Origin of the sequence: Streptomyces sp. NBC_00019, assembly GCF_045041015.1 — a bacterium.
Taxonomy (GTDB): domain Bacteria; phylum Actinomycetota; class Actinomycetes; order Streptomycetales; family Streptomycetaceae; genus Streptomyces.
The window spans coordinates 284850-400192 of the sequence record NZ_CP108302.1 but is presented as its reverse complement, the minus strand read 5'-3'; the positions used below and the strand labels follow the sequence as shown (position 1 = coordinate 400192).

Genomic DNA, 115343 nt, shown 5'->3' with positions numbered 1-115343 from the left:
CGACAAGAGCGCCCTCTTCCGCAAAAGCCTCCAACGGTACGCGCAGACCTACCACCCGCTGTACGAGCAGGCACTGTCCGGCCCCCACTCGAGCCCGAGCGCCGTTGTGGCCGACTTCCTGCAGGTCGCCCTGAACCGTATCGCCGACCCGACGGTCCCGGACGGCTGCCTGCTCACGGTGTCGGCAACGCAGTTCCCGGCGCTTGACGCGGAGGGCCAGGCGATGGTCCGCGCCATGATCGACGGTTTGCGGGCGAGGCTGGAGCTGGCGTTGCTGGCGGCGGGGGCCGGTGAGCAGGAGGCGGCAGAGCTGGCGTTGTGCACGCTGGCGACGAACAAATCTCTGGCAGTGCTGAGCCGCGCCGGCTTCTCGGGCGAAGACCTGGCAACCGTCGCGGCAGTCGCCGCAAAGAATGCCAAGGCTCCGCCGATCCGGCCGGCCGAACCGTCGGGGCCGCGATAGGCGGGAACGACTCCGTCGCCAATGGATCTGCAGAGATACGGCCGGGCCCGCAAGGCGTGAGAGGGCGGTTCGTCGTTCACAGGCCGAGTGGCACCGGTCGTGCCGGGGTCCCTGAGGTGATCAACGTGCGCAGCAGTCCGGCAAGGTCGCGGGGGGAGAAGAGATCAGGGCCGTGATAGCCGGAGACGTCTGGCAGGGACCACCACTTGAGCTCGCTGATGTGCTCAGCCGCGAGTTGGTCGTCAGACAGCTCCCCGCGAGGCTCGAACAGCACCGTGCGCACGAGGAAGTAGTCATTGATCACGCCGTCGTATCCGGGGGCGTGACCTGGCGCCACGACTTCCTGATGCCACACATGCGGCGGGTCTGCCTCGATCCTGAGACCTACCTCTTCGCGCACTTCGCGACGTAGCGCGCCTAGCGGCGTCTCGTCTGGTTCGATTCCTCCGCCGGGTGCCGCCCACACGACTGTCCCCGCCGGGTCCGGGATCGTAAAACGGCACAGGAGGATGCGGTCGTCTTCGTCGAGGATGATCGCGCGAACTGCATGACGCATGCTCACCGATGGCATCCGGAAAGCCTAGCCGTCGCTGCCAGAGCGCCTTGTGGTCAGCCGTAGTAGGCCGAGGAACGGCAACGCACGGTGACGGCTCACGGATCGTGTGCCGGGCCCTCAGCGGCACCGCAGCCAATGACGTGTGCACCGGTGAGGGCCGGTTGCGCCTGGGCTGAGGGCCTTGTCCCACTGCGGGCCGGCGGGGATCATGACCGCGTGCCACACCGAGCGGGACTCACCGAACTGCTCCTACGCGCCGGACTGACGGTCGTTGAGGACGTGCTCCCGGGCAGCCTGTTGTCGCCGGAGGCCGGCTGGCGGATCGCGCGGGGGATCGCGGCGCCGGACGGCGCGGTCCGGGAAGCTCTCGACGCCGCGTGGTGGCGCCGCGTTGCAGCAGCCGACGGCGAGTTCCTGGTGGCGGTCCTGGGATATCGGATCGGCGGCAACGACTCCTGGTGGACCCGGGTCCGCTACGAAGGGGGCGGCGTGCCGGGGCTGAGCGGCGGCCCCGGGTTCGTGGCGCTCTCCCTCGACGGGCAGGTGCTGCTGGCGGAGGTGCCCGGCGCGGACGGGCCTCGGATGACGGCCCTCGACCGACTGCCGGAGCGGCTGGAGGAGGCCGCCGCGGCCGCCGGGCGCGAGACCGAGGCCGAGCGGGCCGAGGTGTGGGCGGCGGTGCCCGGCCGGCCAGCATGGCCTTTGCACTGGGCGGAGGGGATCGGGTCCAATCCGGCCGCGCCGGACGAGCTGCTGATCCGGCTGCTGGACGTGGAGGTGGGCTTCTTGCACGGATGCGACCGGCACGCCGTACTCGACGCCGCCGTGGCGCATCCCGATCCGCAGGTGCGCTCGAGGCCTGCGGACACCTTCCGGCCCAAGCTCACGCCCGATCAGTGGGTACGCCTGGTCCGCGCCGAACCGTCACCGAGCCGGCGCGTGCTCTGGGCCGAGCATGCCTGCGCCTGGGGCGTCGAACTCCCAGGGGACCTGTACGACGACCTCCTCGCCGGCCCATCCCGCGCTCAGGCCGCCGAACTCCCCGGGCTCCCCGCACACCACCTGCCCAGCCTCGTGACCGACGCCGAACCCCGAGTGCGGGGCACTGCCTGCGCCCGGTGGGAAGACCTTGCCGCGCCGCTGCGGGCGCGACTGCTGGCCGACACCGACGACGCGGTCCGTACGGCGGCGCTGCTCGCCCACCACACCGGCGTCCCCATGCCTCGCGAGGTCTTTGCCGCGCTGCCCGCGCCCCGGCGCGCCCTCGAACAGTGCCGTCTCTCGCCCGAGCTGGAGGCGGAGCTGGTCCGGGACCAGGATGCGGAGGGACGTCGAGCGCTGGCGCTCAACCCGCGGCTCAGTGCCCACGGCGTTGCCGTCCTGGCGCAGGACCCCTACGACGACATCCGCTCGGCAGTGGCACTGCGGCCCGACCTCAACGAGGAGCAACGTGCCGCGGTGCGCCACGACTTCGACCCGACGTCGATGTCGCGCACGCTGCCCTGGGTCGAGAGCCTGCACACTGACGCCGACGCGATGCGCCGCCTCGCCGAATCGTCCCATCCGCTCATCCGCCGAAGCGTGGCCCGTGCCCGGCATCTTCCACCGGACGTCGTGGAGCGTCTGGCGCGGGACGAGGACCGGACGGTCCGCCTGTTCCTCGCCGAATCGTGCGATGACGCACCGGCCGAGATGCTGCTGGAGGTCTGGCGCTGGTGGGACGGCAGCTTCACCCACCCCGGCCGCCCCCGCAGCCACCCCAACTTCCCCCACACGGACCTGCTGCGCTACGCCGGCGACCCCGACGGGCGAATGCGCCGCCTGGCCCTGGACGATCCGCAGTCCACGCCTGCCGACGTCGCACGTCTCGCCCGCGATCCCGAAGCCGAGGTGCGCCGCCGCGCGGCCGAGGACCCCCGGCTGTCACCGGCGGACGCGGTGCGGCTTGTGAACGACCCAACAGCCCACGTCCGCGGGACCGCGATGCGCAATCCGCGGCTGCCGGCCCGCGTCCTTGCCGGGCTGCTGCACGACCGCGACACGGCAAGTGCGGCGGTCACCAATCCGGCGATCCCCGTCCCCGTCCTGCACCGCATGCTGGCCGCGGCCGCGGCAGCCGTGGCAGCCCGGCCCTGACCACCGCCACCCCGCTGTGGAACGTCACGCAATTCCCCACCGACGGCGTCGACTTCCCCGCGGGCACGTTCGAGAGTTCCGCTCAGGGCTCGGGCGTCCACTCCACGGGAGGGGGTCTGCGGCTGTAGTGGACTCCTCTGGTGCCGTAGTGAGCGAGATGCAGGGTTTCACCCTCGACCTGGAGCTCTGCCGGTGGCGGGTTGGGAACAGTAATCTGAGGGTGGGAGTGGCCGTCGATACGGACCGGCTCGCGGGGCTGGTTCCAGCTGTCCGCCCAGTTCTGTGCCCACTCACGGGGCCACGGGTTTTGCAGCGTCCGTGGGCGGCCGGGTCGTGCAGGTAGCCGTTGAGACTGCGGACGAGACCTTCGCTGTAGACACCCTTGACCCGGAAGTTCTCCAGGTCCTGCGTGCGCACGACCATGTTGATGTACCGGCGGCCGTTGCCTCGGTGTCGGCCCACCGCAGGCCAGCGGCAGTGGCCGGGGTCCCAGCGCAAGCGCGGGATCCACCGCAGGGCGCCTACGGGGAAGTGCTTCGTGCCGCGCTGGATGTCGAGCCCGCTCTCGCCGTGCGCGGTCTCTCGCACCACGTTGGCCACCAGGCACCAGCCCAACAGCCCGTCCGGTGTGTCTTCTTCGGTAGGTCCCGTGTCTGCCACGCCGAGGATTCTGAGGCAGGGGGCGGGGCGCGAGCCAGCTTTTATCGGACTCTTTCGTGGATACCCCCGGCTTCAGCCGGGGGAGGAAAACGAAACTCCTGCGGAGCAGGGCACAGAGCTGGGATGCGCCTCAAGGGCGGATCACAGTGCCCTGACCGGCAGGTTTGATCGCTGCCTGTGGTCTGGCTAGGTTGTGGGCGTGGCCGTGCACCCTGTGAAGCGGGCGTTCAAATACCGCTTCTATCCGAGTGATGTGCAGGCGGCGGAGCTGTTGCGGACGTTCGGTTGCGTGCGCAAGGTCTACAACCTGGCGCTCGCCGCCCGTACCGAAGCGTGGGAACGCCAGGAGAGGGTCAACTACAACGCCACCTCCGCGATGCTGACGGCGTGGAAGAAGACCGAGGAGCTGGCCTTCCTCAACGAGGTGTCGTCGGTGCCGCTGCAGCAGACGCTGCGGCACCTGCAGAGCGCGTTCACCCACTTCTTCGCCAAGCGCGCGAAGTACCCGCGCTTCAAGTCGCGGAAGAGGTCGCGGAAGTCGGCGGAGTACACCAGCAGCGGATTCCGTATCCGGGACGGCCGGCTGACGCTGGCGAAGATGGCGGACTCGCTGGACATCGTGTGGTCCCGGCCGCTGCCCGAGGGAGCGCAGCCGTCCACGGTGACCGTGTCCCAGGACGCGGCCGGGCGCTGGTTCGTCTCGATCCTGTGCGAAGACCCGTCCGTGAAGCCGCTTGGGTGTAGATCTTCTGAGGGTGCCTCGTTGGGGTGATTCGCAGAGGTTCGGGATGCGGTCGGTCGTGCTGACTTCTACCGTCGCCGGGGTCGAGCCCGCCGTGAGGCGTGCGGGTGCTGAGCGAGGGTGGGTGTGGTGTGCCGTCGTTGATGGAGGCGTTGGAGGCCAGGCGAGCTGAGGTACTGGGCCATGCCGAGCGGCTGCGTGAGCAGATCGCTGGTCTGTCCGAGGAGTTGTCTGGGGCCGAGGAACGGCTGGCGCGGTTGCAGATCGCGCGGGAGACGGTGGAGGAGGTGTTGGCCGCGCCGTCTTCGCCGGTGCCGGGCTCGGACGGCGCGGGTGGGCGTGACGGCGGGGTCGCCGTGGCGCTGTTGAAGGCCGAGTCGGAGCTGGATGTGACGGTGATGTCGCCGGAGTACCGGGAGATCATCGCCTTGTTCGCGACCTCGGGAGCGGCGATGCGCTGCAAAGAGGTCTGTCGGCAACTGGGTCTGGGGACCGAGCCGCGGCACGTCGAGGGGATGCGCTCGAAGCTGAAGCGGCTGGTGGAGCGCGGAATCCTGGCCGAGCCTTCGTCCGGGCTGTTCAAGGTCGACGGCCGAAAGCAGGGGTGGTGAGCGTGGTGAGGCCGTCCGATGGTGCGCTCGCGGAGTGTGAGGACGCTTTCGCCGCCTCGGCGGGTCTGTTCGCCGCGGCGTGTGCGGAGCTGGCGGCTCCGGAAGCTGCGGTGATGACGCACGCGCGGTTGGAGGACCTGCTGGGTGCGCGGATGCGCGAGGTCACCCGGCAGTTGTTCCAGGACCACCTGACCCTGCGGGCCAGGGACGAGGTGCGCCGTGAGGACGTCGTGGACGCTGCCGGTGCCGGGCGCTCCCGGATCGAGCGGGGCCGGCGCCGGATGCTGGCCACGGTGTTCGGCAAGGTCACCGTGGTCCGGATCGCCTACCGCGGCACCAGGGTGGCGGACCTGCACCCGGCTGACGCGGTGCTGAACCTTCCGGACGCACTGCACTCGCACGGGCTGGCCAGGCTCGCCGCGATCGAGTCCGCCCGCGGCAGCTTCGCCGATGCCTGCGAGCGGATCAACGCCGTCACCGGCTCCGGAATCGGGCACCGGCAGGTCCAGGAACTCGCCGTCGGCGCCGCAGTCGACATCGACGCGTTCTACGACGCCCTCGTGCCGGCTCCCTGCACCGGCACCACGCCGCTGATCTTGTCGGTCGACGGCAAGGGCGTGGTGATAAGACCCGAAGCACTGCGTGAGGACACCGCGAAGGCTGCGGCCGCCAAGGGCGGCAACGCGATGAAGACCCGGCTGGCGTCCGGGGAGAAGCACGGCAGGAAACGGATGGCCACCCTGGGAGCCGTCTACGATGCCGAGCCCGCGCCGCGCACGGTGGACGACATCTTCGCCGACCCCGACCGGCAGGACGACGCCGCCCACGGCGCGACGCCCGAGCGCCGCCAGGGGCCGAAGGCCCGGTCGAAGTGGTTGTGCGGCTCGGTGACCGACACCGCCGCGCAGGTGGTGTCCGCCGTGTTCGACCAGGCAGAGCACCGCGACCCCGGCCACCGCCGTTGCTGGGTCGTCCTGGTCGACGGGGCCCGCCATCAGATCGACCTCATCAAGGCCGAAGCACTACAGCGCGGCGTGGACGTCCACATCATCGTCGACCTGATCCACGTGCTCGAATATCTGTGGCGAGCAGCCTGGTGCCTGCACGACAACGGCGACGCCTCCGCCGAGACCTGGGTCGCCCGCCACGCCCGCACCCTCCTGGCCGGCGGCGTGCAGCAGACCGCCGCCGCCATCGAGGAAGCCGCCCGCACCGCCGGACTGCGTGGCGCCCAGCGCAAAGGCATCGACGAGGCCGTGAACTACCTGACCGGCAAGGCCGAACACCTGCACTACGACACCGCCCTTGAACGCGGCTGGCCGATCGCCACCGGAATCATCGAGGGAGCATGCCGGCACCTGGTCAAAGACCGCCTGGACATCACCGGCGCCCGCTGGGGCCTGTCCGGAGCTGAAGCCGTACTCAAGCTGCGCGCCGTCCGCGCCAACGGCGACTTCGACGCCTACTGGACCTGGCACCAGCAGCAGGAATTCACCCGCAACCACCAGACGCGCTACCGCGACCAGGTCATACCTACCTGATCGACAGCGCCCTCATTAGATCTGCACCCAAGCCGCTTCCCGCCACGGACGCGGTGGTCGGCATTGACGTCGGTCTGGACCACCTGTTGACCCTGTCCACGGGGGAGAAGGTCGCCAATCCCCGGCATGAGCGCCGTGACCGGGCCCGGCTGGCGAAGGCGCAGCGGGAGCTGTCCCGCAAGGCCAAGGGCGAGGGAGTCAACCGCCGCAAAGCCCGCCGTCGGGTCGCCAGGATCCATGCGCGGATCGCCGACCGGCGCCGGGATCTGCTTCACCAGTTGACGACTCGGCTCGTGCGTGACAATCAAACGCTCGTGATCGAGGACCTGACCGTGACCAACATGGTCAAGAACCGTCCGCTTGCCCGGGCTATTTCGGATGCGGGCTGGCGTGAGTTCCGCTGCCTGCTGGAGTACAAAGCTGCCTGGTACGGGCGGGAAGTGATTGCGGTGGACCGGTTCTTCCCCTCCTCTCGATTGTGCTCCGGCTGCGGCAGTGTGCGGGAGAGGCTGCCGCTCAGCGTCCGTGTCTGGACGTGTGGGACCTGCGGGATAGCCCATGACCGGGACGTGAACGCGGCGAAGAACCTTCTGGCCGCCGGGCTGGCGGCGTCTGTCTGTGGAGCCGGTGTAAGACCTCAACGGAGTTCTCCGGGCGGGCAGTCGGTGACGAAGCAGAAAACCCCACGGCGCGAGCCGTTGGAATCCTCCTCGTTCACGAGGAGGAGGAAGTCAAGGTCACGTGCATCCTTGGTCGGAGCACATGATCAGACGAAGGCCGGCTCAGCGTCCGGTGAATGCCCAGGTGAGTGACCTAGTTTGAAGCACATTTCGGGACCGTCCCCCACTCGGCCGACCTGGCGGTAGCGTGATCGACATGGCGGCTGAGGGCGAGACGGCAGAGGGCGAAGCGCTGGTCGGCGGCATGGTGAACGTGGGCGCGGTCTTCCGCCACGGTGCCCTGGTGGAGCGCCCGGCGCCGCGCACGGCGCGCGCCCTCCATGTCCATCTTCTTGCGCTCGCAGAGCAGGGGTTCGACGCGGCTCCGAGGCCGATCCGTCTGACCGCTGACGGCCGGGAGCAGCTGACCTTCGTCCCCGGCGACGTTGCTCTACCGCCGTTTGCGCGCTGGGTGATGACCGAGACCGCGTTGCGGTCGGTGGGCAGCCTGCTGCGGCGTCTGCACGAGGCCAGCGTGGCGATCGCGGTTGATGCACGCGTGGAGTGGCCACGGTCCCTGGCCGATCCGGCGGGAGGAACGATGCTGTGCCACAACGACGTGTGCCCGGAGAACGTCGTCTTCCGCGATGGCCATGCCGCAGCCCTGATCGATTTCGACTTGGCGGCCCCCGGCCGAGCGGTGTGGGACGTTGCCATGACCGCCCGCTACTGGGTTCCCATGCTCGATCCCACGTCCGCGACAGTTCTGTATCCCGCGGGGCTGGACGCCCCGGCACGACTGCGGATCCTCGCCGACGGCTACGGCCTCTCTCCGCAGGAGCGCGCTGAACTGCCTGGCGTCATCGAACAGGCCACCGCATCCTGCCGGGCCTTCGTTGCTGATCGAGTGGCCGACGGTGACCCTGTTTACCTCCAGGCGCTGGCCGAGCACGGTGGTTGGCGGCGTTGGGACCGCATCCAGGAGTGGCTGGTGGCTCACCGCGAGATGTTCACGGCTGCACTGCTGGGTTGACTGGCTAAAGGGCTGTCCCGCGATTGATGTTGGGGTGTGTTGGCCTGGCGGTTCGGTTGATGCGTAATTCAGCAGGCCGCCTGGCAGACGGGCACGAGTTCGGTGCTTGGCTTGTGCCGGGTGGGCCTGCGGGCGGCGCGGTCGGAGATCAGCCCTGCGACGCCGCCGTGGGTTTCGCCGTAGGTCTCCCGGTGTCTGGTGTACCGCTGAAGCGGACGCCACTGGCGATGCTCGGCGTTCGCGAGGACTGGAGGCGCTTCATCTCGCACCAGCCATACCGTTCGGTCAACGGCGCTTCGTCATCGGCCCTCTTCGGCTTCTTCGGCCGGGCGAGCCCTGGCCCGGGAACTCGTTGGCCAGCCCCCAATAGCCGTCGTCGACCTCCGCTTTGACCGTGGGGTGCCGGCGGAAGTGCTTGGCGGTGCCCTCGGTGCGCACCGCGGTCTGGTCGTGCATCCGGCCCGGCCGCACTGCCCCCGACCACACGGTGCGCCCGTGCCCGTCACTGTTCGTGGTCGTCTTGATGTGTTCTGCTTCCGCTTGTCCGACACGAACGCGCGCCGGCCAGGTCTGCCCGCCCTCGGACGGCGGACCTGGGTCTCCATCCCGTCAATCCGCAGGGTGACGTTTTCGTCTTCGGCGTAGGCGAACGCGTCCTCCAGCGTGCGCAGCCGCAGTCCAGGATGGTCCGGGACGGCGAAGCTGCGCTCGGCGAGCAGCGGACGGATCTTACCGATCGCGGGGCCGATGGTGGACGAGCTCACCTCGTAGACCACTCCCATGGGCCTGGCGGGTGAGCCCGGTCCGCAGGTGCACCAGTGTCCCAGCAGCCGGTCGACGAAGGCCAGTCCGTACTTTGGTGCGGCCCCGCCTCCCGGCGACGGGAACCCCCGCGTCGGTCGTGCGGTCCAGACTCGCACCGCGCCTCCCAGCGCGCGCCGAGCTCGGAGGCCAACTCACCCAGGTGCTCCTCCGACAGGCCACAGCAGGCAGAATGGGACATGGCCGCGCGGGCCTGACTGAGCATCACACCCCAGACAACTCACGCGGCCTTCGCCATGTCCCCACCTGCGACCAAGATCAATCGCGAGGCAACTCGTAAGGGCATGCAGCCCGGTCCAAGCGGTATGCAGCTGCCCGGCCGTCCGTTACTCCACACTCCGCGCGCTCACCGCCTGGTACACGCCGTAAAGCAGCTGTATGCCACCGATGGCGATCAGCACCACGCCCACCTTCGTGAGCGTAAAGACGGGAATGTGAACATCCTCGGTGAAGAAGCGCATCGCAACTCCGATGACGGCGCAGGCTGCGCCCTCGACGATGTTCTTCGAGGCGGGAGCCACGGTGGCTGATCTCCTTGAGGTCGCTTCGTCCCTGGCGCCCAGGGCTGTTGCTCGCCCACAACCCTAGGCAGGGACGCGGGGGCGCAACCTCAACCTGCCGGATGAGATGCGCACTACACACTTCGATGGACCGGAAGTCGCGGCCTTCGTCATGTCGCGGCCGCCCCGCGATCAATCGTGGGGCGGCCCGTAAGAGGTGGAAGGATCGGCTGACCGAGAGTCACACGGCCACACGCGGTGGACCAGGGCTCGTTCTCGCGAACGAAGCCAGGTGATCAGTACCCAGGGCTTGGCTTCGCCGTCGAGCAGGACGTGCCGGGGGATGCGCATGACGCCTTCGAGCGTCTTGTGGGTGCGGGTTTCCACCGCCGTTGTCCCATCAGCATCTGACGTGTCGCACGTCGGTGCGTCGGGCGGGGTGTGCGCGATCGGCCGGCCGGTCCTGTTTCCGGGTTTGTCCGCGCTGTACGTGCTGCGGGCTGTGCCGCACGCCCGCTCATGCGCCTGTCTGCGGCGTTTTCGTCGCGTGGGCGGTTGCGGGCGGCGGGTCAGGAGATGCTCCAGGCGCGTAGTTGACGGCCGATGAGGCCGACTCCGGCGGTGCCGGTGGCTGTATCCCGTACCAGGGCTACCGCTTCTTTGGGCGGGTATTCGAGCCGGCATCCGTTCAGTGCCAGGTACGCCTCGGCTGCGTGCCAGGCGAAGGCCTCGTTGGAGTGCTCCAGGCAGGGCAGCCGCACCAGTGTCTGAAGGAGTGCTGCGGCTCTGAGGTGCAGGGAGCCGTAGACGTCGTGTTCCAGGGCGCGTGCGTTGACCCGGGCGACGGCCGCATACAGCGGGCCGTAGTCATCCACCTGCGGGTCGCCCGGCAGGAGCTCGGCGGCATGGAGCAGGAAGGCCACATCGAGCGGGTGAAGCGGTTTGTTCTGGGTCACGCGGCGTGGCCCCGGCCCGGCTGCCGCCCGTCGAGCTCGTGGCGCGCCTGGAGCTCGGCTGCGCGCTGCTGCGCACTGGGATCGACGGTGCTGCTCTCCTCGGCGAACGCGGCTGCGCTGTGGGCCATCGAGGCACGGAAGGCGTCGAGGAAGGCGTTCTCCACGGCGGTGGCGCGGTCGTAGGCGGCGGACAGGATGTACTCCTGCAGGCTGACGCCCGCCTGCTTCGCGGCGGCTTCGATCGCGGCATGCTGAGCGGGGTCGGGGAAGCGCAGGCTCATGGCTTTCGGATGCGTCATGGTATCAACGGTACCGCCGATACCGGCGGCCGGTCCAGGGCCCTGAACCGGGACAGGAGCGCCGGTTCGATGACGGCAGGCAGGCAGGCAGGCAGGCAGGCAGGCAGGCGAGCGGGCCCCGGGCCGCGCGGACGGCCGGGCGTACCCGTCAATGTGCCGGCAGCCCCTCTCTGGATGTCCGTCGCAAATGATCCGATCCGCGTCGAGTGAAGGGCCACGCGGCGGCTGGCCCTACATGGCCTGGACGCACACCCTCCTGTACGCCACCTCCGGCACATACGTCCGCCACTGCTCCCGCGAGAGGTTCGCCCCTGTGCCCGCCCGGGCGCACACCTGGGTGGCCGCCCGTTCGGGGTCGACCGCGTACCGCTGGAGGGGGACGTGGGCGCTGCCCGCGTACAGGGTGGTGCTGTCGGCGGTGAAGGCGAGCGAGTTGATCATCTCGCCCGGGGTGGTCAGCGGGCCGCCCAGGGGCTGTTGGGTGGCGATGTCCCAGAGCTGGAGTGTGCCCGTGGTGCCCCCGACGGCCAGGGTTGCGCCGTCCGGGCTGACCGCCAGCGCGCTCACCGCTTCCGGTACCTCGCCCAGGGGAGCGGGGAAGACGTTGCGCAGAATGCCCGTACGGTCGTTCAACTCCCCGTCCCACAGGGCGACCCGTCCGGTCAGGTCGCCCGCCGCGAGGCGTGAACCGTCGGCTGCGAAGGCGAGGGCGCTGATCTGTTCGCCCTGGACGAGCCCCTTGCCGGTGACCTTCCCCGCGCGCAGATCCGCGGTGCGGTTGTCGCCGACGAGGAGGCTGCCGTCGGGGTGGACGGCCAGATGGGTGCTGGTCAGGCCGGTAAGGACGGTCGCGCGGCGGCCGGTTTCGGTGTTCCACACCTCGTCGACCGGCTTGCCGGGGACGGGCAGGCGGGCCGTGTACAGGGCGCCGCCGCCCGGTCCCAACGCCAGGGCGGCCACCGGGGCGGCAGACTCGGGCGTCGCGAGTTGCAGGGTTGCCCGGAGCCGGTCACGGGTCAGGTCCCAGACCGTGAAGCGCTGGGAGGCCACGTCCGGGCCGGGCACCGAGACTCCGTACGAGAGCGCCTTGCCGTCGGGGCTGAACGCGAGGAGGGCCACCGTGTGTGCCGGGACCACCGGGTCGGAGGGGGCGGCCGACACGGGCGGGGGCGGGGCGGGGAGCGTGCGCAGGAGGCGGCCGTCGGAGGTGGCCCGGAGTTCGAAACGGTAGCGGGCGTCGACGAGTTGGGCGGTCGCGTAGGTGCGGCCGTCGGGGCTGATGCGTACGGCCGTCATCGGGTGCGGGCGCCAGGCCGGCGTGACCGCCCTGCCCAGTTCCAGGCAGTGGACGGCGCCGCCTTCGAGGTAGCGCAGGGCGGTCCGGCGGGCGGGGTCCCAGGAAAGGCCGTACAGGTGCTGGTTGTTGACGCGGTGGCGGAACACGGGGGCCGCCGGGTCCGACAGGCGCCACACCCGGATCTCCGCGCCGGTGGCGGTCGCCAGGAAGGTGCCGTCCGGGGTGAACGCGGCCTGTTCCGCGCCCGGTTCGTCGAGGTGGGCGACCTCGCGGGCGGACGCCGTGTTCCATACGGTCACACCGGACGCCGAGAGCGCGGCGAGCCGGGCGCCGTCGGCGCCGAACACGAGGGCGGTCGCTTGCGCCTCGGCGCACAGGCCGCGGGTCCGTTCCCAGGGGCCGGGACGGATGCGGTGGCCGGCGATGTCCCAGACTCGCGGGGACCCGCCCGCCGGGCAGACGGCGACCAGGCGGCCGTTTGCGCTCACGGCCGGAGTGACCGGGCCGCCCGCCACCCGGCCCCCGAACAGCACGCCACCGCCGGTGACGGACCGCAGGCTCACCCGGTCGTGGCCGGTGCCGCTCACGACGTAGCCGCCCTCCGCGATGTCGATGACGGAGGTGGCGGGGAGGGGGCGCGGGTCGCCGGTCCAGCGGCCGGTGGCCGTGTCCCACAGGCGGATGCCGTCGGCTCCGGCGAGCGCGAGGAGCCGGGCGTCGGGGCCGGCCGCGAGCACCTTGGCGGCGGGGAGCCGGCCGGAAGCGGTACGGCGGCCCGTGACCACGTCCCAGGTCCGCCAGGTACGACCTTCGACGCTGAGCAGCGTGCGGCCGGAGCCGGCGAGGAAACGCTTCGGGCCGTCGCCCGGCGCCGGGTCGGTGAAGACGGCGTGTTCCACCTGGGCGAGGGAACCGAGCAGCGCCCGGCGGGCCTCCGGCAGCGGTGAGACGCGCCAGGCGGCGACGCCCAGCAGCATCGCGGTGCGCGGATCGGTCGTGCGCGTCGCGTCGGCGAGGTCGGCGACCCGGCGCGCGGCGGTGTCGGTGTGATGCCGTGTGTTGTCCACGCCCAGGTGCCAGGCGGCCAGCCCGCCCATCAGGGCCAACGCCAGGAGGGCGGACAGCGCGCCGACGAGACCGCGGGTACGGCGGGCGGCATGGGCGGCGGCCCGGACCTGCGCCGCGCGGGCCGCGAATGCCGCGTCGAGGAACTCCCGCTCGGGCGGGGTGAGAGGGCCCCGTTGCCCGGTCGGTTCACCGGCGAACAGGTCCTCGGCGCGGGCCAGCCTGCTGCCCCGGATCAGCGCACCCGGGTCGCGGTCGTGCTCCAGCCAGAGCCGCGTCTCCTCGGCCAGCCGCCGGTGGTGGCCCAGCCACTCCCGGTCCTCCTCGATCCAGTCGCGCAGCCTCGGCCAGCAGGTGATCAGCGCCTCGTGGGCGAGCTGGACGCCGTCCTCGTCGGCGGTGAGGAGCCGGGCCCGGGCCAGGCGTTCCACCACCACGGGCGCATGGACGTCGGTCGGTTCGGCCAGTTCGGCCCGGGTCAGCGGGCGCCGGGTGTCGGAGCCGCCCTGCCCCGGTTCGACCATCCGCACCAACAACTGGCGGGCGCTGCGCGCCTGTTCGGGGGTCAGCTGCCCGTACACCTCCTCCGCGCTCGCCGCGATCGCCCCGCGCACCCCGCCCGCCGCCTCGTACGCGGCCAGCGTCAGTAGCCGGCCCCGGCGTCGCCGCCAGGTCTCCAGCAGCACATGCGACAGCATCGGCAGCGCGCCCGGCCGGTCGAGGACCTCCTCGACGATCCGCGCGGTAAGTTCCCGTTCGACCAGGAGCCCGATGGCCGCCGCCGGCCGGGTCACCGCCTCCCGCAGCTCGTCCGCCGTCATGGCCCCGACCAGCAGCCCGGCACCGTCGAGCGCGTCCGCGAGTCCCCGCTGCTCGGCGCAGCGGGCGTAGAAGTCGGCCCGTACGGACACGAGTACACGCAACCGGCTGTCCGGGTTCCGGGCGGCCAGCAGGAGGTCGACGAACCGGGTCCGCTCGGCGCGGTCGTGGCAGAGGGTGAAGACCTCCTCGAACTGGTCGACGACCACCCAGCTCTCCGGGTCCCCCTCGTTCGGGACCAGCAGGTGCCCGTACGTCTCGGCGGGCCGCTCCCCGGGCGTGAACACCCGCACCTCGGCAGGCGCGACAGAAGAGTCCGGGGCGTCAGGCGAGCCGGGGGAGTCCGCCGCGAGAGGGGCGCTTGGGGCGGAGTTCCGTTCCCGGTCGGCGCTTTCCTGCTGGAGGCGGGGTATCAGCCCGGCCCGCAGCAGCGACGACTTCCCGCTCCCCGACGCCCCGAACACCACCGCGAACCTGTGCTCCCGCACCAGCCGCACCAGCTCGCCGACCAAGTGGTCCCGCCCGAAGAACAACTCCCGGTCGTCCCAATCGAAGGGCGCCAGCCCTCGGTAGGGCGCCGCGGCCGCCCCGTCCTCGTCGCGGGCGGCGGACGCGGCCTCCGCCTCGGCGTCCTTCCAGCGCGGTTCCCACTCACCCGGGTCGCCCCCGCACGCCCGCACATACCCCTGGACCACCGCGAGCGACGGCAGTCGCTCCCCGCGCGCCGCCTCGGACAGCGTCGCCGCGGAGAACCCGGCCGCCTCGGCCATCCGCCGGTACGAGGGTCCGCCCGCCGTCCGCCGCAAGTCCCGCAGCTCATGGGCGAACCGCTGCACCGGACCGGCCTGCGGGTCCACAGGTCTCTCGGGACGCCCCATGAGCTCCACCCTCCCCATCCCCGTACAGCACAGGAGTCACATCACAGGAGTCACATCACAGGGGAAAACGGGTCGCGGGCCATACCTGTTCACAACGAAAACATCCGAAAACAGTCGGAGCGGCGAAGGCGAACTCCGGACGACGGAATTGAACGGCCTGATGAAAGGGGTGCCAGTCAACTTTCCGGCTGCCAGTCTCGGTCCCGCCACGCCGGACGACGGCACGACCGAGCCGTGTTCCCGGCACGACCCAGTGGAGAGCACCCGCAATGTTCAAGGCATCCACGCACCACCGCAGAACGTCCCGTCTCGGCCGAGCGGTCCTTGTCGCGCTCAGCGCCGGCGCGCTGACCGTCGGCGTCTCGACGAGCGCGTCCGCCGCCATCCTCACCCCGCTGCCGTGGAACGCGAGCACCTACCAGAACAAGTACATGCCGCTCTTCGACTACGACTCGGACAGCTGCTTCCCCGCGGCGGCCGTCGACGCGAGCGGAAAGCTCAACGGCGGTCTGGACAACACCGGGACGATCACCGGCGGCTGCCGGACCAACCACCTCGGCAAGGCCAACACCTACTCGCAGAGCTGGTGCAAGGACGGCTGGTGCGCGTACGTCTACGCGCTCTACTTCGAGAAAGACCAGACGCTGAACGGCGCCGACGCCTTCGGACACCGTCACGACTGGGAGTCCGTCGTGGTCTTCCAGAAGCAGGGCGAGGAGAGCCCCCGCTTCCTGTCCGCCTCCCGGCACGGCGGCTACAGCACCCACCCGATCAACGAGGTGCCGATGGGCCGGCTGAACGGCGAGTCGAGCTACAACCGCGTCGAGATCGTCTACCACAAGGACGGCGCGAGCACGCACGCGTTCCGCTTCGCCGCGTGGGGCGAGGCCCCGGAGGCGTGGGGCGACGGAGGCTGGGACCGCCCGGCCCTGGTCACCATGGAGAACATGGACAAGACACCGCGCGACCAGCTGTGGAACTCCAAGTGGGGCAGCGCCAACTTCCCGCTGACCGGCAACCTCCAGAGCAACATCAACAAGGCCCGGAACGCCGACAGCAGGGCGGCGGCCGCCATCCCCGCGTTCTGACGCACGGGCACACAGGCTGACGCGGACACCATTGCGCAGGCCTTCCTGAGCAGCCGCCGGTGGGACCAACTCCCCGCCCCGTCCCACCGGCGGCACCGACTCGTCCGCCCCTTTACGTGCCGTGCGTACGCGGCGGCATGTCGGTCCGTTCAGTCCGTTCCGAGGCCGGCTGGTTGGTGAGGGCGTCCTCGCGTGGCGATGGCACTCGGGCGTGCGGGGAGGGCCGGGGACTTCCCTTGACCTGAAGTGCGGTTGAGTTTCTAGCGTGTCTTCGAGTTGATCATCTGACGACGGGAGAACACGCTGATGATCCTCGTGACCGGTGCCACCGGGAACATAGGAAGTGCACTGCTGGGCGAGTTGCGTGGAGGCGGTGCGGGGTTGCTGAGGGGATTCACCCGCGACGCCGCGCGGGCCGCGTTCCCTGCGGGGGTCGAGGCTGTTGAGGGTGATTTTGCGGAGCCGCAGTCATTCAAGCTCGCTCTGGACGGGGTGCGCTCGCTGTTCCTGGTGTCGCGTCTGGGTCCGGATGCCGACATCCTTGACGCCGCCAGACTGGCGGGTGTGGAGCATGTGGTGCTGGTGTCGTCCATCACGGTCCAGACCCATTCGCGCCTGGGTCCGGCCGGCGAGAACCTGGCAGTGGAGCGGCTGCTTCAGGACAGCGGTATGGCCTGGACGATATTGCGGCCTACGCAGTTCGCCTCGAACGCGCTGATGTGGGCGGCGTCGATCCGCGGCGGTGAAGTGGTGCGTGCGCCGTACGCGGACACCGGGCTGCCCACGATCCACCCCGCGGACATCGCCTCGGTGGCGCGAGTCGCGCTGACCGAGCCCGGTCACCAGGGACGCACGTACGCCCTGACCGGCCCGGAGCCGGTGACGGCCCGGCAGCAGGTCGAGGCCATCGCCGCAGCACTCGGTCGGGATGTGCCCTTCAAGGAGATCAGCCGGCAGGAGGCTCACGCTCAGATGGCCGCGGTCTTCGGGGCCGAGGCGGCGGAGGCGGTCCTCGACGTCACGGGCGGCGACGTCAATGACGAACTGCTGAAGGTGCGCGACACAGTTGCACGGGTCACCGGGCTTCCGGCCAGAGGGTTCCAGCAGTGGGCCGCGGAGAACGCCGACAGCTTCCGTTGAGATACCAGCCCGTCAGCGCCAGTTGTTCTCGGGCGCGGGCTTCAGGACGTGGCGGCCCGCTCGGCGCGGGCTCTGGCCCGGGCCAGGCGGTAGTGCCGCGCCTGTCCACGCACCAGTCCAAAATGCCCGCGAATCACTACTGGGGAAGCGGGATGCTCAGCTGGCGGCGGCTGGTCAGGCCGAAAGGGCGGGCGACGAGCACGGCCTTGCTCTTTGCGGGCAGTGCCGGCGGTGCGCCGGTCGGGTCGCGGGGTGGTCCCCTACCGTGCGCAGGGCCGGCGGTTCGGGTGGCCGGGGGCCGGAGGGGTGCGCAAGCGTAGTCGCTCGCCCTGGGGGCCGAACATGATCAGGTACTCAACAGGCCCGCCGGAGCCGGCGTTCGCCACCCCGTGCGGGGTGCGGGTGTCGAACTCGATGGCGTCCCCGGCAGTCAGGATGAGGTCGTCGTCGCCGAGTGCGAGCCACAGCCGCCCGTACAGCACGCACAGCCACTCGTAGCCCTCGTGGGAGAACTGCCGCGGCCGCGCGGGCGGGCTCTCGACGGCGGGCAGGACGTGCTTGTGGGCGTGCAGGCCGCCGACGTACCGGGTCAACGGCAGCACCGCCTTGTCGTCGCCGAAGCTCAGGGGCGCCGCAGCCCGCGGCTCGGCCGCGGGTGCGGTGCCGGCCAGTTCGTCCAAGGAGAGGCCGTACTCCTTCGACAGCTGCAGCAGCACCTCCAGAGTGGGCTTGCGCCGGCCGGTCTCGATCCGGGACAGCGTGCTGGGTGAGATGCCGGTCGCGCAGCTGACACCGGCGAGCGTCGCGCCGTGGTCCTCGCGCGCGATCCGCAACCGGGCTCCCATCGCGGCCAGCGTGCCGCCCACGTCGTCGACTGCCACCTCTCCCGCTCCTTCTCGCCGTCCTTGCCCAGCCGTTCCACCGCTCTGTCCTGCGAGTTTGCCAGAAGGGCAAGGACGATCGCGTCGGGCGGGTGCCGCGCCGCATGATCGATGGGTGGCCGCGTCCGCCCGCGAATCGAGGAGAAGCCCATGCAGCCCGAGCCGACCGCCGAGCTCTGCCACCGCACCGTCGCAGCCCCGGCCGGGCGCCTGCACCTGGTCGAGCAGGGCACCGGCCCGCTGGTCCTGCTCGTGCACGGCTTTCCTGAGTCCTGGTACTCCTGGCGCCGCCAGCTCCCGGCCCTTGCCGCGGCCGGCTACCGGGCGGTGGCGATCGACGTGCGCGGCCATGGCCGCTCCTCCAAGCCGACGGCGACCGACGCCTACCGGATGCTCGACCTGGTGGAGGACAACGTCGCCGTCGTGCGCGCCCTCGGCGAGGAGAACGCGGTGGTCATCGGCCACGACTGGGGCTCCACCATCGCCGCCGCGTCCGCCCTGCTCCACCCCGAGGTCTTCCGTGCCGTCGGCCTGCTGAGCGTTCCCTACGCGCCGCCCGGCGGCCCCCGCCCCACCGACATCTTCGGCCAGATCGGCGGCCCCGAGCAGGAGTTCTACGTCTCCTACTTCCAAGAGCCCGGCCGCGCCGAGGCGGAGATCGAGCCCGATGTCCGGGGCTGGCTCGCGGGCTTCTACGCGGCCCTGTCCGCCGACACCATGCCCGAACAGGGCGAGCATGACCCGCACTTCGTCGCCCGCGGCGGCGGCCGGCTGCGCGACCGTTTTCCCACGAGGGTTCTCCCGGCCTGGCTGAGCGAGGATGACCTCGACGTCTACGCCGGGGAGTTCGAGCGCACAGGGATCACCGGCGCGCTCAACCGCTACCGCAACATGGACCGCGACTGGGAAGACCTCGCCCCGCACCGCGGAGCCCCGATCAAGCAGCCGTCCCTGTTCATCGGCGGCGCCCTGGACGCCTCCACCACCTGGATGTCCGACGCCATCGACGCCTACCCCACCACCCTCCCCGGCCTCTCGGCCTCCCACCTCCTGGACGGCTGCGGCCACTGGATCCAGCAGGAGCGCCCCGACGAGGTCAACCGCCTGCTGACCGACTGGCTCGCCACCCTCCAGGGCTGAACCAGGCGGCCGACCTGCGCAGCTTGGCGGTTCGTTCGGGGCGGGCGGCGCTGATGCAGCGCATGGCGGCCTGCTCGGCGAGGCCGAACAGCAGCATCAGCGGACGTGCCGAAGTCGTCCGCGGCCGTGGAAACCACCGCGTCGAACCCGCTGGCTGAGAAATCCGTCAGGGAATTCCGACCGTGGAGGACACGGTCTGAATCCCTCGTGCTCCGTGGCGAGGCTGCCGCTGTCGTGAGTGGCATCAGGGTGTGTCACGAATCCGTGGCCACCGTCACAGACGTGCCACAGGACTCGGCGGTAACCGCTGGGCGTACAACTTCTGTTGAGGTTCTTGGGTCTCATCTGCCGCGAGGGCGGTATGCCGTGCGTGACCGGCTCGGTGTGCTGCCCGGTTCATGAGGCTGCGGCAACGACGCAGCGACACAAGGGGGATCTTCATGCGCTCCACACGCGCCGCTTTCCTGGCGTTAGCCCTGCTCAGCATCACCGGCACCGCGATCGCAGGCGGGCCCGCCTGGGCGGCGGAGGGCGGCCAGCGCGCCACCACGGTGGCCCACGACGACTTCAACGGCGATGGCTATGCGGATCTGGTGACCGCGGCACCCGCCGCGACGGTGGGTGGCAAGCCGGGAGCCGGGTTCGTCTCCGTTCTTTACGGCTCGTCCCATGGCATCGACACCGCCAAAAGAGTGGTCCTGACGCAGAGTTCGGCAGGGGTGCCCGGCAGCCCGGAAGCCTATGACGCCTTCGGCGCGGCCGTCACGTCCGCGGACCTCGACGGTGACGGATATGCCGATCTGGCCGTGGGAGTACCCGGCGAGGACATCGGGGACGCCGTCGACGCGGGCAGCGTCACGGTCCTGTGGGGCTCGGCCCGCGGGCTGACCGGCACGAGTTCGTGGCTGGAGAGCAACACCCTGGGCGCGCCCAGCGCCAGGGAGTCCTACGGCAGCGGGCTCACCGCCGCCGACGTCGACGCCGACGGACGCCCGGAACTGGCCCACGTCAACGCGGAGGATTCCGTCTACGTGCACGACTTCAGCGCCTCCCGCACACCGCAGAATCCCGAGCAGCTCTACGGTCTGCCCAGTCAGGACGGCTTCCGGCCCAGCGGTCTGACCGGCGCCGACTACGACAAGGACGGCTATGCCGATCTCGTGGTCACCGGCACCCAGCCGAGCCTGGAGATCGTGGAGAGCCACTCGGTGCTGTTGCGCGGCTCCGCGGACGGACTGGACCTGGACCGCTCCTTCGGCGGAGGTTCGGTGGGCGCCTCCGGTGACATCAACAAGGACGGATACCCCGACCTCGTGCTGGGTGACCCGCGCACCCTGGAGCACGGCGAGTGGGACCTGTCCTCGGGCAGTGTCTCCGTGCGCTACGGCAGCCCGGACGGCCTGTTCGGCTCCGACCCCCAGACGCCGGATCAGGTCTTCGAGCAGGGCAGGGGCGGCCTTGGCGGCAGTGCCGAAGTCGGCGATCAGTTCGGTGGCGACCTCAGCCTCGGCGACGTCAACGGCGACGGCTACCTCGACCTGGCGATCGGCTCCCCGGGCGAGAGCATCGGCGACCTGGCGGACGCGGGTGCGGCCTGGCTCCTGCGTGGTTCGGCACGGGGACTGGGGACGGCCGGCTCGCAGAACTTCAACCAGAACACCGCCGGCGTGCCGGGTGCGGCCGAGGCGGGGGACCGCTTCGGTGCGCAGACGCGGCTGGTCGACTCCGACCGCGACGGCCACGCCGAACTCGTCACCACGGCTCCCTACGAGAACGACTCCGCAGGCTTCGCCTGGGTGCTCGACGGCACGGCGTCGGGCGTGACGACCAGCGGTTCCTGGTCGTTCGGTGCCGCCGCACTCGGCGCATCGCCGGACAACGCCTACTTCGGATCCGTCCTCGGCCAGTAATCAGGCAGTCGCAGGCCGTCGTAGAGCTGCTGGAAGACGCCGCCGGTCAGTCCTCCGCTTCGGCCTGCCTGCCCCACCCCCACCCGCCGACGCCCCCGGTCTCGGTCGAAGTGACGGATGCGGGCCGCGGGCGCGGGGCCGTAGGGCGTCCGGTCACCGGCCGCTGAGGCGGTGACGAACGCGGCGACGGCGCTCGCCGGTGCGTGTGAACGCCGGCCTCTCTTCGCCCACCCCAGTGGCGCATCCCTCGCACACCTGCTGCGGTGCGGGGGAGCTGCCGACCGGTTGCGGCAGCCCGAAGCATGTCACCGCCCTGCCCGCCGGCGGCCCGCCGAACGGCCGCCTTCGAGTCCAACAACCAGTGAACCGTTCTGGGTCCGGTGAAAAAGGTCTGTCGTGTTTCGGAAACGTCACGGGGCTTGTCACCAGTGCGGGCGTCGTGCGAATGTCCGAGCAATGGTTACGTAACCATGGCCGGTTTACAGGGGTGCAAGTGTCTGTATCCGGACCCTGGTTCATCACTGCCTCGGCTCAGGTGACGAACCCGCACTCCGCCCTCCGCGATCCCCGTCACTGGAGACGACATGACCAAGACCTCGACGAGGTCGAGAAGACTGGCCGGTGTGCTCACGGCCGGCTTCGGCGCGACACTCATGTTCCTGACCGCCCCTGCCCCCGCCCTCGCGCAGTCGGTCACCGAGACGTCAGCCGCCTCGTACGCGCCGGCGAAGCCCGTGGCGAAGGGCGCTACCAGTGACTTCCGCGGGGTGAACTGGGCAGACCCGCGGGACAACTACGCCAGTGACGCGGTGGTGCCCAGCGGGCTGTCGGTGACCGACGACTACCGCACCGTGTACCGCACCACGGGCCACATGGTGCGCGGCTTCAAGAAGAACCTGGGCGCCAACACGCTGCGACTGCCGATCAACCCGGCAACCGTGGGCACCAACTGGTGGAAGTCGTACCGGGCGACGATCGACGCGGCCACGGCCTACGGTGACAAGGTCATCGTCAGCTACTGGGAGGCCGACACCAGCAAGGACGGGCTGGTTGACGACACGGCCGCCTGGAAGAAGATGTGGAACACCGTGGTGCGGGAGTACAAGCACAACCCGCGGGTCTACTTCGAGCCCATGAACGAGCCGCACGGCTACACCCTGGATCAGTGGGTGTCCGTCACCAGCGGATGGCTCGCCCAGCACAAGGACGTCCCGCGCGGCCGTGTCGTGATCAGCGGTACCGGCTACAACGACAACGTCACCGGTGTCGGCGCGGCCCGCGCACTGCGGGGAACGCTGCTGTCGCTGCACTTCTACGGCTTCTGGGCCAGCCACACCCAGCAGGCGGACTGGGTCGCCGACCTCGAGGCCCGGATCGGCAGCTACGCCGGCCGGACCATCATCGACGAGGCCGGCTCCCCGATGACCACCGGTCTGAACTACGGCGCGTGGGACGGCAACATCTACACGTCGTATCTCGCGGCCGTCACCAACACCGCCCGCAGCAAGGGGATGGGACTGGTGTACTGGCCGGGGCTGAGGTTCGGCGACGCCTACTCGATCGAGTCGCTGGACGCCGCGGGCAACCTGGTGGACAACAACGCCAGCGGAGTCGCGCAGCTGCGCTGGGGCTACGGCTTCGGCAAGACCCCGCCCGTCAACGACCTGCCGCCCGCGCCTCCCGGCGAGGTCCTGCGCGGAGTGGGCTCCGACCGCTGCGTGGACGTGCCCGGCTTCAGTACGACCAACGGCACCCAACTCGACCTCTGGGACTGCAACGACGGCGGCAACCAGTCCTGGAACTGGAACGCGGACAAACAACTCACCGTCTACGGCAACAAGTGCATGACGGTGGGAGGCACCGGAGCGACGGCGGGCAACCCCGTGGTCATCACCGACTGCACCGGCGCGGCGGCACAGCAGTGGAACCTGAACGCGGACCTCACGGTGACCAGCGTCGCCAACCCGGAGCTCTGCCTGGACGCAGCCGGCGGCGGCACCGGCAACGGCACGGCGGTCGACGTCTGGTACTGCAACGCAAGCAGCAACCAGCAGTGGACCAGGAGCTGACACCGGCACCTGTTCCCCTCGACTGGTGAACCAGTGATCCAAACCGCACGGGCCCCGCGAGCATCTCGCCGGGCCCGTGCGCGTCAGCGCCGAAGGGACGATGAGCGGATCCCGCTACCGCTGGGCTATGTGCGCCGCCCCTCTGGCTGGCCCTGAACACCGTCAACCGCGACGCGCAAGCCGATGGCCTGAGCGCATGCCCCGCGTCCCCGAGTAGAGATCGACGAGAGCCCGGTCGTCGGCGTCCGGGGTGTCCTTGCCGGCCAACGACCAGGCATGGCAGCAGACTTCGGACCGTGCGGACCGGATGGCCTGCAGGGCTTTGTCGCCGGAGGCGGCGAGGGCGTCGATCAGCCGGGAGATGGCCGGGGCGGAGGCGACCGGGTCGACAATCGGGTCTCAGGAGTGCGCGAGGAGTCCGCGTTCCAGGGCGACGACGACAGCGCGAGTGCGGTCGCTGACGTCGAGTTTCGCGAAGACCCGCAGAAGGTGTGTCTTCACCGTGGCCTCGCCGATGACCAGACGACGGCCGATCTCGGCATTGGACAGGCCGTCGGCGACCGCCCTCAGCACGTCCCGCTCGCGGGCCGTGAGCGCGACCGGCTCAGGGCGGCGCATCCGGGCCACGAGACGCTCCGCGACCTTGGGCGCGAGGACCGTCTCACCGCGCGCCGCCGAGCGGATGGCGTCGGCGAGTTGCTCGCGGGTGGTGTCCTTGAGGAGGTAGCCGACGGCGCCGGCCTCCACGGCTCGTTCGATCTCGACGTCCGTGTCGTACGTGGTGAGGATCAGCACCCGGGTGGCCAGCGGCAGGGCGACGATCTCGGTGGTGGCGGCCACGCCGTCGAGCACCGGCATGCGCAGGTCGAGGAGGGCCACGTCGGGGGCGAGCCGCTCGACGAGGTCGACGCCTTCGCGGCCGTCGTTCGCTTCGCCGACGATCTCTATCGTGGGCTCGTCGGCCAGCAGGGCGATGACTCCGGCGCGCATCACGGCGTGGTCGTCGACCACGACCACGCGGATCCGGTCGTACGCGGTGTCGGTCACGGTCAGTCCTGACTATGTGTGGGAAGGCGGGCGAGGACACGGGTGCCGTCCCCGAGGGAGCTGGTGAGGGCGAGTTCACCGTCGAGTTCGGCCAGCCGCCGGCGCATGCCGTCGAGGCCGAAACCATGGGAGTCCTCGACGACGAAGCCACAGCCGTCGTCAGTGATCTCCAGCTCGACACCGCCCGCGAGTTCGGTGAGGACGACGCCGACGGTGGAGGCGCCCGAGTGTTTGCGCACGTTGGCGAGGGACTCCTGCGTGCAGCGCAGCAGGGCGACGCGGGTGCGCTGGTCCAGGTCCACATCGGGCAGTTCGGCGGCGACGGTGAGACCGGTGTCCTGGACGAAACGATCCAGGATTCTGCGCAGGGTGGTGGCCAGCGAGCCGGCCGCGACGCCGCTCTCGGGGGCGGAGCCGACGAGCACCCGGGCCTCGGCCAGGTTCTCGCGCGCGGTCTGCTCGATGGAGGTGAGCTGCTCGGCGCAGCGTACGGGGTCAGTGGCGGTGGCAGCGCGAGCGGCCTCCGCGAGCACCACGATGGAGGCGAAGCCCTGAGCGAGGGTGTCGTGGATCTCCCGGGCGAGCCGCTCACGCTCTTCGGCCGCCCCCTGCCGCTGATACGCAGCCGCCAACTCCTCCTGGGTAACGGCCAGTTCTGCAGTCAGTTGCTCCTGTCGCTCGTTGCTCTGACCCACGAAGCGGTGCACCCACAGCCCCAGCCCCACCCCTGCGGCATAGCCGACAACGGTGAACACCACGTTCCCCGTCAGGAACTGAGGGCTCCAGCCCTGGCCGAGCGTGCTACCGAACACGGTGAGGGCCGCGCCGGCCCCGCTGAGCGTGATCGCGTCCCGCGGGGCGCGGGTGAAGAGCCAGAACTGCGGCAGGGACACCACGTAGAAGGCGGCCCCGCCGTCGAGAAGGTAGGCCGTCGCGCCCAGGACGAGCGCGAGGACGGCGAGGTAGGTACGGGGACGCAGGAGGGGGTTGTCCGGCCGGGTGAGAACGACGGTGTGACACAGCGCGATCAGGGCGAGCAGGCCGAGCATCCAGTACCTGCGGGCCGGCGACGCGTCGAGCACGGCGATGGCCGGGGGCAGCAGGCCGAACAGGATCCAGCCTGCCGAGTTCCAGCGACGGATACGGTCCGGGGTAAGCCGGTCGCCCGGCTGCTGCTGCCACTGAGTCACGCTGATTCACCTCGTTCGTAAGGGAGTTGAGGGCCCGGCGGTCGAGTTGATCAGCTTACCGATTCCAGGGGGCGGGGGGCCTGTTCGGTGCGGCGGGCGCGGCGCACTCCGCGCGAGGGCCACCAGTTGGCCTCGCCGAGCAGGAGCATCAGGGACGGCAGGACCAGCATGCGGATGACGAAGGCGTCCAGAAGGACGGCGACCGCGAGGCTGAAGCCGATCTGCTTCATCTCGATCAGGTGCAGGGCCGCGAAGCTGGCGAAGACCGTGACCATGACCGCGGCCGCGCTGGTCACCACGCCCGCCGAGCTGCCGATGCCCTCGATCACGGCCTTGCGGGTCGGGACTCCGCGCAGGGCGGCCTCCCGGATCCGGCTGATCACGAAGACCTGGTAGTCCATCGACAGGCCGAACAGGATCACGAAGAGGAACAGCGGGACACGGGTGCCGATCGAACCGGTGGAGGTGAAGTCGACCAGGCCTTCGGCCCAGGTGTGCTGGAAGACCATGACGAGGACGCCGAGCGAGGCGGCGGCGGACAGGAGGTTGAGAAGGATGCCGACCAGGCCGAGGACCACGGAGCGGAACGCCCAGACGGTCATGGCGAAGGTCACCAGGAGCAGCGCCCCGATGATGAGCGGCAGCTTCTGTTCCTGGTGGGCCGGGTAGTCGGCGTAGCGGGCGACGTCACCGGTCACCGCGGACTCGGCACCCTTCACCTGGCCGACGGTCTGAGGGAGGTACGTGGCGCGGATGTCCTTGAGCGAGGACTGGGCCTCGTCGCTGCTGACGTAGTGCGGGACCTGAAGCTGGAGCATGCTGATCCGCTTGTCGGGCGATATGGTCAGCCGGGACGTGCCGCTCAGACGCGGGTCGTCCTTGACGCCGGCGGCGAGTTCGCGCAGGGCGGCGGTCACCTCGGGCGAACGGTCGGCGTCGGCGCGTACGACGACCTGGTGCATGGACTTCAGCTCCGGGTAGGCCGCGTTGAGTCGGTCGTAGACCTGCATGGCTTCGATGGAGCGGGAGTGTGTCTCGCGGCCCATGTCGGTGAGCTTGAGGCCGAGGACCGGGGCGGCGAGGGCGAGCAGGGCGACGACAGTGACGGTGAGGGTGGCGACGGGGTGTTTGGCGACGGGGCGCAGCACCGCGGCGGTCAGGCGGCCGGGTCCGGCCTGGTGCGTCTTCTGCGTCTTCGGCGCGAGCCCGCGGGCCGCCCGGCGCTCGGCACGGCGTTCGGCGCGCATGCCCAGTTTGGCGAGGAGGGCGGGCAGCACGGTCAGGGAGCTGACGACGGCCACGAGGGTGACGAGGATCGCGCCGGTGGCGATGGACGAGAAGATGACGTCGTCGGCGAGGTAGAGGGTGGCGCTGGAGACGGCGACCGCGAGGCCGGAGACGACAACGGCCCGGCCGGACGTGGCGGCGGCGAGTTCGACGACGGCCTGCGGGCTCAGCTTGCCACCCCCGCGGGCTCGTTCCTCACGTTCGCGCTTGAGGTAGAAGAGCGTGTAGTCGACGCCGACCGCGAGGCCGATGAGCAGGATGACGTTGGTGCTGATGCCGTTGTCGGGGAAGACGTGCGAGGCAACCATGGTCAGGCCGACGGCCGCGGCGATCGAGGACAGGGCGAGCAGCAGCGGTACGAGAGCCATCGCCACGGAGCTGAAGACCAGCAGCAGGGTGATGAGGGTGACCGGCAGGGCGATCATCTCGGTGCGCGCGAGGTCGTCACCGCGCAGCTTGTCGACTCCCTTGCTGATGGAAGGCGATCCGGTCTCCTCGACGCGCAGCCCGGGGTTGGCCTTCTGTACGGCCGCGGTCTGCTCGAGCAGCGGGTCGACGTGCTCCTTGCCCTCCAGCTCCGGGCCCTTCATGGTGACGGTGACCCGCACCGCCGTGTTGTCCGCGGCGCGTACCGGGTCGGTGACGGTGAGCACCTCGGGCAGCTTGCGCATCAGGGCGGCGACGTCGGCGGCGGCTGAGTCGGCCGCGGCGATGTCGAGCTTTCCGGTGCCCGGCTTCGCGGTGATCAGGACGTGTTCGACGGGGCGCTGCTGCAACCCGCCTTCCGCGGCGATCGCTTCGCCGCGTCCCGCCTCGCCGATGCGGAAGTCCTCGGTGGTCGCCGCGTTGGTGCCCACGGAGATGCCGAGAGCGAGGCACAGGACGACGAACACGAACCAGCCGACGATGCCCCGCCAGGGGTGGACGGCGCTCCAACGAGCCATGCGTACGGGAAGATTCTTCATGGCAGCCATGCTCTTCGTCACCGGTGCGGCGCCGACAGCAGCGACTGGTTGAACTTCGCGTCCACCGACTGGTGGACCCCCTTCCGCCTCAGTGGACGCTGAGGGTGTGGAAGACCGTCGCGCTTGTCCGGGCAGGCGACGGCTGCCGGGTAGCCACGTGGACGACGCGACTCCATTGCTCTGGCTTTGGAACATCTGACGGAGGCTGGTGCGGGCGGCGGGGCTCGCCTTCGAGCTCGGTCACCCTAGCGTACGAGGCCCTCGGCCTCGGCGGTCTTGGTGCCGAGGAGTGCCTCCAACTCGGCTTCGTCCTGGTTGAGTTCACGGACCCTGATGGTGAGCTCGACGGCGCCGATCTGGTCGAGCTGCCCGCCAAGGCGGAGGCGTCGTTGTGCTGGAACTGGTCGCGTTCGGAGAGGAGCTTGTGGTAAGTCGGCCCTTCTGCCAGGGAACACAGGGGCCGCAGCGCAGGCCAGCCTCGAACGCCACACCCTGACAATTTGTCAGGGCCGCGACGTCCCTGGCGCCGTCTACGGTTCGAGGCGCTGACTCGGGGAGCTCTTGGCCGTCACGGCATCTGGAGCAGGAGATGTGAGCGCTCCGGTCGGGTAACAGCAGCAACCGCGGTGACGACATCTCGCCGTTGGAATCGCTGCATCGGTTGCGACTACAGAGGAGATCAATTCGCTTCCTCCTCCTCGTGAACGAGGGGGAGTCCTACGGCTCGCGCCGTGGGGTTTTCTGTTTCATCGCCGACTGCCCGCCCGGAGAACTCCGTTGAGGTCTTACACCGCCTCCACAGACCGTCGCGGCGCCTCCTTGACTCCCATGACCAGCGAGTAGAGCGTGTCGTTCGCCGTGATGAAGAGGCGGTTCTTCTTCGGGCCGCCGAAGCGGATGTTGGAGACCGTGTTGGGCACCAGAATGCGGCCCAGGAGGGTGCCGTCCGGGGCGTAGCAGTGCACTCCGTCGTCCATGGCCGCGGTCCACAGGTGGCCCCGGTCGTCGAAGCGGATGTTGTCGAAGCGGCCGCCGCCCGCGCCGTTGTTCTCGGCGAAGACCTTGCCGTCGGAGAGGGTGCCGTCCGTGCGTACCTCGAAGGCCCGGATCTGGCCGGCCCGGGTGTCGGAGACGTACAGCTCGCTCTCGTCGAGTGAGAAGACCAGGCCGTTGGGGGCGCCGAAGCCGTCGGCCGCGAGCCGCACCTCGCCGGTATCGGGGTCGATCCGGTAGATGTTGTTGGCTCCGATCTCACTGTCGGTGCGATGGCCCTCATAGTCGCTGGTGATCCCGAAGTCCGGGTCCGAGAACCAGATGGAGCCGTCGGACTTCACGGCCGCGTCGTTCGGGCTGTTGAGCCGCTTGCCCCGGTAGCGGTCGGCGAGCACGGTCACCGAGCCGTCGTGCTCGGTGCGGGTGACCCGGCGGTTGCCCTGCTCACACGTGATCAGACGGCCTTCGCGGTCCAGGGTGTTGCCGTTGGAGTAGCCCGCCGGTGAGCGGAAGACGCTGACCGCGCCGGTTGCCTCGTCCCAGCGCAGCATCCGGTCGTTCGGGATGTCGCTCCAGATCAGCTGGCGCCAGGCCGGTATGTACAGCGGCCCCTCCGCCCAGCGGGAGCCCACGTGGAGCGTCTCCAGTTGTAGATCACCCGCGGTGCACTTCTCCGTACGGAACCTGTCGTCGAGTACTTCGTACAGGGCGGGACGGCCGGTGGCCATGTCCGTTCTCCTTCATTCGTCCTGAGGTGCATGCTCTGAAGTTCATCCTGCGCGATAGGAGTATTGCAGGATGTCATATGCTCAATCCAGGGTATGGGGTGGAACTGGTTCGGAGGAGAGCGTCGTGGATGATGTGGACCGGAAGTTGCTGAACCTGCTGCAGGAGGACGCCGCGCAGGCGTACGCCGCTCTGGGCAAGGCGGTCGGGCTCTCCGCGGGCGCCGCCCATGAGCGGGTGCGCAAGTTGCGCGAGTCGGGGGTGATCCGGCGTACGACGGTCGAGGTGGACCCCGCCGCGGTCGGCAGTGGGGTGTTGGCCTTCGTCATGGTCGACTCATCGGCCTGGATGGGCGACTCCGGCGAGCGCTTCGCGGCGATCCCCGAGTTGCAGGAGGCCCATGTCATCGCGGGCAGTGCATCGGTCCTGGTCAAGGTCAGGACCGGGACGACCGAGCAACTCCAGGATGTATTGCGCCGGTTGTACGAAATCGAGGGTGTCAGCGGCACCCAGGCGACCGTGGCCCTGGAGACCTTCTTCGAGAGAGCGGTGCCGACGGGAGCCTGAAGCCCGGCCGTCCGCGAAGAGAGCCGGACCTCAGCGGCCACTCGTCCGGTCCTGACAAATGCGAGGTAGGTCAGAACCCGCTCGGGCGGGTCTGTGAGTGCCGTCTTATGGTTCCGGGTTGACTTCCTCCTCCTCGTGAACGAGGAGGATTCCTACGGCTCGCGCCGTGGGGGTTTCTGCTTCGTCGCCGACTGCCCGCCCGGAGAACTCCGTTGAGATCTTACACCGGCTCCACAGACCGTCGCCGCCAGCCCGGCGGCCAGAAGGTTCTTCGCCGCGTTCACGTCCCGGTCATGGGCTATCCCGCAGTTCCCGCACGTCCAGGCACGGACGCTGAGCGGCATCCTCTCCCGCACGCTGCCGCACACGGAGCACAGCCTGGTGGAGGGGAAGTAGCGGTCCACCGCGATCACTTCCCGCCCGTACCAGGCGGCCTTGTACTCCAGCATCGAGCGGAACTCGCGCCAGCCCGCGTCCGCAATGGCCCGGGCGAGCGTGTGGTTCTTGACCATGTTGCGTACGGTCAGGTCCTCGATCACGAGCGTTTGATTGTCACGCACGAGCCGAGTCGTCAGCTGGTGGAGCAGGTCCCGGCGCCGGTCGGCGATCCGCGCATGGATCCTGGCGACCTTGCGCCGGGCTTTACGGCGGTTGGCTCCCTCGCCCTTGGCCTTGCGGGACAGCTCCCGCTGCGCCTTGGCCAATCGGGCCCGGTCACGGCGCTCATGCCGAGGGTTGGCGATTTTCTCCCCGGTGGAGAGGGTCAGCAGGTGGTCCAGACCGACGTCGATGCCGACCGCCGCGTCTGTGGCGGGAAGCGGCTTCACAGCCGGGTCTTCGCACAGGATCGAGACGAACCAGCGTCCGGCCGGGTCCTGGGACACGGTCACCGTGGACGGCTTTGCTCCTTCGGGCAGCGGCCGGGACCACACGATGTCCAGCGGGTCCGTCATCTTCGCCAAGGTCAGCCGGCCATCCCGGATACGGAACCCGCTGGTGGTGTACTCCGCCGACTTCCGCGACGTCTTCCGCGACTTGAAGCGCGGGTACTTCGCGCGCTTGGCGAAGAAGTGGGTGAACGCGCTCTGCAGGTGCCGGAGCGTCTGCTGCAGCGGCACCGAGGACACCTCGTTGAGGAAGGCCAGCTCCTCGGTCTTCTTCCACGCCGTCAGCATCGTGGAGGTGGCGTTGTAGTTGACCCGCTCCTGCTGTGCCCATGCCTCGGTACGGGCGGCGAGTGCCAGGTTGTAGACCTTGCGGACGCAACCGAACGTCCGCGCCAGCTCCGCTGCCTGCGTATCACTCGGATAGAAGCGGTATTTGAACGCCCGCTTCGCAGGGTGCACGGCCACGCCCACAACCTAGCCAGACCGCAGGGAGCGATCAAACCTGCCGGTCAGGGCACTGGGATCCGCCCTGGCGGCGCATCCCACCTCTGTGCCCTGCTCCGGCAGGTGTTTCGTTTCCTCCCCCGGCTGAAGCCGGGGGTATCCACGAAAGATTCCGATGAAGCGATACGTGCGGTGCGTGCCTTGCTGGGCATGGCAGACATTGGTCAGGGAGAGGTCGACTTCGAAGCCGTGATCAGGTCGCCGGATGTCCTGGCGCAAGTACGTCACGTACTGCCCGACCTCGAGTGGCGGGCGGCGGCTGGTGAGGCGCACGGTTCGTCGGAGGCCGGCGACAACCCAGCAGACTGCCTGCCGATCCGAGTGTTCGACTGGGGTCGTCCGCTAGACCGTGCTGAGCCCTTCATCGCTGCTCTGGGGCCAGATCCCGCGGCTGTTCGATGGGATCTCAACGCATGGCCCGCGGTTCCCGAAGCGGGACTGGAGGCGATCTCGCAGAAGTACGCTTACCTCACGCTGACAGTGAATTCCCGGACCTCTACCAGGACGAGCCGTCGCAGGACCACACCGTCCACGTGCATGTCCGGAATCGGAACGGCGACCAGATCGCCCGCGTCCATTGGCTCGCCGATCAAGTGGGTGGCCGATTCGCAGGCAGGGTGGAGTTGGCGCCTCTGTAACCTCTCAGCACATAGGCAATACCGCCGTCTCCATGTGCTTTTGCGGTATGTCCGGCGGGTCGTTCCGAGGCGGCTGTCATGACTGAGTGGCGCATGCAGACTCGCCTTTGGCCACCTCGGGAGGGTTCAATGCCCCAGTGGTGGACTGGGTGGAGATGCGCGACCGCGGTCCTGGACGTGTTCCATCAGTTTCGCCCAGGTCCCGTCCGTCTACCGGTTGGCGAACCGCTCGTAGGCGGTCTGCCAGGGGCCGTAGCGCTCGGGCAGACCGCGCCACGGAGCCCCGGTCCGCAGCCGCCACAGCCCCCGCTGACCACCTGCCGGTGATCACGCCACGGACGGCCACGCCCATCCACGCGTGGCAACAGGGGCTCTATTCGCTCCCACGTCGCATCCGTCAACTCACCTCGGCCTGCCACAAAATCAATGATCAGAGTGCTCGTGCTCGGACTCCCGCGCGGGTCCTGTCACGAAACGGCTCAGCCGGTAGGTGGTCGGCAGCGTCAGGCGCCCGCACAGCGTGTCGATCCGGATCATCGATTCGTCGACTCCTGCCTCCCGAAGGCGGCGCAACCGCGTACGCATCTCCGTCTGGTCCCGAGTCTCAACGACCACTTCCCACTGTCCCGCGTCCGGCGTGTGGCGAGCAGCAAGCCGCTGCCGTGCGTCCTCTTGCCGCCGTCTTCTTTTTCCCTGTCCTGGCACCTGCCCAGAATCACTGGCCGGCGTCAGGACGGCAAGGCACTTGTGCCGGGCACGGTTGTCACTGGGCGACCCGCGGCCTCTAGCGACTGCTCGACCGGGCAGCGTGCGAACGGCCGGAAGTCCGTTCTCGGCGAGCCAGTCAGCCACGCGGACTTCATGAATGAAGCGGCGAGCGGCGCATTCAGTCCGTTAGTCCAATGTCCTGAATCCGCAGGCCTGCTGAGACGTATCCGCCCCCGAGTTTCCGTCGCCACCGCACGCAGGGTCCGCCGTCGTTCGAGGCGGCTGCCTCGCCGGCGCGGTTGTCCGCAGGGCTCGGCCGCTCGGTCAGGACGGTGATCTGGCGCCGCGCGTCCCGAGCGCCTCGCATGCTCATGCCACGGATACGTCATCGGCATGGCGCTGTAACGCTCCTGACGAAGACTCGTAGGGCACTGCCGGTCACATCAACAACTCGCCCCCCACAAGGCCGGGTTGATCGGATGTCGCGTCCGGGTCGCGGGCGCGGGTGAGGAGGAGCGGATGGCTGCGGAGAGATCCATGGCATCTCGGCGGGACTTCCTGCGTTCCGTCGGGGTCTCGGGTGGTGCGGGGGTGCTGTACTCGGCGATGGGCGCGCTGGGCCTCGCGCCGGTGCCGGAGGTGCGGGCTGCGGAGTACCGGGCGCCGCGCAAGAGTGACTTCGCGCTCAGCGGGCGCGGTGCGAGGAAGGTCCTGGTGCTCGGCGGTGGCATCGCGGGCCTGGCCACCGCGTACGAACTTGGCAAGGCCGGCTACGACTGTCGGATCCTGGAGGCCAAGGACCGGCCCGGCGGCCGCAACTGGACGGTGCGCGGGGGTACTTCGCTGACCGATCTGGACGGGCGCAAACAGACCGCGTCGTTCTCCAAGGGGCAGTACATGAACGCCGGACCCGCCCGGCTGCCCCAGTCGCACGTGACGCTCGAGTACTGCCGTGAACTGGGCGTCCCCGTCGAGGTGTTCACCAACCAGAACGCCAACGCCTACATCTACCAAGAGAACAGCGCCGCCCTCGCGGGACAGCCGATGCGCTGGCGCACCGCGAAGGCCGACGTCTACGGTTATGTCTCCGAACTGCTCGCCAAGGCCACCGACCAGGGCGCCCTGGACGCGCGGCTCACCGCCGCCGACAAGGAGCGGCTGATCGCCTTCCTCCAGAACTTCGGGGCCATCAAGGGCAAGGCGGACGGCTACGCCTACACCGGCTCCGACCGTCGGGGCTACTCCGTGGAGCCCGGCGCCGCCTTCGAGGAGGGCAAGGTGCTGGGGCCGGTGCCCTCGCTGTCGGAGGTCATCGCCAGCGGTGTCGGCCAGCGCTTCTCCTTCGAGTTCGGCTACGACCAGGCCATGCTCATGTTCCAGCCGGTGGGAGGCATGGACGCCATCCCGTACGCCCTGGCCGAGGCGATCGGCCGGGACCGCATCACCTACGGCGCCGAGGCGCTGGAGGTCAGGAACCTGCCGGACGGCGCCGAGGTCACCTACAAGGACGCCCGCGGCCGTACCCGCACCCGGCACGCCGACTTCGTCGTGGCCGCCGTACCGCCCATGGTCATGGCCCGCATCAAGCACAACCTCGGCACGGACGTCACCAGCGCGCTGAAATACCCGAGTCCGACACCCGTCGGCAAGGTGGGCCTGGAGTACCGCAGCCGCTGGTGGGAGACCGACGAGCACATCTACGGCGGGATCACGCCCACCGACGCCGACCTGGCCACCATCTGGTACCCGTCGTACGACTACTTCGGCCGGCGCGGCACCCTCATCGGCTACTACAACTTCGGCGCCAACGCCCTTGCCTACAGCACCCTGCCACACGAGGAGCGCGTGGCGCGGGCAGTGAGCCGCGGGGTGAAGATCCACGGAGAGAAGTACCGCACCGAACTCGACCACGCCTTCAGCGTGGCCTGGCACCGCACCCCGTACATCGAGGCCGGCTGGGTGGGCTGGCCCTCGCAGAACGGACCCGAGTACACGCTCCTCAACCAGCCCGCAGGGCACGTGTACTTCGCCGGGGACTGGCTCAGCCACGTCATCGCCTGGCAGCACGGCGCGTTCAGTTCGGCCCGCAAGGTCGTGACCGACATCCACGAGAGGGTGATGGCAGCATGAAGCGGCGTACGAGGGTTGTCATCGGTACAGCCCTGACCGCCTCGCTCCTCACGGGCGGCACAGCGCTCGCCGACGCCCGGGGCTGGTGGCCCGGCCCGAAGGAGGTGCGTGTCCTGCTGCCCGACGGCCAGTCCAACCCAGCGATCGCGAACGGGGTGGCGACCGGCGCAGAAGTGGCCGTGTACCAGAGCAGCGGTCTCGGCCCCTCCGCCCTCAACCCGTCGGCGCCGGACGGGACTCCGGAGCGCTACACCGACCCGTCCCTCACCGAGGGCGCCCAAGGCGTCACGATCACCGAGGCGCAGGCGCTCGTCGTGCTGCGCAATATCAGGACCAACCTGGAGACCGCGGGGCTCACCCCGGCCGACGTCATCACGATGAAGTGCTACCTGATGAAGGCGCCCGGCGCCGAGACCGCCGACTATGCGGGCTGGAACCGCGCGTACCGGCAGTATTTCGCCAACATCGACCTGGCCACGCATCAGGTCGTGCCGGTACCCATGGGCACCTCCGCCCCGAAACCGCCGTTGCTCGCCAGCAAGGCCCGGCCGGCGCGGGCCACGATGGAGGTCGCGTCCCTGGCCGTCAAGGGCTGGCTCGTCGAGGTCGAGGTCACCGCGGCGTACAAGAAGCGCTGACCAGTACGGCGGTCCTCGCGGCGCCGGCCCGTGAAGACCTGCCGAGAACCGCACGGGGCGGGGCCCTCGGTCGGGCTCCGCCCCGTATGTTGCCCCTCAGCTGCCGCTTCTGTCCGGTCAACCCCCACGTGCACCGGGAGCTTCCTTGAGCATCGAAGACACCCCGTTCGCCGCAGACTTCCCCCGTTCTGTGCCGCTTTCCCGCCGCAGATTCCTCCAGACCACCGCCACCGCCACCGCTGTTGCCGCGGCAGCCGCCGTCGTCGACGCGCCGGCCGCGCTCGCGGCGTCCCGTACGACAAACCTCTCCTTAACCGCCGCCACAGGCGGTTCCGCCACCCTCGCCCCCTCCGGTGACCGGCTTGTCGCCGAGATCCAGAACGTGCTGTGGTCCGTGCCGCGGCGCGGAGGCACCGCCGTCGCGCTGACCCCTCCCGGCCTCGAACCCACCCGCCCGCAGTTCTCACCCGACGGCCGCAGTCTCGTCGTATGCGCCTACCGCGGCGGCGGTTTCCATCTGTGGACCCTGCGGCCCGACGGCACCGGACCGCGGCAGCTGACCGACGGGCCGTGGGACGACCGCGGTCCGGTCTGGTCGCCGGACGGCACCCGGATCGCGTTCGCGTCCGAGCGCGGCGGCGACACGGTGACGGGCTCCCCGTACCGCATCTGGGTCCTTGACGTGCGCACCGGCACGCTGACCCGGCTCACCGGGCGCCCCGGGCAGCAGGGCCCGGATCAGGGCGGTGCCTGGGAGGACTTCGATCCGACTTGGGCGCCCGACGGCGAGCGGGTGCTGTTCGTGCGTGCCGCTGTCACCGGGACGGGCGCCCTTCGCGCGAACACCGTCGCCTCGGTGGCCGCCGACGGCACGGGCCCGGTTGCTACCGAGCTCACCGACGATTCCGGCGCCCAGCTCATGACTCCCGCCGTCTCGCCCGTAGGCCGTCTTGCCTACCTGCGCACCACGGCCCAGCCCGCCGCCTCCAGCACCCTTGTGGTGGACGGGCAGCCGGTCGCCGTCGAGGGCGACCTCCTCCCGGCGCCGCCCCGCTGGGTGGACGGCGAGCGGCTGCTGCTCACGGTCGACGGGCACTTCCGCCTGGTCGACCCGGCCGCGCCGGGTGACGGCGAGGAGATCCCGTTCACGGCCACGATGCCCGTGGACCGGCCCCGCTACCGGGGCAAGGTGTACGACTTCGAGGGCTCCGGCACCCGTCCCGTCCGCGCGCTGCACCTGCCCGCCCTGTCCCCGGACGGCCGCAGCGTCGCCTTCGCCGCGCTCAACGCGCTGTGGACCGCCGCCACCTCCGGCGGCCGCGCGCCTCACAAGGTCTTCCAAGCGCCCGCCACGCGGTACGTGTCAGCACCTACATGGACACCCGACGGGACGGCCCTGGTGTACGCCGACGACCGCGACGGCTTGTTCGCCGTAAGGCGCCGCGACCTCGACTCCGGCGCGGAGACCGTGCTCGCCGAGGGCGGCCGGGTGTTTCCCGCCCTCTCGCCCGACGGTATGCGGCTGGCTTGTCTGGATATGTCCGGCAACCTGGTGGTGCGCGATCTGCCCGACGGCAGCGAACGGATCCTGGCCGCACCGCTCGGCGCGGGTGGGCTGCCCGGCCGCCCCAGCTGGTCTCCCGACGGTCGGTATGTCGCACTGTGCGACCGTAACCGGCTCAACCAGCGCTTCCGCGAGGGCTACAACCTCATCCGGGTCGTCGACAGCTCCACCGGCAAGTCCGCCCTGCATGCCCTCGCCCCGCACACCTCGCTCTCCGACCGCTACGACTCCGGCCCGGTCTGGTCCCCGGACGGCCGCTGGATGGCCGTCGTCGCCGAGTCGGCGCTGTGGCTCCTGCCGGTCCGCCCCGACGGCGTTCCCGACGGGGAGCCTCGCCCGCTCACCACCGAACCCGCCGACCACCCGTCCTGGTCCGCGGACGCCCGCACTCTGCTCTACCTCTCCGCGGGCACCCTGCGCCTGGTTGACATCGGCAGTGGCAAGGCCCGTAGCGTCCATGTCCCGCTGGACTACCGCAGACCGCGGCCGGCCGACACCGTCGTGCACGCGGGCCTCTTCTGGGACGGCACAGGGCCGGACATCCACGAGGACATCGATGTTGTGATCCGCGACGGCCGTATCGCGGCGCTCTCCCCCCACCGGGCCGGCCGCCCGGCCGTACGGCGGGTCGACGCCAGCGACCGCACCGTGATCCCGGGCCTGTGGGATGCGCACACCCACCCCTGGCAGACCACCTACGGCGGCCGCCAGACCGCGCTCCAACTCGCGTACGGCATCACGACGGCCGTCTCGCTGGGCGGTTTCGCCTACGAACAGGCCCGTATCCGCGAGGCGGTCGCCGCCGGTGCCCTCGCCGGGCCCCGGCTGCTGGCCACCGGCGAACTGCTCGACGGCGCGCGCGTCGCCTACAGCATGGGCCGCGCCCACCGCACTCGCGAGGGCCTGCGCCGCTCGCTGGCGCGAGGGGCCGCGCTGGACTGGGACTTCGTGAAGACGTACGTACGCGCCCCGGGCTGGGTGATGAAGGAGGCCGCCGACTTCGCACACCACCGGCTGGGCGTGCGCAGCGGAAGTCACCTCTGTTCCCCGGGCGTACAGCTCGGCCACGACCTGACGACCCATCTGCAGGCCACGCAACGGCTGGAGTTCGGCCACGCGACCAGCGCCACGGGCCGGGCCCACCAAGACGTCGAGGAGATCTACACCAGGGCCGGCTTCCACCTCGTCGCCACTCCGTTCACCGCGCTGCCCCTGCTGGGCGCCGACCCCGCGCTCGCGCGGGACCCGCGCGTCAGGACCCTCATGCCACCGTGGGACACCGCGCTCGTCCAACAGCAGGCCGGGCAGCCGCCGACAGCCGCCCAACTAGCCACGCTGGACCGGGAGCTGGCCATCTACCGACGCATCCTGGCAGGCGGGGGACACCTCGCCCTGGGCACGGACCAGCCACTCGTCCCCGTCGGGCTGCACCTGCACCTCGCCCTGCGCGCACTGCACCGCGCCGGCCTCTCACCGGCCGAAGCGCTGCGCACCGCCACACTGCTGCCCGCCCGCGTCTTCGGCGCAGACGCGGACCTGGGCACCCTTGAGGAGGGAAAGCTCGCCGACCTCACCGTGGTGGACGGCGACCCTTTCACCGACTTCGACACCCTGATCAACACCGTGGCAGTGCTGCGCGGCGGCGTGCTCTTCGAGCAGGCGGACCTGGTCGACGCCTTCGACGCCCCGAGTTCCTCCAGCGCGCCGTCGGCCGAGGAGTGGCTGGACGTGAGCCGCCAACTGCGGCGCGAGGGATGCTGTGACCCGGAGACCCACTTCTGATCGCGGGGTCGGGGGTGGCCCCGCGGCGCTGGCGACCACCCCCGGCGCATGGGCGCGTCAGACTGCGGTCCGTACCCACTGATCAAGCCTCTTCTTCTCCCACGGCGATGTCGGCCACGGGGACGGCATCGTCAGGATCGGCCGGTTCGACGAAGACAGCAGCGGGATCGCCGGCAAGTGGCGGCCGCCGCCCTGGGTCGGCGATGAAGGCGGCCGCTGGCGCGAGGGTCCGCGTCTTTCCCCTCCTGGACGCGTCCTCGCGCGGGGGCGGCCTCGTGGCCTGGAGGCGAGCGGGGGTGCGCCCCGATGCGGAAAACGCGGCAAAGACGAAGGCCGGGCCCGCAGGCGGCTCCCCCTTGCGGGAAAGCGGGCTTGGGTCACCCGAAAGGGGCTGTCTCAGTGGAGCGCGCCGTTGACATTGGCAGCAGGCGGAGAGTCGTCAGCTTCATCATCTGGCTCACCCAGGTGCTTGACGACGTGCTCGTACGCATCCCGGAGCCGGCGGGGCGCGTCCTCGTCGATGGCTCGTAATGCCACGCCGGATCAGCGGGTGAACGCTTCGGTCAGGCGCACCCGGTAGCCGTCCTCTTCCATCAGTACGACGGTGACGCCGAACGGGTCGGGGTGGTTCAGCTCGATCGGAGTGAAGGCGTAGTTCACTGCGGCTTGAATCGGTGGCACGAGCTCGGCGCCGGGCTGCGGCGCGGGGGTCGGCAGCCAGTCGGGGGCGACCGATGCCCAGCCCTCGGGGCTGCGGGACAGAACTTGTTCGGTGTAGGGGAACTGGTGCAGCACATGCTGGTCGGGGGTGGCGAGGACCATGTTCAGGCACGGGGCCGGGCCGACGATGGGCAGCTCGCAGGCAGTGGCGACGTCGTGGGTCTCCCACGTGAGGACGACCTCGTCCGCGCGGGCCGCCGCGGCAATGTTCGAGAGCTGCGCGATCCCGGTGAGTGAGTCCTCGCCGACCTTGAGAGGGCGGACCCAGATCATCCCGACCAGCTCGCCGCCTACGAGCGGCATGATGAGCGGGCGCGGCACTGCGCCCTCGCCCAGGCCGTCGGTGTAGGCGCTCTTCGCCACCTTGACCAGTGCGTCCCACATCTGTGCTTCCACGGAAGCCCCCTCGTCTGCCGAATCCGATCATCGCACCCTGGCACGGGGATTGAGGCCGTGTCAGCGAGATGATCGGTCAGCTTGTTCTTTATGGTCTGGCCTGGTCTCGTTTGGTGATCGTCTCGGGTCGTTTCACGGTTTTGCCCACGTCGTAGCGGGTGGCGGGCCGCCGGTTCTTGGAGCCGAGCGGTCTGCCAGGGCCTGGCCGGGTCGGTTTGGGCGCACGGGCGGGGCAGCTCAGGGCGGGGCGGAGGTTTCTGAACCCGCGGCGGACCCTGGCCGGGGTGAGCCGGCCGGGCTCTGCGGGCTTCTCCCAGGGGCGGCGGAGGTCCTCGGCGAGGGGGCGGGTGAGCCGGAGTTGGGTGTGGGCGGTGATGACCAGCCACGTCCAGCGATCCGCTGCCTCAGGCGTACGGACCTTCGGACGGGTCCAGCCGAGCGTCTGCTTGATCATGCGGAAGGTGTGCTCCAGGTCGAATCTGCGCAGGAATGCCTGCCAGCGCAGATCGACGTCCTGGCCGGTCATCCCAGTCTTCGAGGACCACAGCCAGACCGGCAGCGGGTCTCCGCCGCCGGGCAGGTGGTCGACCTGGAGGCGGATCAACGTCCCCTCAAGGATGGGGAGTTCACCGGCATGTCCGATCCAGGCCGAACGGGTGGTGAGCCGGGGGTGGATCCGGTCCCAGGCCATCGTCTGCGCGGTGCCGTAGCGGTCGGTGACCTGCGTGGTGGCCGTGTCCGGCTCGCCCCAGGACTCCGGTTTGGCGAAGCGGAACTCCTTGCCGTGCTTCGGGGGCCGACCGCCCTGCGGCGGTGAGATCCACGGCACGGGGACGGGCTTGCGCATCACCCGGTCCGACCGCATCCGGCCGAGCACCTCGACAGGCAGCCCGTGCAGGAGGTGGGCCATGCGCGGGGCGTCGTATCCCGCGTCGAACACGATGAGGATGTCCGCGTCGCCCTGACGCCACTGTCCGCCCGCGATCAGGTCCTGAACCACGCGGCGGACCTGGACGGCGGTGACCTCTGCGACGTCGTCGGCGGGCCCGAGGCGGACCGCGTCCAGCAGCTGGCACCAGGAGGTGCGGCCGGATTCGAGGGCGGCGACGAACGAGTACGGCCAGCCGGGAATCATCAGGTGCTGATCCTTACTGCGGCCGTAGGTGTGGCAGAACAGCCGCTCCGCGCTGCACTCGGCGTCTGGCCGCAGCCAGTTGGACACGTCCACGGCTAGCACGAGCCGCCCGTCGGCCGCCTTCGGCTGGGGCAGCGCGGCCAGCGTCCGCCGCAGCCGACCGGCGTCGATCCGGCCGCGGTTGAGGGCGTCGTACAAGGCGCCGTGTCCACGGCGGTGCTCAGCCAGCAGCGTCAGATCCACTGGCGTCCTCACCGGCCCGTCCGCGCACAACAACGCGTCGGTCAGCTCGAACAGTTCGTCACGCCGGGCGCTCAAACATGCGTAGAAATCGTCCCGGAAGTGTGACGCCACCGCGAACGGCTCACGCTGGGCATCATGGTGAAGCAGACTCAATCTCCCACGGCCTTCGTACTGGTCAAGTGCCTCTTTGGTCGGAGCACAGGATCAGGCGAAGGCCGTGTTCACGTCCCCAGAATCTCCGTACGGGCGATCATGTTCGGAGATGCTGTTCGAGCACAGGCTCGTAGGGACAAGCCAAAGCTGCGGCACCGTCAGGAAACTCCGACGACAGCCCTGGGCAGCCCGAGCGCAACACTCCGAACTGAGTTGCCTCGTGGAGGCCTCATGAGGACTGGCGCTGCGAGCGCCGCGCCGCGGGGAAAGCGATACCGAGGACTCCGCCTGCGCCACTGCCGAGCACCAGGCCGATCGCCAGGTTGTCGAAAACAACCAGCCCGAGCACAAGCCCGACTCCGATGCCGATCAGCATGCCTACAACCAAACCTGTGCTGATAGACGGTGCTCCGGCGTCCCCATTATTCGTCACACGACCATTGTGTCGAACGAGCCTTCGAAGGCGAGATCCAATACGGCCAACCTTCAAAGTAGGCCAGACCATAAAGAACAAGGTCAGTGCCTGTTCCTGATCCGGTTATGACATGGGAGGCGCAGGGTCAGCTCGTCAGGACTGCTGGGTGTTCAGGTCAGGACGTGGAGGGATGGCGCGGTTGAGCGGTTCCAGGCCGCCGTGGAGGGCGGCGTGGAGTGCGGCCGCGAGCTCACGGGCCCGTTCCTCGCTCGACACGTTGTGGATCATGAAGTAGACCGGCCCTGTGAGGCGTCCGAACCGACCTCGCGGTGGTTGACCAAGCGAGTGATCGCGGCCCGGACAGCGTCGTTCACAGTATCGTCGACAAAGTGTCCAGGGCTCGCGGTGAGCGTGTCGGCCTTCACGGTCCACTGTGGACCGTGGGATTCGATGGCGACGAACACGGCGCCGTCTGCCATGGCCTGCCGGTACGTCTGGTGGAACGCCTCGTGCCACTGGCGTCCGGGATGAGGTGAGAGGGGCAGGGAACCGGCAGCGGCTGCATGAGCGAATTGTGCAAGAGGTCAGGAACGCTCACCTCCCTTGACACTCGAAGAGTGGAGAGCTGAGGAGGGCGTTCAGGGCCGGGCGGGTGGTCGCTGGGCTCGGGTCGAGATACCGCCGGAGTCTTCCGGCGAGACAGTTGGGAGGGGCCCGGCCGTACCGGACGGTAACGGGCTGACCTCCGGCCTCGTTCCACCGAAGGGTCGCGTTCCGTGTGGGCCGTCGGCGGCCGAGGCTGTGGGTTCGGCGTGTTCGGCGCTGTCGATCCAGCTAGGCCATCGGCGTATGTTGTCCAGCTGGTCCATGATCTTGGAGACCTCGCGGACGTGAGCGACGGTGTCGGCCAACTCCGGTCAGAGATGGAGGAGTTGCTTGTGGCGGTGGTCTTCTTGCTGGTCTGGCTGTCGGGTGCGGGTGAATCAGGTGGTGGCCTGGCGTACGGTCGGAGCTTCGGGAAGGCCGCTCAGTGGCGGGTCGGTTCCGCGCAGGGGCTCCAAGTCGGCGACGCACGCTGCGGGCGCCGACCAGGCCTGGCTGGACCCGCCGAATGAGCCTTGGCGCGCTCTGGTCGAAGTCGCCAGGCCGGACGTGAAAGTACCTGCTTGATTCGTCCCGGCTTTACGCATGCCGATATGGGCATATGATGGCTGCCATGGCACGAGCAGCGACGACATCGGACGTCTTCAACGCGATCGCCGAGCCGCAGCGCCGAGAGATCCTGCTGCTGCTGCGGGCGGGTGAGCGCCCGGTGACCGAGCTGGCCCAGGAGCTGGGGATGACCCAGCCGGGGGCGTCCAAACACCTACGGGTGCTCCGCGAGGTCGGGCTGGTGCGGGTTCGCGGGGCGGGCAAGCAGCGCCTGTACGGCCTTGACGCCCGCGGGCTACGACCGGTTCACGAGTGGACCGGCGGGTTCGAGCGGTTCTGGAACGAGAGCTTCGGCCGGCTCGACGCATACGTGCAGGACCTGAAACAGACAAGCCAAGAGGAGTAGCTGATGAGCGCGACAGAACATGGAACGCCGGCGCCGTCGGCGACAGCCGGCCGCGAGATCGTGATCTCCCGGGTTATCGACGCCCCGCGGGAGCTGGTGTTCGCGGCGTTCACCGAGGTGCGGCACCTGTCGCAGTGGTGGGGACCGGAGGGATTCACCACCACCACGCGGGCGTTCGAGTTCCGCGTCGGCGGGGAATGGGACTTCGTGATGCACGGACCGGACGGCACGGACTACCAGGAGTGGATCTCCTGGACCGAGCTCGCCCCGCCGGAGCGGATCGAGTTTCTCCACGGTGAGTCCCGCGACGACCCGAACGCCTTCGAGTCGGTCCTGACGTTCGAGCCCGACGGTGCGGCGACCCGGATCGAGATGCGCACAGTGTTCCCCACCAAGGAGCTGCGCGACGAGGCGGTCGAGAAATACCACGCGATCGAGGGCGGCCAGCAGACCCTGAGCAACCTGGCTGGCTACGTCAGCGAGATCGTTCGGAAGGGAGTGGAGGACTGATGGCTGGGAAGGTGTTCTTTAGCGTGTCGATGTCGCTGGACGGGTTCATCGCGCCCGAGGCCCCCGAGGAATTGATGGGGCAGCGGTGGATGGAGCTGCAGCGGTGGATATTCCCGCAGCGGTTCTTCCGGGAGAACCTGAAACTTGGCGAGGGCGGCGAGGAAGGGCGCGACAACGACATCGTGCGGGAGACGTTCGAGCGCACCGGCGCGAGCGTGATGGGCAAGCGCATGTTCGACGCCGGCGAGCAGGCGTGGCCCGAGGAGGCGCCGTTCCACACGCCGGTCTTCGTCGTGACACACGAGAAGCGTGACCCCTGGGAGCGGCTGGGCGGGACCACGTTCCACTTCGTCAACGACGGCATAGAGACCGCGCTCGACCAGGCCCGCGAGGCCGCCGGCGACCGAGACGTCCGCATCGCGGGTGGCGGCGCAACGATCCTGGAGTACGTGAACGCCGGCCTCGTCGACGAGTTCTCGATCGCGCTCTCACCCGTGCTGTTCGGCTCCGGAATCCGCTTGTTCGAGGGCGTGGACGCGGGCCGCGTGGCCCTGGAGCCAGTCCGCACGGAACCCTCCAAGAGGGTGACGCACCTGACCTACACCGTCCGGGGGCGGTAACTGTCCCGAACTCAGCGCTCTCCCGCCGAGGTCAGCTGCCCGCGGACGGTCCGGCCCGCCCTGGTGGCGACGACGGATTGGGCGGGGAGCCGGCCATGTACGCCGAGACGGTGTCTGGACTGCTGTCCGCAGTGATCCCCGGTAGGCGAACTTCCCAGCAATGAGAACGGTGATGATGCAGCGGTCGTGGCTCGCTGAGAGGCGGCGATCGATCTGGCCAACCTGGGACTGACGAACTGGGGCTCGATTGATCCTGAGTTGGGCCTTGATCTCAAGTCCAGTTGAGGTTCGATGATGATCGGCATGGAGACGACAGTCATTGATCAGGAGACGCAGCAATCCGAGATTGAAGCGATCAAGCAGGTGATCGCCACGCTCGAGCACTCCCAGCAGAAGGAGTTGCCCGAGGAGTTCGTCGGCCTCTTCCGGGCCGACGCGATCTGGACGACGGGCCACGGCAAGTACCTCGCCGGCCGCGATGAGATCTCGTCCTTCACGCACCAGGTGCTGCCTGGCGCCATGAAGGACTCAACAGCCACGTACGAGGTGGTGGATGTGCTGTTCATCCGCCCCGACGTCGCCGCGGTCAAGGCACATGCGCAGTACTGGACGCTGGAAGGGGAGCCGATCGGGAACGCGGGCACCCCGCTCTACGTGATGGCCAAGGAGGACGGGCGATGGCGCCTGGTCGCCTGCCAGAACACGGAGGTGCTCACCCACTGACGTGAGAGGGGCCGCACCCTGTTCAGCGGCTTCGTGCGGCCGGGCCGGATAAACGACCGAACTGCCGTGCGCACCGAGGGCTTCGCTGAGCAGTTTCGTCAGTACCCGAGGGTGAAGGCCGGGGTCTCGTCCGGCAAACCCACTGCTGCTCCTCCCGCCAGCCGCTCGATCACGCCCGCACGTCCCCATCTCAATCGCTCCCAAGGCCGTTAGCCAACCTGTTGCAGAGTCTGGGTAGTTGGGCTGACAAAGAGGTGAAGCCTCTGGTAAGTGGATTCTCGACCGAGGAAGTTTATCTCCACCAGAGGCTTCGTCTGTCTGTCAGTCCAACTTCCCAACCCTTGCGGCGGGTTGGAGAACGCCCAGTGTCCATTCCTTTCGAGTCACATCACCTCTTCTTTTCGGTCTTTACTCGTTCGCGATTTGCGTGATTTCGTTCGTCTTCGGCTACCGCTTTCGGTCCCGGCCCTCTTACATTGTCGAGCAGAGACTGGCCTTGCCGGTCTACCGCACGAGTGACAGATTCTTGCAGAATTCCAAAAGCGAAGGCCCATGCGGCCACTTGAGTTGAAGTGTCCAATCTAGTCAGGCCAGGGAAAAATTCGCCACTCATAAGTAGTATTCCAGCGACGGCAGTAAGGGCTCCAACTGGAAGTCGAAGAATTATCAACCCTGTTGCTACATGGTAGGGACCTGCAGTTCCCTTGACTACTTTTAGTGAAACTGCACCCGCCAGCGCCGCCGCAAAGAGGCCGATAAATTCGAGGAAGAAGATGCTCGCTCCTTTTGGCGTGCTTCCTAGGGGGCAGACTCGCTCGGAGCCTGCAACTCCTTTTTCTGGAGGAAAGCAGAAGCGGCCAGCAACATCTGGAGAAAATATCCCCCAGATTCCTAGAAGGATCACGATAGTCCAAAGGGCTACAGCGGCAACTACGACTATTTGTGTAAAGCTGCGAACTCTCGCCCTCTCTGCTTCTTCAGCCTGGTAGGCGGCATGCAGTGTGATCGCTGCCAACTCTCTAAAGGTAGCGTCAACTGTCTTACGGTTGCGGCCTCGGCCGAATGCTTTTCGCTCGCGACTGAGCAGCACTTCCCTCAGTTGCTGCAAGCATACGTCGTCGTGTCTGAGATGAAGTTTGGCATGCGTCAGGGCATAAAAACCCTTATTGCGAAGTTCATCTTCTGGGGCTATGCGAAGTAGAGCTACCTCGGCCTCGTGGACATTTGCCAGAGCCCTGTCTGCTGATGCGCCTGTAAAGTGTTTCCACATGGATCCACGCAACGCATTTCGAGCCGCATCGAGATGGGAATTCGCTTTGGCTACGATTTCTGCGTCATCACGTGATATTCCGAGCGCATCGGCCTTGCGTTGCTCTTCAAACTTGTTCAACTGTCCTTGGAGGTGCGCCACATGCGCATTCGTGCGCTGATACCAAGACGATCCACTAACTGCAACATCGCCGTCGACGTCTACCATGGGTGCATCCTCCTTGGTAGATACCTCATTTCCCATTGAACGTCCGCTGAGGTCGATGCGCAACTCAAGGGAAATTCCCGCTAGAATCTTCAATTATTGAGGTTTTGGTGGCTGAAAGCCAAGGTCGGTCTTAGCGATAAGCGGATGACGTCTGAGAGCCACAAACGACAGAGCCTTTTCAACCACACCCGGCATCCCTTGGTGGGTGAACCATACGAAGGGATCACCGCGTCCCGCAGAACAACGTAGGGAGCCTTTACCAACCTGCGGTCGAGTCTGGCCAGTTGGGCTGAGAGAGAGGTGAAGCCTCGCGGGTCGGGTGGGGGACACCGTGGTGTTGGGGAAGGAGAGGCTGGAGGTGGAGCGTCTTATGGTGGGTGTGGATCACCTGGACACGCACGCTGCGTACGACGCGCAACCTGGCTGCTGCTCTGGGGACGGTGGGCCGGGTGGAGTAGGGGTTGGCGCTGGGTGAGCAGACGCTAGAACGGTGGCGGCGGGTAGGTGAGGGCCACCCCGATACTCGGATGACATCCGGATGGTCGGAGTCGTTGATCAAAGAACCGCAGTTTGCGGTGGTCATGTTGCGTTCCCATAGCCCAATCTGGGACTTCCTCATCGGTCGGCGGCACGGCCGGGAAGCCGACGCCCGGACCGCCCTGGTCGCCAAGCAGCGCGGCATGCGGTCGACTCTGGCGGTGCCAGCCCGGGATGTGGAGTCTTGTGCCGGACGCGGCCGTCGGTTACGGATATCGCCCACTGCGGGCCGTATGGCTCCTGACCTGCCTCCTGGCCGTCTGCTCCACGCTCTACAGCACCTGGCCTCCCACTACAGCCTCGATCTGCTCCTACCGCTTGTCGACCTCAGCCAAGAACGCGTCCACAGCTCGTTCGGTGCCATGCAATGGATTGCGGTCGTCCTTATCGCAACTGGCTGGCTACTGGCGACAACCGCCGCGGCTGGAGCGGGTCGCTTCCACGAAGAAGCAGAATCACCCTTACGCCTGACCCGAGGAAGCCTCTCCTCAGTGCAAGGCCAGGTCCTGCATTCTCCGCGTTTGGGTCAGCCAACGGTGAAGTCGGCCGCCTTGGTGTCCAGCGTCGTGTCGCCGTCCTTGGCGGTGGCCAGGACGGCGACGTGCCACAGACCACGCGGGGAGGTGTCGGCTTCGTCGCGGGTGACGGCGACCTTGTAGGTGCAGTGCACGGTGTCCCCACCGGAGGGCTTGCAGAGGGCCGACTCGACGGTGGCCATGTCCTTGGCGGTCAGCCCCTGCTTGGCGAAGGACGAGTTCGCCGGCCAGGCCAGGACCTTCACGTCCTTGACGCCGGAGGATGCGGTGACGTCAGTGGTGAAGGTCAACGAGCCGCCGCGGTCTCCGTCGGGGGTGATGTAGCGGGCAGCGCTGTGCGCGATGGCGGGAGGCTGCTCTCCGGCGTAGGCGAGGGCGTAGGCTCCGGCACCTCCGAGGACGGCGACACCTGCGGCCACGGACAGAACGACACGTCGAGACACGAGGAATTCCCCTATTCGAATCAGGTGGAGTGAACCGGCGTACTGGGCTGCGCCGTTGCACCAATACTGGCCGAGCAGCAGGCATGGGGTATGAGCCGATGTACTCAACTCCGGTCTGAGTATGGCCAGTCCGGGCCGCCGAGTGTGATTGAAGCAGGATCGTTCTGCGGACCAGTTCGCATCTGGCTCGCTCGTAGAGCTGTCATTGATCTTTGAGATGCAGTTCACCGCGCCGAGGTCGCGGCGCAGTTGGAGCGCGAAGCTGGTAAGGCCGGGCAGTTGGCTGACGTCGACGGCGCCGATTCAAGTGGGGAGCGTGGGCGCCGAGTCAGGCGCCCAGGATTTCGCCGAAGCGCGGACATGTGCCGCGGCGGTGTCCAGTGCGTTCGGGCCAGCGGGCCAGGACGTCCTTCAGCGCGGCGCGGTCCTTCTCGCCAGGGCCGTACCGTCGGCGCGCGGAGGAGGCGGGCGCTGCGGCCGGCGGTGTACCGGACCTTCGGCTTGGAGTCGGTGGCGGCCGCGACGATGGCCTTCGCGACGATGGCGGGGTCGTCGCCGTCCTCGTTGACCGCCAGCGCCAGCTTGTCGGCGATGTGCCGCTGCTCCGCGTAGATGTGCATGGGCATGTCGGGCTCGACGGTGTTCGCCTCGAACGAGGATTTGGTACCGCCCGGCTGGACGATGAGCGCCCGGACGCCTTGTTCGCGGATCTCGTGGTCCAGGGATTCGGTGTACCCCTCGAGCGCGTGCTTGGGCGCCGAGTAGGTGGCCACGTAGGGCGCGGGGAGGAACCCGAGGACGGACGAGATGTTGATGATGCGACCGCTTCCCTGGGCGCGCATGTGCGGGAGAACGGCCTTGGTCATGCGCATCACACCGAAGACGTTGATGTCGAAGAGGCGCTGGGCCTGCGCGAGGGAGTTCTCCTCGGCGGCGCCCGAGGAGCCGATGCCCGCGTTGTTGACCAGGATGTCGATCCGCCCGAACTGCTCGATCACCTGGTCGACCGCGGCGGCGACTGAATCGTCGCTGCCCACGTCGAGGGCGAGGAACGTCACGCCGTCGCGACGGTCGGCTCCGGACGTCTTCCGGCTCGTCCCCACCGTCTCGAAACCCGCCGCGGCGAGCGCTAGGGCGGCCGCCTGTCCGATACCGGTGGACGCACCTGTCACGAGTGCCACCGGCCGAGTTGTCGCCATCACGAGCGCCCTTGGTTTTGACGTACATCTGTATGTCGTACGTTCGTATGCCTTACGTTCGTACGACCATAGAGCGGTCGTTGGTCGATGGCAAGTGGTCGCGTCCGCATGTCCAGGATGTTGACGCTCGAGAGCTGCTGAAAGACTCGGCCCAACAGGGGCCGGGCGAGACGGGGCATCGCCATGACGGTTCCTTGTCGCGCCGGGGGCCTTCCCGGGCGCCGTCGTCTCCCTGCGACCTGGACGCTTCGCCCGCAGTGGGTGAGGCAGTTAGATGTCGAACCTGCGACACCCGCTTCAGGGGGCGGGTCTTGCTCCTGTCTGCGGGGGTGACCCTCAGGAAGAGTTTCTGCCCCGCAGCGGGACCTCCCGGATCAGCCAGGACACCGCGAACGTCACGGCGCACAGTGCCGCCGTGCCGAGCGCGACACCGTGCAGTCCGTCGACGACGCCGGCCCGGAACGCGTCCTGGACCGGGCCCGGCAGGTCCCGCAGCAGCGCGGGAGTGAGCTCCCCGTCGGTCAGTCGCTGCCCGTCGGCGCCGAGCCGGTCCGTGACGGCGGCGGCGAGACGGTTCGTATAGACGGAACCGAGGACTGCGGTGCCGAGCGAGCCACCGATGGTGCGCAGCAGTGTCTGGGTGCCGCTGGCCGCGCCCATGTCGCGCGGTTCGGCGCTGTTCATCGTGATCAGCATTGTCGGCTGCATCAGGCAGCCGATACCCACGCCGAGCACGAACGTCAGACCGGAGGCCAGACCCGCGGTCGTGCTGGTGCGGAGCGTCAGCAGGGCCAGGGCGCCAACTGTGGCCAGCGCGCCGCCCGCGATCGGGTAGTGGCGGTAGCGGCCGCCGTCGCTCACCCGCCGCCCGATGGCGAGCTGCGCGCCGATCATGCCGAGCATCAGCGGGATGAGCAGCAGACCGCTCTCCGTGGACGACATGTCCTGCACGAACTGCATGTACTGCGGCAGATAGCTCGCCGCCGCCAGCATGGCCGCACCCGTGACGAAGCTCAGGACCTGCGCCACCGTGAAGTTGCGGTCGCGGAACAGCCGGGGCGGGATCACCGGCTCCGGGGCGCGCCGCTCCACGCGCACGAAGGCGGCGAGCGTCGCCGCGAACACCAGGCCGAGCCCGATGATCTGCGGTGATGTCCAGGCGTACGTCGTCCCTGCCCAGCTCGCGAGCAGTGTCAGGGCGAGGATCGCGACGGTCAGCAGCCCCGCGCCGGCCAGGTCGATCCGCGCCCTGACGCGTTCGCCGCGTAGTCGCACCCCGAAGCCGATGAGGGCGAGTGCCATGACGCCGACCGGCACATTGACGTAGAACACCCATCGCCAGTCCCACTGGTCGGTGAGGAAGCCGCCGACCAGCGGCCCGCCGATCGTCGCGGCGGGCAGCAGCACCCCGATGAGGGACTGGGCCCGCCCGGCCTCCGCCGGAGCGAGCAGCGTGCCGATGAGTGAGAGAGCTCCCACGAACAGGCCGCCGGCGCCGAGGCCCTGGAGTGCGCGGAAGGCGATCAACTGCCCCATGTCCTGGGCGAGTCCGCACAGTACGGAGCCGACGAGGAAGACCGTGATGGACGCGAGGTAGCTGCCCTTGCGGCCGTACAGATCGCCGAGCTTGCCCCATATCGGTGTGGAGACGGCCATGGTGAGCAGATACGCGGTGAGCACCCAGGACAGTTGGTCGAGACCGCCCAGGTCGCCGACGATGGTGGGCAGGGCGGTGCCGACGACGGTGCCGTCGAGTGTGGCGAGCACGATGCCGAGCAGCAGGCCGAGGATGACGAGTCGGGAAGGCGGGGCATCGGTCTCGTCGGGTGTGGTGGTTCCGGGATGCTGTTCGTTCCTACGTTGCTTCAGGAAGTCCGTCACGGTTGCGGGGCCGGCTCAGGCGACGTACGAATGAAGGGCCTTGGCGGTACGCAAGGCGTGGCCCCACCAGGCCAGTTGATCGAGCAGCGCCTTCGCGGCGGTGTCGGCGGCCGGGTCCTTGACGGCGCCGGACTCGTCGAATCGGCTCCAGGCTTCGTGGAAGCTGACCGTGTTGCGGATGGTCGTGGCATTCAGCTCGGCCATGACGACCCGCAGATGCTCCACCGCGCGCAGACCGCCCGACAGGCCCCCGTACGAGACGAACGCGACCGGCTTGCCGTGCCACTGCTCGTTGTGCCAGTCGATGGCGTTCTTGAGGGGTGCCGGATAGCTGTGGTTGTACTCGGGCGTGACGAACACGAACGCATCGGCGGCGGCGAGCCGCGGCGTCACGAGGGCAAGCGCCTGCTCGGTACCGGGCGGCGGCTGCTGGCCGAAGGCCGGGAACACCGTCGGCAGCGGGATCTCCGCGAGGTCGACGACATCGGCGCTCATGTCGTGGCGCTGCTCGAGGTGGCCGCTGAGCCACTTGGTCACGACGGGCCCGAAGCGGCCCTCGCGGGTGGAGCCGACGAGTACGGCGACGCGCAGTGGCGCGGTGGTGGCAGGCATGGCGGACCCCCTGGTTGTGTACGTCGTATCTTGGTGAGTACAACGTACACATTGATGTGTACGCCGTCTACTAGAGATACGCTGTACGCGACATCGATGAAGAGGAGCTGTGCCATGGCGGCGCGGAAGCAGGACGAGAGCAAGGTCGTGGAGCCCTCTCTCTGGGAGCGCATGGAGCGGCCCGCCTCAGCACCCCGGGCCTCGCTGAGCCTGGAGCGGATCGCCGCCGTCGCGGTCGAGATCGCCGACGAGGAAGGCGCCGCCGCCGTCACCATGCGCCGTCTCGCCACGAAACTCGGCGTCGCCCCCATGGCGGCCTACCGGCATGTGGCAGGCAAGGACGACCTCTGGGCGCTCATGGTCGACCGGGTCTCCCGGCAGCTGGCCGCGCCGGACGATGCCGCCAGCTGGCGGGAGGTGCTGCGCTCCTTCGCCCTGCAGACACGGGAGTTGATGTTGGCGCACCCATGGATGGGATCCATTCCGCTGATCTCGCTCACGCCGTCGCGGATGGCCGTGGCCGAACGGCAATTGGCTGCGCTCGCCGCGTGCGACCTGGACGCCGACTCGATGATGGCCGCCTTCCGCACCGTCAACTCCTATGTGCACGGCTCGACCCAGGCCGAGATCGTCCTGCGCGAGTATCAGGAGCGGCACGGCTGGGCCGGCGGTGACGAGACCCGTCAGGCGCTCGCTCCGCAGATGAGCTACCTGATGAGCACGGGCCGTTACCCGACCTACGAGCGTTACGGCGCGGAGGCGGCGCGCAAGGACGACCACACTTGGGCGTTCGAGTTCGGCCTCGACTGCGTGCTGGGCGGCATCGCGGAACGCCTCGGCATCTGACACCACGGCCGCCCTCGTCGACGCCGACCGGGCCCGCACCACACTCGCCGACGTCGGATCCCCCGGGCCGTCGCCAGACCTGCGGCGAGAACCAGCTCACCGTCCGTACCCACCGCTTGAGCAACACCCAGGCAGCGACCATCACCGACACCGTTCGATGCAGCCGATGGTGTACACGGCGTTGCCGAGTCGTCGGGTCAACTGGTGGTGGCTCAAGCAGGTCTGAAAGGCGCGCTAGCTCTGAACGACCGTCGTGATGCTGGCGCTGCGCCGCAGGTGTTCGTACCCGGAGCCTGCTCCCCGGGGTGCCAGAACGTACCGGTCATACGACCTGGCCGTGCACCATGCGACGGCGTCCGCGGTGTTCAGGATCTGCTGCGGGTGCCCGGACAGGACAGGGAACCTCTCCGGGCGAGACACCCCGCGGGTCCGGCCGAGGGTTGTGAGCGCGACCTGTTGCTGCCAATGGGTGCAAGGCCGTGGTGTCGCCAACCGTATGGGCCTCCGACTGAAGTCGGCTCGACATCCTTTCGGTCTAGTGCAAGAAACGAACGCGAGGACGCCAGGGTGAATCTCATAAAGAGGATCAGCACGACGGGGACGATAGTCGCCGCAGTCCTGATCGGCCTTGGTTCCGGTAGCGCCCATGCGGATGACGACTCGCTGCTGGCGCTCCTCGGTCTTCCGTCAGTCACGGTCGCGTGCTTCCCGTCGGGGCACGTCGGCCAGGGGAACACTTTCACCGGGACCCAGCCTGTCAACTGCGGTCAAAGCGCGCAGGCGACGGCCCCTGAAGGCGGAGGGGGGTCGAAGGGCAGGCAGCAGTACTCAGGCGACGGGGTCACGATCGCCCCGGGCGAGTCTGGGTTTGCAGTTGCAGCCTGTCCTGCGGGAAAGGTCGCCACAGGCGGAGGCTACGACACCTTCCCCCGCGGTTTTCGGGCCGAGGCTGAGCGCTACATCCAGGCAACGTTCGAGTCGCCCAGCTCGTGGACGGTCCGAGGCCTCAACGAAGGCTCAGAGCCTGTCTCCTTGGTCGCGTACGTACTGCGCTGAGGCTGCTGATTGACTTCCTCCTCCTCGTGAACGAGGAGGATTCCTACGGCTCGCGCCGTGGGGTTTTCTGTTTCATCGCCGACTGCCCGCCCGGAGAACTCCGTTGAGGTCTTACACCGGCTCCACAGACCGTCGCCGCCAGCCCGGCGGCCAGGAGGTTGTTCGCCGCGTTCACGTCCCGGTCATGGGCCATCCCGCAGGTCTCGCACGTCCAGGTACGGACGTTGAGCGGCAGCCTCTCCTGCAGGGTGTCGCAGGCGGAGCACAGCCTGGTGGAGGGGAAGTAGCGGTCCACCGCGATCACTTCCCGCCCGTACCAGGCGGCCTTGTACTCCAGCATCGAGCGGAACTCACGCCAGCCCGCATCCGAAATAGCCCGGGCGAGCGGACGGTTCCTGACCATGTTGGTCACGGTCAGGTCCTCGATCACGAGGGTTTGATTTTCACGCACGAGCCGAGTCGTCAGCTGGTGGAGCAGGTCCCGGCGCCGGTCGGCGATCCTCGCATGGATCCTGGCGACCCGACGGCGGGCCTTGTCCCGGTTCGCCGAGCCCTTGGCCTTGCGGGACAGCTCCCGCTGCGCCTTGGCCAGCCGGGCCCGGTCACGGCGCTCATGGCGGGGGTTGGCGACCTTCTCCCCGGTGGAGAGGGTCAGCAGGTGGTCCAGACCGACATCGATGCCGACCGCTGCGTCCGTGGCGGGAAGTGGCTTCACGGACGGGTCTTCGCACAGGATCGAGACGAACCAGCGCCCGGCCGCGTCCTGCGACACGGTCACCGTGGACGGCGCCGCCCCCTCAGGGAGCGGCCGGGACCACACGACGTCCAGCGGAGCCGCCATCTTCGCCAGCGTCAGGGCGCCGTCCCGGATACGGAATCCGCTGCTGGTGTACTCCGCCGACTTCCGCGACCTCTTCCGCGACTTGAAACGCGGGTACTTCGCCCGCTTGGCGAAGAAGTGGGTGAACGCACTCTGCAGGTGCCGCAACGTCTGCTGCAACGGCACCGACGACACCTCGTTGAGGAACGCCAGCTCCCCGGTCTTCTTCCACGCCGTCAACATCGCCGAGGTGGCGTGGTAGTTGACCCGCTCCTGCCGCGCCCACGCCTCAGTCCGGGCGGCGAGCGCCAGGTTGTAGACCTTGCGCACGCAACCGAACGTCCGCAACAGCTCCGCCGCCTGCACATCACTCGGATAGAAGCGGTATTTGAACGCCCGCTTCACAGGGTTCACGGCCACGCCCACAACTTAGCCAGACCGCGGGTAGCGATCAAACGTGCCGGTCAGGGCACTGCTATCCGCCCTGGCAGCGCATCCCAGCACCATCCCCTGCTCCGCAGGAGCTTCGATTCCTCCCCCGGCTGAAGCCAGGGGTATCCACGAAAAGGATTCCGATGACCCCAATTGCGCTGACGGGCTCGAGGTCAGGGCCACGCTCTTGCAGGAGCGGGCCAGGTGAGACGCCTGGTCATCAAGGTGATGGCAGCCCAGGCGATGGGGCTTGTCGAAAATCCTTGGTCCGACGAATTCACCGTGGTCACCTACGACAGGCGCGGCAACTCCCGCAGCCCCCGCCCCAGCGGGTGGGAGACCACCTCTGTAGTTGAGCAGGCCGACGACGCCGCAGCACTTCTCACCGCGCTCGCGCTTGCTCCCGCCGCCGTGTTCGGCAACAGCTACGGGGGGATCACTGCCCTCGACCTGCTCATCCGCCACCCTGGCGTCGTCAGCCGCGCCGTCCTGCACGAGCCCATCCTCGTCTCAGTCCTGGAGAACCCAGGCGAGGTCCAGGCCGTTGTGGGGTCGGTCGTCGAAGCGGGCATGGCTGCTGGGGGGCCTCAGGAAGCCGTAGAGCACTTCATCCGATTCGCCGCGGGCGACGACAACTGGGATCGCCTGGACCCGGACCTGCGCCACAGGATGGCCTCAAACGGGGAGACCCTCTTCAACGTCGAGATGGGCACCTTCGAGTCCTACCGCCCTGACGACGCGACGCTCGCCGGCATCACCACCCCTACCCAGGTCCTGGTCAGCCAGGAATCAGCGGATTTCTTCGACGAGGCCGCTGCCTGGCTCGCCGCCCGACTCGCGGTCGAGGTAGTGCAGACCCCGGGCACACACACGCCCCAGTGGGATCAACCCGAGGAACTCGTCCGCACCATCAGGCCATTTTTGCGCGGACCCTCGTAGTTGCCGATCGCAGAGCCAAGACCGGTGCGAGACAAGGGGGATCTCAGTGTCGCTGAGATCCCCAGGCGCCCTCGTCCTCCCGCCTGACGGCGGCCATGCCGCACCTGGCGGGCGTCGCGATAGAAGACATACGAGCCGAAGGCGGCGGCCTCCGTATCAGCGCCTCGGGGTCCACGACGATCCATCTGACCGTCCGACGGTTCCGGTGCGAACTGCCGTCCTGCCCGCGAAGGACCTTCGTGGAGCAGGTGGATGTGCTCAATTTCCGGCACGGTCGCCGCAGCCAGCTGCAGCAAGACATGCTCACCGCGATCGGACGCTTCCTCGCCGGACGGCCGGCGCCCGGCTGGCAGCCATGGTGCACTGCCGCGTCTGCTCCAACACCCTGCTCGACCGGGTGCGTCGGCTGCCTGCCGAGCCGCCGGAGCGAAGTCCCCGCCTGTTGGTCGTCGACGACTTCGCTCTCAAGCGCGGTCATGTCTACGGCACTGTCCTGATCGACATCGAGAACGGCCGTGTCGTCGACGTGCTGCCAGATGGTGCCGCCGAGACGTTCACCGCCTGGAGATCGTGTCCCGTGACCGCGCGAGTGCGTCTGCCGAGGCGATCCGGGCGGCCGCGACCCAGGTCGCCGAACAGGTTCCAGTGCGCGATGAGGCAGCTGGAACCCGGCGCCCATACGGCGCGACACACAGCGTCTGCCTCATGATCGATAGAGGAATAGGGCATGAGGAATTCTCCGCTGTTGTTCCCATTGCCGCAGAATGCGATCAAGGTCGTTCGGTCCTAGCGTGTTAAAAGGTCCATGGGAGTGAAAGTGCCGGTGCGTACTTGCTGGCAACACCGATGAGCCGGCGCTTGCGCGAACGAACACAGGCTCACCTGCAACTGTTGGCCCGTGCTGTCGGGACAGGGGCGTGGCCCGTCTATGTGTGCTGGTAAGCCTCACCTCCTGCAGTCGGTTGAGGAGGCGTCCCGTGGATCCCATGAAGGGGTAGCGAGCCGCATACGAGTCCGCCGCTGAGCACCGCTTCTTCGACCTGCTGCCGGTGGACGGTCCGCTGCCCCGTCATCGCGATATGGAGGACAAGATGACTGCAATCGACGACAAGCGGGCCCAGGTTCCGTGGATCGGCTCCCCGTTCGACGCGGGTGCCGGAAGCCATGAAGGGCCGAACCCTGACGGGCGCGGCACGTCGCGCGACTTCGAGCACGGATCCATCTACTGGTCGCCGGACACGGGGGCGCACGAGGTTCACGGGGACATCCGGGTGAAGTACGCCCAACTTGGAGGATCCAGCGGACTCATGGGATATCCCGCGACGGACGAGCTGGGGTGCCCAGACAGCGTCGGACGCTTCAACCACTTCCAGGGTGGCTCAATCTACTGGACCCCGCAGACCGGCGCCCACGAGGTCCACGGAGCCATCCGCGACCTGTGGTCAAACATGGGTTGGGAGGGCAGTTTCCTCGGCTATCCGGCGGGCGACGAGGTAGGCACGGGAGACAGTCGCTCCAGTCGGTTCCAGCACGGGCACATCAGCTGGTCGCTCGCGAAGGGGGCCGTCGCGCACCGCAGCACCCTCATCGACTGACCAACGGCGAAGGACGCCTGGGACGGCGTTCCGAGGCTCGGCCTTCAGCGGTTCACCCGGTGTTGCGGGCAATTGCCCGGTTCACGTGTTCTTGGTGGCCGGTACGTTCGCGGCCAGGGGAGGGGTGAGGGGCCTCCTGGACCGAAGGACTGCAGTCCGGGCCCGTGCCGCCTCCCAGCCCGGGACGGGATCGCGCGCTCCGACGAGCAGGACGCCGCCGCGAGCTGGAAGACGACGTATGGCCATCCCCGGCTGATGGCGTTCGTCGGCCACGGCCCGGGTGGGAGCGGGGAGCTGGTGGCTGAGGTGCTGCGGCCGGGGAATGCCGGGAGCAACACCGCTGCCGATCACATCGAGGCCACGCGAATGGCCCTGGCCCAGCTGCCCAAGCGGTATCGATGCGGGCGGCAGACCCTGATCCGCTGCGATTCCTGCGGCGGTACGCACGAGTTCGTGGCCAGAGCGGAAACTCGGTTACGCGAGCAAGAGGTTAGACAACTCCCCCCTGCGTGGCGACGGTTGGGGGAGAAGCCGCTGACCGAATCAGGTGCAGGCCCGACCGTGAAGCCGTCGCCGTGGGACCGGTGGCGAGGCCTTGAGTGCATCGGGCGGTCATGCGGCTCTCCCCGCGCTCACCGATTCCCGCCGCTCTCCTGCGGCAGGCGGTGGGTGCGGACCACGTCGGCGTACCACCGCGCGCTGGACTTGGGGATGCGTTTGCCGGTCGGGTAGTCGACGTAGACGGCACCGAAGCGCTTGCTGTAGCCGTAACCCCACTCGAAGTTGTCCAGCAGAGACCACAGGAAGTAGCCCCGGACGTCGACGCCGGCCACGATCGCCCGGTGCACGGCTGACAGGTGGCCGTGGAGGTAGGCGATGCGTTCGGGGTCGGCTACCTCGCCTTCCGGGTTCACGTAGTCGTCGAACGCGGCCCCGTTCTCGGTGATCACCAGAGGCATCGTGGGGAAATCTGTATCGAGTCGCGTCAGCAGGTCGTACAGACCGCTGGGGTCGACCGCCCAGCCCATCGCGGTGGTGCTGCCCGGCGGCCGGTGGAAGGCGACGTTGTCGGCGCCCGGCCAGGGGCTGTGCTCGCTCGCGCCGTGGCCGTCGGAACCATGGCTGGCCTCGCCGGTGGCCGCGGAGACGAGCGTCGGCGTGTAGTAGTTGACGCCCAGGAAGTCCAGCGGCTGGTGGATGGTGGCGGTGTCGCCGTCCCGTACGAAGGACCAGTCGGTCAGACTCGCCGTGTCCTGGAAAAGGTCCTGGGGGTATTGGCCTTCCAGCAGCGGGCCGGTGAAGACACGATTGGCCAGTGCGTCGATCCGCCGGGCCGCGTCGACGTTCTCGGCTGCCTCGGTCAGCGCGCGGACATGATGAATATTGAGCGTGATGGACGCCTGAGCGCGGGCGGGCAGTTCGGCGCGCAGGGCCTGTACGGCCTTGCCGTGGGCGAGGTTGAGATGGTGCGCCGCGCGCAGGGCCGCGACTGGGTCGGTGCGCCCGGGCGCATGGACGCCTGAGCCGTATCCGAGGAAGGCGCTGCACCAGGGCTCGTTGAGGGTGATCCAGGTTTTCACCCGGTCTCCCAGCGCATGTGCCGCCAGGGCCGCGTAGTCGGCGAACCGGTCGGCGGTGGCGCGCTCCGGCCAGCCGCCGGCGTCCTCCAACTCCTGCGGCAGGTCCCAGTGGTACAGCGTGACGACCGGTTCGATGCCCTTTTCCAGCAGTGCGTCGGTCAGGGCGCGATAGAAGTCGAGCCCCTTTTCGACGGCCGGGCCGCGGCCGGTCGGCTGCACGCGTGACCACGACAGGGAGAACCGGTAGGCGCTCACTCCGAGGTCGGCCATGATGTCGACGTCCTCGCGCCAGCGGTGGTAGTGGTCGGTGGCGACGTCGCCGGTGTCACCGTTGCGCACCTTGCCGGGCGTGTGTGAGTAGGTGTCCCAGATCGAAGGTGTGCGTCCGTCGGCGGAGGCGGCACCCTCGATCTGGTACGCGGCGGTCGCAGTGCCCCAGGTGAATCCCTGCGGAAAGGTGCGGACGGCGATGTTCTGCGGGGCGGGCGCGACGCGTCGGGTTGCGGTGCTCACGGGGGTCCTTCCAGGTGGCTTGCGGGGAGGGGGAGGCGAAGCGGGGTGGGGGCGTCGAGGGGCCGCGGCAGCGGGGGGTCGGCACGGCAGTCATCCCTTGACCGCTCCCTGCATGATTCCGCCGACGATCTGACGGCCGAAGACGATGAAGAGGGCGAGCAGTGGCAGCGTGCCCAGCAGCGCGCCCGCCATGATCAGCGACTGGTCGCGCACGTATCCCGCGCTGAGCTGGGTGAGGGCGACGGGCACCGTCGGATTGGTCATGTCGAGCACGATGAAGGGCCAGAAGAAGTCGTTCCAGGCGTGCACGAACGTGATCATGAACAGTACGGCCATGGGAGGCCGGGCGATCGGCAGCACGATGCTCCAGAAGATGCGTAGGGAGTGCGCACCGTCCACCCGTCCGGCCTCGACGAGTTCGTCGGGCAGCGCTTCGGACAGGTACTGCCGCATGAAGAACACGCCGACGGCGCTGACGAGGGTGGGGAAGATGACGGCGGGCAGCTTCTGGCCCCAGCCCAGTTCCGTCATCATCATGAACAGCGGTACGACGCCCAGTTGGGGCGGCACCATCATCGTGCCGATGACGAGCATCAACAGGATGTTGCGGCCCTTGAAGCGGAGTTTGGCGAACGCGAAGCCGGCGAGGGTGGCGAACAGGACCGTGGACAGGGCGATCACGCCGGCCACGATCAGGCTGTTGAGCATGGCCTTGCCCAGCGCGGCGTCCTGCCAGGCCTTGCCGAGGTTCTCCAGGAGATGGGGGCCGGGCAGGAACGGCGGAGGCGTCTGGGTGACGCGCGTGTTGTCGGTCGAGGCCGCCACCATCGTCCAGTAGAGCGGGAAGAGCGAGAACAGCGCCGCGATTGCCAGCAGGATGTAGGCGACGGGACCCGCGTGGTGCTGGCGTCCGGCGCCCGGATGCCGGAACAGTTGCCGGCTCCGTTTGCCGGGCGGGGTGGCCTTGCGGGTTTTCCGCTCGGTCCCGGGGCGTGCGTCCGTCGTCTGGACCGGGATGCTGTCTGTGGTCATGGAGATCTCCCGGTCAGGTCCTGCGCGTGATGACGCGCTTGACGATTCGTTGGACGACGAACACGAGAATGAGCAGCAGGAACATCGCCCAGGCGACCGTGGCGGCGCGGCCCATCTGGTAGTTCTTCCAGCCCTCCTCGTACAGCAGCAGACCCAGCGTCTGGTACTGGTTGTCGGCTCCTCCCGTGATGCCGTTCGGGCCCTGGCCGAAGATCAGGGGCTCACCGAAGAGCTGCGTGGCGCCGATCGTGGACAGGACGATGGTGAACACGATGGTGGAACGGATGCCGGGAACGGTGACCTTCAGGAACTGTTGCCACCGTGAGGCGCCGTCGATGGCTGCGGCCTCGTAGCGGTCGCGCGGGATCGCCTGCATCGCCGCGAGGTAGAGCAGCGCGTTGTAGCCGGTCCAGCGCCAGATCACGATGGAGGAAATCGCTGTCTGCGCGGCCCACTTGTTGTTCTCCCAGTCGAGGTTGTCGACACCGACGAGGCTCAACATCCAGTTGATCATGCCGAAGTCACGTTCGAAGAGCATTGTGAACACGAGGGCAGCGGCGCCGACCGACGTGGCGTACGGCGTCAGGGCGGCGACGCGGAAGAACGTCGAGCCGCGCAGCTGGTAGTTGAGCAGGTGCGCCAGTCCGAGCGCCATCAGCAGCTGGGGCACGGTCGACAGGACGCCGATGGTGAAGGTGTTGAGCAGCGCGTTCCAGAATCGGTCGTCGTCCCACAGCGCCGTGTAGTTGTCGAAGCCGACCCACTCCATGAGGTTCAGGGTCGACAGTTCGACGCGGTGCAGCGAGATCCACGAGGTGTAGATGAGCGGGTAGAAGCTGAAGGCGGCGAACACGATGAAGAACGGGGCGACGAAGGCGTACGGGGCGCCCCGGACGTCGAGGCGGTGCAGCAGCGTGCGGCGCCGCTGACGCTCCGCGCCGATGCCGGGCGCACCGTCGGGGGGTGTCGAGGTGGAGATGGCCACCGGAAGGCGTCCTTCCTGGAGGGGGAGAGGCGGGCAGGGGCCCGGCGACCCATGGGGGCCGTGCGTGGGGCGCCGGGCGGCGGCGGGCAAGGGCCCCAGGTCAGCCGGCGGCCTTCTCGATGCGCTCGTCAGTGGTCTTCCACGCGTCGTTCGGGCTCTTGTTCTGGGCCTCGATCAAGGTCAGACCCTGCGAGAAGATGTCCTTGATGGTGCCGTCCTTGCGGCCGAGCACCTGCTCGTCGGGGATCTCCTGGGCCGCGGCGCCGAAGATCTTTCCGATGGGCGCGCCATTGAAGTAGTCCGACGTGGCATCGACGACTGCGGGCATCTCCAACGCGGTCTGCGACGAGGGGAAGTTGCCGATCTTCTCGAAGAGGTAGGCCTGCTGCTCGGGGGCGGTGAGCCAGGCGACGAGGTCCTGCGCTTCCTTCTTGACGGGGCTCTTCTCCATCACACCGAGGAACGATCCGCCCCAGTTGGCGCCCTTGGGTGCCTTGGCGACGTCCCACTTGCCCTTGTTCTTCGGTCCCGCCTTCTCGCTGATGTGCGCGAGCATCCATGCCGGGCAGACGGTGCTGGCGAAGGTGCTGTTGGCCAGGCCGGGGTCCCAACCGGGCTGGAACTGGCGGAGTTTGGCGGTCAGATCGGACGTGGCCGCTTCGGAGGCCAGCTTCCACGCGTCCTTCACGACAGGGTTGGTGGCGTAGATCAGCTCGCCCTGCTTGTCGTAGAACTGCTGGGAGTTGCCGTAGATCATGGCGTTGAACAGCCCGCTGGAGCTGTCCATGAAGGCGACCTTGTCGTCCTTCGAGTCCTGCTTGAACCGCTTGCCCGCGTCGACGTACTTCGACCAGTCGCCCTCCCACAGCTTGGCGACCTCGTCGCGGTCGGTGGGCAGTCCGGCCTGCTCGAAGAGGTCCTTGCGGTAGCAGACCGCCATGGGGCCGATGTCGGTGCCGAGGCCGATGACCTTCTTGTCGGCGGCGGTGACCTGGCTCTGCTTCCATGGAAGGAAGTGGTCCGTCCCGGCCACGCCGGCCAGATCGACGAACTTGTCCTTCTGGGTGTCGGACAGTTCCTTGGCCCGACCAATTTCTATGCCCTGGATGTCCTTGAGTCCGCTGCCTGCGGCCAAGTGGGTCTGCAGGGCGGTGTAGTACGTCTGTTCATCGCCCGCGACGTCCGCCTTGATGATGACGTCCGGGTGTTCCTTCATGTACTTGTCGAGCAGACCGGTCTCCTTGAAGCCCATGACGCCGAAGAGCCCCATGGTGATGGTGACCTTGCCGTCCTTCTTGCCTCCACCGGTCCCTCCGTCGCTGCCCCCGCAGCCCACGACCAGGCCGAGAGCCGACGCGAGGGACACAGCGGCCACGGCTTTCGTACGCAACGTCCTTCGGAACTTGTTCATTTCGTCCTCCTAGCGGCGGCGCTGACGCACCGGAGTTCGCGCCCCGCGGTCCGCCCCGCAGGCACGATTTGTCCGGTGGGTACGTTCCCAATCGACGGTGGGAACGTACCCACTCAAGAGCCCGCAGCCTGGCCGCCACGAAAGGCGTCTGTCAAGAAGTTGAATCCACTTCGTTGCCGAAAGATGTCGCGAGCCCGCACCCGGGCCGCGCGGGCGCTCTCCTCAGATCTGGCACAATGCGCAGGTGAAAGCCGTCCAGGCATCGCCGAGCGAGGGAGGCGTCATGGGGGAGAGGCAACGCCCGACCATCATTACCGTGGCCGCGCGCGCCGGCGTCGGACGCACCACGGTTTCACGAGTCATCAACGGCTCCGAGCTCGTCAGCGATAAGGCGAGGGCCGCCGTGCTCGCCGCCATCGCCGAACTCAACTACGTCCCGAACTCGGTTGCCAGGGGGCTGGTGACGAGCCGGACGAACTCCGTGGCCCTGGTGATCCCCGAGTCGGAGAGCAGACTGGGCTCCGAGCCCTACTTCTCGGCGGTCATCCGCGGTGTCAGCACCGCCCTCGCGGAGACCCGCACACAGCTCCAACTGGTGCTTGTCCGCGACCAGGCCGAGCGGGACCAGCTCACCGAGTCCGTCGCGGAACGGCGTGTCGACGGGGTGCTCCTGGTCTCTGTCCACGAGCACGACCCGCTGCCGGGGCTGCTCGAGGACATGGGACTGCCCACGGTGCTCGCCGGACGCCGTTCCCCCGACGAGTCGCTCAGCCACGTGCACTCCGACAACACGGGCGGAGCCGCGACGGCCGTCAACCACCTGCTCGCGCGGGGGCGGCGCACCGTCGCCACCATCAGCGGACCGCTTGACATGGACGTAGCGCGCAGCAGGCTCCAGGGATGGCGTGAGGCCCTCGAGAAGGCGGGCCACCAGGCCACGGACCGACTCGTGGCCTCGGCCGACTTCACCGAGGAAGGCGGCGAGGCGGCGATGCGTTCACTCCTTGAACGGGTTCCCGAGCTCGACGCCTTGTTCGTCGCCTCGGACGTCATGGCGGCGGGGGCTCTGGCGGAGCTGCGCAGGCAGGGGAGGAGTGTCCCCGACGACGTGGCCGTGGTCGGATTCGACGACTCCATCATCGCCCGGCACACCAATCCACCCCTCAGCACCGTGCGTCAGCCCGTCGAGGAGATCGGCGCCATGATCGGACACATCCTTCTGGAAGAGATCGGCGATCCCAAGAGGCCGCGTCGGCGCGTCACGCTTCCCACTGAGCTCGTCGTACGCGAATCGTCATGAGTCCATCAGGGGGTGCTGGTGAGCCACCTGCTCGCACACCCCGAACGTCGGCCTGATCTGTCTGGCCACGGTGCGCTGGCGCGAGCATCAGCGCGGCGACCGGTGGGCCGGTCACCGCAAGGTCATCAACGGGATCCTGTACCGACTGCGCACTGGGGTGCCACGGCGGGATCTACCTGCGCGTTCCGGTCCATGGAGGACAGCGTACGAATGGTCGATGGTGGGCGTCGATTCGGCCTCCTGCCGGCCCCATCAGCACGCCCCCGGCGCTCGTAGGAAACCGCCTCGAGCGCCGGGGAAAGACGCACACCCCGGCAGCACCGCCCCGCCGAGGGACTCGGACGCTCCCGGGGCGGCCTGACCTGCAAGATCCACCTCGCCGGTGAGGGTGGGCGCCGCCCGCTGGCCCTGCTGATCACTCCGGGCCAGTGGGGCGACGCTCCGCAAGTCATCCCGGTCATGGAACGCATCCGTGTTGCCCGACTCGGCGGCGGGCATCCACGCACGCGGCCCGACCATCTCGGAGGCGAGAAGGCGCACTCCTCCCATAGCAACTGTCGCTACCTGCGACGACGCCAGATCAAGCACACCATCCCCGAACCGAAGAACCAGCGGGCCAACCGCCAACAAAGGGGCAGCAAAGGCGGCCGACCCGCAGGCTTCTTGATCAGATGCTCTCCAAGCTTGACTCTGCTCTCGCGACTCAGATGGGCGATGCCCGCAGCATCCGCCCACACGCAACCGGCCGCAGCCAGCGCACACCACGGCGTACGCGGCACACACGACGCACCCGCGCCACCGAAAGCGTGGCGCAGACGGCCGTCGGCTGGTCACACAAGGTGATCAGCCGCCGATGACGCCAGCAGTGTGACGTCGGGCCGCAGCCGCAACCGAAGCAGGCCTCGCGGAGCTCTGGACCAGTAATCCGCACAACACCCGCTGGGAGACAGAGATGACCCCCTGGAACAACGAAGACCTCAGTTCCTGCGCCTACGCCGACCCCTACGCCGCGCCGGACTCCCATGACAACACCTGGCCGGCTCCCGACCAGGCCTGCGACGACCTGGACTACTTCCTGCCGCCGCCCAACCCCGCCGAACGCCTCAACTGGATCCTCGACCCGCGCGATGAGCGGCGTCTTGCCCTGAATGCGACGCTCACCGCCGCCGGTATCCCCCCGATGCCGGAAGACCGCGCGGTCATCGACCAGCTCAGCGCCCTGCCGGCAGACGTCAGCACCGTCCTCCAGCGCTGGCTGCACCACGCCCTGTGAACCCGGGGAGGGGCCCGCGACCGTGCGCGACGCGCTGCATCGGGATGTGATCGGCCCGATCACTGCCCCGGCCCGGTCGGTCCAGCGGCAGCCAGGACGCCGCTTTGACTGAGCTTGTCCCCTTCCAAGCGCGGGCCCGAGACGGTCATTTGACCCGGTGGGGCGTCGGGGGAGAGCAGTGTCAACAGGGCGGCTGGACCGGCCTCGCCCGCGCCTTCCCTCGCTGCCGGGGACTGCCTTGCGTAATGCCTCTCTACCGGGGCTGGTCGTTCACGTTGTCCTCGATCAGTTCCCGGGTGCGGCGCAGCAGAGCTTCCCGTACGTCGTCCGGTGACAGGACCCGTAGTGGTGTGGCCAGGCTGAGGAGGTATTTGGCGAGCCCGTCCGCGTCGGGGCCGCCGATGTCGACGATCGTGGCGTCGGGACCTTCCGGGCGATGGGTACCGACCGTCTGTGGGATCAGCCGCAGCGCCTGGTCCATGGGCAGCGGGAGGCGGATCGTCACGTAGAGCGGGTAGGCCCCGGTCGCGATGGAGTGGGAAACAAGCACGGCCGGGTCGGGTGGGTCGATGAGCTCCACTGGGCGCCCGGTCGGCTGTATCTGACCAACTCTGTCGGCCCGGAAGGTACGCCACTCGTCCCGCGTCACGTCCCGGGCGACGAAGTACCAACGGCGTCCCGTGTGCACCAGGCGGTACGGGTCGACATCCCGGAGCGTGGCGTTCCCCTCCCGATCGCGGTACGACAGGCGGCAACGCTCGCCCCGGCGACACGCGCCGGCCAATTCCAGCAGCATGCCGGGCGCGATCTGCGGCGCGTCGGGCCTTGTGGTGTGAACAAAGGCGGCGTCCATTTCGCCCAGCCTGTCCGCGATCCGGCGCGGCAGAACCTGACGCAGTTTCAGCAGCGCGGACAGCGCGGCCTGGTTGCCGCCGAGGACGCCGCTGAGGGCGGCCTCGCGCAGCCCGACGGCCACGGCGAGTGCCTCCTCGTCATCGAGGATCAACGGTGGCACCCGGGCTCCGGCGCGGAGGCGGTAACCGCCCCATGGTCCGGGGTCGGACTCGACTCCGTAGCCGAGTTCCCGGAGCCTGGCGATGTCCCGCCGCACCGTGCGCTCGGTGACTGCCATGTGGTCGGCCAGCTCGCCGCAGGTCCACGACGGTCGTGCGGACAGTAGCGAGACCAGTCGCAGGAGACGGGCGGAAGTGCTGATCACCTCTGAAGTCTCCCGCATGACCAGGACCGAATCTGTCCTGGTCCCGTCATAGCGTCTTCCTCATGACTACTGGAAACACGACCGCACCCGCGATCCGCTACGCGGCCGTCACCTTCGACTGCCCGGATCCCGCCGAAATGGCCCGCTTCTACGGGCAAGCCCTCGGCCTGCCCGTCGCCTACTCCAGCGACGACTTCATCCTGCTCGGCCAGGAGGGCTCTGCCGGACTGGGGTTCAACCGGCTGACCGACTACAGGCGTCCCACCTGGCCGGACCCATCCCAGGAGAAGCAGGCACACATCGAACTGGGCGTCGACGACCTGGAGTCCGCGCAGGCTCACCTGCTGGCCCTGGGTGCTGTCGAGCCCCCGACCCAGCCCCAGCCCGACCGGTGGCGGGTTCTGCTGGACCCCGCCGGCCACCCGTTCTGCATCACCACCCTGGTCTGAACATGATCGGCAGACTGTTGACTTCCTCCTCCTCGTGAGCGAGGAGGATTCCTACGGCTCGCGCCGTGGGGTTTTCTGTTTCATCGCCGACTGCCCGCCCGGAGAACTCCGTTGAGGTCTTACACCGGCTCCACAGACAGAAACCGCCAGCCCGGCGGCCAGAAGGTTGTTCGCCGCGTTCACGTCCCGGTCATGGGCCATCCCGCAGTTCCCGCACGTCCAGATACGGACGCTGAGTGGCATCCTCTCCCGCACGCTGCCGCAACCGGAACACAGCCTGGTGGAGGGGAAGAAGCGGTCTACGGTGATCACTTCCCGCGCGTACCAGGCGGCCTTGTACTCCAGCATTGAGCGGAATTCACGCCAGCCCGCATCCGCAATGGCGCGGGCGAGCGGACGGTTTTTGACCATGTTGGTCACGGTCAGGTCCTCGATCACGAGCGTTTGATTTTCACGCACGAGCCGAGTCGTCAGCTGGTGGAGCAGGTCCCGGCGCCGGTCGGCGATCCGCGCATGGATCCTGGCGACGCGACGGCGGGCCTTGTCCCGGTTCGCCGAGCCCTTGGCCTTGCGGGACAGCTCCCGCTGCGCCTTGGCCAGCCGGGCCCGGTCACGGCGCTCATGCCGGGGGTTGGCGATCTTCTCCCCGGTGGACAGAGTGAGGAGATGGTTGAGGCCGACATCGATACCGACCGCCGCGTCGGTGGCGGGAAGCGGCTCGATACCGGGGTCTTCGCACAGGATCGAGACGAACCAGCGCCCGGCCGCGTCCTGGGAGACGGTCACCGTGGACGGCTTCGCCCCCGCAGGGAGCGGCCGGGACCACACGATGTCCAGCGGGTCCGTCATCTTCGCCAAGGTCAGCCGGCCGTTGCGGATACGGAATCCGCTGGTGGTGTACTCCGCCGACTTCCGCGACCTCTTGCGGGATTTGAAGCGCGGGTACTTCGCCCGCTTGGCGAAGAAATGGGTGAACGCGTTCTGCAGGTGCCGCAGCGTCTGCTGCAGCGGCACCGAGGACACCTCGTTGAGGAACGCCAGCTCCTCGGTCTTCTTCCACGCCGTCAGCATCGCGGAGGTGGCGTGGTAGTTGACCCGCTCCTGGCGTGCCCACGCCTCGGTACGGGCGGCGAGCGCCAGGTTGTAGACCTTGCGGACGCAACCGAACGTCCGCAACAGCTCCGCCGCCTGCACATCACTCGGATAGAAGCGGTACCTGAACGCCCGCTTCACACGGTTCACGGCCACGGCCACAACTTAGCCAGACCGCAGGTAGCGATCAAACGTGCCGGTCAGGGCACTGCGATCCACCCTTGAGGCGCATCCCAGCTCCATCCCCTGCTCCGCAGGAGTTTCGCTTCCTCCCCCGGCTAAAGCCGGGGGTATCCACGAAAGATTCCGATGACCATGACCGCGCATCCGGGCAAGGGCGGCGAACTCGCCGCTGTCCTGCTGAGGGTCGCGGAAAGGCTGCACGGCTTCCCTGCCTGTGAGATCTACCTGATCAGCCAGGGCACGGCAGACCCGGACACGGTGCACGTCACCGAGGTCTGGCGGGACGACGCCAGTGCGCAGGCCGCTCTTGCCGCTCCGCCGTCCACCGACGGTCCCGGCCCCGCAGAAGTCCTCGCGCTGCTGTCGACCCCACCGCACCGCACGGACGTCGCTGTCCTGGGCGGAGTGGGCCTCCCCGCTGCCGACGGACAGCCCTGACACGCTTCTGGCTGCATGAACGGCTCGCTCGGAGGTCATTCATGCAGCCGGGGCGCGTACGACCGGCCCCGGCATGCCTGTTGCGCCGCTGATGATGTGCGCGCTGACTACCCGGCACGGCAGAACGATCGGATAGTTCGCCTTCTCCGCATGGATGAATGGGCACACACGAGTGGCCGTCCCGGCCCGGTCGAAGCGGCTGGCGGTACCGGACTTCGAGATTTCGGCCCGCTCGACGCCGGCGATCTGGCCCCGCCTCAGGCAGGGCCGGTCTCGTAAGGAAACCCAGCCTGGCCATCTGCATCGGCATCAGCCTTGAAACCGTCGCCAGCCCCCTGCCCAGCACCGCCCCCGCTCGCGGTCACGACTCACTCTGGAAACGCCGCACTGCAGCGTCTGTCTGCCGTGTTCCGGCCGCGCCCCGTGCTGGGTTCACGCGCTTAAGCTTGGTCCAGCCGGTCCAGCCTCGCTTCGTCAACAGTTCGATCAGCCGACGGGCCGGCGGCAGGGTGTCGAACACATGGGTGTCCAGCAGCTCGGCGAACGGTGACTCGATGCCGGTGTCGTCGACGTAGAACTCGCCCTGGTCGTCGGCCATCTGCGTGATGTAGGTGGCCAGCTTGTCGGCCAGTTCCTCCAGTCGTGGGTCGTCGTCGGTGCGGTCGAGAGCTTTGCTCAGGGTGAGATAGAAGTCGGTGATCTGCGGGTCGGTGATCTGTTCTCGCTTGCGTGCCATCCACTCCGGGACTCGCTCGGGTGAGCGCGCGGCCAGCGGGATCCAGCCGTCGCGCTCGACCTGGACGATCCGTTCGTCGACCCCGAGCGCCCGCAGCCGGTCAAGGTACTCGACCACCTCCTGGGGCAGTGCCAGGCTGTCTCCGGCGGCGAGGCGGGCGATCCGCTCGCGGTGCCGCTGCCGCTCCCGGATCTCCGCCCGCAGCCGCTTGTCGATATCGGCGACTGCCGCGGCGAACTCCTCCGCATCGGCCTGCAGCAACTCTCGCACGCGCGCCAGCGGCACCCCGGCCTCGGCCAGGGTCCGGATCTTGACCAACTCGACCACGGCGCCGGCGCCATACCTCCGATAGCCCGAGTGGTCCCGCTCCGGCTCAGGCAGCAGACCCTTGGCGTGATAGTGCCGCACCGCGCGCACCGTCACTCCGGCATACGACGCCAGCTCGCCGATCGTCAGCATCAGACCAGTCTCCTAGTGCGCAGCCCGGGTCCGGTAGAGACGCCGCGACCAGAGGTAGCCGACCAGCCCGATCACCTCACAACAGCCGATGGCCCAGAGCACGTCGGAACCATCGGGCGCCCCGGCCAGCAGACCGCGGAAAGCGTTCATGATCGGCGTGAACGGCTGGTACTCGGCGAACCACCGCAGCCCGGTCGGCATCGACTCCACCGGCACGAATCCGCTGCCCACGAACGGCAGCATGATGAAGATCATCGGCCAGTTACTCGCGGCCTCCGGGGTGGGGCTGGCCAACCCCAGCGCCACGGTGAACCAGGTCATCGCGAACGACAGCAGCGCGAGCAGCCCGGCAAGGCCCAACCACTGCATCGCCGAAGCGGCACTCTCCAGACCGAGCAGGAACGCCACCCCGAAGACCGTGGCGAGGGCCAGCGCAGTCTGGACCATCGCGCCCAGCACATGGCCGGTGAGCACTGACACCTTGGCGATCGGCATGGTCCGGAACCGGTCGATGATTCCGCCTGTCATGTCGGTGGCGACCGAGACCGCGGTGCTGATGGACACGCTCGACACCGCCATCACCAAGATCCCGGGAGTGATGAACGTCAGGTAGGCGCCGCGGTCCCCCGCCGGGGCTCCGGACAGACCGGCACCCATCGTGGCGCCGAAGACGTAGACGAACAGCAGCAGGAACAGCAGCGGCAGGCCGATCAGCATCAGCGTCTGCGACGGGTACCGGGCCATGTGCTTCAGGTTGCGGCGCAGCATGGTCGCCGAATCGCGGACGGCATACGTCGCGCTATTCATGCCGGCACCTCCTCGGGGGACTCGTCGGCGGTGGAGTGGTCGGTCAGAGCCAGGAACACGTCATCCAGGTCGGCGGTGTGCACGGCGAGCCCGGTGACCGCGTTGTCGTCGATCCCGGCCAACAGCCGTCGCAGCGTGGTGAGGCTGCCGTCGTGCGGCAGGGTCAGGGTGAGCGCCGCGGTGTTCGGGGTCGCCTCGGGGAACCGGCGCGCCAACTCGGTCAGCCGTTCGCTGTCGGCGGCCTGGAGCTGGACATGACCGCCGGGGACCAGCCGCTTCAGCTCGGCCGCGGTGCCCTCGGCGACCAGCCGGCCCCCGTCGAGCACACCGATCCGGTTGGCCAGCTGGTCGGCCTCCTCCAGGTACTGGGTGGTGAGGAAGACGGTCGCCCCGTCGGCCACCAGCTCCCGCACGATCCCCCACAGGTCACGGCGGCTGCGCGGGTCGAGACCGGTGGTCGGCTCGTCCAGAAAGATCAGCCGCGGCCCGGCCACCAGGGTCATCGCCAGGTCCAGCCGCCGCTTCATACCGCCCGAGTACGTCACCGCGCGCCGGTCGGCGGCATCAGCCAGGTGGAACCGCTCCAGCAGCTGCTCTGCCACGCTCTGCGCATGGCGCCGGTCGAGGTGGCCGAGGTCGGCCATCAGCCGCAGATTCTCCCGCCCGGTCAGTAACTCGTCCACGGCGGAGAACTGCCCGGTCACTCCGATCGACGCACGCACCTGGTCTGCCTCACGGCGTATGTCGTAGCCGGCGACCCGAGCCTCACCCGCATCTGCGGGCAGCAATGTGGACAGGATCCGCACTGTGGTGGTCTTGCCCGCCCCGTTGGGCCCGAGCAGGGCGTAGACGGTGCCTACGGGGACGCTCAGGTCGACTCCGGCGACCACCTCGTGGCCGCCGTACGACTTGCGTAGCCCGGCGACCTCAATCGCACTGGTTCTCGTCGTCATGCCGACCATGCTGAGAGGTTGCCCCTGCGTCAGGGTCAACTGTTGCCGCTACGCGGCCTCGCCCACGCGGGGCGTCGGCCTCTGCCTCACACCAGCCACGGTCGACTGTCGTACGACCGCGCCAAGTACCTGGTCAAGTACGCCAAGGAGCACGACCGCCCACGGGCCCGGAGAAGGCCGAACCAAGCGCGGCCGGACAACGCCCTCCTGGGGCGCGTCCACCCGGTTCACGTACCTTCAGCGCCACCGGGAACTGCGCGGCCAGCCGCAGGCGGCACAAACGCGCGGCAAGACGGCCGTCGCTCGCGATCGACCGCAGCCAGAGCGTCAGGCCGGTGTCCGGATCGATGCACAGCCGCGCATGGGCCCCTCTCGTCGGTTCAGGGCCTCAGCTGCACAATGATCAACCGGTGCTCATGTTCGGACGGTCCAGGAGGATGTGAGTGAGCAACAGTGGGGCTCACGCAGCGGGCTTCTTCCGGGAGGTCGCCCGGACTCGCACCGTGTGGTGGGTGCGAGACGACGACGGCAGTCCCGCCCCGCTCTCCACTTCCGGACAGCCAGCCTTTCCCTACTGGTCGTCACAGACCCGCGCACAGCGAGCCGCTCAGCTGTGGGGTCCTCAATTTCGTGCGGTTTCCATGCCGCTGGATCATTGGCGAAGGGCGGCCTTGCCGGACCTCGCCAGGGACGGCTTGCGGGTAGGGATCAACTGGAGCGGACAGCGCCTGACCGGATGGGACTTCACTGCCGGTGAAGTCGTCAATCGACTCGTCCACGCACTCAGCGAGCCGCCCCACGATCAATAGATCCGGTCCAGCGACGGTTCGCCAAGTGGCTGCGCGGAATCCCGGGGTGCGGTCCCGGCAGAGGCGGCTGGGGTGATCAACTGGCCAGCTTCTACTGTTTGGTCTGCGCGTGGTGGCGGGTGAGGGCCTGCCAGCGCCGTTCGAAGTCGTCGACCTGGTCGGCGATGTAGGTGGTGGTGATGGGCCTGTTGTGCTGCGCCGTGATCCCCTGCGCAGCACATTCCTGTGCAACGGCATCCAGAGAGGGTGTCTGGGTGCGCAGGCGTTGCTCGGCCCACAGGTGGTAGATCCGGAACGGCAGCAGGTAGCGGCGCAGGCAGATCTATCACCCGCGGGCGAGGCCGTTCAGGAAGCGAGGACCAAGGTGGCGTTATGGCCGCCGAAGCCGAAAGAGTTGCTCAGGGCCGCCAGTGGTCCTTGAGGAAGTTGGCGCGGTGATCCGGTCACTATGTCCAAGCCGATTGCGTCGTCGGTCTCTTCTGCGTTGAGGGTCGGGGGCACGACGCGGTGGTAGAGGGCCAGCAGGGTGGTGATCGCCTCGACGGGGCCGGAGCCGCTCTGCAGGTGTCCGATCATGGACTTGGGAGCCGAGACGGCGATCTGGTCGGTGTGGGCGCCGCACACACGATGTAGGGCGCGGGCTTCGGCGAGGTCTCCGGCCGGTGTGGAGGTGGCGTGGGCGTTGACATGGGCGATGTCGGTGACCGACAGGCCGGCGTCGGCGAGCGCCCGGGTGATGGCTTTGGCCGCACCGAGTCCCTCGGGCTGCGGCTGGGCGATGCGGTGCCCGTCGACAGACATTCCGATACCGAGGATCCGGCCGTAGACCCGGGCACCGCGGGCGCGGGCATGGGCCTGCGACTCAAGGATCACGATGCCCGCGCCCTCGCCGAGCAGGAAACCGTCCCGGCTCTTGGCGAAAGGGCGGGAGGCACCCTGCGGGTCGTCGTTACGTCGGGAAAGGGCACGCATGGCGGCGAACCCGCCCAGGCCGAACGGGTGGATCGGCGCCTCGGCGCCGCCGGCGATCACGACGTCGGCCCGGCCCAAGCGAATCATGTCCGCCGCCAGCCCGATGGCCTCGGTCCCCGAGGCACAGGCGCTCACCGGCGTATGGGCACTGCCCTGGGCGCCGTACTGGATGGCTATCTGCGCCGCCGAGCTGTTGGGCAGCAGGGACGGCACCGCGTAGGGCGACATGTGCTTCCAGCCCTTGGTCTGGAGCGTCTGATGCGCAGCGAGCATGGTCTCTACGCCGATGGTGGAGGAGACCGCGACCGAGAGCCGCTCGGTGTCCAGCTCCGTAGCGGTATCGAGGCCGGCGTCCGCCCAGGCTTCGTGTACGGCCATCAGCGCCAGCTGCGTGACGCGGTCCATCCGGCGCGCCTGCGCGGGCGGGAGGGCTGCCGCGGGGTCCACGGCCGCGGGTGCGGCGATCCGCACCGGCAACTCATGGGCCCACGGTTCGTTCAAAACCCGGGCTCCTGACCGGCCTTCCAGCATGCCCTGCCAGCTGGAGGTGACGTTGGCGCCCAGGGGCGTGACCGCTCCGAGTCCGGTGACCACGACATCCGACGCTCCGGCGGAAGCTTTCTCTACCACGATCTTCCTCATTCAGTTATCTGTTTGACCAAAAGGGTAAAGCTACCTAAACGTCGCAAAATGGTGGCTGTCAGGTGGAGTTGGGTCGCAGTCGTCAACGAGGTGCTGGCGCGACTCTCGCGTGACCCCGTCGACATGTTCGCGGAGATGGAGGCCGCCCGCCGCGCCGCCCGGCACATGCGCCGGGCCGCCTCGGTCAGCCGGTGCCGGATCTGCCGGCACCCGGTCCACGCCCACGCCCTGCTGGGCGGAGTACGGGTGTGCACCAAGTCCTGGGACGGAGGGCCGCCGTCCTGCCGGGAGTGCGCACGCCTGCGTCGACGAAGAAGCTGAGCAACGGATGGGACTCAACCGCGCGGATCATGCCCGCGACCCTAACGACCGCAAGCGAAATGGTCCGCCCCGTACCGAGGAGTGCGGGACGGACCATCGGGTGTGGGTCAGCAGTCGCGGCTCGTCGCCGAGTTGGGATGCCAGGTCTCCGAGCCGGAGCCCGCGCCCCTCCAGTAGAACGCCGCCACCGCGCGGAAACTATTCGGTGGCCCGCTGCACGGGTCGATGGTGCTGGTGCCGGCCAGGTCGCTGATGGCATGCCAACTGTCGTTATCGTCTGCTTGGCGCACCGTCACCCAGCCAGTGGAGGACGTGTAGCGCTGGAGCCTCACGTTGTTGACCTTGACTCCGTAGTTGCCGCCACCGTCGGCGTCGGTGATCTTCGCCCGTGCCCGGAAGGTGTCCGCGTCCGGGTCCCACCAGATCATGGTGCAGCGCTTGACCTGGGTGCCGTGGCAATCCCATGTGCCTGATGCGGATGCCGACGACGGAGTGAGGACGATCGACGCGCCGAGCGTCGCGGCGACCAACGCGCCGGTGGTGCCGACCCGGCGCACACGCTTGACCCTCATGAGAACCCTTCCTGAGTTTCCAGACACCGAGGCGGCAGGATCGCTCGCCTCGAATCTGATGCCGGAAGCCCCTGTCAGCCCCGTACAGCGGGCACAGTAGCCCGGCTCGGCCGCTGAGTGTGCCGGTCGTTTGACCCACAAGGGAACGGCCGCCGCGAACACCGGAGTACGGGCAAGGCGGCGGACGAGACCGCCTCTGGTTTACAGCCGTGACCTTGTTGAGCTCGACTGCTGCTACCGCTGGGACCACGAGAAGTCGCCCTACGGGTCGGTCAGATCCGTGGCTCGCAGCGAAGGCGCGGGTCACCGCGGAGTGCGGAGGGTTGGGGTGCTCGGGTTGTTGGTTCGACAACTTTGCGACGTCATCGCGCAGCTTCTCCACGATCTGCTCGTACCGCTGGACGCTGGCGTTGCCGATCTTGTTCGTCCTGGGAACCGTGCCCACCCTCTGCTGGCAAGGGCGACTTCTTCCGGCCCCACCGAGGCGATTCCAGCAGGCCCCGAAATGTGAAGCCCGCTCCGAGGCGACCTGCATCGGCCCCGCCCGTGACCGGCTCGTCGGGCCAAGTAGGACTGTTTTCAAGCCGTCTTCGCTGGCGGCGATCTTCACAGATTGGGGCCGATTCGAGGCGCCTCGGTGGTCCCAAAACGCGTCGCCATAGCCAGCATCACTACAAGCAAGCCCCACCGGGCGCGCCAACGCTGGACTGACTTGATCATTAACCTCGCTGCTGTTTCAGGCGGACGTGTTCGGTGAGGGTTTCGATTCGTTTCAGGGTCTTCCCGGGCTCGTGACGTGGGGCTGGCCTGCGGTTCTTCGAGCCGGGTGGGCGTCCGGGGCCGGGCTTGGAGGGTCTGGGCACGTCGGCGGGACGGGCGGTCTTCGCGCGGAGGTGGCGAAACCCCCGGCGGACCCGGGCGGGGGTAAGTCGGCGCGGCTCGGCGGGCCGTTCCCAGGGTCGGCGGAGGTCCTCGGCGAGGGGCCGGGCGAGGCGGAGTTGGGTGTGGGCGGCGATGATCAGCCAGGTCCACAGGTCGGCCGTGTGTGGATCGCGGACCTTGGGGACGGTCCAGCCCAGGGTCTGTTTGAACAGCCGGAAGGTGTGTTCAAGATCGAATCTGCGGAGGAACGCCTGCCACCGCTGGTCGACGTCCTGTCCGGTCATTCCGGTGCGCGAGGACCACAGCCACACCGGCTTGGGGTCGCGGTCGCCGGGCAGGTGGTCGACCTTCAGCCGGATCAACGTGCCGTGGATTAAAGGGAGTTCACCGCAGTGGTCGAGCCAGGGGCCACGGGCCTGCAAGCGGGGGTGCATCCGGTCCCAGGCGAGGGCTTCGGCCTGGCCGTAGCGGGTGGTGTCGCAGGTCGTGGCCTGGTCGGGAGTGTGCCAGGAGGCCGGCTTGGAGAAGGTGAGGACGCCGCCGTGCTTGCGGGGCTGTCCGCCGCGTGGGGTGGAGCGGCGTGGGCCGGCGTCGCGGAGCATGACGCGGTCCGAGCGGAGCCGGCCGATCAGCTCGACGGGCAGGTCGGCCAGGACGTAGGCGAGGCGGGTGACGTCGTAGCCGGTGTCCATGACGACGAGGATGTCCGCGTCGCCCGGCCGCCACTGCCCGGCATGTACCAGCCGGGTGACCACCTCGCGCAGCTGGGTGGCGGTCACCGCGGTGGCATCGTCGGCCGGTCCCAGCCGGATCGCGTCCAGCACGGCCGTCCAGGACGTGCGTCCCGTCTCCAGTGCGGCGACGAAGGAGTAGGGCCAGCCGGGGATGAACTGATCCGCGCTGCGGCCCCGTCCGTAGACGTGGCAGAACAGCAGCTCCGGGCTGGTGGGGGCGTCGGGTCGCAGCCAGTTGCTCACGTCCACCGCGAGCACGATCCGCCCGTCGGCGGCTCGTGGCAGCGGCGTGGAGGCCAGCAGCCTGCGTAGGCGGCGCGGTTCCAGCCAGCCGTGGTTGATGGCGTCGTACATCGCCCCGTGCCCGCGCCGGTGCTCGGCCGTCAGCGTCAACTCGACCAGCGAGGTGACCGGGCCGTCCGAGCACAGCACCGCGTCGGTGAGCTCGAAGAGCGCATCCGCCCGCGTGTAGAGGCAGCAGTCGTAGAACTCGACACGAAAGTGGGACAGGACACCCAACGCGGCGTCAGCGGACTGTTCAGCGGCGAGACTCTTCACCAGCGGCCGTTCCTTCACGCGACGTTGCTCGACACCTCGAAGCGTGAAGAACGGCCGCCCTGCTGTCCCAGGAACGAACCAAGATCAGCGGGTCAGGTGAACGGCCGAGGTTAAACACCAAGCTAAGACGGGCCCTGGCCACCACCCCAGACAAGCCCGCCACGTTCCGCCAGACCCTCTCCGCAGCGGCACCGGATCCGCCGCCACGGCCAGCCACGCTGGTCTCGGATCCGGTGCCGTGGGGAGCAGCCGCCCGCACGGGCGTTGGGGCGGGTACCGCGAAGACCACGTCCAGGTCGGCGCCCCAGTCATACGCTGGGTCGTAGTACGGGAGCGTGGTTTCGGGGGACACGGTGAGCGCGATCGAGGCGTCCGGCACAGCATCTGACGACACGTCGGGTGGTATGTGGTTTGTCAGTCATGCGGGTGCGGATCGGGCGTGGGCGGAGTGGATCGCCTGGCAGCTGATCGATGCCGGCCTGCAGGTGGAGTTGGACTGCTGGGACTGGGCTGCGGGCGACAACTTCGTCGTGAAGATGAACACCGCGCTGGAGCACGGCCGCTTCCTGGCCCTGTTCTCGCCGGCCTACTTCGAGCTGGAGCGGTTCACCACCCCGGAATGGACCGCGATGCTCGCGATGCGGGAGAAGATCACCCCGGTCCGTGTCGCCGATACCGTCGCCCCGGCGATCCTGCGTCCCCTGATCACCCGCGACCTGTTCGGCCTGGACGAGGAAGCCGCCCGCCGGGTGCTCCTGGAGGCCGTCGCAGGCCCGGCCCGCCCCACCACCCGCGGGGCCTTCCCGGGATCGGGGGCGCTGCGTCAGCTGGGCGGCAGTGGGCCGCGGCTGCCAGGCACGCTACCGCGGGTGTGGAACCTGCCCGCCCGCAACCCGTCCTTCACCGGCCGCGACTCCCTCCTCGTCGAACTGCGCCAGACCCTCGCGGCTGGCGGACGGGTGGCCGTTCAGGCTCTTCACGGACGGGGTGGAGTCGGCAAGACGCAGCTCGCTACCGAGTACGCGCACCGTTTCGCCGGCGAGTACGAGCTGGCCTGGTGGATCCCGGCCGAAGACCCCGCACTCATCCCCGACCAGCTCGCCCAACTCGCCACCCGGATCGGTGCCGCACCCCCTGGTACACCGCCCGCCGATGCGGTGGACGCCCTGCTCGGCGAGCTGCGCACGAGGTCGCGGTGGCTGCTGGTGTTCGACAACCTCGAAGACCCCACCGCCCTGACCGGCTATCTGCCGGGCGGTGGCGGCCATGTGCTGATCACTTCCCGCAACCCGCACTGGCGCGCCCACGCGATCCCGCTGAATGTCGATTTTTTCACCCGCGCCGAGTCGGTCGCTCTGCTTCACGCGCACGGCGCTGTCCTGGATACGGCCGCCGCCGACCACCTGGCCCACAGCCTGGACGATCTACCGCTCGCCCTCGCCCAGAGTGCCGCCCTCCTCGCTGACGGCCTGTCCGCGGCCGATCTGAGCGCCGAACTGGCCAAGAGCACAGCCGCGGTCCTGGCCCACGGCCGCCCCGACGGCTATCCGGTCTCGCTGGCCGCGCAGATCCACCTCACCACCAGCCGCCTGCACACCGACCACCCCGGCGCTGCCGCCCTGCTGTCTGCGCTGGCCCTGCTGGCTCCCGAGCCCTTCCCCGTCACCACCTGCGCCGGCCACCTCCCCGACCACGCCTCCACCCCCCTCACGGGCGCCTTGGCCAGCCCGCTGACCGCCCGTCCCGCCCTGCACGCCCTCACCCGCCACAGCCTGGCCCGCGCCCAGGACGGCACCCTCCAACTCCACCGCCTCACCCAGCGCGTGCTGGCCGACCAGCTCACCCCCGACCAACACCAGCAGGCCCAACGGGACGCCGAAGCCCTCCTGACCGCAGCCGCACCCGGAGCCGCCGGCGATCCCGCGGCATGGCCGGCCTGGCGGGTACTCCTGCCCCACCTCCTCGTGGTGGACCCGGCCCACATCACCACCACGGCGGCACGGGATAGGGTCCGCAACGCATGCTGGTACCTGATGGACCGGGGCCAGGCCCACCCCGCCCGCGACCGCCTCCAACAGCTGTACGACATCTGGTCCCGGGAACTCGGCCCGGACCACGAGGACACGCTGTGGACCGCCCACTACCTCGCCCGCGCCCACGGCGACACCCAGAACCATGAGCGAGGTCGTGCCTTGGACGAGGACACCCTCCAACGCCGACGCCACCTGTTGGGCGAGGACCACCCCCACACCCTGACCACCGCATCCAACCTGGCCCTCAGGCTGGCGGCGCTGGGGCTGATGGAGGAGGCGCGGGTTCTGGGTGAGGAGACGTTGGCCCGGCAGCGGCGGGTGCTGGGTGAGGACCACCCGGACGCCCTGACCACTGCCACCAACCTGACCGTCTTGTTGGCGGCGCTGGGGCTGACGGAGGAGGCGCGGGTGCTGGGTGAGGAGACGTTGGCCCGTCAGCGGCGGGTGCTGGGCGAGGACCACCCCAACACTCTGACCGCTGCCTTCAACCTGGCCAACCGGCTGTCGGAGCTGGGGCTGACGGAGGAGGCCCGGGCCTTGGACGAGGACATCCTCCAGCGCCGCCGCCGTCTCCTGGGTGAGGACCACCCGGACGCCCTGCGCACCGCCTATAACTTGGCCATCCGGCTGGGGGAGCTGGGGCTGACGGAGGAGGCGCGGGTGCTGGGTGAGGAGACGTTGGCCCGTCAGCGGCGGGTGCTGGGTGAGGACCACCCGGACGCCCTGCTCACTGCCTCCAACTTGGCCATCCGGCTGGGGGAGCTGGGGCTGACGGAGGAGGCGCGGGTGCTGGGTGAGGAGACGTTGGCCCGTCAGCGGCGGGTGCTGGGTGAGGACCACCCCGACACCCTGAACACCGCCTCCAACCTGGCTGCTGACCTGGCGGCGCTGGGGCTGACGGAGGAGGCGCGGGTGCTGGGTGAGGAGACGTTTGAGCGGCGGCGGCGGGTGCTGGGTGAGGACCACCCCAACACCCTGACCACCGCCTACAACCTGGTCATCGATCTGGCGAATGTGGGGCTGACGGGAGAGGCGCGGGTGCTGGGTGAGGAGACGTTGGCCCGTCGGCGGCGGGTGCTGGGTGAGGATCACCCCGCCACCCTGGCCACCGTCGGCTTTTTGGAACAGTTGGGTGAGGAGGCGGAGGGCCCTGGCGTCGAGGAGTGATCAGCGCTCTCAGCTGCTACCAGCGCATCCCCAACGCGTTGAGGGCATCACGGCGTTCAGCGCTCAGCTTCGCGGCCCTGCGGCGGGTGTTGTCGATGAACCCCCCAAGTTTCACGCCCGGCTCCTGGCTGCCGTCTCCCTCGCCTGAGGTGATCGTTTCGAGGTGTTTGCGGGGCACATTCAGGTGTCCTTCGCGGGCGTGGAACTGGCGTGCGGCGGCAAGGTTGGCCGCCCACCGGTCGCCCTGGGAGCGCCGTGCCGGCACTACCGCCACGGCCTGGCCCTCGGGGTCCACGCCGATCGTCTCCAGCAGGTACTCCTGGACGGGCACGAGCCGGTCCCACCCGGCCGTCTGTCCGGCGATCCACACCCCGAGATCCTCGCCCTGGACGACGACGTGCCCCGGCGCGGCCGGGAGCGCCCCGCCGGCCTGCACGTGCGCGAGCGCCAACCGATACGCGCGCTGCCAGGCGATCTCCCATCCGGTGCCCATCTGGGGTCGATCTCGTTGAGCGCTTCCATGCGGCTTTCGGACAGCTCCCCGGCATACGAGACTGTTATCTCTCGCCCTGCTGTCCAAGATTTCTCTTGTTTGTGTGTCACGTGATGTAGCTGGCTGAGCAGGGAAGTAGCGGCGGTGAGGCGACATTGCGTGAGAGATAGGCGTGACAAGTCGTGCAAACGCGCAGGACATCTTGGTGCAGGTTCCGTTGGAGATTTGATCTTGTTTGGGATGCCGGAGATCACCCTTCCGGCGAGCAGGGGCAGCGCCCTGCTTCCCTCAGGCGAGCCTCCGGCCACCGGCCCCGCGCTGGCGCCGCGTTCCGCCCGTCTTCCCCGCAGCGGCATCGGGTCCGTCGCCACGGCCGGCCACGCTGGTTTCGGATCTGGTGCCGTGGGCTAGTCGGCCCCCGCCGTGGACGGAGGACCGTGAAGACCAGGTCCCGGCTGGCTTCCGCCCCATACGCTGGAACGCAGCACGGAGTGTGGTTTCGGGGGACACGATGAGCGTGATCGACGGGTTCGGCAAGGCATCTGACGGTACGTCGGACCGACCATGGTTCATTAGTCATGCGGGTGCGGACCGGGCGTGGGCGGAGTGGATCGCCTGGCAGCTCCTGGACGCCGGGCACCAGGTGGAGCTGGATTACTGGGACTGGGGTGCGGGCGACAACTTCGTGATGAAGATGAACGCCGCCCTCGAGCGCGGCCGGCTGCTGGCGTTGTTCTCCCCGGCGTATTTCGAGCCGGAGCGGTTCACGACGCCGGAGTGGACCGCGATGGTGGCGATGCGGGAGAAGATCACCCCGGTCCGGGTGGCCGAGGTGGAGGCTCCCGCGATCCTGCGTCCGCTGCTGAGCCGGGATCTGTTCGGTCTGATCCCGGAGGAGGCGCGGAGGGTGTTGCTGGAGGCGGTCAACGGCCCGTCCCGGCCGACCATCAAGCCGCCCTTCCCCGGACCCGCCCCAGACCGTGGCGGGGTGTTGCGGCAGGTGGGCGCCAGTAGCCCGCGTCTGCCGGGCTCGCTACCGCGAGTGTGGAACCTGCCTGCCCGCAACGCGTCCTTCACTGGCCGCGACGCCCTCCTGGTCCAGTTGCGCCAGGCCCTGGCGGCGGACAGCCGGGTGGCAGTGCAGGCCCTGCACGGCCGGGGTGGGGTCGGCAAAACGCAGCTGGCGATCGAGTACGCGCACCGGTTCGCCGGCGAGTACGAGCTGGTGTGGTGGGTGGCATCGGAAGACCCCACGCTCATCCCCGACCAGCTCGCCGCGCTCGCGCTCCACACCGGTGCCGCGCCCGCGGGCACACCGTCCGCCGACGCGGTCTCCGCCCTGCTCGCCGAACTGCGCACACGTTCACGCTGGCTGCTGGTGTTCGACAACGCCGAAGACCCCGACGCGCTCGCCCCGTTCCTGCCCGGCGGTCCGGGCCACGTACTGATCACGTCCCGCAACCCGCACTGGCACACCCACGCCGTCCCCCTGGACATCGACACCCTCTCCCGTACCGAGTCGGTGGCGTTGCTGCGCGCTCAGGGCGCCGTCGTCACCGACATGGACGCCGACTCCATCGCCGCCACGCTGGACGATCTGCCGCTCGCGCTGGCGCAGGCGGCGGCGCTGTTGCCCCGGGGGTTGTCGGCGGCGGGTCTGAGGGAGGAGCTGGCAGCGAACCTGGTTCAGGTGATGACTCAGAGCCACCCGCCTGGCTATCCGACCGCGCTGGCTGCGCAGGTCCGCCTGACCCGCACCCGCCTGGCCACCGACCATCCGGGAGCGGCTGCGGTGGTGGATGCGCTGGTCCTGCTGGCACCCGAACCCTTCCCCCTGGCCACCTGCGCCGGCCACCTTCCCGAGCAGGCCTCCACCCTCCTGAAGGAGACGGTGGGTTCGCGGTTGGGGGCGGTGGGGGTGGTGGAGGCGGTCGCCCGGCACGGGCTGGCCCGCGTCGAGGACGGCACCCTGCAACTGCACCGCCTCACCCAGGAGATACTCAGGGGGCAGATGACCGACCAGGAGCACGACCAGGCGAGGGCTGATGCCGAAGCACTCCTGACCGCAGCCAGCCCCGCCAACCTGGGCGAGCCGCGGTCCTGGCCGGCCTGGCAGGTCCTGCTCCCGCACGCCCTGGCCCTCGACCCCGCCCGGCTCACCACCAGCTGGGGCCGGGAGGTGGTGGCGTCGGCGTGCTGGTATCTGATGGAGCGCGGACAGGCCCGCCCGGCCCGCGAACACCTGCAACCGTTGTATGACAGCTGCCTGCAGCAACTGGGCGCCGATCACGACGACACCCTGTGGGCCGCCCACCACCTGGCTCGCGCCTACGCCGACACCCAGGATCATGAACGCGCCCGTGCCCTGGACGAAGACACCCTCACCCGCCGCCGACGCCTCCACGGCGACGACCACCCCAACACCCTGGCCAGCGCCCACAGCCTTGCCGTCCGGCTGTGGGCGCTGGGACGGCACGAGGAAGCCCTCGCCCTGGACGAGCAGACTCTGCAGACGCTCCGTCGGATGCGGGGGGCGGTGCATCCGGCCACGCTGCGCGCAGCGTCGAACCTGGCTATCCGGCTGGGGGCTGTGGGTCGGGTGGAGGAGGCGTTGATGTGGGAGGAGGAGACGTTGGAGGTGCAGCGTCGGGTGTTGGGGGCGGAGCATCCGGACACGCTGCGCACGGCATACAACCTGGCCGTTTGGTTGGCGGCTGTGGGCCGGGTGGAGGAGGCGGTGGTGCTGGGGGAGGAGACGTTGGAGGTGCAGCGTCGGGTGCTGGGGGCGGAGCATCCGGCCACGCTGCTCACAGCGTCCAAACTGGCCTTCCATCTGGCGGATGTGGGTCGGGCGGAGGATGCGGTGGTATCGGGGGAGGAGACGTTGGAGGTGCAGCGTCGGGTGTTGGGTGAGAGCCACCCTGACACCCGGAGGACAGCCAGGTGGCTGGAGTTGTTGGGCGGGAAACCGGAGAGTTCTGGGGCAGGGGAGTGACCCTGCCACCAGCCACTTCCGCACCGTCCACCAGGCATTCCCAACGCGTCGAGTGCCGCGCGCCGTTGTGCTGACAGGTTGGCCGCGCGGCGGCTGGTGTTGTCCACGGCGGCCGGGATCTTGCGGTGCGCTTCATGGGTGTAGCTCTTCTCCGGTGAGGTCGTTGCTCAGGCGGTGAGTTTGTAGTCGGCCTGGTCGGCGGCGGGATGTAGGCGCCTGCGTTCGGCCTGGACGTGGAAGTTCCAGTACGCCGGGAAGTCGTCGTTGCTGATGACGGCGCGGAGGTTGAGGAGTGCCTCGGCGCCTGGGACGCTCCATCTGCTGCCGGTTATGTCGAGTCGGTCGGCGATGAGGTGGCGGGCTGCGCCTTCGATGACGCCGCTGGCGATGGGCCAGCCGGCGGCGAGTGCCCGGTCGTAGTGGACGAAGTCGGCGTTGTTGTTGAGGTATTGGCAGGCTTTGTCGGCGGCCGTCCGTTGATCACCTGTCAGCTTGCGGTGGTCGGCTTCGGCGCGGATCTCGTCGGCGGCCTGTTGGCCGCATCCGTGCAGGACACGGGCGGCCTTGACGGCGATCCAGTCCTCGGCAGCCGGATCGGCGGGAGCGTGGAAGCAGCGGGCCGCGGCCCAGAGTTTCTCGATCACGTGGACCAGGTCGAGGACGATGTGGATGTTCACGCCGCGGCGCTCGGCCTCGGCCTGGATCAGGTCGAGTTGGTGGCGGGCGCCGTCGACGAGGACCACCCAGCACCTGCGGTGCTGCGGGTCACGGGCCTGGGCCTGGTCGAAGGCGGCGGCGATGACGTGCTCGGGATCGTGCTCGACCGATCCTGTCAGCCACTTGGCCTGGGCTTTGGGACCGGGGCGCGGGATGCGGGCGGTGCTGCGGCCGCCGGGCGGGGCGATGATGTCGTGCGGGCGGCGCACGGCCGGGTCGGCGTCGTAGACGGCGGCCAGGGTCGCCATCCGCTTGCGTCCCGTCTTCTCCCCGACGGCCAGGCGGGTGCGGAAGGTCCGCTTGGCACGCTCGGCTGCCTTGCGGGTGGCCTCGCGCAGATGGCCCGGCCGCATGATGATCCCCTTGCCGTCCGCGGACAGCACCAGCAGCGTGGATGCGTTCTGCGGCACCGGGGTGCGCGTGGCGTAGAACGCGGCCACGTCCACCGCCGCTGCCTGCACCAGGTGTTCGACCTGGCGTTTGCCCACGACCTTCCCGCAGCAGCGGGTGATCGCCTCCATCGCGGTGTCATACGAGCCGCGCACCGCCTCGAGCACGGCCAGCTTGCGCACTCCCAGGCTGTGCCGCTCGTGCGGCAGGCCGAGCACCGCGTCGGCCGGATAGCAGTTGGCCTGGCCCGGCGACCTGAGCGCGCACCGGGTGACCCTCACCGTCCCGATGATGGTGGCCAGTTCGCGGTGATGCCCGCGCTCCAGCCGGGTGCGTCCGCCGGCGAGGGCTGCACGGGCGCATGGATCCAGCACGGTCAGTTCCGCCTCCTCGTGGCGGGCGCGCAGGTCAAGGTGGGCCTGCAGCAGCAGCCGGGCCAGCTCCCGGCCCCGCGCCGCGGCCATCTCCTCCACGTCCTGATGGGGCAGGGCCAGTACGGCGGGGCCGGAGAGATCGCAGATCAGCTGAGTGAAGAAAGAAACCGCGCTGGCAAACGGGTCAGCCATCGCGGCATGCTCGTAGTCTTCCATCGGGCTCTCGTTCCGGGGCATCGAATGGTTTCGTCACCCTCGACGCTAGGCGCGAGAGCCCTCCCGCTCACCGGCGCGAGGCGACACCACGGAGTCGTTGCCGCGCCCCGGCGCACGCCCCGGCGGCGCCGTATCCCGCGAAGCGAACAGACCCGGCGACACCTCGGCGATCCAACCCCGCCCGCTCAGCCGCTTCAGCTTCGACCGGAACCCTTCCACCTTGCTCTTGTCCGTCGACAAACCCAACACGGAGCACAGCTGATGCGCCCGCATCGGATGCACCGCGTCGGCGAGCACCTCCACGATGTCCGCGTACGCATCCGGCAGCGCCTCCGCCCCCAACTGGTCCGTCCACGACGGCACCAGCCGCACCCCGACCGGCGAGCCGGCCTCGAACCGGTCCGCTTCCGCCGCTGGTTCCTCAGGCGCCCCGGCCTCGCCTTCCGGCTCCATCTCCGCATCCGGTCCGGTGACCGGCCCGTCCCCGGACAGGATCTCGGTCATCGTCTCCCGGGTGATCTCCAACCGGGAAACCACGGCTTCCTGCTCGGCCAGCTGCCCCGCCAACTCATTGATCTGACCACGCAGTTCCGAGATCCGAGCCCGCGCACCAGCCTCGCGCCGCTCCAACTCCTCCAACCACGACACCATCGACGCCCCCAAGAACCCGAACCCTGGGCACGACGATCCGGCAAACCACCGCGATCAGCAACGATCGAGCCCAAAAAGGACTCACCGGAGAAGAGCTACACCCGCGCTTCATTGACCGAACGGTGCAACGAGCGTCCGACGGCTGACGCTGTATGGCCGCCCGCCGCCAAGGCGGGCGCTCGGGGCTTGTGGACGTTCACGATATTCCCCATCGGAAGTTCAAGCACTTCCCCATGGGGATCCCGGAGGCGCTTCGTCAGCACAAGTTCCCTAGCGGATCGGAGCAGCCCTTCTTGGCCGCCCGTCGGCAAAGTCCAGGGTCATGCCAGACCCTCGCTCGGCGTCGTGGCGCGCAAGTGAGGCGTGTGTGGCCCGGCGGCCGCAGTTGAACACTCACCCGATTCGCGTGCGAAGTGCGTCGGCCGGACGGCCCACACCCGGATCGCCACGTCCCGCTGGCCACCTTAGATTTCGCCGAAGACGCGGGCTTTCACCCGCTCTTCACCGAAAGGTCTGCCTGGATGATTCACCGTTGGCTCACAGCCGCTCTGGGCACGCTTCTGCTTCTCACACCCGGGTCACTCGCCACGGCCTCGGCCGCCGAGCACCCTGCCACGTTGCGGGTCATGACCCGCAACGTCTACCAGGGTGCCGACCTCACGCCCGTCCTCTCCGCCACCAGCCCCCAGGCGCTCGTCGCCGCGGTGACCGCGGCGTACGCGAACGTCCAGGCGACGAACTTCCCCGAGCGCGCCGAGGCGCTGGCCGACGAGATCGCCGACAGCGACCCCCACCTGGTGGGCCTGCAGGAAGCCGTGCTCTGGCGCAGCCAGACCCCCGCCGGACCGGGCAGCGCCACCCACGTCGAGTACGACGTCCTGCGGATCCTTCTCGACAAGCTCGCCGCCCGGGGCGAGCACTACAGAGCCGTGGCCACCGTAGAGCTCAGCGACTTCGAGGCACCGCGGTCCACGCCCGCCGGCCTGCAGGACATCCGGCTCACCGACCGCAACGCACTCCTGGCCCGCACCGACCTGCCCGCGCGTGTCTTCTCCGTGGCCAACGCACAGTCGGCGCAGTTCCAGAACCACGTGCCCCTCTGCAGCCCGGTGCTGGGCTGCCCGCCCAACGCCCCCCTCCGGTTCCTGAGCGGCTGGGTCGCTGCCGATGCCACCCTGCGCGGGCACACAGCTCGGGTGGTCACCACCCATCTGGACCCCCTCTCCCGCACCGTCCAGGAGGCGCAGGCCGTCGAGCTGCTCGACGGCCCGCTGGACACCGCACTTCCCACCGTCCTTCTCAGCGACCTCAACTCGGCCGCCGGCGGAGTCGGCGCAACACCGGGGACCGATACCCAGACCTACAACCGCCTGCTGGCCGCCGGCTTCACCGATGCCTGGACCGCAACCCGCGGGCGCGAGCCCGGCTTCACCTGCTGCCAGGCCCCCGACCTGCGCAACCCCACCTCCACCCTCAGCCAGCGCATCGATTACGTGCTCTTCCGCGGCAGCGTCACCGCGCTGACGGCCAACCTGGTGGGCCACACACAGGCCGACCGCACCCCGTCAGGCCTGTGGCCCTCCGACCACTCAGGCGTCCGGAGCGTGCTCACGCTGCGCTGAGTGACGGCCGCGCATGCCCCGAGCTCGCGGTACGAGCCCAGAAGTCCGCCGGCATGACGACATGACGAAGGGCTCCACCGCCAGGGTGGAGCCCTTCGTTCGTCCGAGTGGGGTTTCGAACTCGTGGTTGCCCTCAACACGCTCCGATCAAACGGCCACGAAGGAGCACCCCATCGCGAGGGGACCTCGGTCTGGGGAATTGCGTGACGCTCAAGGCCGCGATCGTGGGGAAATCCGTGAACGCTCACAGGGCTGGCCGGCAATCAGGGCGAGACCCGGACCACCGTGGTCCGGGCCTCGCGTTCTGATGGTCTGCGCCTTGGTTATGTCGTAATCCCGGCTGAATGTGACGCCGGGGCAGCCCCGTTTACCAGCGCATGCCGAGGACATCGAGATCCGCACGCCGCTCTGCCGGCAGCTTGGCCGCACGGCGCCGTGTGTTGTCCAGGAAAGACCCCAGCTTGATCTCCTCGCCGTCGACGGCCTCGCCGTGCTTGCGCGCCAGCTGCAAGTGCCCTTCCCGGGCGTGGAACTGACGGGCGGCCGCAAGGGTTGGCCGCCCGAACGCCGTGGCGGCACCACCGCCACGCCCTCGGCCTCGGGATCCACACCGACGGGCTCCATCAGGTACTGCTGGACGGGCACGAGCCGGTCCCACCCGGCCACCTGCCCGGCGATCCGCACTCCGAGGTCCTCGCCCTGGACGACGACGTCCCCCGGCAGGGCCGGGAGCGCCCCACCCGCCGTCACGTGCGCGAGGGATGCAGGAAAGGCCCGTGTTGGCGTCCCGAATGCCAGCTCGCCGACCGCCTCAAACGCCCCAGCTGATACACCCGTAGGACCCGCCACACATGGCGAGGAGCTCGCCCGCGGTCCCAGGTAACAGGCGCTGATTCGCCGGAGCATCGGGAGAGCCCAGGGATCCCCGTCGCCGGGGGCGGGTTCAGCATTGCTGTCAACCGACGTCGAAGAGATTCGGCAGTCGAAGGAGGTAACGGGTGCGGTCGTGGCGTTTGATCCGCTCGAACTCGGGGGCCCGGTACAGCGGGGTGACGGTGCAGCGTTCCGCGGCCGAACTGATCCCGTCCAGCAGGGCGTTGACGGCCTGCCGGGCCGAGGTGTTGGCGCCTTCCATGGTGGCCAGATCGATGGGCACGGCCACATAGTCGCCGGACAGGAAGAGGTTGGGGATCTTCGTAGCCGATCGCGGACGGTGGTGGAAGGTCCCTGTCGGATGGATGAGCAACTGCTCCTCGTTGACCGGGTTCGGAGTGCCGAGGCCGTCGACAGCGGGATCGAGGAACCAGGAGTGGAGCACGGAGTCCTTCAGGACCGTACGGCCGCTGTCATTGAGCGCCGCCTTCAACTGCGCCCACACCTCGCGGGCGACTTCGGCGCGGGTGCACTGCTTGGCGGTCTTGCCGTACAGGATGCCCGGCTGGTCCCACTCGGAGACGTCCACGGACAGACAGTCCGCGACCGTGCCGTCGCCGAAGTCGGCAGGGAAGTCGTGGCCCGGCCAGTGCTGGGCCTGGGCGATCGCGGTCAGCGACCAGGGGGAGTCGATGAGGTCGAGGTGGCCGTGCAGTATCGGCGTACGTTCGGTCAGATAGAACTGGATGCCGGTCATCCAGTCCGTCTCCAGCCGGTCGCACTCGGCCAGTTGGGGATCGGCGGCGCGCACGGCGGAGTTCCAGGTGCGGCGCGCGTGCTCGACCGGCATGGCCGAGATGTAGTGGTCGGCGGTGACAGTCCGGCGGGCACCACCCGGGTCCTCCACGACGGCGCCGGCGATCCGGCCCGTGTCCAGGATCAGGTCCCGTACGGTCCAGCCGATGTGGAACTCGACCCCGAGCGACTTCAGGTACGTCACCCAGGGGTCGATCCAGGCCTCGTTGGTGGGCGCGTTGAGGATCCGGTCCAGCGGTCCGTCCGCGCCCCGCCCGAGGAGGTTGAAGGCGAAGGCCTCCAGCAGGGTGGCGACGGTACGGGTGCTGGCCTCTTCCGCCTTGGTGGCCACGATGTTGCGGGTGATGCCAATGGCGAGGATCCGCTGGTAGTCGTACGACATCCGTCCGGCCCGTACGAACTCCCACCACGGCATCTGCTCCCAGGTCTCGTCGCGGCGTTCATCGCAGCTGGTGAGGAAGACCAGGAAGCGGTTGGCGAAGTAGAGGGCCTCGTGGAGGGGGAGGTTGAAGGCGGTGTCCAGGACCGAGGTGAGGGCGCGGCGGATCTCGTCGGGGGTGAGTTCGGCCGGGGTGTTGCCGGGCCACGGAAGCGGGATCCGGATGTCCTCGCGGCCGCCCGACCGGGCGAACAGCATCTCCTTGGGGGCGACGAGGTTGTCGTGGACACCGCCCGGGTTGCCGGGGAAGGGGATGCGCCGCATGGTGTCGGGCAGGTTGTGGTAGATGCCGGGGATGAAGCGGAAGCCGTGCTCCCCGGGCAGGGGCCCGCGGCCGCCCGTGGCGCTGTCCGGTACGTCCATGCTGCGGGCCTTGCCGCCCAGCGCCTTGCGTTCGTAGACCGTGACCCGGAAGCCGCGTTCGGCGAGTTCGTGGGCGGCCGTGAGTCCTGCGACGCCTCCGCCCAGTACGGCCACGGTCTGTGCGGCGGCGCTGTTCCGGGCCGCGGCCCGTTGGGGGGTCGCGAGGGCGACCCCGCCGCCGGCGGCCGCGGCCGAACCCAGGAACCCTCTGCGTGTGGTGCCGCCCATCGCTGCCCCTTACCGTAGGTAACCACCGGCGCACGAGGATATGGGCGACGCACCGATCCCGGAAGACGGCCAACGGAGCTTGGGCCTCTTTGGCTTGATGCCGCATCACCTCGGCGCACCCGACGGCGTGCGGCCAAGGCGTTCCAGATCCCTTGCTTCTTCGCCGGATAGGCCCGGTTCGGTCCCGTTGTAAGGTCTCTGACCTGCAGTTATAAGGTTGTGATAAAGGTCACTTCGGGGGGTGGAGTGTGTCCGTTTGGTCCTCTGTTCACGGGTTGTTCATGGGAGTTACTGTCCTGCTTCACTGATCAACTTTCTGGTTGGGCCGGGTTCTTCGTGCTGGGGAGCATGACCGGTTCTGCTTGGGCGCTGGCCAGTCCCTTTTTGTTGTTCATCGGTTCGTGGCTCCTGGCCGTTTGGTGCGCGGGGGTTGTGTGGGGGGTTCGGGTGGCTGCTCGGCGTGCGCGTTGGTTGTCCGTGTCGTTGGCGGGCGCGGTGTTGGCCGGTCTGTTGTCGACCACATCGGTGGTGACGCCGCCTGCGGCGGCGGCGACGCCGGAGGATTCAACGCCGTTGGTGCCTTCGCAGTCGCTGGGGACGGTTCCGGCGCAGCAGGCGGAGGAGGCCGGGAAGGCGCTGCCGGAGCCGAGCTGGCCCGAGGCGGCCGAGGCGACGGTTGATCTGTCGCAAGCTGAGCCGGGGGAGCCGGGTACGGTCACCCCGCAGCCGTCGGTCACCCCGAGCGAGACGGCCGGGGACGCGGGCACCGAGGTCGCCGAGGTGGTCGAGGTGGCCCCCGCACCCGACCCCGAAGGGGAGGGTGCTGCCGCCCAGCTGACCGACACCAGGCTGGCCGCCGACGACACCTCTCCCACGCCGTCAGACACCGCCACCGCAGACGCTGCGGACGCCGCGGCGGCGGAGACGGCGGGCCCGGAGGCGACTGCTTCCGCCACCGGCGAGCCGGGCGCGGATGCTTCGGCGCAGCCGTCGGAGTCGGCCTCCGGTGAACCCAGCTCCCCGGCCGATCCGGTTGAGCCGGCTGCGGAGTTGGTGTCGCCGGAGCAGGTGGATGTGCGGGTGCTGGACCGTGCGGAGATTGCTCCGGCCGGTGGTGTGGGGCTGGGTGTGCAGGTGACCCGCACCGACGGTGTGGCCTCGCCGGGCCTGGTGCAGGTGGCGATCGACTACTCGGGTTTCGAGTACGCCTTCGGTGGTGATTTCGCGTCCCGGCTGCGGCTGGTGAAGGTTCCGGTGTGTGCGTTGCAGACCCCGGAGGTGGAAGGCTGCACGGAGCGTGAGTTCGTCCCCGCCGACAACGACACCGCGGCGGGCACGCTGACGGCGACGGTGACGGCCGAGCCCGATAACAGTAGTCTGTCCACGCAGCTGGGCGCGGATTCGGGCTCGGCCTTCCTGCTGGGTACCGGTTCGTCGTCGGACAAGGGCGACTACCGCGCCTCCACCCTGTCGCCGACCGGGTCGTGGGAGGTGGCGACCGGGTCGGGTGCGTTCTCGTACAGCCTGCCCGTCAGCTTGCCTGCTCCGGCGATGGGGTCGGCTCCGTCCCTGGCGATGTCGTACAACTCGCAGGCGGTGGACGGGCGGACCTCGGCGTCGAACAATCAGGCGTCCTGGGTCGGCATGGGCTGGGACCTGAATGTCGGCTTCATCGAGCGGCGCTACCGCAACTGCACCCAGGACGGCCTGTCCTCCATCGGTGACTTGTGCTGGGACTCGCCCAACACCGCCGGAGAGGCCGACGGCGCGGTCTATGTCATCAACCTCAACGGTGTCTCCTCGACGCTGGTGCAGGACAACACCGGCACCGGTTCCTACCACCTGCAGAACGATCCGGGCTGGCGGGTGCAGCACCTGACCGGGGGGCACGGTGCGGACGACGAGTACTGGGTGATCTCTACCCAGGACGGCAAGCGCTACTACTTCGGCTGGGGCCGCTCCGAGCGCACCAGCGCCACGACCTCCTCCGTGTTCACCGTCCCCGTGGTCGGCAACAACACGGGCGAGCCGTGCCATGCGCAGTTCCCGGTGCCGTGTACGCAGGCCTGGCGGTGGAGCCTGGACCGCACGATCGACGCGAACGAGGTGGAGTCGGCCTACTTCTACGACAGGGAGACCAACTACTACCGCTCCGTCGCCGATGTCGACCAGGCCCGCTCCTACACCGCGAGCGGCTATCTGAAGACGATCGAGTACGGCTGGCCGGCCCAGATCACCGGCTCCAAGCCGACCGGCAAGGTCGAACTCACCCATGCGGGCCGGTGCACGGAGCGCATGACGGAGACCGACCCGCTGCGCGACACGGTGGACGCCTGCCCGTCGATCAAAGCCACCCCCGGCTCCTACCCCGACGTCCCCGTCGACCTGCTGTGCGACGGTACGTCGGCGGACTACAACTGCGCGGGCAAGACGTACTATCCGACGTTCTTCAGCAAGGACATGCTGTGGGACATCAAGACGTTCGCCCTCAAGACGACGATGGACGGCTGGGATCTGGTGCAGCAGTACCAGACCAAGCACGGCCTGCCCGACCCGGCCGAGACGATCGGTAAGACGCTGTGGCTGGACTACGTCCAGCGCAAGACCTACGGCAACGGAACGGACATCGTCCTGCCGGTGATCAACTTCAACGGTGTCGACCTGGACAACAAGGTCGGTTCCACCGAGCTGAACTTCCGCCGCGTGAACACCGTCCACGGTGATCTGGGCGCGACCACCACCGTGTCCTACGGCTCACCCAACCCGTGCAGTATCGATGATCTGCCCACGCAGGCGTCGAACACGAAGGACTGTTTCTGGCAGAAGTGGACGCCCGAGGGCGAGACCACCGCGAAGTCCGGCTGGTTCAAGAAGTTCCTGGTCACGAAGGTCACCGTCGATCCGACGGTGACCGAAAGCCAGGACGGCGCCCCGGAGATGACCACCACCTACGACTACCAGGGCGGCGCCGCCTGGCGCTTCACCAACGACCCGCTCACTGCGGATGAGGACGAGTCCTGGTCGGAGTGGCGCGGTTACCAGCGCGTCGAGGTCACCGCGGGCACCGGGGCGGTGAAGCACTCCACCTTCCACTGGCTCTACCGCGGCCTGGACGGCGACCGCACCTCCAAGGACACTTCCGACACCCGCTCGGTGAAGGTCTACGACGGTGAAGGCACCGCCTACACCGACTCGCCCTGGCTCCAGGGCAAGACCATCGAAACCTCCCAGCGCGACGACACCGGCAACTCCCAGCAACGGGTCTTCCACCACTACTGGGACCACAACACCGCCCAGTACGAGGGCCTGCCCGACGCCCGCTTCGTCCGCGAGGACGAGACCACCACCCTCACCAAGATCTCCACCGGCTGGCGCACCCACATCGTCCAGAACGAATACGACTCCGCCGAACCCGCCTCAGGCACCTACGGCCTGCCGCTGCGCACCGACGACCAGGGCGAAGCCGGCATCGCCGACAACCGCTGCACCACCTACGGCCGCGCCTACAACGACGACCTGTACGACGGCACCAGCATCCAGCGCTGGACCGTCCTGGCCGATGAGTCCCGCCTCTATGCGGCCGGCTGCGCGGACCGTGCGAGCGGCAACCAGGACGGCTACACCGCCACCCTCTTCGACAACGCCGCCGACGTGGCCGGCAACAAGCCCGTCGACGGCAACCCCACCGAGACCCGCACCTACGCCAGCGCCAGTACCACCGACTTCGTCAAGGCCAAGGCCGGCTACGACGACGCGGGCCGGGTGATCTGGACCGAGGACGCGGACCGCAACCGCACCACCACCACCTACAGTCCGGCCAACACCTGGCCCGTCGACGGTGTCACCACCACCACCCCCAAGCCCGGCAACGCCGTCACCGACCTGCGCCCGGCCCTGACCTCCACGGTGTGGACGTCGCGCTTCTGGGGCGTGCCGTATCAGACGAAGGACGCCAACGGAAAGCTCACCAAGATCACTCTGGATGCTGCGGGCCGCTCCACCGAGGTGTGGAGGCCGACCGAGACCGGCTCCTCGCCGTCGCTGAAGTTCAGCTACAGCATCCCCACCTCCACCAACAGCGGTGGTGTCCCGGACTCGGTCGACGGCTTCCCCCGGGTGGCCAGCCACACCCTGCAGTCCGGCACCACCTACCTGTCCTCCTACGCCTACGCCGACGGCCTGGGCCGTGCCCGGGAAGCGCAGGCTCCGATCCCGGACGGCGTGGACACCACTACGGGAGCGGAGGTACCGAACCGGCAGGTGGCCGTCACCCGCTACGACACCTCCGGCAATGTCACCGGCACCTCGGCGGTCTTCCGTAACCAGGGCACCGCAGGCACGGGAGGCCCGGTCAGCCCGAAGGTGGAGGACCTGCCCTCCTACACCGACCTGACCCTGGACTGGGCCGGCCGCACCACCATGTCGCAGATCCTGTGGAATGACGGCACCACCAGCCGTGCGTCCAACCAAGGCAAGGTGCTGACCGCCTATCACGGCGACTACACCACCGTCACCCCGGCCGCCGCCAAGCCGGTCGACACCTACACCGACGTGTACGGGCAGACGTCCAAGGTCGTCGAGTACAACGGCGCCGCCAGCTTCACCACGCTGTACGACTACACGGCCAAGGGCGCCCTCTCAAAGATCACCGACTCGCGCGGCAACACCACCAGCTACACCTACGACTGGGCCGGCCAGCGCACCAGAACCCTCGACCCGGACGCGGGCCGCAGTGACACCACCTACGACGCCAACGGCCGCATCGTCACCGTCACCAGCAACTACAACCACCCCCTGCCCGGCAGCTCGACCGTTCTGACCTTCGGCTACGACAACCTGGGTCGCAAGGCCTCGGTGTCCAGCGGCAGCACCGAACTGGCTTCCTGGTACTGGGACGGTGTCACCGGCGGCAAGGGCCAGATCACGTCAATGACCAGCCGGGACACCAACGGCAACCTCTACACCACCAAGACCGGCAGCTTCGACGACCGCGGCCGCGCGCTGAGCACCACCGTCAGCATTCCCGCCGCCGTCACCGGGCTGGCCGGCGACCACACCACCCGCTACACCTACGACGCCGCCGACCACATCACCTCGGTCACCTACCCCAAGGCCGGCGGCCTTGACGAAGAGACCGTCACCAACAGCTACGACGCCTACGGTCGCTCCAAGACCCTGACCTCGCCCTGGCAGACCTACATCAGAGGCACCGGCTACGACGCGTATGGCCTGCTGACCGACCGCACCTATGGCCCGTCCGGCACCACCACCAGCGACGTCACCGCTCAGCGCAGCTACAGCTACTACTACGCAGGCGGCACACGGTGGCTGCGGGGCATCACCACCACCGTCAACGCCGGCGTGATCACCACCGAAAAGCAGCAGGACCTCTACACCCACGACAACGACGGCAAGATCGTCAGCATACGGGAACAGGCAAGCGGCCAGACCGCACAGTCGCAGTGCTTCCGCTACGACGACCAGGCCCGCCTGATCACCTCCTACACCCGCGCCGAGGTCAGCGGCTGCTCCACCTACACCGTCTCCGACTTCACCGGCCAGGACCCCTACGAGACGGACTACAACTACGACCGCATGGGCAACCTGCAGTCCGTCACCGAGCTCGACTCTGCCCACACGGAGACCACCCGCGACTACCTCTACCCCGGCTACGACGACGCCGGCACCTGGACCAAGGAGAACGCCGCCCAGCCACACGGCGTCCGCAAGATCAACACCATCAGCGCGGGCACCACCACCGCGACCGAGAACCTCACCTACGACAACAACGGCCAGATGGTCAAGCGCGTCGCACCCGGGAAGACCAGCGACTACACCTGGAACCCGCTCGGCCAGATCGGAACGGTCAAGACCACCACATCCGGCGGCAGCGAACTGACCCGCTACGCCTACGACGCCGACGGCAACCTCCTGGTCCGCACCACCCCCCAGGAAACCGTGGCATCCATCGGCGGCATGGAACTGCGCACCACCGACGGCATCACGGTCACCGCGACCCGCTACTACACCAGCGGCGACACGACCGTGGCCATGCGCACCACCGAAGGCACCACTGCCACCAACGGCAAGGTCACCTACCTCATGGGTGACACCCAGGCCTCCACCCAACTCGCCGTCGACGCCACCACCGGCACCGCCACCCGCCGCCGCTACACACCCTTCGGCAACGAACGCAACGGCACCCTGCCCACCGGAACCGACAACGGCTTCCTCGGCAAAACCGAAGACACCAGCACCGGCCTGTCCCTCCTCGGCGCCCGCGCCTACGACCCCGAACTCGGCCGCTTCCTCAGCCCCGACCCCCTCAGCACCCCGCACGACCCACAGAATCTCTCCGCTTACAGCTACAGCGGCAACGACCCCATCAACTACGCCGACCCGTCCGGCCTGACTCGGATGAACACCTCCAGTACTACAGCCGTGACTCGTGTCCGTGTCCGGTAGCCGTGTGATGCGTTGACCTGTCCGTGAGTACGGAGCGGGCGGTGCAGGTGTGGGCGGGCTGGTTCGATGACTTCTTCGCCTCTTTGGCGGGTGTCTTCGGGCGGGTCGAGCCGCGTCGGATGGCGATGGCCTATGTGAAGGCGCTGGTGGCGCCGGTCGAGCGCAAGAACGGGTGGCAGATCGCCGAGCATGTCGGGCACTCGAGTCCGGACCGGGTCCAGTGGTTCCTGGCCCGCTCGACTTGGTGCGCGGATCAACTCCGTGACGCCCTGCGGTCGTTCGTCGTCCAGTTCCTGGCCCGGCCGGACGGGGTGCTGGTACTGGATGAGACGGCGTTCCTGAAGAAGGGCCGGATGTCGGCCGGGGTGGCCCCGCAGTACGCCGGGATCACCGGCCAGATCGAGAACTGCCAGGTCGCGGTGTTCTGCGCGTACGCCACCGACACTGGACGCGCGTTGATCGACCGCGAGTTGTACCTGCCCGCCGCCTGGTGCGCCGACGCCGGCCGCTGCCGCACCCAGCACATTCCCCGAGCGCGCGCGAAGGCAGTGGTGACCAAACCGGAACTGGGCCGGCGCATGGTCGAGCGGTGCCGCCGGGCCAAAGTGCCCTTCGGCTGGGTAGCCGCCGACAGCGCCTACGGCCAGGACCGCAAGCTCCGTGGCGCACTGGAGCGCCGCCGCATCCCCTATGTCATGGCCGTCCCGGTGGACGAGACGGTGTCCACCCACGGCACCGGGCCTCTGCGCGTGGACAAGCTGGCCGCCGGTATCCCGCTGATCTTCGAACGCCGCTCCTGCGGCGTGGGAGCCAAGGGTCTGCGCTCCTACGACTGGGCACTGGCCGACGTCACCTGGCCCGGCGGCGCCGAAGGCGGCCCCCGACGCGGCCATGTCCACCTGCTGCTGGTGCGACGCTCGATCACCGACCCCACACAGATCGCCTACTTCGCCGTGCACGCCAAAGCCGGCACCCCGATCGGCGAGATCGTCCGCGTGATGGGCCTGCGCTGGGGAATCGAGGACTGCTTCGAGACCGCGAAGTCCGACTGCGGCCTGGACCACTATGAGGTCCGCACCTGGGACGCCTGGCACCGCCACATCACCCTTTCCATGGCCGCCCTCGCCTTCCTCACGATCACTGACACCCGCAGCCGCCACCTCCAGGAACCCGACGGACACCACCTGTTGCCCGCACCGGCCGACCCTGCCCAGGCGCCCGAAAAGGGGGCCCGTCGGGCCGCGTTGAAAAGCTGATCCGCTACACCGCCGAGGAGATCCGCCGCCTGCTCAACCGGCTCGTCTGGGCCACCACACCGCCACCACCGGCGATCGTGATCATCCAGTCACGCTGGCGCCGAACCCACCAAGCACGCGCACAACGCTGCCACTACGCCACCCGCGACAAGCGAGATCGCGAGTCACGGCTGTAGTACCAGTGGGTGTTCCACGAACGACTGCGACGGCGACGGCGTGGACGACAACGTGGCAGAGGAATCGGTCAAGGAGAACACTCCCTCTTCGAACGACGCAGACGATCTGCGCGGGCAATTCGGCCTCATGGGAAGTAACCAGAATTCAAACGCCGTCGGCTACTGGTATCCCCAGACCAACGTATTTGGTAAGCCGGAAACAGTTTGCTTCGGGCGTCTTGCCTGCAGCAACGCCTATGCCCATCTGCTCGAACACCCGGATGACGTGGCGGGGGCCAAGAAGATTGCTGCTACCTACTGCCTGATTCACACAGACGCATGCGCGAAAGACGCCCGCGTCTGGGAACGGACGGAAGAGCTAGGCGAGGAATTCGTCATGGCCTTGGGGACAGGCACGGGTCGTCTGATAGGCGGGCGCCTCTCAAAATCCGGAACCTGCACGAAGTGCTTCCTGGCCGGAACCGACGTCCTCATGGCAGACGGCACCACCAAGGACATCGAGGACGTCGAACCCGGTGACAAAGTCCAAGCCACCGACCCTGAAACCGGTGAAACGGGAACCCGAGAGGTCACCCGGCTGATCATCACCGAGGACGACAAGCACTTCAATGAGCTGTCCATCGCAACAGACGACGGCATCGAAAAACTGACGGCCACGAACGAGCACCCGTTCTGGTCACCTTCTGAGGACGACTGGATCGAGACCGGCGACCTCGGTCCCGGCATGACCCTGCTCACCGACGACGGCACCACCGTCATCGTCACCGCGAACCGGGCCTACACAAAGCATGCGACGACGTACAACCTCACTGTCGACGACCTCCACACATACTATGTCCTGGCTGGCGATACGCCCGTCCTGGTACACAACTCAGGATGTCCAACTTTCAATTATGGCGTGGCTCCAGATTTTCGCGGCATCTATATCATCACCATGAAGGATGGCAGGGCGTATGTTGGGTCAGCTGGAAAGCTCCCAACCAGTACAGTCCATAAGCGCCTTCACAAGGCATTCACGGACAAAGAGGCGGCAGTTTACCAGGCGGGGTACACGTACGACGATGTGGCTTTTGTGGCCACGCGGGACATGTCAGGAAAGTCTTGGACGGAAATACGCCAGGCGGAACAAGTGGCAATTGACGGCCTTGGCGGAGTGGGTGGCGGGACACTGTTGAATCGAAGGAATGAGGGCTGATGAGGGCGGACTTTAACACCCTGATCTGGGATGTTCAGGGAAGTGTAGAATTTGACGACTTGCTGAGGTCCTTTATCGAGGGGCGATGTGACGGTATCTACCTTCGCGTGCAGCGCGGGGTGGAGCTTGATCATTTGGACTTCCTTACGGAACTGCCAGGTCTCAAGTATGTGGAAGTGAACGGTGCTGTGCGTGACGACTCACGGGCATTCAGCTTGCCGGATGTTGTTGAGCTAGTTCTCTTGACAAGAAGCCGAACTCCGGTACCGGTGACCTCGAGTGACACTCTTGAATCGCTTGGTGTGGATGATCGTCCAGGCGTCCTTGACCTCTCCGGACTCACACGGCTCCGCGCTCTAACCCTTTGGTCTTTCACTCGGCCTGATTTGCGGTTCCTATCGGGTGTCCCGAATCTGGAGTGGTTGAAGTTGGAAGGGCTTGGTAGCGCAGTCGACCTGCGTGGAATGGAAAGCTGTCGCTCGCTAATCGAAGCAGAATTGTTGGAACTCCAGGTGGAGAGCCTGGAACCCCTCAGGCCGCTTCAGGATTTGCTGCGATTGTGGCTGATCGGGCCACGGGAGACGCAAATCTCCGAGCCTTTGAGCCTGGCCGATCTTTCTGGGCTATCGGCCCTGAGGGAACTTAGGATCATCAACTCGGGGGCAGTCCAGACCGCTGAGCCATTGCTAGGGATGCCAGCATTGGAGGATGTCCGTCTTAGAGGCACGAGGGTTTTGGACGAGAGCCTCGAGGCGTTGCAAGCCCTTTCGCAGAGGGCGAGAGTGGTGGGGCCTGATGAGTGAACCTCTTTCATCCTGGGGTCTGAGGAGTGAAACAGGCTGGTCAGCGTGGTGGTGACGTGGCGAAGCCCCTCGTCGTTGGTGTGGTGATCTCACTCAACACGCCGACGGCCGGGGGGCTTCGTTGGTTCCGTATCCTTCCATGCTCGACGTCCCGTACGAGCTGGTCGAGCATGTCTCCTGGCTCGTCTACACCCGAAGGCGTGAACTTCGCTCACCATGGCGGAAGTTGAGCTGCTTCAAGCAGGCCCTGCTGACACTGGCCCACCTGCGGAAGAACGAGACGTTCGCACAGGTCGGCGCCGGGTTCGGGGTGTCGGAGGCGACGGCCTGGCGCTACGTCGACGAGACGCTTGAGGTTTTGGCCGCCTGGGCGCCGGGCCTGCACGAGGCCCTGGTCGGGTTGGGCGAGGGGGACTTCGTCATCGTCGACGGGACGCTCATTCCGACCGACCGCATCAAGGCGGATGAGCCCTACTACTCACAGAAGCACCGCAAGCACGGCATGAACGTGCAGGTCATCGCGGCCCCGGACGGCACACCGCTGTGGTTCTCACGCGCGACACCGGGACGTACCCATGACCTCACCGCGGCCCGTGCCCACGGCATCATCCAAGCGTGCCTGACTCGACAGATCCTCGTCCTCGCGGACCGGGCCTACCAGGGTGCCGGCGCCACTGTCCGCACCCCCTATTACCACCACAACGAACAGCCCGAGCACTACCAGGAGTTCAGAGGACGTTCGTGTCATCTATGCGGTGGTTTACGGCGGTTGGCGCATGCCGGGAATCAGCGTGTACAGGCTGAACGGGAGGTATGTCTCTTCGGTCGCGACGCACCTGATCTTGCGTTTCACCCTAGTTGGTAACGAGAGCTCCTGTCCGGTTCGAATAAGCACCTGAATTTGGCTTTTGCCTCGCCCGATCGAGCGATATGCCCGATCGGGAGCCCCGTGCATGAGTATCCCCATGGCCACTTCGCAGCAGCGCAAGCCGTACCTGAGTGATCTGTCCGACGCCCGCTGGGAGTTGATCGAGCCGACCTTGACGGCCTGGCGGGCCGAGCGACAGAAGACCTCGCTCCACCTCGGCGGCAAGGTCACTGACCTGCGAGAAGTGATGAACGCGATCCTCTTCCTCAATCGGACCGGCGTCCCCTGGCGCTACCTGCCGCACGACTTCCCGCCGCACACCACCGTGTTCAGCTACTTCAGCGCATGGACCGCCGACGGCACCATCGAGAAACTCGGCGTCCGCCTGCACCGAATGGTCCGTGAGCAGGCAGGACGCACCGCCGAGCCCACCGCCTGCGTTCTCGACGCACAGAGCGTGAAGACCGCCACCAGCGTCCCCACCGACACCCAGGGCACCGACGCCGGCAAGAAGACATCGTGGGCCGCAAACGCAGCATCGTCGTCGACACCCTCGGCCTGTTACTGCTGGTCATCGTGACCGCAGCCAGCGTCTCCGACAACGAGGCCGGCAAACAGCTCCTCACCCGGATCGCCGCCGACCACCCCACGATCACCAAGGCATGGGTCGACACCGGCTACAAGACCCAGGCCATCGAGCACGGCGCCGCCCTCGGTATCGATGTCGACGTCGTCCCCAGGAACGCCCAGGTCAAAGGGTTTTCCGTGATTCCGCGAAGGTGGGTAGTGGAGCGAAGTTTCGGTTGGATCATGATGCACCGTCGCCTCGCCCGGGACTACGAGACCAAACCCGCTCACTCCGAGAGCATGATCCGCCTCGCGATGATCTCCAACCTTGCGAAACGAGCAACCGGAGAAACGCCCATAACTTGGCACAACCCGTGAACTATCCCGTCTTCAACCGGAACGTCCTCTTAAGGGGCTTTACACGCCGGTTCCTCACGTGCACCTTTCCGTCTCGCTTGCCGGACCCGCGCCGTCTGGCAGTGCCAGCGCGTCCCGTCGTTGTCGGGGCTGCTTTCCGTCCTTACCGGCATCTCCCGGCTCGAACTGCCCCCAGCTTCGCCATGCTGCTGCGACAGCACGACGGCGGAGTCCTCTCACCTCCGCTCGATCCCACAGCGCCTCGTGGCGCACGAAGTCACAGATCCAGGCCCTGGACCGGTCCCAGCCGGTGCTGCCGATAATGCCGGGCATGCCCGAGCGGCGCACCCACGACTACGTCCGCAACGGCCTGACCACCTTGTTCGCCGCCTTCGACGTCGCCACCGGCGAGGTCATCACGGCCCTGCACCGACGCCACCGGGCCGTGGAGTTCAAGAAGTTCCTGATCCGGATCGACAAAGCGGTGCCGGCGCACCTGCAGGTCCACCTGATCGTCGACAACTACGGCACCCACAAAACACCGGCGATCAAGGCCTGGCTGGCCAAACACCCGCGGTTCGAGCTGCACTTCACCCCGACCGGCTCCTCCTGGATCAACCAGGTCGAGCGCTGGTTCGGCTACCTCGTCCACCAGATGATCCGCCGCGGCGCACACAAGAACATCCAGGCCCTCGAAGCCGACATCCGGACCTGGGTCAAGCACTGGAACGAAGACCCCAAGCCGTTCATCTGGACCAAAACAGCCGAAGAAAATCCTCGACTCCCTCACCCGCCTCTGCCGACGGATCTCCGGCGCAGGACATTAGCGAGCGGTCTCGTGCTGGGGCCGGGACAACGAACTTGATCCTGCGGCCTACTTCGACCTCGAGTCTCGGGATGCTGTTCCCAGTATGTGGAAGGAGACAGGAGTCCGCGCCTCAGGGAAGAAGAAGCGGTCGAGGTGCTCGATGATGAATCCCGCCCGTGTGATGGCTTGTTGAGTGTCGCGGCCGGTGTGGCAACCGCCGACGAGGAGCGGCCAGACGGTGGCGTCCAGTAGGCGCTGAACTCGGATGAGGCCGGAGGTATCGGCGCGGATGTGTTCCAGGAAACGGAGTTGTCCCCCTGGTTTGAGTACGCGGAGGGCTTCGTCGAGGGCCGCGTTGGGATCGGGGACCGTGCACAGCACGAACGAGAACACCGCGGCATCGAAGCTCTTACCGGGAACGGAGAGCCTTTCAGCACTGCCGGCGGCGACATGGATCGAAACGGGCGCCTGCTGGGCGGCGGCTTCAGCGAGTCGTCTCAGGTGTGGTTCGGGTTCGACGGCCAGTACGCGGGTGACGGTTGGCGGGTAGTGGGTGAAGTTCGCACCGTCCCCTGCACCGATCTCGATGACCTCGCCGGTGAGTCCAGCGAGGTGGGTGCGGCGGTGTTCGGCCATGCCTGCTTGTTCCATGGCTTTGCTCATGTGGGGGTACAGCCGCGCGAAGACGGGGCGGTTCATGTCGATCACCAGGCCACGGGCAGGTTGACGAGGCCGCCCGTCAGCACCTCGCTGCGGACGGTCAGCTCCTCGACCGGTACGGCGAGCCGCATCGTGGGGAAGCGCTGAACGAGCTGTGCGAGGGCGACCTGCAGCTCGATGCGGGCCAGGGGTGCGCCGATGCAGTAGCGCGCACCGTGTCCGAACGTGAGGTGGGAGGCGGCGCGGCGTGGGATGTCGAAGCGGTCGGGGTCGGGAAAGACGGCGGGGTCGTGGTTGGCGGCGCCGTTGTCCAGCATCACGAGGTCCCCGGCTTGGATGGTGACGCCGCCGATGTCGAAGTCTGTGCGGGCGTAGCGGGGTATGCCTCCGCCGCCTTTGCCAGGGGCTCGCAGGATTTCTTCGACAGCATCTGGGATCCGGTCGGGGGATTCCGCCATCGCCTGCCACTGGTCCGGGTGGGAGAGCAGCAGCAGTGCGCCGAGGCCGATCTGGACGACGGTGGTCTCATGGCCGGCGAACAGCAGGGCCATCGAGAGCATGGCGATCTCGTCGTCACCGACTCCTTCGGTTGCGCATAGACGTGAGATCACGTCGTCACCAGGCGCTCGGTGCTTGTGTGCCACCAGCTCCTTTCCGTACTGGAACAGTTCGCCCAGCCCCTGCTCGGAGCGTGTCCGGTCGAGCACGTCGGCGGCGGCCTGCGTCCAGGTGCGGAACCGGGCTCGGTCTTCGTAGGGCACGCCGAGCAGTTCGCAGATGACCAGGATCGGCAGCGGCAGCGCGAGGGCTGTGACGAGGTCGGCCGGCTGGTCCTGGTGTGCCAGCTGGTCGAGAAGTTCGGCGGTGAGGGCTTCCACGCGAGGGCGGAAGGCGCGCATGCGCCCTGGGGTGAAGTGCGGTTGGAGCAGGGAGCGCATGCGGACGTGGTCGGCCTGCTCGGTCGCATAGTTGCCCAGCGGTCCGCCGAAGAGGGCCGATTCGTTGGAGCGGGCGGCGGTTTCCGGGCAGGGGTGGGAGCGGCCGAGTCGGGCGTCGTCAAGGAGCTGGCGCACCTCGTCGTATCCGGTGACCAGCCAGGCGTCGTCGCCGACGCGGGTGCGGATCTTGTGGACGGCTCCCTGGGCCTGTAACTCGCGCAGCAGCGGCGGGACCTGCAAGGGACCGGTCTGTTCGAAGGGCAGCTGGGGAGGCACGGAGCTCCTGTAGATGATCATTTGTATACTCTGATGTAAACAAACGTACTTGTATACTCGTGCGTAAACAAGAGGAGGATGGGGTGGCAGAGCGAGCGGACTCCGATGGCGTCGAGCCGGTGAAGCGGATGCGGCGGGCCGAGCGGCGTGAGCAGATCCTGGATGCCGCCACCCGGGCGTTCGCACGCGCCGGCTTTGCCGGCACCGGCCTTGATGACGTCGCCGCCGAGGCGGGCATCACCCGGGTGATGCTCTACCGGCACTTCGAGTCCAAGGCCGACATGTACCGAGCGGTCCTGGACCGAGCCTGCGCCCGGCTCGCGGGAAACGTGGGCAGCGACAACTTCGACGAGAACTCGGTTCCCGCCCTGGTCCGTGCCGCGGCGGCCGACCCCGACGCCTTCCGGCTGCTGTTCCATCACGCCGCCCGGGAGCCGGAGTTCCGCGACCTCATCGACAGTCTCGCCGCGGCTTCGGCCGAGGTCGCGCAGCGCAACCTCGCCGCACTCCTGCCCGCCGGACCCTGGCTGGACTGGGCGGCGCGCGTGATTCCCGTATTCACCATCGAGGCCGTCATCGGCTGGCTGGACGCCGGACAGCCGGACCCCGATGCCGCAGCGGACCGGATCAGCAACGCCATCCACGGCGTCATCGAGGCCGCACGCCCGGTCGGCGACTGAACTCCAAAGCCGCAGTCGCGGCGAGACGCACAGGGGTGCCGACGATGTCGAAGGGGTCGGGCCGGTAGGCATCGGCGACCACGCCCCAGGCGATCGATCCGGCACCGAAGAATCCGCCGTACGCGGCGAGGACGCGTCCGAAGTTCGCGTCTTGCTGCCAGGTGGTCACCATCCCGCACAGGCCGAGGGCTATGACACTGGTGCCGCTCTAAGTCCAGAACCCATCGTCGTGGGGCCCCGCCGCGGCCAGGTCAGTGGCCCTCCGCGGCAGAGTGCCATGGCGCGTCGGCGCGGGTGAGGCGGGCGTCGGCGGCCAGTCTCAGTGCGTACACCGGCTGGTCGTGGGCTGGGGCGGGGCCAAGGCAGGTGTGGCCGGTCACGTGGCATCAGGCGGGCAGGTCGAGCGGGGCCGCCGGGTCGGTGGCGATGATGTGGACGATCGCACCCGGCGGCGCATGCTGGATGCGGTCACGCAGCCGGAGCAGGAGCGTCACGCACAGCAGGCCCGTGCCATCGACGGTGATGTCCGCTGCCGGAACGGAAGCTGTCGTCATCGCGGCAGGATCTGGGCGATGCTGCATAGATGGCGGGGCAGTTCGCCCTCCATGCTTTTCTCCGGCCGTCTCTGCGGCCGTCAGTTCACCGCCCGCTCGAGCAGCTCGACGGTCCGGTCGATGTCGTCGGCAGTGGTCCAGCGGCCGAGGGACAGGCGGAGAGCGGCAAGACTGCGGGTCTCGGGCACGCCCATGGCGCTCAGTACCGGTGAGGGCCGGTGCTCGCCGCTGTGGCAGGCCGAGCCGGTGGAAGCGGCGATCTCGGGTACGGCATCGAGGAGTTCGTGACCGCGGATGCCGTCGATGCTGAAGTTGAGCGTGTTGGGCAGGCGCGGTTCGACGGGACCGTTCAGATGGATACAGCCGGGGAGCCGGGCGGTGAGGCCGGTGTGGAGGCGCTCGCGCAGTGCGGCGATGCGCTGTGAGCCGCCGTCGACCAGCTCCTCCGCGGCGAGTTGGGCGGCGGCACCCAGGCCGGCGGCGAGGGCGACGTTCTCGGTGCCGGAGCGCAGGCCGCGTTCCTGGCCGCCGCCGTAGATCAGCGGTTCGAGGGCGACACCTTGGCGGACGTACAGGGCGGCGATGCCCTTCGGGGCGTACATCTTGTGGCCGACGATCGTCAGCAGGTCGACACCCGACTCCCGTACGTCCAAAGGGATCTTCCCGGCCGCCTGGGCGGCGTCGCAGTGGAAGAGCGCACCGTGGGCGCGGGTGATGCGGGCCAGTTCGGCGACGGGCTGGAGGGCGCCGGTCTCGTTATTGGCGGCCATGACCGAGACAAGGATGGTGCGTTCGGTGAGGGCGGCAGCGAGCGCCGCCGGGTCGACCAGGCCGTCGCCGTCCACGGGCAGGTACGTCACCTCGGTGTCATGGAGGCGTTCCAGGGCGTGGCAGGTCTCCAGGATGGCCGGGTGCTCGGTGACCTGGGTGATCACATGGGGGCGGTCGGCCTTGGCCCTCAGCACGGCGCCGCGCAGGGCGAGGTTGTCGGCCTCGGAGCCGGAGCCGCTGAAGACGATCTCGTCGGGCCGGGCCCCGATCAGGGCCGCGACCTGCGCGCGTGCCTGTTCGAGCGCATGGCGGGGCTGATCGCCGTAGGAATGGCTGCTGGAGGGGTTGCCGAAGTGATGCCCCAGGTGGGGCAGCATGGCGTCGACCACCCGGGGGTCGACGGGAGTGGTGGCGTTGTAGTCCAGGTAGACGGGCCCGCCCCGCAGTCCCGGGTGGGCGGGGATCACGCGGCTTCTTCGGTGGCCACGGGCAGGTCGGCGAGGCGCCACTCCAGCATGCCGTCGGACAGCCGCACGGCTCGCCGCCCGCGTGCGTTGAGCAGCCGTACGGCCTCGTGGGCCAGGACGCAGTACTCGCCGCGGCAGTAGGCGACGACCTCGGTGTCGGCGGGCAACTCGGCGATGCGGTCGGCGAGTTGCTCGACCGGGATGGAGATGGCGCCGGGGATGTGCCCGGCCGTGTACTCCTCGGCCGGGCGCACGTCCAGGACGACGACCTCGCCCGCCTGCGCGCGGGTCAGCAGTTCCTCGCGCCCGACTCCCTCCGGCTGGTGGTCGCCGAGGTAGGCGGTGCGGGCGGCCTCGACTCCCGCCTGGTGGGTCTGGGCGACCCGGCGCAGCAGGGCGTACAGGACGGCGACGTCGTCGCCGGCCAGCCGGTAGTGGATGCGTACGCCCTCGCGGCGGGTGGCCACCAGCCCGGCCTGCTTGAGGGTCTGCAGGTGCGCGGAGGCGGTGGTCAGGTTCAGTCCGGCCGCCTTGGCGAGGGCGTCGACGGTGCGCTCGCCCTGGGCCAGCAGATCGAGCAGTTCCAGACGCTTCCCGCTGCTCAGCGCTTTACCGGTGTGGGCGAAGGCGTCGTACAGCGCCGACTTGCGTGCGGGGTCTCCCATGGCATCCTCCATAGATCCATGGAATATTGTATCTGTAGGTGGGCGCTAGGACCACCCAGCACCTACCGTGACACCAGGAGGCCCTGATGCGCTTCGCCGACGATCACCTGATACCGCTGGTCGACGAGGGGCTGGGCAACAGCGCCTACCTCGTCGACCTGGGCGACGGACGCGCTCTGGCGGTGGACGCGAGCCGGGACCTGCGCACCCTGCGCGCCGCCGCCGAGCGGCGCGGGCTGAGGGTCGCCTACGCCGCCGACACCCACCTGCACGCCGACTTCCTCACCGGCGCGCTCCAACTCGCCGCCGACGACGGCGCGACCGTCCTGGCCTCCGCCGCCGGACACCGCGCGTTCCCGCACACCGCACTCGCCGACGGCGACGAGACCGACCTGGGCGGGCTGACCCTGCGGGCCCTGGCCACCCCCGGACACACCGACGAGCACCTGTCCTTCCTCCTCCTGGACGGCACGCGCGAGCTGGGCGTCTTCACCGGCGGATCCCTCATCGTCGGCTCCGCCGCCCGCACCGACCTGCTCGGCCCCGGGCGCGCGGACGAACTCGCCCGAGCCCAGTACCACTCACTACGGCGCCTGACCCAACTGCCGGACACGACCGCCGTATGGCCCACCCACGGCGCCGGCTCCTTCTGCTCCGCCCCACCAGGCGCCGAACGCACCACCACCATCGGCGCCCAGAAGAGGGCCAACGCCCTGCTCGCCGCACCGGACGAGGACACCTTCGTACGGCAACTGCTCGGCAGCCTCGGCTCCTACCCCGCCTACTTCGACCGCCTGGGCGAGATCAACCGACGCGGCCCCGCCGTCCTCGACAGCGCCCCCACCCTCGCCACGCTCTCGGCGGCCGAGACGCACCAACTGCTGGGCGAAGGCGCCCAGATCATCGACGTACGACCCGTCACGGACTTCGCCCACGGCCACATGCCCGGCGCGATCTCCATCCCGCTGCGCGACCAGTTCGCCACCTGGCTCGGCTGGCTGCTGCCCGACGCCACCCCCCTCGTGTTCGTCACCGCTCCCGACCAGGACCTCGCCGAACTCACCTGGCAGGCCCTGAAGATCGGATACGAGCGGCCGGCCGGACACCTGGACTGGACCGCTTGGCAGGCGGACGGCGGCAAGCAGCAGACCATCGACCTGCTCACCGCCGACCGCATCGCCGACCGCCCGGTCCTCGACATCCGGCAGCGTGCCGAGCACGTCACCGGACACATCGCGGACGCGATCCACATCGAACTCGGCGACCTCACCGGACACGCCGGCGAAGCACCGGCCGGAGCCGTGGTCGCCTGCGGGCACGGCGAGCGCGCCATGACCGCCGCCAGCCTCCTCCAACGGGCCGGACACGACGACCTCGCCGTCCTGGACGGCGGACCGGCCGACTGGGCCAAGGCCACCGGCCGCACGCTGGAGGCAGGCGCGTGACCGCCACGGAAACCCCCGGCGGCATACGGCTCGGACTACGCGCCAACCTCGCCCAGTTCACCCTGCTCGTCGCGGTCAACGCCCTGGTCGGCGGCATGCTCGGCCAGGAACGCACCGTTCTGCCGCTGCTCGCCGATGACGTCTTCCATCTGTCGGCCTACACCGCCGCCCTCACCTACATCCTGGCCTTCGGCACCACCAAGGCCATCACCAACTTCTTCGCAGGCACATGGTCGGACCGCTACGGCCGCAAACCGGTCCTGATCGCCGGCTGGCTGATCGCCCTGCCAGTGCCCGCCATGCTCGCCTGGGGCCCGACCTGGGGCTGGATCATCGCCGCCAACGTCCTGCTCGGCGTCAACCAGGGCCTGACCTGGTCCACCACCGTCATCATGAAGATCGACCTGGCGGGCCCGCAGCGCCGCGGCCTGGCCATGGGCTTCAACGAGGCCGCCGGCTACGGAGCCGTCGCCGCCACCGCCATGGCCACCGGCGCCATCGCCGAACACGCCGGACTGCGCCCCGAACCGTTCCTCCTCGGCGCCGCCTATGTCGTCCTGGCCCTGGGCCTGTCCACCCTCGCGGTCCGCGAGACCCGCGAACACGCCCGCGCCGAGGCCGCACAACACCCCAAACGACCAGGCTCGGAAGCCGAGTTGACCACCAGCCAGATCGCCCGCCTCACCAGCCTCCACGACAAGGCCCTGTCTGCCGCCAGCCAGGCCGGCCTGGTCAACAACCTCAACGACGCCCTCGCCTGGGGCATCTTCCCCCTGCTCTTCGCCTCCCACGGCCTGTCCATCGCCCAGATCGGCATCCTCGCCGCCCTCTACCCCGCCGTATGGGGCGCGGGCCAGATGCTCACCGGCTGGTGGTCCGACCACATCGGACGCAAACACCTCATCACCACGGGCATGCTGCTGCAGGCGGCCGCCATCGCCCTCGTCGCGGCGGGGACGACCTTCGGCATGTGGGCCGCGGCCCAGGTGCTGCTCGGCATCGGCACCGCGCTGGTCTACCCAACCCTGCTCGCCGTCATCGGCGACGTCGCCCACCCCGCCTGGCGTGCCCGCGCCGTCGGCGTCTACCGCCTGTGGCGCGACGGCGGCTTCGCCGTCGGCGCGCTGGTCGCGGGAATCCTCGCTGACGCCTACGGCCTCACCACCGCCATCTGGGCCGTCGCCGCCCTCACCGCCGCCTCCGGTCTCGTCGTCGCGGTACGCATGTACGAGACCCATCCGCGCACCTGACGGCGTACCCGATCATTCGGCAGCAGTCGCACCGGCCAGGTACCCGCATGCGTCCTCGGCCTTGGCCGCCGCGCCGGAGGCAGGCACAGCACAACATCCGTCACCCCGCCAGGCATCCCGATTCATGGTGACGCCGTCTTGCGCCCTGCGGATACCGCGCGACGCGCTGTGCTGCGCCCGGCCCGGTTCGTCCTCGGTCATCGGAATCTTTCGTGGATACCCCCGGCTTCAGCCGGGGGAGGAAACGAAACTCCTGCGGAGCAGGGTAAGGAGCTGGAATTCGCCGCCAGGGCGGATCACAGTGCCCTGACCGGTACGTTTGATCGCTGCCTGCGGTCTGGCTAGGTTGTGGGTGTGGCCGTGCACCCTGTGAAGCGGGCGTTCAAGTACCGCTTCTATCCGAGTGATGTGCAGTCGGCGGAGCTGGCGCGGACGTTCGGTTGTGTCCGCAAGGTCTACAACCTGGCGCTCGCCGCCCGTAGTGAGGCGTGGGCACGGCAGGAGCGGGTCAACTACCACCAGACCTCGGCGATGTTGACGGCGTGGAAGAAGACCGAGGAACTGGCCTTCCTCAACGAGGTGTCGTCGGTGCCGCTGCAGCAGACGCTGCGGCACCTGCAGAGCGCGTTCACCCACTTCTTCGCCAAGCGCGCGAAGTACCCGCGCTTCAAATCGCGCAAGACATCGCGGAAGTCGGCCGAATACACCACCAGCGGGTTCCGCTTCCGCAACGGCGCCCTGACACTGGCGAAGATGACGGACCCGCTGGACATCGTGTGGTCCCGGCCGCTCCCTGAGGGGGCGAAGCCGTCCACGGTGACCGTGTCCCAGGACCCGGCCGGGCGCTGGTTCGTCTCGATCCTGTGCGAAGACCCCAGCGTGAAGCCGCTTCCCGCCACGGACGCGGCCATCGGCATCGATGTCGGTCTGGGCCACCTGTTGACCCTGTCCACCGGGGAGAAGGTCGCCAACCCCCGGCATGAGCGCCGTGACCGGGCCCGGCTGGCGAAGGCGCAGCGGGAGTCGTCCCGCAAGGCCAAGGGCTCGGCGAACCGGGACAAGGCCCGCCGTCGCGTCGCCAGGGTCCATGCGCGGATCGCTGACCGGCGCCGCGACTTGCTCCACCAACTGACGAATCGGCTCGTGCGTGAAAATCAAACGCTCGTGATCGAGGACCTGACCGTGACCAACATGGTCAAAAACCGGCCGCTCGCCCGGGCCATTGCGGATGCGGGCTGGCGGGAGTTCCGCTGCCTGCTCGAGTACAAAGCGGCCTGGTACGGGCGGGAAGTCATCGCGGTGGACCGCTACTTCCCCTCCACCAGACTGTGCTCCGCCTGCGGCAGCCTGCGGGAAAAGATGCCGCTCAGCGTCCGTGCCTGGACGTGCGGGACCTGCGGGAGGGCCCATGACCGGGACGTGAACGCGGCGAAGAACCTTCTGGCCGCCGGGCTGGCGGCGACGGTCTGTGGAGCCGGTGTAAGACCTCAACGGAGTTCTCCGGGCGGGCAGTCGGCGATGAAGCAGAAAACCCCACGGCGCGAGCCGTAGGACTCCTCCTCGTTCACGAGGAGGAGGAAGTCAACGAGGCACGCATCACCAGGCGGGAGCGGACCAGTCGGGGTGCGAAGCTGCCGGCCAGGTAGCCGACGTAGTTGGCTGTCGCCAGGTTCGCCCCGCTCGTGGCCGAGAGGCCGGCCTGGTCGTGCATCAACGGCAGGATCGGGGTGTAGACGAAGCGGCCGACCCCGTTGCTGGCGGCCAGCGCTGCGGCTCCCTGGACCGCGATGGCCCAGGAGCGGGTCCGAGAACCCGATGTTCGACAGGAGGCTGTTCGAGGGTGAGAGTCACGGAAGGGGCCTTTCTGGAAGTGCCTGGCACGGTGCGGCCGGATCGGGCGGCGGCATCGTCGGCGCCAGGTCCGCGGCGGCATCGCCGCCGAGACCCTCCGCGGCCCGCCGGTGGGCTCAGTAGAGTTGAAGGCTGGGTGCCTGACATCTGGGGCACGGCGTTGACCGCGGGCTCCCCGCCTCGGGTCTTCTGACAGACCGAAGCCGTTGCGGGCGCCGAGTGGGCTGCGTCGGCGGCCTTCTGCGGGCCACGGCCGTCGATGAGTGTGGTCCGGTCCGGTCCGCTCCCGTGCCGTGGCTGCCGCCGGGGAAGACGACGACTGCGTCATGGCCGTCCGGGCGGCGAGTTCGCGTCGGCGATCAGGTCGCCGCTGACCGGTGTGGCGCCTGCGGCCCGGACGGTGTCCGTCTGCGTCGGAGTGCGGTGCAGACGGACACCTTGTCGTCTCAGCGGGCCTGGGTGTCGTCGACTCCTTCGACGATGAACACGCGGTAGTCCGCACCGGCCCGGCGGTGGGGCAGCGCGGTAGGCCGGGCTCTCGTACCAGGCCCGCGCGTCCTCAACGCTCGGGAAGCGATGGATCAGCACACCGTCGAACGGCGCACCCTCCAGGGTTTCGATCGCCCCGTACCCGACGAGGGGTGTCACCTCGTGGCCTGCCCGTGCCGCCCGGGCCGAGCTGGCGTAGAGGGCCAGCTCGGCCGGTTCGGTCACGCGCTCACGGAGCATGACCACGTAGGCGCTCACACGCCGCCCTTGTTGACCAACTCGATCAGGGCGTCGGCTGCGGGAGCCGAGGACGCCGGGTTCTGCCCGGTGATCAGCAGACCGTCCTGCAGGACGTAGGGCTGCCAGTCGCCGGTCTTGGAGTAGAGGCCACCGAGCTTGGTGAGTTCGTCCTCGACCAGGAAGGGGACGACGTCGGTGAGCTGGACGGCCTCCTCCTCGGAGTTGGCGAATCCGGTGACCTTCTTACCCGAGACCAGCGGGGTGCCGTCCTCGTTGACGGTGTGGCGCAGGACGCCGGGTGCGTGGCACACGAGTCCCACCGGCTTGCCGGAGCGGAGAGTGGTTTCGATCAGCCGCGCGGAGACGGTGTCCTCGGCCAGGTCCCACAGTGGTCCGTGTCCGCCGGGGTAGAAGACCGTGTCGAAGTCTCCGGCCGAGACCGCGTCGAGGCGCACGGTGTTGGCCAGTGCGTTGGTCGCCTCGGGGTCGGCCTCGAAGCGCCGGGTGTCGTCGGTCTGGAAGCCGGGTTCGTTGCTCTTGGGGTCCAGCGGCGGCTGTCCGCCCTTCGGAGAGGCGAGGGTGATCTCCCAGCCGGCCTCCTTGAAGCGGTAGTACGGAGCCGCCAGCTCCTCGAGCCAGAAGCCGGTCTTGTGGCCGGTGTTTCCCAGCTCGTCGTGCGAGGTGAGGACGATCAGAACCTTCATGACACACTCCTTGTGTGATTAGACCAGTCTACTAGTAACGCTGAAACTGGGTTCCCCATGACCGGACCGGGCATGAGGCGCGGGCCTTCTACAGGTGCAGAAGCCTGCGGGTTGTCGCTGTGACGGTGTCGAGCGGGGCCAGACTGCGGTGGATCTTGGCCATGACGCTGGCGCCGAGCCACATGTCGTACAGGGCCTGTGCGACATCGCGGGCTTCACCGTCGACCGAGAGAGAGCCGTCCTCCAGGCCGCTGGCGATCGTCCGCTCGATGCGGTCGACGATGGCGCTCGTGCCTTCCTTCAGGACCAGGCGCATCGACTCGGACAAGTCCGCGACCTCGGCGCCGAGTTTCACGGCCAGGCACTTGCCCTGGCAGTCCTCGATGCTCTGCGTCTCCCGCCACTGCTGCCAGTAGGCCATCAGTCGCTCGGCCGACGACTGGCCGGAGCGGGCGAGAATGCCGTCCATGTCCGTGAGGTAGTCCGCGAAGTAGCTCTTCAGGATCGCTTCACCGAAGGCGTCCTTCGAGGCGAAGTAGTGATAGAAGGACCCCTTCGGTACGCCGGCCTCCGCGAGCACCTCATTGATACCGACAGCCGAGTAACCCTTGCGGGCCATGATCCGCTGGGCGGTATCGAGGATGATCCGACGGGTGTCCGTGGTGCGCGTGGCGACTGGCATGCAAGAACCGTAGCACCAAAGTAGACCAGTCGTCTAGAAGTCCACGGCCGGGCGCGCGATCTGACGGGTGTCCGCGTACTCGTCTGAGTGCACCAACGAGCAGGCGGACTCCGGGGGCGCTCTTCGGCATCGGCAGCGGTCG

The 115343-nt window shown here is 68.5% G+C and carries 84 protein-coding genes and 13 pseudogenes (1 of these 97 only partly in view); 46 read left to right on the top strand and 51 right to left on the bottom strand.

What is annotated here, in order from left to right; genetic code table 11:
- Positions 1-463 carry the 3' portion of a TetR/AcrR family transcriptional regulator gene (locus tag OHU89_RS01870; RefSeq protein WP_405639169.1) on the top strand. It extends 146 nt beyond the left edge of the window, so only the last 463 of its 609 coding nucleotides appear in the window; its start codon lies beyond the left edge, outside the window; it ends in the stop codon at positions 461-463.
- A 76-nt stretch (positions 464-539) separates the two neighbouring features.
- On the opposite strand, the gene OHU89_RS01865 is transcribed toward OHU89_RS01870, so the two are convergent.
- Positions 540-1034: an NUDIX hydrolase gene (locus tag OHU89_RS01865; protein ID WP_405639167.1), complete on the bottom strand. Its 495-nt coding sequence runs from the start codon at positions 1032-1034 to the stop codon at positions 540-542.
- Between the two features lie 201 nt (positions 1035-1235).
- On the opposite strand from OHU89_RS01865, the gene OHU89_RS01860 reads away from it, so the two are divergent.
- The 6 genes and pseudogenes from OHU89_RS01860 to OHU89_RS01835 all read left to right on the top strand — a co-directional run bounded on the left by OHU89_RS01860 (position 1236) and on the right by OHU89_RS01835 (position 8401).
- Positions 1236-3155 (top strand): hypothetical protein, encoded by a 1920-nt coding sequence (locus OHU89_RS01860; protein WP_405639165.1) that lies wholly within the window; start codon positions 1236-1238, stop codon positions 3153-3155.
- A gap of 859 nt (positions 3156-4014) precedes the next feature.
- A pseudogene (locus tag OHU89_RS01855) lies at positions 4015-4551 on the top strand (RNA-guided endonuclease InsQ/TnpB family protein); the annotation flags it as partial.
- 137 nt (positions 4552-4688) lie between these two features.
- Entirely contained in the window at positions 4689-5168 is a 480-nt protein-coding gene (locus OHU89_RS01850; RefSeq protein WP_405638640.1) for a hypothetical protein, read from the top strand.
- Positions 5169-5173: 5 nt separating this feature from the next.
- Positions 5174-6709, top strand: coding sequence for an ISKra4 family transposase (locus OHU89_RS01845; RefSeq protein ID WP_405654216.1), 1536 nt, complete (start codon positions 5174-5176; stop codon positions 6707-6709).
- Between the two features lie 29 nt (positions 6710-6738).
- Positions 6739-7407 (top strand): annotated as a pseudogene (locus tag OHU89_RS01840) (RNA-guided endonuclease TnpB family protein); the annotation flags it as partial.
- 178 nt (positions 7408-7585) lie between these two features.
- Entirely contained in the window at positions 7586-8401 is an 816-nt protein-coding gene (locus tag OHU89_RS01835; protein WP_405639163.1) for a phosphotransferase, read from the top strand.
- 285 nt (positions 8402-8686) lie between these two features.
- On the opposite strand, the gene OHU89_RS01830 is transcribed toward OHU89_RS01835, so the two are convergent.
- From OHU89_RS01830 to OHU89_RS01810, 5 genes are all read right to left on the bottom strand, one after another.
- The gene (locus OHU89_RS01830; RefSeq protein WP_405639161.1) at positions 8687-8857 is read right to left on the bottom strand and encodes a hypothetical protein; all 171 of its coding nucleotides are present in this window, start codon (positions 8855-8857) and stop codon (positions 8687-8689) included.
- A gap of 692 nt (positions 8858-9549) precedes the next feature.
- Positions 9550-9744, bottom strand: coding sequence for a DUF5708 family protein (locus OHU89_RS01825; protein ID WP_405639159.1), 195 nt, complete (start codon positions 9742-9744; stop codon positions 9550-9552).
- 548 nt (positions 9745-10292) lie between these two features.
- Entirely contained in the window at positions 10293-10679 is a 387-nt protein-coding gene (locus OHU89_RS01820; protein ID WP_405639157.1) for a fic family toxin-antitoxin system, toxin component, read from the bottom strand.
- Complete coding sequence (locus OHU89_RS01815) at positions 10676-10978, bottom strand: DUF1778 domain-containing protein (RefSeq protein WP_266898442.1); 303 nt, start codon at positions 10976-10978, stop codon at positions 10676-10678. The genes OHU89_RS01820 and OHU89_RS01815 overlap by 4 nt, the downstream gene beginning before the upstream one ends.
- Positions 10979-11209: 231 nt before the next feature.
- The gene (locus OHU89_RS01810; protein WP_405639154.1) at positions 11210-15037 is read right to left on the bottom strand and encodes a hypothetical protein; all 3828 of its coding nucleotides are present in this window, start codon (positions 15035-15037) and stop codon (positions 11210-11212) included.
- 269 nt (positions 15038-15306) lie between these two features.
- Here OHU89_RS01810 and OHU89_RS01805 point away from each other — a divergent pair, with 269 nt between their 5' ends.
- Together OHU89_RS01805 and OHU89_RS01800 are read left to right on the top strand one after the other, a co-directional pair.
- Positions 15307-16125, top strand: coding sequence for an NPP1 family protein (locus OHU89_RS01805; protein ID WP_266898446.1), 819 nt, complete (start codon positions 15307-15309; stop codon positions 16123-16125).
- A gap of 306 nt (positions 16126-16431) precedes the next feature.
- On the top strand, positions 16432-17265 hold the full coding sequence (locus tag OHU89_RS01800; protein ID WP_405639152.1) for an NAD(P)H-binding protein: 834 nt from the start codon (positions 16432-16434) through the stop codon (positions 17263-17265).
- A gap of 260 nt (positions 17266-17525) precedes the next feature.
- Here OHU89_RS01800 and OHU89_RS01795 read toward each other — a convergent pair whose 3' ends face one another.
- Complete coding sequence (locus OHU89_RS01795) at positions 17526-18146, bottom strand: helix-turn-helix domain-containing protein (RefSeq protein WP_405639150.1); 621 nt, start codon at positions 18144-18146, stop codon at positions 17526-17528.
- Positions 18147-18296: 150 nt separating this feature from the next.
- On the opposite strand from OHU89_RS01795, the gene OHU89_RS01790 reads away from it, so the two are divergent.
- The 3 genes from OHU89_RS01790 to OHU89_RS01780 all read left to right on the top strand — a co-directional run bounded on the left by OHU89_RS01790 (position 18297) and on the right by OHU89_RS01780 (position 23265).
- The gene (locus OHU89_RS01790; RefSeq protein ID WP_405639149.1) at positions 18297-19286 is read left to right on the top strand and encodes an alpha/beta fold hydrolase; all 990 of its coding nucleotides are present in this window, start codon (positions 18297-18299) and stop codon (positions 19284-19286) included.
- Between the two features lie 440 nt (positions 19287-19726).
- Positions 19727-21196, top strand: a complete 1470-nt coding sequence (locus OHU89_RS01785) for an FG-GAP repeat protein (RefSeq protein WP_405639147.1) — start codon at positions 19727-19729, stop codon at positions 21194-21196.
- A 584-nt stretch (positions 21197-21780) separates the two neighbouring features.
- The gene (locus tag OHU89_RS01780; protein ID WP_405639145.1) at positions 21781-23265 is read left to right on the top strand and encodes a ricin-type beta-trefoil lectin domain protein; all 1485 of its coding nucleotides are present in this window, start codon (positions 21781-21783) and stop codon (positions 23263-23265) included.
- Between the two features lie 216 nt (positions 23266-23481).
- Here the strand turns inward: OHU89_RS01780 and OHU89_RS01775 are convergent.
- From OHU89_RS01775 to OHU89_RS01755, 5 genes and pseudogenes are all read right to left on the bottom strand, one after another.
- Positions 23482-23649: pseudogene (locus OHU89_RS01775) on the bottom strand (IS1380 family transposase); the annotation flags it as partial.
- Positions 23650-23664: 15 nt separating this feature from the next.
- Positions 23665-24312, bottom strand: coding sequence for a response regulator (locus OHU89_RS01770; protein ID WP_405639143.1), 648 nt, complete (start codon positions 24310-24312; stop codon positions 23665-23667).
- A gap of 2 nt (positions 24313-24314) precedes the next feature.
- On the bottom strand, positions 24315-25502 hold the full coding sequence (locus OHU89_RS01765) for a sensor histidine kinase (RefSeq protein WP_405639141.1): 1188 nt from the start codon (positions 25500-25502) through the stop codon (positions 24315-24317).
- Between the two features lie 50 nt (positions 25503-25552).
- Positions 25553-27754, bottom strand: coding sequence for an MMPL family transporter (locus tag OHU89_RS01760; protein ID WP_405639139.1), 2202 nt, complete (start codon positions 27752-27754; stop codon positions 25553-25555).
- 785 nt (positions 27755-28539) lie between these two features.
- Positions 28540-29475: an SMP-30/gluconolactonase/LRE family protein gene (locus OHU89_RS01755; protein WP_405639137.1), complete on the bottom strand. Its 936-nt coding sequence runs from the start codon at positions 29473-29475 to the stop codon at positions 28540-28542.
- 124 nt (positions 29476-29599) lie between these two features.
- Between OHU89_RS01755 and OHU89_RS01750 the strand changes: the two genes are divergently transcribed.
- Complete coding sequence (locus OHU89_RS01750; RefSeq protein ID WP_266898467.1) at positions 29600-30040, top strand: Lrp/AsnC family transcriptional regulator; 441 nt, start codon at positions 29600-29602, stop codon at positions 30038-30040.
- A gap of 152 nt (positions 30041-30192) precedes the next feature.
- On the opposite strand, the gene OHU89_RS01745 is transcribed toward OHU89_RS01750, so the two are convergent.
- Both OHU89_RS01745 and OHU89_RS01740 read right to left on the bottom strand, forming a co-directional pair.
- Positions 30193-31392 carry an RNA-guided endonuclease InsQ/TnpB family protein gene (locus OHU89_RS01745; protein ID WP_405639135.1) on the bottom strand — a complete coding sequence of 400 codons (1200 nt, stop codon included), beginning with the start codon at positions 31390-31392 and terminating at the stop codon, positions 30193-30195.
- Positions 31393-32282: 890 nt separating this feature from the next.
- Positions 32283-32488, bottom strand: a pseudogene (locus OHU89_RS01740) (transposase); the annotation flags it as partial.
- Between the two features lie 826 nt (positions 32489-33314).
- On the opposite strand from OHU89_RS01740, the gene OHU89_RS01735 reads away from it, so the two are divergent.
- The 3 genes from OHU89_RS01735 (at position 33315) to OHU89_RS01725 (ending at position 38891) form a co-directional block, all read left to right on the top strand.
- Positions 33315-34907, top strand: a complete 1593-nt coding sequence (locus OHU89_RS01735) for a flavin monoamine oxidase family protein (RefSeq protein ID WP_405639133.1) — start codon at positions 33315-33317, stop codon at positions 34905-34907.
- Positions 34904-35545, top strand: coding sequence for a Rid family hydrolase (locus OHU89_RS01730; protein ID WP_405639131.1), 642 nt, complete (start codon positions 34904-34906; stop codon positions 35543-35545). Before OHU89_RS01735 ends, OHU89_RS01730 begins: the two co-directional genes overlap by 4 nt.
- Before the next feature lie 145 nt (positions 35546-35690).
- Positions 35691-38891 (top strand): amidohydrolase family protein, encoded by a 3201-nt coding sequence (locus OHU89_RS01725; protein WP_405639129.1) that lies wholly within the window; start codon positions 35691-35693, stop codon positions 38889-38891.
- Between the two features lie 543 nt (positions 38892-39434).
- Here OHU89_RS01725 and OHU89_RS01720 read toward each other — a convergent pair.
- From OHU89_RS01720 to OHU89_RS01705, 4 genes are all read right to left on the bottom strand, one after another.
- Positions 39435-39995, bottom strand: coding sequence for a hypothetical protein (locus OHU89_RS01720; protein WP_405654260.1), 561 nt, complete (start codon positions 39993-39995; stop codon positions 39435-39437).
- 100 nt (positions 39996-40095) lie between these two features.
- Positions 40096-41538 (bottom strand): NF041680 family putative transposase, encoded by a 1443-nt coding sequence (locus OHU89_RS01715; RefSeq protein ID WP_405639127.1) that lies wholly within the window; start codon positions 41536-41538, stop codon positions 40096-40098.
- Positions 41539-41767: 229 nt separating this feature from the next.
- Positions 41768-41914 carry a hypothetical protein gene (locus OHU89_RS01710; protein WP_405639125.1) on the bottom strand — a complete coding sequence of 49 codons (147 nt, stop codon included), beginning with the start codon at positions 41912-41914 and terminating at the stop codon, positions 41768-41770.
- Between the two features lie 192 nt (positions 41915-42106).
- Positions 42107-42229, bottom strand: coding sequence for a hypothetical protein (locus OHU89_RS01705; protein ID WP_405639123.1), 123 nt, complete (start codon positions 42227-42229; stop codon positions 42107-42109).
- A gap of 940 nt (positions 42230-43169) precedes the next feature.
- On the opposite strand from OHU89_RS01705, the gene OHU89_RS01700 reads away from it, so the two are divergent.
- From OHU89_RS01700 to OHU89_RS01685, 4 genes are all read left to right on the top strand, one after another.
- On the top strand, positions 43170-43511 hold the full coding sequence (locus OHU89_RS01700; protein ID WP_266898476.1) for a helix-turn-helix transcriptional regulator: 342 nt from the start codon (positions 43170-43172) through the stop codon (positions 43509-43511).
- Positions 43512-43514: 3 nt separating this feature from the next.
- Positions 43515-44021 carry an SRPBCC family protein gene (locus OHU89_RS01695; RefSeq protein WP_405639121.1) on the top strand — a complete coding sequence of 169 codons (507 nt, stop codon included), beginning with the start codon at positions 43515-43517 and terminating at the stop codon, positions 44019-44021.
- Complete coding sequence (locus tag OHU89_RS01690; protein ID WP_405639119.1) at positions 44021-44641, top strand: dihydrofolate reductase family protein; 621 nt, start codon at positions 44021-44023, stop codon at positions 44639-44641. The genes OHU89_RS01695 and OHU89_RS01690 overlap by 1 nt, the downstream gene beginning before the upstream one ends.
- Before the next feature lie 291 nt (positions 44642-44932).
- The gene (locus OHU89_RS01685) at positions 44933-45364 is read left to right on the top strand and encodes an SgcJ/EcaC family oxidoreductase (protein ID WP_405639117.1); all 432 of its coding nucleotides are present in this window, start codon (positions 44933-44935) and stop codon (positions 45362-45364) included.
- A 388-nt stretch (positions 45365-45752) separates the two neighbouring features.
- Here OHU89_RS01685 and OHU89_RS01680 read toward each other — a convergent pair whose 3' ends face one another.
- The 5 genes and pseudogenes from OHU89_RS01680 to OHU89_RS01660 form a co-directional block, all read right to left on the bottom strand.
- On the bottom strand, positions 45753-46841 hold the full coding sequence (locus OHU89_RS01680; protein ID WP_405639115.1) for a hypothetical protein: 1089 nt from the start codon (positions 46839-46841) through the stop codon (positions 45753-45755).
- Between the two features lie 1063 nt (positions 46842-47904).
- The gene (locus OHU89_RS01675) at positions 47905-48357 is read right to left on the bottom strand and encodes a DUF5707 domain-containing protein (protein ID WP_405639113.1); all 453 of its coding nucleotides are present in this window, start codon (positions 48355-48357) and stop codon (positions 47905-47907) included.
- Between the two features lie 467 nt (positions 48358-48824).
- Positions 48825-49556, bottom strand: a pseudogene (locus OHU89_RS01670) (oxidoreductase); the annotation flags it as partial.
- Positions 49557-49892: 336 nt separating this feature from the next.
- Positions 49893-51437, bottom strand: a complete 1545-nt coding sequence (locus OHU89_RS01665) for an MDR family MFS transporter (RefSeq protein WP_405639111.1) — start codon at positions 51435-51437, stop codon at positions 49893-49895.
- A gap of 15 nt (positions 51438-51452) precedes the next feature.
- Entirely contained in the window at positions 51453-52049 is a 597-nt protein-coding gene (locus OHU89_RS01660) for an NADPH-dependent FMN reductase (RefSeq protein ID WP_405639109.1), read from the bottom strand.
- A gap of 114 nt (positions 52050-52163) precedes the next feature.
- Here OHU89_RS01660 and OHU89_RS01655 point away from each other — a divergent pair, with 114 nt between their 5' ends.
- On the top strand, positions 52164-52895 hold the full coding sequence (locus OHU89_RS01655) for a TetR/AcrR family transcriptional regulator (protein ID WP_405639107.1): 732 nt from the start codon (positions 52164-52166) through the stop codon (positions 52893-52895).
- Positions 52896-53994: 1099 nt separating this feature from the next.
- On the opposite strand, the gene OHU89_RS01650 is transcribed toward OHU89_RS01655, so the two are convergent.
- Positions 53995-55191, bottom strand: coding sequence for an RNA-guided endonuclease InsQ/TnpB family protein (locus tag OHU89_RS01650; RefSeq protein ID WP_405639106.1), 1197 nt, complete (start codon positions 55189-55191; stop codon positions 53995-53997).
- Between the two features lie 216 nt (positions 55192-55407).
- Between OHU89_RS01650 and OHU89_RS01645 the strand changes: the two genes are divergently transcribed.
- The 3 genes and pseudogenes from OHU89_RS01645 to OHU89_RS01635 form a co-directional block, all read left to right on the top strand.
- Positions 55408-56142, top strand: a complete 735-nt coding sequence (locus tag OHU89_RS01645) for an alpha/beta fold hydrolase (RefSeq protein WP_405639104.1) — start codon at positions 55408-55410, stop codon at positions 56140-56142.
- A 1091-nt stretch (positions 56143-57233) separates the two neighbouring features.
- Positions 57234-57737 (top strand): LGFP repeat-containing protein, encoded by a 504-nt coding sequence (locus OHU89_RS01640; RefSeq protein ID WP_266898500.1) that lies wholly within the window; start codon positions 57234-57236, stop codon positions 57735-57737.
- Between the two features lie 189 nt (positions 57738-57926).
- A pseudogene (locus tag OHU89_RS01635) lies at positions 57927-58196 on the top strand (transposase); the annotation flags it as partial.
- 173 nt (positions 58197-58369) lie between these two features.
- On the opposite strand, the gene OHU89_RS01630 reads toward OHU89_RS01635, so the two are convergent.
- The 4 genes from OHU89_RS01630 to OHU89_RS01615 all read right to left on the bottom strand — a co-directional run bounded on the left by OHU89_RS01630 (position 58370) and on the right by OHU89_RS01615 (position 63258).
- On the bottom strand, positions 58370-59830 hold the full coding sequence (locus OHU89_RS01630) for a GH1 family beta-glucosidase (RefSeq protein ID WP_405639101.1): 1461 nt from the start codon (positions 59828-59830) through the stop codon (positions 58370-58372).
- Between the two features lie 90 nt (positions 59831-59920).
- Entirely contained in the window at positions 59921-60862 is a 942-nt protein-coding gene (locus tag OHU89_RS01625; RefSeq protein WP_405639099.1) for a carbohydrate ABC transporter permease, read from the bottom strand.
- Positions 60863-60875: 13 nt separating this feature from the next.
- Positions 60876-61847 (bottom strand): carbohydrate ABC transporter permease, encoded by a 972-nt coding sequence (locus OHU89_RS01620; RefSeq protein ID WP_405639097.1) that lies wholly within the window; start codon positions 61845-61847, stop codon positions 60876-60878.
- A 100-nt stretch (positions 61848-61947) separates the two neighbouring features.
- Entirely contained in the window at positions 61948-63258 is a 1311-nt protein-coding gene (locus OHU89_RS01615) for an extracellular solute-binding protein (protein WP_405639095.1), read from the bottom strand.
- Positions 63259-63541: 283 nt separating this feature from the next.
- Between OHU89_RS01615 and OHU89_RS01610 the strand changes: the two genes are divergently transcribed.
- The 3 genes and pseudogenes from OHU89_RS01610 (at position 63542) to OHU89_RS01600 (ending at position 65831) form a co-directional block, all read left to right on the top strand.
- Positions 63542-64558, top strand: coding sequence for a LacI family DNA-binding transcriptional regulator (locus tag OHU89_RS01610; protein WP_405639093.1), 1017 nt, complete (start codon positions 63542-63544; stop codon positions 64556-64558).
- A 91-nt stretch (positions 64559-64649) separates the two neighbouring features.
- Positions 64650-65221 (top strand): annotated as a pseudogene (locus tag OHU89_RS01605) (transposase); the annotation flags it as partial.
- Between the two features lie 289 nt (positions 65222-65510).
- The gene (locus OHU89_RS01600) at positions 65511-65831 is read left to right on the top strand and encodes a hypothetical protein (RefSeq protein ID WP_405639091.1); all 321 of its coding nucleotides are present in this window, start codon (positions 65511-65513) and stop codon (positions 65829-65831) included.
- 253 nt (positions 65832-66084) lie between these two features.
- Here OHU89_RS01600 and OHU89_RS01595 read toward each other — a convergent pair whose 3' ends face one another.
- Positions 66085-67050: a helix-turn-helix transcriptional regulator gene (locus tag OHU89_RS01595; protein WP_405639089.1), complete on the bottom strand. Its 966-nt coding sequence runs from the start codon at positions 67048-67050 to the stop codon at positions 66085-66087.
- A gap of 62 nt (positions 67051-67112) precedes the next feature.
- Between OHU89_RS01595 and OHU89_RS01590 the strand changes: the two genes are divergently transcribed.
- Complete coding sequence (locus OHU89_RS01590) at positions 67113-67499, top strand: VOC family protein (protein ID WP_405639087.1); 387 nt, start codon at positions 67113-67115, stop codon at positions 67497-67499.
- A 51-nt stretch (positions 67500-67550) separates the two neighbouring features.
- Here OHU89_RS01590 and OHU89_RS01585 read toward each other — a convergent pair whose 3' ends face one another.
- Positions 67551-68747, bottom strand: a complete 1197-nt coding sequence (locus OHU89_RS01585; RefSeq protein ID WP_405639085.1) for an RNA-guided endonuclease InsQ/TnpB family protein — start codon at positions 68745-68747, stop codon at positions 67551-67553.
- A gap of 159 nt (positions 68748-68906) precedes the next feature.
- Here OHU89_RS01585 and OHU89_RS01580 point away from each other — a divergent pair, with 159 nt between their 5' ends.
- Entirely contained in the window at positions 68907-69212 is a 306-nt protein-coding gene (locus OHU89_RS01580; RefSeq protein WP_405639083.1) for a putative quinol monooxygenase, read from the top strand.
- Between the two features lie 361 nt (positions 69213-69573).
- Here the strand turns inward: OHU89_RS01580 and OHU89_RS01575 are convergent, their stop codons facing one another.
- From OHU89_RS01575 to OHU89_RS01565, 3 genes are read right to left on the bottom strand one after another with little or no spacing between them, the layout of a single operon-like run.
- On the bottom strand, positions 69574-70407 hold the full coding sequence (locus OHU89_RS01575) for a MerR family transcriptional regulator (RefSeq protein ID WP_405639080.1): 834 nt from the start codon (positions 70405-70407) through the stop codon (positions 69574-69576).
- A gap of 12 nt (positions 70408-70419) precedes the next feature.
- Positions 70420-71214 carry an ABC transporter permease gene (locus tag OHU89_RS01570; protein ID WP_405639078.1) on the bottom strand — a complete coding sequence of 265 codons (795 nt, stop codon included), beginning with the start codon at positions 71212-71214 and terminating at the stop codon, positions 70420-70422.
- A complete protein-coding gene (locus OHU89_RS01565) occupies positions 71211-72167 on the bottom strand; it encodes an ATP-binding cassette domain-containing protein (protein WP_405639076.1) in 957 nt (318 codons plus the stop codon). The genes OHU89_RS01570 and OHU89_RS01565 overlap by 4 nt, the downstream gene beginning before the upstream one ends.
- Positions 72168-72610: 443 nt before the next feature.
- Between OHU89_RS01565 and OHU89_RS01560 the strand changes: the two genes are divergently transcribed.
- On the top strand, positions 72611-72976 hold the full coding sequence (locus OHU89_RS01560; RefSeq protein WP_405639074.1) for a DUF2750 domain-containing protein: 366 nt from the start codon (positions 72611-72613) through the stop codon (positions 72974-72976).
- 345 nt (positions 72977-73321) lie between these two features.
- On the opposite strand, the gene OHU89_RS01555 is transcribed toward OHU89_RS01560, so the two are convergent.
- Positions 73322-74578, bottom strand: a complete 1257-nt coding sequence (locus tag OHU89_RS01555) for a beta-ketoacyl-[acyl-carrier-protein] synthase family protein (protein ID WP_405639072.1) — start codon at positions 74576-74578, stop codon at positions 73322-73324.
- 60 nt (positions 74579-74638) lie between these two features.
- On the opposite strand from OHU89_RS01555, the gene OHU89_RS01550 reads away from it, so the two are divergent.
- The gene (locus OHU89_RS01550; protein ID WP_405639070.1) at positions 74639-74911 is read left to right on the top strand and encodes a hypothetical protein; all 273 of its coding nucleotides are present in this window, start codon (positions 74639-74641) and stop codon (positions 74909-74911) included.
- A gap of 107 nt (positions 74912-75018) precedes the next feature.
- On the opposite strand, the gene OHU89_RS01545 is transcribed toward OHU89_RS01550, so the two are convergent.
- Both OHU89_RS01545 and OHU89_RS01540 read right to left on the bottom strand, forming a co-directional pair.
- Positions 75019-75483: a hypothetical protein gene (locus OHU89_RS01545; RefSeq protein WP_405639068.1), complete on the bottom strand. Its 465-nt coding sequence runs from the start codon at positions 75481-75483 to the stop codon at positions 75019-75021.
- 719 nt (positions 75484-76202) lie between these two features.
- Positions 76203-77618 carry an NF041680 family putative transposase gene (locus OHU89_RS01540; RefSeq protein WP_405654258.1) on the bottom strand — a complete coding sequence of 472 codons (1416 nt, stop codon included), beginning with the start codon at positions 77616-77618 and terminating at the stop codon, positions 76203-76205.
- Between the two features lie 443 nt (positions 77619-78061).
- Between OHU89_RS01540 and fxsT (OHU89_RS01535) the strand changes: the two genes are divergently transcribed.
- The gene (gene fxsT / locus OHU89_RS01535; protein ID WP_405639066.1) at positions 78062-80857 is read left to right on the top strand and encodes an FxSxx-COOH system tetratricopeptide repeat protein; all 2796 of its coding nucleotides are present in this window, start codon (positions 78062-78064) and stop codon (positions 80855-80857) included.
- Between the two features lie 16 nt (positions 80858-80873).
- On the opposite strand, the gene OHU89_RS01530 is transcribed toward fxsT (OHU89_RS01535), so the two are convergent.
- On the bottom strand, positions 80874-81350 hold the full coding sequence (locus OHU89_RS01530) for a helicase associated domain-containing protein (RefSeq protein ID WP_405639064.1): 477 nt from the start codon (positions 81348-81350) through the stop codon (positions 80874-80876).
- Between the two features lie 511 nt (positions 81351-81861).
- On the opposite strand from OHU89_RS01530, the gene fxsT (OHU89_RS01525) reads away from it, so the two are divergent.
- Positions 81862-84345, top strand: coding sequence for an FxSxx-COOH system tetratricopeptide repeat protein (fxsT, locus tag OHU89_RS01525; protein ID WP_405639062.1), 2484 nt, complete (start codon positions 81862-81864; stop codon positions 84343-84345).
- A 167-nt stretch (positions 84346-84512) separates the two neighbouring features.
- Here the strand turns inward: fxsT (OHU89_RS01525) and OHU89_RS01520 are convergent, their stop codons facing one another.
- Positions 84513-86042, bottom strand: coding sequence for an ISKra4 family transposase (locus tag OHU89_RS01520; protein ID WP_405639060.1), 1530 nt, complete (start codon positions 86040-86042; stop codon positions 84513-84515).
- Positions 86043-86087: 45 nt separating this feature from the next.
- Positions 86088-86693 (bottom strand): hypothetical protein, encoded by a 606-nt coding sequence (locus OHU89_RS01515; protein WP_405639058.1) that lies wholly within the window; start codon positions 86691-86693, stop codon positions 86088-86090.
- Between the two features lie 626 nt (positions 86694-87319).
- On the opposite strand from OHU89_RS01515, the gene OHU89_RS01510 reads away from it, so the two are divergent.
- A complete protein-coding gene (locus OHU89_RS01510) occupies positions 87320-88315 on the top strand; it encodes an endonuclease/exonuclease/phosphatase family protein (RefSeq protein WP_405639056.1) in 996 nt (331 codons plus the stop codon).
- Between the two features lie 367 nt (positions 88316-88682).
- Here the strand turns inward: OHU89_RS01510 and OHU89_RS01505 are convergent, their stop codons facing one another.
- Positions 88683-88973 carry a helicase associated domain-containing protein gene (locus OHU89_RS01505; RefSeq protein ID WP_405639054.1) on the bottom strand — a complete coding sequence of 97 codons (291 nt, stop codon included), beginning with the start codon at positions 88971-88973 and terminating at the stop codon, positions 88683-88685.
- Between OHU89_RS01505 and OHU89_RS01500 the strand changes: the two genes are divergently transcribed.
- On the top strand, positions 88868-89143 hold the full coding sequence (locus OHU89_RS01500; RefSeq protein WP_405655091.1) for a hypothetical protein: 276 nt from the start codon (positions 88868-88870) through the stop codon (positions 89141-89143). The two genes, OHU89_RS01505 and OHU89_RS01500, sit on opposite strands and share 106 nt — an antisense overlap.
- 127 nt (positions 89144-89270) lie before the next feature.
- Here OHU89_RS01500 and OHU89_RS01495 read toward each other — a convergent pair whose 3' ends face one another.
- Positions 89271-91034: an FAD-dependent oxidoreductase gene (locus OHU89_RS01495; protein WP_405639052.1), complete on the bottom strand. Its 1764-nt coding sequence runs from the start codon at positions 91032-91034 to the stop codon at positions 89271-89273.
- A gap of 576 nt (positions 91035-91610) precedes the next feature.
- Between OHU89_RS01495 and OHU89_RS01490 the strand changes: the two genes are divergently transcribed.
- The 7 genes and pseudogenes from OHU89_RS01490 to OHU89_RS01460 all read left to right on the top strand — a co-directional run.
- A complete protein-coding gene (locus OHU89_RS01490; protein WP_405639050.1) occupies positions 91611-97499 on the top strand; it encodes an RHS repeat-associated core domain-containing protein in 5889 nt (1962 codons plus the stop codon).
- A 41-nt stretch (positions 97500-97540) separates the two neighbouring features.
- Positions 97541-98638 (top strand): annotated as a pseudogene (locus OHU89_RS01485) (IS701 family transposase); the annotation flags it as partial.
- A gap of 720 nt (positions 98639-99358) precedes the next feature.
- Positions 99359-99814, top strand: a pseudogene (locus OHU89_RS01480) (polymorphic toxin-type HINT domain-containing protein); the annotation flags it as partial.
- 311 nt (positions 99815-100125) lie between these two features.
- Positions 100126-100929, top strand: a complete 804-nt coding sequence (locus OHU89_RS01475) for a hypothetical protein (RefSeq protein WP_405639048.1) — start codon at positions 100126-100128, stop codon at positions 100927-100929.
- 80 nt (positions 100930-101009) lie between these two features.
- Positions 101010-101659: pseudogene (locus OHU89_RS01470) on the top strand (transposase family protein); the annotation flags it as partial.
- Positions 101660-101894: 235 nt separating this feature from the next.
- Positions 101895-102742, top strand: a pseudogene (locus OHU89_RS01465) (IS5 family transposase).
- A 253-nt stretch (positions 102743-102995) separates the two neighbouring features.
- A pseudogene (locus tag OHU89_RS01460) lies at positions 102996-103548 on the top strand (IS630 family transposase); the annotation flags it as partial.
- A 47-nt stretch (positions 103549-103595) separates the two neighbouring features.
- Here the strand turns inward: OHU89_RS01460 and OHU89_RS01455 are convergent.
- Positions 103596-104228, bottom strand: coding sequence for a methyltransferase domain-containing protein (locus OHU89_RS01455; RefSeq protein ID WP_405654256.1), 633 nt, complete (start codon positions 104226-104228; stop codon positions 103596-103598).
- Between the two features lie 5 nt (positions 104229-104233).
- Positions 104234-105424 carry a cytochrome P450 gene (locus OHU89_RS01450; RefSeq protein WP_405639046.1) on the bottom strand — a complete coding sequence of 397 codons (1191 nt, stop codon included), beginning with the start codon at positions 105422-105424 and terminating at the stop codon, positions 104234-104236.
- Positions 105425-105486: 62 nt separating this feature from the next.
- Here OHU89_RS01450 and OHU89_RS01445 point away from each other — a divergent pair, with 62 nt between their 5' ends.
- Complete coding sequence (locus OHU89_RS01445; protein ID WP_405639044.1) at positions 105487-106083, top strand: TetR/AcrR family transcriptional regulator; 597 nt, start codon at positions 105487-105489, stop codon at positions 106081-106083.
- Here the strand turns inward: OHU89_RS01445 and OHU89_RS01440 are convergent.
- From OHU89_RS01440 to OHU89_RS01425, 4 genes are all read right to left on the bottom strand, one after another.
- Positions 106052-106255, bottom strand: a complete 204-nt coding sequence (locus OHU89_RS01440) for a hypothetical protein (protein ID WP_405639042.1) — start codon at positions 106253-106255, stop codon at positions 106052-106054. The genes OHU89_RS01445 and OHU89_RS01440 overlap by 32 nt on opposite strands.
- A 214-nt stretch (positions 106256-106469) precedes the next feature.
- Positions 106470-106637 carry a hypothetical protein gene (locus OHU89_RS01435; RefSeq protein ID WP_405639040.1) on the bottom strand — a complete coding sequence of 56 codons (168 nt, stop codon included), beginning with the start codon at positions 106635-106637 and terminating at the stop codon, positions 106470-106472.
- An 80-nt stretch (positions 106638-106717) separates the two neighbouring features.
- Positions 106718-107875, bottom strand: a complete 1158-nt coding sequence (locus tag OHU89_RS01430; RefSeq protein ID WP_405639039.1) for a cysteine desulfurase family protein — start codon at positions 107873-107875, stop codon at positions 106718-106720.
- The gene (locus OHU89_RS01425) at positions 107872-108540 is read right to left on the bottom strand and encodes an ArsR/SmtB family transcription factor (protein WP_405639037.1); all 669 of its coding nucleotides are present in this window, start codon (positions 108538-108540) and stop codon (positions 107872-107874) included. The genes OHU89_RS01430 and OHU89_RS01425 overlap by 4 nt, the downstream gene beginning before the upstream one ends.
- Positions 108541-108626: 86 nt before the next feature.
- Between OHU89_RS01425 and OHU89_RS01420 the strand changes: the two genes are divergently transcribed.
- From OHU89_RS01420 to OHU89_RS01410, 3 genes are all read left to right on the top strand, one after another.
- Positions 108627-109985, top strand: a complete 1359-nt coding sequence (locus OHU89_RS01420) for a rhodanese-like domain-containing protein (protein ID WP_405639035.1) — start codon at positions 108627-108629, stop codon at positions 109983-109985.
- Positions 109982-111235 (top strand): MFS transporter, encoded by a 1254-nt coding sequence (locus OHU89_RS01415; protein ID WP_405639033.1) that lies wholly within the window; start codon positions 109982-109984, stop codon positions 111233-111235. The genes OHU89_RS01420 and OHU89_RS01415 overlap by 4 nt, the downstream gene beginning before the upstream one ends.
- Positions 111236-111589: 354 nt before the next feature.
- Positions 111590-112786 carry an RNA-guided endonuclease InsQ/TnpB family protein gene (locus OHU89_RS01410; RefSeq protein ID WP_405639031.1) on the top strand — a complete coding sequence of 399 codons (1197 nt, stop codon included), beginning with the start codon at positions 111590-111592 and terminating at the stop codon, positions 112784-112786.
- Between the two features lie 31 nt (positions 112787-112817).
- Here the strand turns inward: OHU89_RS01410 and OHU89_RS01405 are convergent.
- From OHU89_RS01405 to OHU89_RS01390, 4 genes and pseudogenes are all read right to left on the bottom strand, one after another.
- Positions 112818-113024, bottom strand: a pseudogene (locus OHU89_RS01405) (YbfB/YjiJ family MFS transporter); the annotation flags it as partial.
- A gap of 386 nt (positions 113025-113410) precedes the next feature.
- Positions 113411-113833 carry a DUF1330 domain-containing protein gene (locus OHU89_RS01400; RefSeq protein WP_405639029.1) on the bottom strand — a complete coding sequence of 141 codons (423 nt, stop codon included), beginning with the start codon at positions 113831-113833 and terminating at the stop codon, positions 113411-113413.
- Positions 113830-114519, bottom strand: coding sequence for a type 1 glutamine amidotransferase domain-containing protein (locus tag OHU89_RS01395; protein ID WP_123986495.1), 690 nt, complete (start codon positions 114517-114519; stop codon positions 113830-113832). The genes OHU89_RS01400 and OHU89_RS01395 overlap by 4 nt, the downstream gene beginning before the upstream one ends.
- 88 nt (positions 114520-114607) lie before the next feature.
- Positions 114608-115201 carry a TetR/AcrR family transcriptional regulator gene (locus tag OHU89_RS01390; RefSeq protein ID WP_405639027.1) on the bottom strand — a complete coding sequence of 198 codons (594 nt, stop codon included), beginning with the start codon at positions 115199-115201 and terminating at the stop codon, positions 114608-114610.
- Positions 115202-115343 lie beyond the last annotated feature (142 nt).

Coding starts and splice junctions, on each gene's coding strand:
- OHU89_RS01865 (WP_405639167.1), bottom strand. CDS start 1,034: ATGCCATCGGTGAGCATGCGTCATGCAGTTCGCGCGATCATCCTCGAC.
- OHU89_RS01835 (WP_405639163.1), top strand. CDS start 7,586: ATGGCGGCTGAGGGCGAGACGGCAGAGGGCGAAGCGCTGGTCGGCGGC.
- OHU89_RS01830 (WP_405639161.1), bottom strand. CDS start 8,857: ATGCACGACCAGACCGCGGTGCGCACCGAGGGCACCGCCAAGCACTTC.
- OHU89_RS01815 (WP_266898442.1), bottom strand. CDS start 10,978: ATGACGCATCCGAAAGCCATGAGCCTGCGCTTCCCCGACCCCGCTCAG.
- OHU89_RS01810 (WP_405639154.1), bottom strand. CDS start 15,037: ATGGGGCGTCCCGAGAGACCTGTGGACCCGCAGGCCGGTCCGGTGCAG.
- OHU89_RS01805 (WP_266898446.1), top strand. CDS start 15,307: ATGTTCAAGGCATCCACGCACCACCGCAGAACGTCCCGTCTCGGCCGA.
- OHU89_RS01800 (WP_405639152.1), top strand. CDS start 16,432: ATGATCCTCGTGACCGGTGCCACCGGGAACATAGGAAGTGCACTGCTG.
- OHU89_RS01790 (WP_405639149.1), top strand. CDS start 18,297: ATGCAGCCCGAGCCGACCGCCGAGCTCTGCCACCGCACCGTCGCAGCC.
- OHU89_RS01785 (WP_405639147.1), top strand. CDS start 19,727: ATGCGCTCCACACGCGCCGCTTTCCTGGCGTTAGCCCTGCTCAGCATC.
- OHU89_RS01780 (WP_405639145.1), top strand. CDS start 21,781: ATGACCAAGACCTCGACGAGGTCGAGAAGACTGGCCGGTGTGCTCACG.
- OHU89_RS01760 (WP_405639139.1), bottom strand. CDS start 27,754: ATGAAGAATCTTCCCGTACGCATGGCTCGTTGGAGCGCCGTCCACCCC.
- OHU89_RS01755 (WP_405639137.1), bottom strand. CDS start 29,475: ATGGCCACCGGCCGTCCCGCCCTGTACGAAGTACTCGACGACAGGTTC.
- OHU89_RS01735 (WP_405639133.1), top strand. CDS start 33,315: ATGGCATCTCGGCGGGACTTCCTGCGTTCCGTCGGGGTCTCGGGTGGT.
- OHU89_RS01730 (WP_405639131.1), top strand. CDS start 34,904: ATGAAGCGGCGTACGAGGGTTGTCATCGGTACAGCCCTGACCGCCTCG.
- OHU89_RS01720 (WP_405654260.1), bottom strand. CDS start 39,995: ATGTGGGACGCACTGGTCAAGGTGGCGAAGAGCGCCTACACCGACGGC.
- OHU89_RS01710 (WP_405639125.1), bottom strand. CDS start 41,914: ATGCTGATCGGCATCGGAGTCGGGCTTGTGCTCGGGCTGGTTGTTTTC.
- OHU89_RS01700 (WP_266898476.1), top strand. CDS start 43,170: ATGGCACGAGCAGCGACGACATCGGACGTCTTCAACGCGATCGCCGAG.
- OHU89_RS01695 (WP_405639121.1), top strand. CDS start 43,515: ATGAGCGCGACAGAACATGGAACGCCGGCGCCGTCGGCGACAGCCGGC.
- OHU89_RS01690 (WP_405639119.1), top strand. CDS start 44,021: ATGGCTGGGAAGGTGTTCTTTAGCGTGTCGATGTCGCTGGACGGGTTC.
- OHU89_RS01685 (WP_405639117.1), top strand. CDS start 44,933: ATGATGATCGGCATGGAGACGACAGTCATTGATCAGGAGACGCAGCAA.
- OHU89_RS01680 (WP_405639115.1), bottom strand. CDS start 46,841: ATGGTAGACGTCGACGGCGATGTTGCAGTTAGTGGATCGTCTTGGTAT.
- OHU89_RS01660 (WP_405639109.1), bottom strand. CDS start 52,049: ATGCCTGCCACCACCGCGCCACTGCGCGTCGCCGTACTCGTCGGCTCC.
- OHU89_RS01655 (WP_405639107.1), top strand. CDS start 52,164: ATGGCGGCGCGGAAGCAGGACGAGAGCAAGGTCGTGGAGCCCTCTCTC.
- OHU89_RS01640 (WP_266898500.1), top strand. CDS start 57,234: ATGACTGCAATCGACGACAAGCGGGCCCAGGTTCCGTGGATCGGCTCC.
- OHU89_RS01625 (WP_405639099.1), bottom strand. CDS start 60,862: ATGACCACAGACAGCATCCCGGTCCAGACGACGGACGCACGCCCCGGG.
- OHU89_RS01615 (WP_405639095.1), bottom strand. CDS start 63,258: ATGAACAAGTTCCGAAGGACGTTGCGTACGAAAGCCGTGGCCGCTGTG.
- OHU89_RS01610 (WP_405639093.1), top strand. CDS start 63,542: ATGGGGGAGAGGCAACGCCCGACCATCATTACCGTGGCCGCGCGCGCC.
- OHU89_RS01600 (WP_405639091.1), top strand. CDS start 65,511: ATGACCCCCTGGAACAACGAAGACCTCAGTTCCTGCGCCTACGCCGAC.
- OHU89_RS01590 (WP_405639087.1), top strand. CDS start 67,113: ATGACTACTGGAAACACGACCGCACCCGCGATCCGCTACGCGGCCGTC.
- OHU89_RS01580 (WP_405639083.1), top strand. CDS start 68,907: ATGACCGCGCATCCGGGCAAGGGCGGCGAACTCGCCGCTGTCCTGCTG.
- OHU89_RS01575 (WP_405639080.1), bottom strand. CDS start 70,407: ATGCTGACGATCGGCGAGCTGGCGTCGTATGCCGGAGTGACGGTGCGC.
- OHU89_RS01570 (WP_405639078.1), bottom strand. CDS start 71,214: ATGAATAGCGCGACGTATGCCGTCCGCGATTCGGCGACCATGCTGCGC.
- OHU89_RS01565 (WP_405639076.1), bottom strand. CDS start 72,167: ATGACGACGAGAACCAGTGCGATTGAGGTCGCCGGGCTACGCAAGTCG.
- OHU89_RS01550 (WP_405639070.1), top strand. CDS start 74,639: ATGGTGGCTGTCAGGTGGAGTTGGGTCGCAGTCGTCAACGAGGTGCTG.
- OHU89_RS01545 (WP_405639068.1), bottom strand. CDS start 75,483: ATGAGGGTCAAGCGTGTGCGCCGGGTCGGCACCACCGGCGCGTTGGTC.
- fxsT (WP_405639066.1), top strand. CDS start 78,062: ATGTGGTTTGTCAGTCATGCGGGTGCGGATCGGGCGTGGGCGGAGTGG.
- OHU89_RS01530 (WP_405639064.1), bottom strand. CDS start 81,350: ATGGGCACCGGATGGGAGATCGCCTGGCAGCGCGCGTATCGGTTGGCG.
- fxsT (WP_405639062.1), top strand. CDS start 81,862: ATGAGCGTGATCGACGGGTTCGGCAAGGCATCTGACGGTACGTCGGAC.
- OHU89_RS01520 (WP_405639060.1), bottom strand. CDS start 86,042: ATGGAAGACTACGAGCATGCCGCGATGGCTGACCCGTTTGCCAGCGCG.
- OHU89_RS01515 (WP_405639058.1), bottom strand. CDS start 86,693: ATGGTGTCGTGGTTGGAGGAGTTGGAGCGGCGCGAGGCTGGTGCGCGG.
- OHU89_RS01510 (WP_405639056.1), top strand. CDS start 87,320: ATGACCCGCAACGTCTACCAGGGTGCCGACCTCACGCCCGTCCTCTCC.
- OHU89_RS01495 (WP_405639052.1), bottom strand. CDS start 91,034: ATGGGCGGCACCACACGCAGAGGGTTCCTGGGTTCGGCCGCGGCCGCC.
- OHU89_RS01475 (WP_405639048.1), top strand. CDS start 100,126: ATGAGGGCGGACTTTAACACCCTGATCTGGGATGTTCAGGGAAGTGTA.
- OHU89_RS01455 (WP_405654256.1), bottom strand. CDS start 104,228: ATGAACCGCCCCGTCTTCGCGCGGCTGTACCCCCACATGAGCAAAGCC.
- OHU89_RS01450 (WP_405639046.1), bottom strand. CDS start 105,424: ATGATCATCTACAGGAGCTCCGTGCCTCCCCAGCTGCCCTTCGAACAG.
- OHU89_RS01440 (WP_405639042.1), bottom strand. CDS start 106,255: ATGGTGACCACCTGGCAGCAAGACGCGAACTTCGGACGCGTCCTCGCC.
- OHU89_RS01435 (WP_405639040.1), bottom strand. CDS start 106,637: ATGACGACAGCTTCCGTTCCGGCAGCGGACATCACCGTCGATGGCACG.
- OHU89_RS01425 (WP_405639037.1), bottom strand. CDS start 108,540: ATGGGAGACCCCGCACGCAAGTCGGCGCTGTACGACGCCTTCGCCCAC.
- OHU89_RS01420 (WP_405639035.1), top strand. CDS start 108,627: ATGCGCTTCGCCGACGATCACCTGATACCGCTGGTCGACGAGGGGCTG.
- OHU89_RS01395 (WP_123986495.1), bottom strand. CDS start 114,519: ATGAAGGTTCTGATCGTCCTCACCTCGCACGACGAGCTGGGAAACACC.
- OHU89_RS01390 (WP_405639027.1), bottom strand. CDS start 115,201: ATGCCAGTCGCCACGCGCACCACGGACACCCGTCGGATCATCCTCGAT.